110 protein-coding genes (1 of these 110 cut by a window edge) are annotated in these 110184 nt (G+C 70.2%); 65 read left to right on the plus strand and 45 right to left on the minus strand.

Annotation, left to right across the window (positions count from 1 at the left end):
* Nucleotides 1-231: 231 nt before the first annotated feature.
* Both ACZ7OI_RS28475 and ACZ7OI_RS28480 read right to left on the minus strand, forming a co-directional pair.
* Nucleotides 232-948, minus strand: coding sequence for an LON peptidase substrate-binding domain-containing protein (locus tag ACZ7OI_RS28475; protein ID WP_470267223.1), 717 nt, complete (start codon nt 946-948; stop codon nt 232-234).
* 43 nt (nt 949-991) lie between these two features.
* Complete coding sequence (locus ACZ7OI_RS28480; RefSeq protein ID WP_279630357.1) at nt 992-1645, minus strand: NUDIX hydrolase; 654 nt, start codon at nt 1643-1645, stop codon at nt 992-994.
* A 135-nt stretch (nt 1646-1780) separates the two neighbouring features.
* Between ACZ7OI_RS28480 and nadA the strand changes: the two genes are divergently transcribed.
* From nadA to ACZ7OI_RS28500, 4 genes are all read left to right on the plus strand, one after another.
* Nucleotides 1781-2791, plus strand: a complete 1011-nt coding sequence (gene nadA, locus ACZ7OI_RS28485) for a quinolinate synthase NadA (RefSeq protein WP_037809568.1) — start codon at nt 1781-1783, stop codon at nt 2789-2791.
* Nucleotides 2788-4440: an L-aspartate oxidase gene (locus ACZ7OI_RS28490; RefSeq protein WP_470267224.1), complete on the plus strand. Its 1653-nt coding sequence runs from the start codon at nt 2788-2790 to the stop codon at nt 4438-4440. The genes nadA and ACZ7OI_RS28490 overlap by 4 nt, the downstream gene beginning before the upstream one ends.
* A complete protein-coding gene (nadC, locus tag ACZ7OI_RS28495; protein WP_470267225.1) occupies nt 4437-5330 on the plus strand; it encodes a carboxylating nicotinate-nucleotide diphosphorylase in 894 nt (297 codons plus the stop codon). Before ACZ7OI_RS28490 ends, nadC begins: the two co-directional genes overlap by 4 nt.
* Before the next feature lie 62 nt (nt 5331-5392).
* The gene (locus ACZ7OI_RS28500) at nt 5393-6562 is read left to right on the plus strand and encodes a S8 family serine peptidase (RefSeq protein WP_470267226.1); all 1170 of its coding nucleotides are present in this window, start codon (nt 5393-5395) and stop codon (nt 6560-6562) included.
* 154 nt (nt 6563-6716) lie between these two features.
* On the opposite strand, the gene ACZ7OI_RS28505 is transcribed toward ACZ7OI_RS28500, so the two are convergent.
* The 6 genes from ACZ7OI_RS28505 to ACZ7OI_RS28530 form a co-directional block, all read right to left on the minus strand.
* Nucleotides 6717-7094, minus strand: a complete 378-nt coding sequence (locus ACZ7OI_RS28505; RefSeq protein WP_470267227.1) for a hypothetical protein — start codon at nt 7092-7094, stop codon at nt 6717-6719.
* Entirely contained in the window at nt 7091-8368 is a 1278-nt protein-coding gene (locus ACZ7OI_RS28510; RefSeq protein ID WP_470267228.1) for an alpha/beta hydrolase, read from the minus strand. Before ACZ7OI_RS28510 ends, ACZ7OI_RS28505 begins: the two co-directional genes overlap by 4 nt.
* The gene (locus ACZ7OI_RS28515; RefSeq protein ID WP_470267229.1) at nt 8365-9693 is read right to left on the minus strand and encodes a WXG100 family type VII secretion target; all 1329 of its coding nucleotides are present in this window, start codon (nt 9691-9693) and stop codon (nt 8365-8367) included. The genes ACZ7OI_RS28510 and ACZ7OI_RS28515 overlap by 4 nt, the downstream gene beginning before the upstream one ends.
* Entirely contained in the window at nt 9690-10073 is a 384-nt protein-coding gene (locus ACZ7OI_RS28520; RefSeq protein WP_470267230.1) for a hypothetical protein, read from the minus strand. The genes ACZ7OI_RS28515 and ACZ7OI_RS28520 overlap by 4 nt, the downstream gene beginning before the upstream one ends.
* A 97-nt stretch (nt 10074-10170) precedes the next feature.
* On the minus strand, nt 10171-10470 hold the full coding sequence (locus ACZ7OI_RS28525; protein ID WP_037809581.1) for a hypothetical protein: 300 nt from the start codon (nt 10468-10470) through the stop codon (nt 10171-10173).
* A 16-nt stretch (nt 10471-10486) separates the two neighbouring features.
* Nucleotides 10487-10828 carry a WXG100 family type VII secretion target gene (locus ACZ7OI_RS28530; RefSeq protein WP_378312602.1) on the minus strand — a complete coding sequence of 114 codons (342 nt, stop codon included), beginning with the start codon at nt 10826-10828 and terminating at the stop codon, nt 10487-10489.
* Nucleotides 10829-11043: 215 nt separating this feature from the next.
* Here ACZ7OI_RS28530 and ACZ7OI_RS28535 point away from each other — a divergent pair, with 215 nt between their 5' ends.
* Together ACZ7OI_RS28535 and ACZ7OI_RS28540 are read left to right on the plus strand one after the other, a co-directional pair.
* A complete protein-coding gene (locus ACZ7OI_RS28535; RefSeq protein ID WP_470267231.1) occupies nt 11044-12015 on the plus strand; it encodes a hypothetical protein in 972 nt (323 codons plus the stop codon).
* Nucleotides 12016-12079: 64 nt separating this feature from the next.
* Entirely contained in the window at nt 12080-13555 is a 1476-nt protein-coding gene (locus ACZ7OI_RS28540) for a class I adenylate-forming enzyme family protein (RefSeq protein WP_470267232.1), read from the plus strand.
* A gap of 258 nt (nt 13556-13813) precedes the next feature.
* Here the strand turns inward: ACZ7OI_RS28540 and ACZ7OI_RS28545 are convergent, their stop codons facing one another.
* Together ACZ7OI_RS28545 and ACZ7OI_RS28550 are read right to left on the minus strand one after the other, a co-directional pair.
* Complete coding sequence (locus ACZ7OI_RS28545) at nt 13814-14518, minus strand: S1 family peptidase (protein ID WP_470267233.1); 705 nt, start codon at nt 14516-14518, stop codon at nt 13814-13816.
* A gap of 63 nt (nt 14519-14581) precedes the next feature.
* A complete protein-coding gene (locus ACZ7OI_RS28550; protein WP_470267234.1) occupies nt 14582-15265 on the minus strand; it encodes a hypothetical protein in 684 nt (227 codons plus the stop codon).
* 71 nt (nt 15266-15336) lie between these two features.
* Here ACZ7OI_RS28550 and ACZ7OI_RS28555 point away from each other — a divergent pair, with 71 nt between their 5' ends.
* The 6 genes from ACZ7OI_RS28555 (at nt 15337) to ACZ7OI_RS28580 (ending at nt 19074) form a co-directional block, all read left to right on the plus strand.
* Nucleotides 15337-15771, plus strand: a complete 435-nt coding sequence (locus ACZ7OI_RS28555; protein WP_470267235.1) for a WapI family immunity protein — start codon at nt 15337-15339, stop codon at nt 15769-15771.
* 243 nt (nt 15772-16014) lie between these two features.
* Nucleotides 16015-16392, plus strand: coding sequence for a hypothetical protein (locus ACZ7OI_RS28560; protein WP_470267236.1), 378 nt, complete (start codon nt 16015-16017; stop codon nt 16390-16392).
* On the plus strand, nt 16389-17552 hold the full coding sequence (locus tag ACZ7OI_RS28565) for a hypothetical protein (protein ID WP_470267237.1): 1164 nt from the start codon (nt 16389-16391) through the stop codon (nt 17550-17552). The genes ACZ7OI_RS28560 and ACZ7OI_RS28565 overlap by 4 nt, the downstream gene beginning before the upstream one ends.
* Before the next feature lie 15 nt (nt 17553-17567).
* Nucleotides 17568-17927, plus strand: a complete 360-nt coding sequence (locus tag ACZ7OI_RS28570) for a DUF6086 family protein (RefSeq protein WP_470267238.1) — start codon at nt 17568-17570, stop codon at nt 17925-17927.
* A 24-nt stretch (nt 17928-17951) separates the two neighbouring features.
* Nucleotides 17952-18488 carry a hypothetical protein gene (locus ACZ7OI_RS28575; RefSeq protein ID WP_470267239.1) on the plus strand — a complete coding sequence of 179 codons (537 nt, stop codon included), beginning with the start codon at nt 17952-17954 and terminating at the stop codon, nt 18486-18488.
* A 133-nt stretch (nt 18489-18621) separates the two neighbouring features.
* A complete protein-coding gene (locus ACZ7OI_RS28580) occupies nt 18622-19074 on the plus strand; it encodes a hypothetical protein (protein ID WP_470267240.1) in 453 nt (150 codons plus the stop codon).
* Nucleotides 19075-19080: 6 nt separating this feature from the next.
* Here the strand turns inward: ACZ7OI_RS28580 and eccCa are convergent, their stop codons facing one another.
* Nucleotides 19081-23025: a type VII secretion protein EccCa gene (gene eccCa, locus ACZ7OI_RS28585; RefSeq protein WP_470267241.1), complete on the minus strand. Its 3945-nt coding sequence runs from the start codon at nt 23023-23025 to the stop codon at nt 19081-19083.
* 135 nt (nt 23026-23160) lie between these two features.
* Between eccCa and ACZ7OI_RS28590 the strand changes: the two genes are divergently transcribed.
* The 6 genes from ACZ7OI_RS28590 to eccD are packed head-to-tail and all read left to right on the plus strand — an operon-like array spanning nt 23161 to nt 28566.
* Entirely contained in the window at nt 23161-23940 is a 780-nt protein-coding gene (locus ACZ7OI_RS28590) for a WXG100 family type VII secretion target (RefSeq protein ID WP_470267242.1), read from the plus strand.
* A gap of 34 nt (nt 23941-23974) precedes the next feature.
* On the plus strand, nt 23975-25030 hold the full coding sequence (locus ACZ7OI_RS28595; RefSeq protein ID WP_470267243.1) for a WXG100 family type VII secretion target: 1056 nt from the start codon (nt 23975-23977) through the stop codon (nt 25028-25030).
* Between the two features lie 3 nt (nt 25031-25033).
* Nucleotides 25034-26380, plus strand: coding sequence for a WXG100 family type VII secretion target (locus ACZ7OI_RS28600; protein WP_470267244.1), 1347 nt, complete (start codon nt 25034-25036; stop codon nt 26378-26380).
* Nucleotides 26381-26385: 5 nt separating this feature from the next.
* Complete coding sequence (locus ACZ7OI_RS28605; protein WP_470267245.1) at nt 26386-26877, plus strand: hypothetical protein; 492 nt, start codon at nt 26386-26388, stop codon at nt 26875-26877.
* Nucleotides 26870-27193 carry a YbaB/EbfC family nucleoid-associated protein gene (locus ACZ7OI_RS28610; protein WP_116202260.1) on the plus strand — a complete coding sequence of 108 codons (324 nt, stop codon included), beginning with the start codon at nt 26870-26872 and terminating at the stop codon, nt 27191-27193. The genes ACZ7OI_RS28605 and ACZ7OI_RS28610 overlap by 8 nt, the downstream gene beginning before the upstream one ends.
* Nucleotides 27190-28566: a type VII secretion integral membrane protein EccD gene (gene eccD, locus ACZ7OI_RS28615; RefSeq protein ID WP_470267246.1), complete on the plus strand. Its 1377-nt coding sequence runs from the start codon at nt 27190-27192 to the stop codon at nt 28564-28566. Before ACZ7OI_RS28610 ends, eccD begins: the two co-directional genes overlap by 4 nt.
* Here the strand turns inward: eccD and ACZ7OI_RS28620 are convergent.
* Entirely contained in the window at nt 28556-29509 is a 954-nt protein-coding gene (locus ACZ7OI_RS28620) for an Lrp/AsnC family transcriptional regulator (RefSeq protein WP_470267247.1), read from the minus strand. The genes eccD and ACZ7OI_RS28620 overlap by 11 nt on opposite strands.
* A 95-nt stretch (nt 29510-29604) precedes the next feature.
* On the opposite strand from ACZ7OI_RS28620, the gene ACZ7OI_RS28625 reads away from it, so the two are divergent.
* Nucleotides 29605-30924 (plus strand): MFS transporter, encoded by a 1320-nt coding sequence (locus tag ACZ7OI_RS28625; protein ID WP_470267248.1) that lies wholly within the window; start codon nt 29605-29607, stop codon nt 30922-30924.
* Here the strand turns inward: ACZ7OI_RS28625 and ACZ7OI_RS28630 are convergent.
* On the minus strand, nt 30869-31822 hold the full coding sequence (locus tag ACZ7OI_RS28630) for a helix-turn-helix domain-containing protein (protein WP_470267249.1): 954 nt from the start codon (nt 31820-31822) through the stop codon (nt 30869-30871). The genes ACZ7OI_RS28625 and ACZ7OI_RS28630 overlap by 56 nt on opposite strands.
* A gap of 85 nt (nt 31823-31907) precedes the next feature.
* On the opposite strand from ACZ7OI_RS28630, the gene ACZ7OI_RS28635 reads away from it, so the two are divergent.
* Nucleotides 31908-32498, plus strand: coding sequence for an NIPSNAP family protein (locus ACZ7OI_RS28635; RefSeq protein WP_470267250.1), 591 nt, complete (start codon nt 31908-31910; stop codon nt 32496-32498).
* Here ACZ7OI_RS28635 and ACZ7OI_RS28640 read toward each other — a convergent pair.
* Nucleotides 32440-33210, minus strand: a complete 771-nt coding sequence (locus ACZ7OI_RS28640; protein ID WP_470267251.1) for a MerR family transcriptional regulator — start codon at nt 33208-33210, stop codon at nt 32440-32442. The two genes, ACZ7OI_RS28635 and ACZ7OI_RS28640, sit on opposite strands and share 59 nt — an antisense overlap.
* A gap of 54 nt (nt 33211-33264) precedes the next feature.
* On the opposite strand from ACZ7OI_RS28640, the gene ACZ7OI_RS28645 reads away from it, so the two are divergent.
* Nucleotides 33265-33522: a hypothetical protein gene (locus ACZ7OI_RS28645; RefSeq protein ID WP_470267252.1), complete on the plus strand. Its 258-nt coding sequence runs from the start codon at nt 33265-33267 to the stop codon at nt 33520-33522.
* Between the two features lie 41 nt (nt 33523-33563).
* Complete coding sequence (locus ACZ7OI_RS28650) at nt 33564-34235, plus strand: hypothetical protein (protein WP_470267253.1); 672 nt, start codon at nt 33564-33566, stop codon at nt 34233-34235.
* Here ACZ7OI_RS28650 and ACZ7OI_RS28655 read toward each other — a convergent pair.
* Nucleotides 34228-35310 (minus strand): type VII secretion protein EccE, encoded by a 1083-nt coding sequence (locus ACZ7OI_RS28655; protein ID WP_470267254.1) that lies wholly within the window; start codon nt 35308-35310, stop codon nt 34228-34230. The genes ACZ7OI_RS28650 and ACZ7OI_RS28655 overlap by 8 nt on opposite strands.
* A 152-nt stretch (nt 35311-35462) precedes the next feature.
* On the opposite strand from ACZ7OI_RS28655, the gene eccB reads away from it, so the two are divergent.
* Genes eccB through ACZ7OI_RS28670 form a run of 3 tightly spaced genes read left to right on the plus strand, consistent with a single transcriptional unit; the run spans nt 35463 to nt 38235 of the window.
* Nucleotides 35463-36869, plus strand: a complete 1407-nt coding sequence (gene eccB, locus ACZ7OI_RS28660) for a type VII secretion protein EccB (RefSeq protein ID WP_470267255.1) — start codon at nt 35463-35465, stop codon at nt 36867-36869.
* A gap of 29 nt (nt 36870-36898) precedes the next feature.
* Nucleotides 36899-37585 (plus strand): response regulator, encoded by a 687-nt coding sequence (locus ACZ7OI_RS28665; RefSeq protein ID WP_470267623.1) that lies wholly within the window; start codon nt 36899-36901, stop codon nt 37583-37585.
* Nucleotides 37582-38235, plus strand: coding sequence for a response regulator (locus ACZ7OI_RS28670; protein WP_116202251.1), 654 nt, complete (start codon nt 37582-37584; stop codon nt 38233-38235). Before ACZ7OI_RS28665 ends, ACZ7OI_RS28670 begins: the two co-directional genes overlap by 4 nt.
* Before the next feature lie 28 nt (nt 38236-38263).
* Here the strand turns inward: ACZ7OI_RS28670 and ACZ7OI_RS28675 are convergent, their stop codons facing one another.
* Both ACZ7OI_RS28675 and ACZ7OI_RS28680 read right to left on the minus strand, forming a co-directional pair.
* Complete coding sequence (locus ACZ7OI_RS28675) at nt 38264-38575, minus strand: EthD family reductase (protein ID WP_470267256.1); 312 nt, start codon at nt 38573-38575, stop codon at nt 38264-38266.
* Nucleotides 38576-38636: 61 nt separating this feature from the next.
* A complete protein-coding gene (locus ACZ7OI_RS28680) occupies nt 38637-39431 on the minus strand; it encodes a carbon-nitrogen hydrolase family protein (RefSeq protein ID WP_470267257.1) in 795 nt (264 codons plus the stop codon).
* A gap of 84 nt (nt 39432-39515) precedes the next feature.
* On the opposite strand from ACZ7OI_RS28680, the gene hisD reads away from it, so the two are divergent.
* The 3 genes from hisD to hisB are packed head-to-tail and all read left to right on the plus strand — an operon-like array spanning nt 39516 to nt 42543.
* Complete coding sequence (hisD, locus tag ACZ7OI_RS28685; protein ID WP_470267258.1) at nt 39516-40841, plus strand: histidinol dehydrogenase; 1326 nt, start codon at nt 39516-39518, stop codon at nt 40839-40841.
* Nucleotides 40838-41947, plus strand: a complete 1110-nt coding sequence (locus ACZ7OI_RS28690; RefSeq protein ID WP_470267259.1) for a histidinol-phosphate transaminase — start codon at nt 40838-40840, stop codon at nt 41945-41947. Before hisD ends, ACZ7OI_RS28690 begins: the two co-directional genes overlap by 4 nt.
* Entirely contained in the window at nt 41944-42543 is a 600-nt protein-coding gene (gene hisB, locus ACZ7OI_RS28695; RefSeq protein WP_344268165.1) for an imidazoleglycerol-phosphate dehydratase HisB, read from the plus strand. The genes ACZ7OI_RS28690 and hisB overlap by 4 nt, the downstream gene beginning before the upstream one ends.
* Nucleotides 42544-42748: 205 nt before the next feature.
* Here the strand turns inward: hisB and ACZ7OI_RS28700 are convergent, their stop codons facing one another.
* Complete coding sequence (locus tag ACZ7OI_RS28700; protein ID WP_470267260.1) at nt 42749-43486, minus strand: MBL fold metallo-hydrolase; 738 nt, start codon at nt 43484-43486, stop codon at nt 42749-42751.
* Nucleotides 43487-43503: 17 nt separating this feature from the next.
* On the opposite strand from ACZ7OI_RS28700, the gene ACZ7OI_RS28705 reads away from it, so the two are divergent.
* Entirely contained in the window at nt 43504-43662 is a 159-nt protein-coding gene (locus ACZ7OI_RS28705; RefSeq protein ID WP_470267261.1) for a hypothetical protein, read from the plus strand.
* Nucleotides 43663-44279: 617 nt separating this feature from the next.
* Here ACZ7OI_RS28705 and ACZ7OI_RS28710 read toward each other — a convergent pair.
* Together ACZ7OI_RS28710 and ACZ7OI_RS28715 are read right to left on the minus strand one after the other, a co-directional pair.
* Nucleotides 44280-44924, minus strand: a complete 645-nt coding sequence (locus ACZ7OI_RS28710; protein ID WP_470267624.1) for a GNAT family N-acetyltransferase — start codon at nt 44922-44924, stop codon at nt 44280-44282.
* A gap of 66 nt (nt 44925-44990) precedes the next feature.
* Nucleotides 44991-47174, minus strand: coding sequence for an MMPL family transporter (locus tag ACZ7OI_RS28715; protein WP_470267262.1), 2184 nt, complete (start codon nt 47172-47174; stop codon nt 44991-44993).
* Nucleotides 47175-47367: 193 nt separating this feature from the next.
* On the opposite strand from ACZ7OI_RS28715, the gene ACZ7OI_RS28720 reads away from it, so the two are divergent.
* On the plus strand, nt 47368-47946 hold the full coding sequence (locus ACZ7OI_RS28720) for a TetR/AcrR family transcriptional regulator (RefSeq protein WP_370939182.1): 579 nt from the start codon (nt 47368-47370) through the stop codon (nt 47944-47946).
* A 70-nt stretch (nt 47947-48016) separates the two neighbouring features.
* Nucleotides 48017-48832, plus strand: coding sequence for a class I SAM-dependent methyltransferase (locus tag ACZ7OI_RS28725; RefSeq protein WP_470267263.1), 816 nt, complete (start codon nt 48017-48019; stop codon nt 48830-48832).
* A 107-nt stretch (nt 48833-48939) separates the two neighbouring features.
* Here ACZ7OI_RS28725 and ACZ7OI_RS28730 read toward each other — a convergent pair whose 3' ends face one another.
* From ACZ7OI_RS28730 to soxR, 3 genes are read right to left on the minus strand one after another with little or no spacing between them, the layout of a single operon-like run.
* The gene (locus tag ACZ7OI_RS28730; protein ID WP_470267264.1) at nt 48940-49158 is read right to left on the minus strand and encodes a hypothetical protein; all 219 of its coding nucleotides are present in this window, start codon (nt 49156-49158) and stop codon (nt 48940-48942) included.
* Nucleotides 49159-49193: 35 nt separating this feature from the next.
* Nucleotides 49194-49742, minus strand: a complete 549-nt coding sequence (locus tag ACZ7OI_RS28735) for an RNA 2'-phosphotransferase (RefSeq protein ID WP_470267265.1) — start codon at nt 49740-49742, stop codon at nt 49194-49196.
* Between the two features lie 46 nt (nt 49743-49788).
* Nucleotides 49789-50250 carry a redox-sensitive transcriptional activator SoxR gene (soxR, locus tag ACZ7OI_RS28740; RefSeq protein ID WP_116202239.1) on the minus strand — a complete coding sequence of 154 codons (462 nt, stop codon included), beginning with the start codon at nt 50248-50250 and terminating at the stop codon, nt 49789-49791.
* A gap of 53 nt (nt 50251-50303) precedes the next feature.
* Between soxR and ACZ7OI_RS28745 the strand changes: the two genes are divergently transcribed.
* Both ACZ7OI_RS28745 and ACZ7OI_RS28750 read left to right on the plus strand, forming a co-directional pair.
* Nucleotides 50304-51002, plus strand: coding sequence for a thiamine pyrophosphate-dependent enzyme (locus ACZ7OI_RS28745; protein ID WP_470267266.1), 699 nt, complete (start codon nt 50304-50306; stop codon nt 51000-51002).
* Nucleotides 51002-51892, plus strand: a complete 891-nt coding sequence (locus ACZ7OI_RS28750) for a transketolase family protein (protein WP_470267267.1) — start codon at nt 51002-51004, stop codon at nt 51890-51892. Before ACZ7OI_RS28745 ends, ACZ7OI_RS28750 begins: the two co-directional genes overlap by 1 nt.
* 33 nt (nt 51893-51925) lie before the next feature.
* Here ACZ7OI_RS28750 and ACZ7OI_RS28755 read toward each other — a convergent pair whose 3' ends face one another.
* A complete protein-coding gene (locus tag ACZ7OI_RS28755) occupies nt 51926-52111 on the minus strand; it encodes a hypothetical protein (RefSeq protein ID WP_470267268.1) in 186 nt (61 codons plus the stop codon).
* Between the two features lie 130 nt (nt 52112-52241).
* On the opposite strand from ACZ7OI_RS28755, the gene hisH reads away from it, so the two are divergent.
* Both hisH and priA read left to right on the plus strand, forming a co-directional pair.
* A complete protein-coding gene (gene hisH / locus ACZ7OI_RS28760) occupies nt 52242-52865 on the plus strand; it encodes an imidazole glycerol phosphate synthase subunit HisH (protein WP_470267625.1) in 624 nt (207 codons plus the stop codon).
* A 142-nt stretch (nt 52866-53007) separates the two neighbouring features.
* Nucleotides 53008-53739: a bifunctional 1-(5-phosphoribosyl)-5-((5-phosphoribosylamino)methylideneamino)imidazole-4-carboxamide isomerase/phosphoribosylanthranilate isomerase PriA gene (gene priA / locus ACZ7OI_RS28765; RefSeq protein ID WP_116202272.1), complete on the plus strand. Its 732-nt coding sequence runs from the start codon at nt 53008-53010 to the stop codon at nt 53737-53739.
* A 29-nt stretch (nt 53740-53768) separates the two neighbouring features.
* On the opposite strand, the gene ACZ7OI_RS28770 is transcribed toward priA, so the two are convergent.
* Nucleotides 53769-54203: a VOC family protein gene (locus ACZ7OI_RS28770; RefSeq protein ID WP_470267269.1), complete on the minus strand. Its 435-nt coding sequence runs from the start codon at nt 54201-54203 to the stop codon at nt 53769-53771.
* Between the two features lie 88 nt (nt 54204-54291).
* Here ACZ7OI_RS28770 and ACZ7OI_RS28775 point away from each other — a divergent pair, with 88 nt between their 5' ends.
* Together ACZ7OI_RS28775 and ACZ7OI_RS28780 are read left to right on the plus strand one after the other, a co-directional pair.
* Nucleotides 54292-55218 (plus strand): helix-turn-helix transcriptional regulator, encoded by a 927-nt coding sequence (locus ACZ7OI_RS28775; RefSeq protein ID WP_470267270.1) that lies wholly within the window; start codon nt 54292-54294, stop codon nt 55216-55218.
* A gap of 86 nt (nt 55219-55304) precedes the next feature.
* Entirely contained in the window at nt 55305-55649 is a 345-nt protein-coding gene (locus tag ACZ7OI_RS28780; RefSeq protein WP_470267271.1) for a DUF1330 domain-containing protein, read from the plus strand.
* A gap of 1 nt (nt 55650) precedes the next feature.
* On the opposite strand, the gene ACZ7OI_RS28785 is transcribed toward ACZ7OI_RS28780, so the two are convergent.
* Genes ACZ7OI_RS28785 through ACZ7OI_RS28800 form a run of 4 tightly spaced genes read right to left on the minus strand, consistent with a single transcriptional unit; the run spans nt 55651 to nt 57985 of the window.
* Complete coding sequence (locus ACZ7OI_RS28785; RefSeq protein ID WP_470267272.1) at nt 55651-56034, minus strand: PPOX class F420-dependent oxidoreductase; 384 nt, start codon at nt 56032-56034, stop codon at nt 55651-55653.
* 19 nt (nt 56035-56053) lie between these two features.
* Nucleotides 56054-56488 carry a hypothetical protein gene (locus ACZ7OI_RS28790; RefSeq protein ID WP_470267273.1) on the minus strand — a complete coding sequence of 145 codons (435 nt, stop codon included), beginning with the start codon at nt 56486-56488 and terminating at the stop codon, nt 56054-56056.
* Nucleotides 56489-56504: 16 nt separating this feature from the next.
* On the minus strand, nt 56505-57473 hold the full coding sequence (locus ACZ7OI_RS28795; protein WP_470267274.1) for a hypothetical protein: 969 nt from the start codon (nt 57471-57473) through the stop codon (nt 56505-56507).
* Nucleotides 57470-57985 (minus strand): SigE family RNA polymerase sigma factor, encoded by a 516-nt coding sequence (locus tag ACZ7OI_RS28800; RefSeq protein WP_470267275.1) that lies wholly within the window; start codon nt 57983-57985, stop codon nt 57470-57472. The genes ACZ7OI_RS28795 and ACZ7OI_RS28800 overlap by 4 nt, the downstream gene beginning before the upstream one ends.
* A gap of 98 nt (nt 57986-58083) precedes the next feature.
* On the opposite strand from ACZ7OI_RS28800, the gene hisF reads away from it, so the two are divergent.
* The 3 genes from hisF to ACZ7OI_RS28815 are packed head-to-tail and all read left to right on the plus strand — an operon-like array spanning nt 58084 to nt 59572.
* Nucleotides 58084-58857, plus strand: a complete 774-nt coding sequence (gene hisF / locus ACZ7OI_RS28805; protein ID WP_470267276.1) for an imidazole glycerol phosphate synthase subunit HisF — start codon at nt 58084-58086, stop codon at nt 58855-58857.
* Nucleotides 58854-59210 (plus strand): phosphoribosyl-AMP cyclohydrolase, encoded by a 357-nt coding sequence (gene hisI / locus ACZ7OI_RS28810; RefSeq protein ID WP_470267277.1) that lies wholly within the window; start codon nt 58854-58856, stop codon nt 59208-59210. The genes hisF and hisI overlap by 4 nt, the downstream gene beginning before the upstream one ends.
* Complete coding sequence (locus tag ACZ7OI_RS28815) at nt 59210-59572, plus strand: DUF1304 domain-containing protein (protein WP_344268118.1); 363 nt, start codon at nt 59210-59212, stop codon at nt 59570-59572. The genes hisI and ACZ7OI_RS28815 overlap by 1 nt, the downstream gene beginning before the upstream one ends.
* 3 nt (nt 59573-59575) lie before the next feature.
* On the opposite strand, the gene ACZ7OI_RS28820 is transcribed toward ACZ7OI_RS28815, so the two are convergent.
* Nucleotides 59576-60181, minus strand: a complete 606-nt coding sequence (locus tag ACZ7OI_RS28820; RefSeq protein ID WP_470267278.1) for a TetR/AcrR family transcriptional regulator — start codon at nt 60179-60181, stop codon at nt 59576-59578.
* Between the two features lie 96 nt (nt 60182-60277).
* Between ACZ7OI_RS28820 and ACZ7OI_RS28825 the strand changes: the two genes are divergently transcribed.
* From ACZ7OI_RS28825 to ACZ7OI_RS28855, 7 genes are all read left to right on the plus strand, one after another.
* Nucleotides 60278-61840, plus strand: coding sequence for an anthranilate synthase component I (locus ACZ7OI_RS28825; protein WP_470267279.1), 1563 nt, complete (start codon nt 60278-60280; stop codon nt 61838-61840).
* Nucleotides 61841-62042: 202 nt separating this feature from the next.
* Nucleotides 62043-62561: a Trp biosynthesis-associated membrane protein gene (locus ACZ7OI_RS28830; protein ID WP_470267626.1), complete on the plus strand. Its 519-nt coding sequence runs from the start codon at nt 62043-62045 to the stop codon at nt 62559-62561.
* 120 nt (nt 62562-62681) lie between these two features.
* A complete protein-coding gene (gene trpC / locus ACZ7OI_RS28835) occupies nt 62682-63491 on the plus strand; it encodes an indole-3-glycerol phosphate synthase TrpC (RefSeq protein WP_470267280.1) in 810 nt (269 codons plus the stop codon).
* Nucleotides 63488-64705 (plus strand): tryptophan synthase subunit beta, encoded by a 1218-nt coding sequence (trpB, locus tag ACZ7OI_RS28840; protein WP_470267281.1) that lies wholly within the window; start codon nt 63488-63490, stop codon nt 64703-64705. Before trpC ends, trpB begins: the two co-directional genes overlap by 4 nt.
* The gene (gene trpA, locus ACZ7OI_RS28845; RefSeq protein WP_470267282.1) at nt 64702-65493 is read left to right on the plus strand and encodes a tryptophan synthase subunit alpha; all 792 of its coding nucleotides are present in this window, start codon (nt 64702-64704) and stop codon (nt 65491-65493) included. Before trpB ends, trpA begins: the two co-directional genes overlap by 4 nt.
* Before the next feature lie 135 nt (nt 65494-65628).
* Complete coding sequence (locus ACZ7OI_RS28850; protein ID WP_470267283.1) at nt 65629-66180, plus strand: Uma2 family endonuclease; 552 nt, start codon at nt 65629-65631, stop codon at nt 66178-66180.
* A 48-nt stretch (nt 66181-66228) separates the two neighbouring features.
* Nucleotides 66229-66888 (plus strand): peptidoglycan recognition protein family protein, encoded by a 660-nt coding sequence (locus ACZ7OI_RS28855; RefSeq protein WP_344268106.1) that lies wholly within the window; start codon nt 66229-66231, stop codon nt 66886-66888.
* A 6-nt stretch (nt 66889-66894) separates the two neighbouring features.
* Here the strand turns inward: ACZ7OI_RS28855 and ACZ7OI_RS28860 are convergent, their stop codons facing one another.
* Nucleotides 66895-68202 (minus strand): type I glutamate--ammonia ligase, encoded by a 1308-nt coding sequence (locus tag ACZ7OI_RS28860; RefSeq protein ID WP_470267627.1) that lies wholly within the window; start codon nt 68200-68202, stop codon nt 66895-66897.
* Between the two features lie 262 nt (nt 68203-68464).
* On the opposite strand from ACZ7OI_RS28860, the gene ACZ7OI_RS28865 reads away from it, so the two are divergent.
* The 4 genes from ACZ7OI_RS28865 to lgt all read left to right on the plus strand — a co-directional run bounded on the left by ACZ7OI_RS28865 (nt 68465) and on the right by lgt (nt 73291).
* Nucleotides 68465-69880 carry an APC family permease gene (locus ACZ7OI_RS28865; protein WP_470267284.1) on the plus strand — a complete coding sequence of 472 codons (1416 nt, stop codon included), beginning with the start codon at nt 68465-68467 and terminating at the stop codon, nt 69878-69880.
* Nucleotides 69877-71013 carry an amidohydrolase family protein gene (locus ACZ7OI_RS28870; protein ID WP_470267285.1) on the plus strand — a complete coding sequence of 379 codons (1137 nt, stop codon included), beginning with the start codon at nt 69877-69879 and terminating at the stop codon, nt 71011-71013. Before ACZ7OI_RS28865 ends, ACZ7OI_RS28870 begins: the two co-directional genes overlap by 4 nt.
* Nucleotides 71010-72200, plus strand: coding sequence for a M20 metallopeptidase family protein (locus ACZ7OI_RS28875; RefSeq protein ID WP_470267286.1), 1191 nt, complete (start codon nt 71010-71012; stop codon nt 72198-72200). The genes ACZ7OI_RS28870 and ACZ7OI_RS28875 overlap by 4 nt, the downstream gene beginning before the upstream one ends.
* Nucleotides 72201-72268: 68 nt before the next feature.
* Nucleotides 72269-73291: a prolipoprotein diacylglyceryl transferase gene (gene lgt, locus ACZ7OI_RS28880; RefSeq protein ID WP_470267287.1), complete on the plus strand. Its 1023-nt coding sequence runs from the start codon at nt 72269-72271 to the stop codon at nt 73289-73291.
* A 143-nt stretch (nt 73292-73434) separates the two neighbouring features.
* On the opposite strand, the gene ACZ7OI_RS28885 is transcribed toward lgt, so the two are convergent.
* Genes ACZ7OI_RS28885 through ACZ7OI_RS28895 form a run of 3 tightly spaced genes read right to left on the minus strand, consistent with a single transcriptional unit; the run spans nt 73435 to nt 76436 of the window.
* The gene (locus tag ACZ7OI_RS28885) at nt 73435-74244 is read right to left on the minus strand and encodes a hypothetical protein (RefSeq protein WP_470267288.1); all 810 of its coding nucleotides are present in this window, start codon (nt 74242-74244) and stop codon (nt 73435-73437) included.
* A gap of 15 nt (nt 74245-74259) precedes the next feature.
* Entirely contained in the window at nt 74260-76053 is a 1794-nt protein-coding gene (locus ACZ7OI_RS28890) for a proline-rich domain-containing protein (protein WP_470267289.1), read from the minus strand.
* A gap of 41 nt (nt 76054-76094) precedes the next feature.
* On the minus strand, nt 76095-76436 hold the full coding sequence (locus ACZ7OI_RS28895; RefSeq protein WP_470267290.1) for a hypothetical protein: 342 nt from the start codon (nt 76434-76436) through the stop codon (nt 76095-76097).
* 398 nt (nt 76437-76834) lie between these two features.
* On the opposite strand from ACZ7OI_RS28895, the gene gltB reads away from it, so the two are divergent.
* From gltB to ACZ7OI_RS28910, 3 genes are all read left to right on the plus strand, one after another.
* Nucleotides 76835-81376 (plus strand): glutamate synthase large subunit, encoded by a 4542-nt coding sequence (gene gltB, locus ACZ7OI_RS28900; protein ID WP_470267291.1) that lies wholly within the window; start codon nt 76835-76837, stop codon nt 81374-81376.
* A gap of 68 nt (nt 81377-81444) precedes the next feature.
* Nucleotides 81445-82953 (plus strand): glutamate synthase subunit beta, encoded by a 1509-nt coding sequence (locus tag ACZ7OI_RS28905; protein WP_470267292.1) that lies wholly within the window; start codon nt 81445-81447, stop codon nt 82951-82953.
* A 63-nt stretch (nt 82954-83016) separates the two neighbouring features.
* Nucleotides 83017-83388 (plus strand): MerR family transcriptional regulator, encoded by a 372-nt coding sequence (locus ACZ7OI_RS28910; protein ID WP_470267293.1) that lies wholly within the window; start codon nt 83017-83019, stop codon nt 83386-83388.
* Here ACZ7OI_RS28910 and ACZ7OI_RS28915 read toward each other — a convergent pair.
* Complete coding sequence (locus ACZ7OI_RS28915) at nt 83385-84281, minus strand: NADP-dependent oxidoreductase (protein ID WP_470267294.1); 897 nt, start codon at nt 84279-84281, stop codon at nt 83385-83387. The two genes, ACZ7OI_RS28910 and ACZ7OI_RS28915, sit on opposite strands and share 4 nt — an antisense overlap.
* Before the next feature lie 133 nt (nt 84282-84414).
* Between ACZ7OI_RS28915 and ACZ7OI_RS28920 the strand changes: the two genes are divergently transcribed.
* Both ACZ7OI_RS28920 and ACZ7OI_RS28925 read left to right on the plus strand, forming a co-directional pair.
* A complete protein-coding gene (locus tag ACZ7OI_RS28920) occupies nt 84415-87504 on the plus strand; it encodes a hypothetical protein (protein WP_470267295.1) in 3090 nt (1029 codons plus the stop codon).
* Nucleotides 87505-87556: 52 nt separating this feature from the next.
* Complete coding sequence (locus tag ACZ7OI_RS28925) at nt 87557-88948, plus strand: class II 3-deoxy-7-phosphoheptulonate synthase (RefSeq protein ID WP_470234137.1); 1392 nt, start codon at nt 87557-87559, stop codon at nt 88946-88948.
* 114 nt (nt 88949-89062) lie between these two features.
* Here the strand turns inward: ACZ7OI_RS28925 and ACZ7OI_RS28930 are convergent, their stop codons facing one another.
* From ACZ7OI_RS28930 to pknB, 5 genes are all read right to left on the minus strand, one after another.
* A complete protein-coding gene (locus tag ACZ7OI_RS28930; protein ID WP_470267296.1) occupies nt 89063-90343 on the minus strand; it encodes a wax ester/triacylglycerol synthase family O-acyltransferase in 1281 nt (426 codons plus the stop codon).
* Nucleotides 90344-90462: 119 nt separating this feature from the next.
* Complete coding sequence (locus ACZ7OI_RS28935; RefSeq protein ID WP_470267297.1) at nt 90463-91146, minus strand: hypothetical protein; 684 nt, start codon at nt 91144-91146, stop codon at nt 90463-90465.
* The gene (locus tag ACZ7OI_RS28940) at nt 91146-92621 is read right to left on the minus strand and encodes a flotillin family protein (protein ID WP_470267298.1); all 1476 of its coding nucleotides are present in this window, start codon (nt 92619-92621) and stop codon (nt 91146-91148) included. Before ACZ7OI_RS28940 ends, ACZ7OI_RS28935 begins: the two co-directional genes overlap by 1 nt.
* A gap of 66 nt (nt 92622-92687) precedes the next feature.
* Nucleotides 92688-92897 (minus strand): hypothetical protein, encoded by a 210-nt coding sequence (locus ACZ7OI_RS28945; RefSeq protein ID WP_037809693.1) that lies wholly within the window; start codon nt 92895-92897, stop codon nt 92688-92690.
* Entirely contained in the window at nt 92894-94912 is a 2019-nt protein-coding gene (pknB, locus tag ACZ7OI_RS28950) for a Stk1 family PASTA domain-containing Ser/Thr kinase (protein WP_470267299.1), read from the minus strand. Before pknB ends, ACZ7OI_RS28945 begins: the two co-directional genes overlap by 4 nt.
* A gap of 92 nt (nt 94913-95004) precedes the next feature.
* Between pknB and ACZ7OI_RS28955 the strand changes: the two genes are divergently transcribed.
* The 3 genes from ACZ7OI_RS28955 (at nt 95005) to ACZ7OI_RS28965 (ending at nt 98810) form a co-directional block, all read left to right on the plus strand.
* Nucleotides 95005-95373: an Rv2175c family DNA-binding protein gene (locus ACZ7OI_RS28955; RefSeq protein WP_470267300.1), complete on the plus strand. Its 369-nt coding sequence runs from the start codon at nt 95005-95007 to the stop codon at nt 95371-95373.
* A gap of 150 nt (nt 95374-95523) precedes the next feature.
* On the plus strand, nt 95524-97692 hold the full coding sequence (locus tag ACZ7OI_RS28960) for a hypothetical protein (RefSeq protein WP_470267301.1): 2169 nt from the start codon (nt 95524-95526) through the stop codon (nt 97690-97692).
* Complete coding sequence (locus tag ACZ7OI_RS28965) at nt 97689-98810, plus strand: S53 family peptidase (RefSeq protein WP_470267302.1); 1122 nt, start codon at nt 97689-97691, stop codon at nt 98808-98810. Before ACZ7OI_RS28960 ends, ACZ7OI_RS28965 begins: the two co-directional genes overlap by 4 nt.
* Here ACZ7OI_RS28965 and ACZ7OI_RS28970 read toward each other — a convergent pair.
* On the minus strand, nt 98788-99939 hold the full coding sequence (locus tag ACZ7OI_RS28970) for an MFS transporter (RefSeq protein ID WP_470267303.1): 1152 nt from the start codon (nt 99937-99939) through the stop codon (nt 98788-98790). The genes ACZ7OI_RS28965 and ACZ7OI_RS28970 overlap by 23 nt on opposite strands.
* A gap of 22 nt (nt 99940-99961) precedes the next feature.
* Between ACZ7OI_RS28970 and ACZ7OI_RS28975 the strand changes: the two genes are divergently transcribed.
* Complete coding sequence (locus tag ACZ7OI_RS28975; RefSeq protein WP_470267305.1) at nt 99962-100510, plus strand: CGNR zinc finger domain-containing protein; 549 nt, start codon at nt 99962-99964, stop codon at nt 100508-100510.
* Between the two features lie 82 nt (nt 100511-100592).
* Here ACZ7OI_RS28975 and ACZ7OI_RS28980 read toward each other — a convergent pair whose 3' ends face one another.
* From ACZ7OI_RS28980 to merB, 4 genes are all read right to left on the minus strand, one after another.
* The gene (locus ACZ7OI_RS28980) at nt 100593-101519 is read right to left on the minus strand and encodes a phytoene/squalene synthase family protein (RefSeq protein WP_470267306.1); all 927 of its coding nucleotides are present in this window, start codon (nt 101517-101519) and stop codon (nt 100593-100595) included.
* Nucleotides 101516-102991 carry a phytoene desaturase family protein gene (gene crtI, locus ACZ7OI_RS28985; protein WP_470267307.1) on the minus strand — a complete coding sequence of 492 codons (1476 nt, stop codon included), beginning with the start codon at nt 102989-102991 and terminating at the stop codon, nt 101516-101518. Before crtI ends, ACZ7OI_RS28980 begins: the two co-directional genes overlap by 4 nt.
* Nucleotides 102991-104082, minus strand: a complete 1092-nt coding sequence (locus ACZ7OI_RS28990) for a polyprenyl synthetase family protein (RefSeq protein ID WP_470267308.1) — start codon at nt 104080-104082, stop codon at nt 102991-102993. Before ACZ7OI_RS28990 ends, crtI begins: the two co-directional genes overlap by 1 nt.
* Nucleotides 104083-104153: 71 nt before the next feature.
* Nucleotides 104154-104798 carry an organomercurial lyase gene (merB, locus tag ACZ7OI_RS28995; RefSeq protein WP_470267309.1) on the minus strand — a complete coding sequence of 215 codons (645 nt, stop codon included), beginning with the start codon at nt 104796-104798 and terminating at the stop codon, nt 104154-104156.
* A 102-nt stretch (nt 104799-104900) separates the two neighbouring features.
* Between merB and ACZ7OI_RS29000 the strand changes: the two genes are divergently transcribed.
* The 5 genes from ACZ7OI_RS29000 to ACZ7OI_RS29020 all read left to right on the plus strand — a co-directional run.
* Nucleotides 104901-105785, plus strand: coding sequence for a methylenetetrahydrofolate reductase (locus ACZ7OI_RS29000; protein ID WP_470267310.1), 885 nt, complete (start codon nt 104901-104903; stop codon nt 105783-105785).
* A gap of 42 nt (nt 105786-105827) precedes the next feature.
* Nucleotides 105828-107507, plus strand: coding sequence for a DUF885 domain-containing protein (locus ACZ7OI_RS29005; RefSeq protein WP_470267311.1), 1680 nt, complete (start codon nt 105828-105830; stop codon nt 107505-107507).
* Between the two features lie 52 nt (nt 107508-107559).
* On the plus strand, nt 107560-108060 hold the full coding sequence (locus tag ACZ7OI_RS29010) for a GNAT family N-acetyltransferase (protein WP_470267312.1): 501 nt from the start codon (nt 107560-107562) through the stop codon (nt 108058-108060).
* A 204-nt stretch (nt 108061-108264) separates the two neighbouring features.
* Nucleotides 108265-109161: a DMT family transporter gene (locus tag ACZ7OI_RS29015; protein WP_470267313.1), complete on the plus strand. Its 897-nt coding sequence runs from the start codon at nt 108265-108267 to the stop codon at nt 109159-109161.
* An 88-nt stretch (nt 109162-109249) separates the two neighbouring features.
* Nucleotides 109250-110184 carry the 5' portion of a DUF3558 family protein gene (locus ACZ7OI_RS29020; protein WP_470267314.1) on the plus strand. 64 nt of this gene lie beyond the right edge of the window, so 935 of the gene's 999 nt are visible here — the first part of the coding sequence; it begins with the start codon at nt 109250-109252; its stop codon lies beyond the right edge, outside the window.

Consider the following 110184-nt stretch of genomic DNA (forward strand, 5'->3'; position numbering starts at 1 on the left):
TTTGGGCCGAACCACAGACGTTGGTTTTTCCGGTCGCGGGGGTGTTTTTTGAGTGCAAAAAATCTACCCACCCACCATCCCCGCCGCCCGCATTTGTGGCTTCGTATCGGGGTGCAGGGCCGGGTCTGGGTGCCCGGTGAGTTGAGTGGCGTTGGTGGCGGTTTGCGGGGTGGGCGCACACCACGTGGGGGGCCGTCGCGAGTTGGGTTTGCGAGTGCTGAACCGGCCCGGTCAGTTCAGGTCGGAGGGGTTGGTGAAGGTCGCCAGTTCGGTCGGCGGAAGCGGGACTGCGCCCAGGGTTTCCAGGAATCCCGCTTCTCTGGTGAGCAGGCGGCAGACGACGCGCAGCCGGCGCAGCGGGTGGGTTTCCTCCAGCAGCAGCTGACGATCCTCCAGCGGGAGCAGGCAGTCTGCGGCTAGTTGGTAGGCGAGTTCGCCCAGGTCGGCGTCGTCGTGGGGCGGGTGCCAGTCGTCTGCGTGCCAGGCGGCTTCGCAGTATCGCTCGTGGGCAGCTCGGGCTACCTTGGCCAGTTGGCGGGCCGTCGACTCCGCCGTGGCGGGGACTGGGTCGTCGGGGAGCCAGTCCACTACAGCCATCAGGTAGGGCGCGGACGCTCGGTGCAGTTCGCGCAGGCGGAAGCGGCGCGAGGCGCGCGTGACTACGTCGTAGCGGCCGTCCGGGAGGCGTTTCGCTTCGCGCAGGATCGTGCTGCAGCCGACGCTGTACACATGGTCTAAACCACTGACCTCGCGGACCAGCGGGGCGCGCAGGGCGACCACGCCGAACTCGTGCTCCGGGACGTTGCCGGTGACCAGGTCCGCGGTGAGCTGCCGGTAGCGCGGTTCGAAGATGTGCAGCGGCAGGTGCGTACCGGGGAGCAGCACTGTCTGCAACGGGAACAACGGCAGGGTCGCCGTCCCGCTGGGGCACTGCTCTGGCTCGGTCACGCGGTCCACGGTACGGGCTGCGGAGCGCTGGCGCAGTTCGTGTTTACCGCCGCGGCGGGGGTTTCAGGACCGCGAAAGGGTCGGTGATGTGCATGTCTTTCGCGGCAAAAGAAAACAGCGCCGCAGGTCGTCCGCCTGCCCGGCCGGGGGCGGCGGTGTGTCCGGTGGGGACGAGCAGACCACGCCGTTGGAGCACGCGTTGCAGGTTCGTGGCGGACACCTTGTAGCCGAGTGCGGCGGAGTACAGGCCGCGCAGCGCGGAGATGGTGAATTCCTCTGGGGCCAGTGCGAAACCCAGGTTGGTGTAGCTCAATTTCGACCGCAGGCGGTCGCGGGCGCGCAGCACGATCGCCTCGTGGTCGAACGCGGTGCGCGGCAGGGCGTTCACGTCGTGCCACTCGGTGTCTTCGGGGACTGCGGGATCGACGTCGGAGGGGACCAGGCCCAGGAACGCGGTGGCTACGACGCGCGGTCCGGGGACGCGGTCCGGGGCGCTGAAGACGGCCAGCTGCTCGACGTGCTTCAGCTGGCGGACGTCCACCTTCTCGGCGAGTTGCCGTCTGATCGACGTTTCGACGTCCTCGTCGGGGCGCAGCCGGCCGCCGGGGAGCGACCAGCGGCCGAGGTGCGGATCGAGCGCTCGGCGCCACAAAAGCACGCGCAGTGTGTCCGAGCGCACTTGAAGGACTGCCGCCAGAACCTCGTGGGCGAGGGGGGCTCGGGTGTTAAGATGGCTTCGCACGGTTTTCGATTGTAAGGCGAAAACCGGGATGGGGAGGAACCGGGGTCGATCCGGTTCGCAAGGCCGGCGATTATCGAGAGGGCCGAACACATGACCACCACGCTTGACCAGGATCTGACCCCTTACGGCGGGGTCGAGGCGGACGCGGACTGGGCCGCCCGGGTGCGGGAGCTCGCCCGCAAGCGCGACGCGGTGCTGCTCGCGCACAACTACCAGGTCCCGGAGATCCAGGACATCGCGGACTTCACCGGCGACTCTCTCGCGCTCAGCCGCATCGCGGCCAGCAGCGACGCGTCCACGATCGTCTTCTGCGGCGTGCACTTCATGGCCGAGACCGCGAAGATCCTGGCTCCGGAGAAGACGGTGCTGATCCCGGACGCGCGGGCAGGCTGCTCGCTCGCCGACTCGATCACCGGCGCCCAGCTGCGCGAGTGGAAGGCCGAGCACCCGGGCGCGGTGGTCGTCTCGTACGTGAACACGACGGCCGAGGTCAAGGCCGAGACGGACATCTGCTGCACGTCGTCGAACGCGGTCGACGTCGTCGCTTCCATCCCCGCTGACCAGGAAGTTCTCTTCCTTCCGGACCAGTTCCTCGGCGCGCACGTGAAGCGCGTGACCGGGCGCGAGAACATGCACGTCTGGGCCGGGGAGTGCCACGTGCACGCCGGGATCAACGGGGCCGAACTGGCCGCGCGCGCCGAGGAAAACCCGGACGCCGACCTGTTCATCCACCCCGAATGCGGCTGCGCGACCTCCGCGCTTTACCTGGCGGGCGAGGGCGCGGTGGCCCCGGAGCGGGTCAAGATCCTGTCCACCGGCGACATGGTGCACGCGGCGCGCGACACCAAGGCGACCTCGGTGCTCGTGGCCACCGAGATCGGCATGATCCACCAGTTGCGCAAGGCCGCGCCGGAGATCGACTTCCGCGCGGTGAACGACCGGGCCTCGTGCCGGTACATGAAGATGATCACCCCGGCCGCGCTGCTGCGGAGCCTCACCGAGGGCGCGGACGAGGTCCACGTCGACCCGGAGACGGCTTCGCGGGCCCGTGCCTCGGTGCAGCGGATGATCGAAATCGGGCAGCCTGGCGGTGGGGAATGAGCGGCCTAGTTAACGCCGATGAGGCGAAAACCTCACCGGATCCGCGCTGGGAAGCCCGGGCCGACGTGGTGGTGATCGGCAGCGGCGTGGCCGGGCTGTCGGCGGCGCTGCGGGCCCGTGAACTCGGGCTGCACGTGCTGGTCGTGACGAAGGCGGCGGTCGCCGACGGCAACACGCGGTGGGCGCAGGGCGGCGTGGCCGTGGTGCTCGACGGCGAGCGCGACGAGGGCGACACGGTCGAGAAGCACACGGCGGACACGCTCACCGCCGGAGCCGGGATCTGCGACGAGGCCGCGGTGCGGTCGATCGTCGGCGGGGGTCCGGCGGCCGTCACCGAGTTGCGGCACAACGGCGCGGTGTTCGACCACAGCTCGGGCGGGCTGCTGTCGCGGGCTCGCGAGGGCGGGCACAGCGCGTTCCGGGTGATCCACGCGGGCGGCGACGCCACGGGTGCGGAAGTTGAGCGTGCGCTGGTCGCGCAAGCGGGCGAGCGGCGGATTCCGGTGCTGGAGCACCACATCGCGGTCGACGCGCTGCGCACTCCCGCGGGCGAGGTGGCCGGAGTGACGGTGCTCGACCGCAACGGGGTGCCGGGCGTGGTGCGCGCGTCCGCGGTCGTGCTGGCCAGCGGCGGGTTCGGGCAGCTGTACCAGGCGACGTCCAATCCGGAGATCGCGACCGGTGACGGGCTGGCTCTTGCCTTGCGTGCCGGGGCGACGGTGGCCGACATCGAGTTCGTGCAGTTCCATCCGACGGTGCTGTACACGCCGGGTGCGCGCGGGCGGTGTCCGCTCGTGACGGAGGCGGTGCGCGGTGAGGGCGCGACGCTCGTGGACGGCGCGGGAGCGTCGGTGATGGCCGGGGTGCATCCGCTCGGCGATCTGGCTCCGCGCGACGTCGTGGCGGCGGCGATCACACGTCGGCAGCTGCTGGCTCCCGGAGGCATCGACGATCACGTTTTCCTTGACGCCACTGGTATTTCCGGCTTCGCGAAGCGGTTCCCGACGGTGCACGCGGCGTGCGCGGTGCTCGGCATCGACCCGGCGGTGGACGCGATCCCGGTGACGCCCGCTGCACACTTCGCGTGTGGCGGCGTAGTGGCCACTGTGGACGGACGGTCGAGCGTGCGCGGGCTGTACGCCGCGGGCGAGGTGGCTCGGACCGGGCTGCACGGGGCGAATCGGCTGGCGTCCAACAGTCTTCTCGAAGGGCTGGTCGTCGGGCAGCGGACCGCGGAGGCGGTCGCGGCGGATCTGGCCGCCGGATTGCTGCCGGATCCGTCGCGAGGCCGGCTTCCGGAAAGGACGGTCGCGCCGGCGGCGGAACGTGATGTGCTGCAACGGGTGATGAGCCGGTATGCGGCGATCGGCCGGGACGCGGACGGGCTCGCGGCGGCGGGTTCCGCGCTCGACTTGTCAACAAAGGACAGTCCGTTGTGGACGCACAGCGCGGTGGAGGACGCGGCGCTCACCGTGGCGGCGCAGGCGTTGCTCGCGGCGGCGGAGCGGCGGACGGAATCGCGGGGATGTCACGTGCGGACGGACTTCCCGGAGCGGGACGAGGGGCTGCGGCGGAGTCAGCTGATCCGGCTGAGCCCGTCGGGACAGCCAGTGCTGGTCGAGGCAACGTCGTTGGAAGGGGTGGCATGAGCGGGGAATTCTCCGAATCGGTCGTGCGGTCGCTGGTGGTGGACGGGCTGGACGTCGCCGACGTGCGGCGCGTCGTGACCACTGCGCTGGAAGAGGATTTGCGGTACGGGCCGGACGCCACGACGGCGTCCACGGTCCCGGCCGACGCCCGCGCGGTGGCGGAGCTGACGCCGCGCGTCGCCGGTGTCGTGGCCGGGATTCCGGTGGCGCTGGCCGTTTTCGACGAGGTGCTCGGCGACGACTACGAGGTGGTCTCGATCCGCGAGGACGGTTCGCCTGCCGTCCCGGGGGAGCCGGTGCTCGTGCTGCGCGGTCCAGTGCGCGGGTTGCTGACCGCGGAGCGCACGGCGCTGAACCTGTTGTGCTTGCTGTCCGGAGTGGCGACGGCGACCGCGGCGTGGGTAGCCGCGATCGACGGAACCGGTGCGGCGGTGCGGGATTCTCGGAAGACGACGCCGGGGTTGCGGCTGCTGCAGAAGTACGCGGTGCGGTGCGGCGGCGGCGTGAACCACCGGATGGGCCTCGGCGACGCGGTGCTGATCAAGGACAACCACGTGGTCGCGGCCGGTTCGGTCACCGCGGCGCTGGCGGCGGCGCGGGAACACGCGCCGCAGCTGGCGTGCGAGGTCGAGGTGGACGACTTGGCCCAGCTGGACGAAGCGCTGGCCGCCGAGGCGGACGAGGTGCTGCTGGACAACTTCACTCCGGAGGAGTGCGTGAAGGCGGTCGCGCGGCGCGACGAGGTGTCGCCGAAGACGCGGCTGGAGTCGTCCGGCGGCCTGACTCTCGATCGCGCACGGCCGTACGCCGAGTCCGGTGTGGACTATCTCTCCGTCGGCGGGCTCACGCATTCCTCGCCCGCTCTCGATCTCGGGATGGACCTGCGCTAACCCTGTCGCCGCGGCCCGCTCTCCACTAGAATCTCCTTGTCCGACAAGGGGAGGGGGCCGCGGTGCGGGGAATTGCCGCCGGAGCGGTGGCCGCGCTCGTGGCGCTCGGCCTGCCCATTACGGCGACCTCGGCGCGGGCGGCCGCGTGCGCGAATCCGTCCGGCCCGTACACCGGCGCGGTGTCCTGGGGCCAGCGGCTGGTGAACCCGCCGCGGCTGTGGCCGCTGACCAGGGGCGAGGGCCAGACCGTCGCGGTGATCGGCACCGGCGTCGACAAGCAGAACGCGCAATTCGGTTCCGGGCAAGTGCTCGGCGGCGCGGGCACCGCGGATTCCGACTGCGACGGCCGCGGCACGATCGCCGCGGGCATCGTCGGCGCGCAGCCGGCGAACGAGACCACTTTCACCGGCGTCGCGCCTGGGGTGAAGCTGCTTCCCTTGCGCTACACCGAAAGCAACGGTTCGTCCTCGGACGGCGGCGGTGATCCGGGCGCGCTGGCCGGCGCGATCGACACGGCGGTCGACCGTGGTGCGGGAGTGATTCTCGTGGCGGTCCCGGCAGGTTCGGACAGCCCGGCGCTCGGCTCGGCGCTCGAACACGCGAAGTCGCGCGGGGCCGTAGTGATTTCGGCCGCGGCGGCTGCTCAGCAAGGGGCGCATACTTATCCGACCGCTTCGAAGGACGTGCTCGCGGTCGGCTCGACTGACGAATCCGGCGCGCCGGTGCAGACCGAAGCCGGGGACTACCTCGGAATCGCCGCGCCTGGCGCGAATCTGGTGAGCACGTCGGCGGGCGGCGGAGGCGCGGTCGCGCATCGGTGGCCGATCACCGACCCGAGCCTGGCCGCGGCGTATGTCGCCGGGGCGGCGGCGCTGGTGCGTTCGGCGCATCCGGAGCTGAAGGGCGATCAAGTGGTGAACCGGTTGATGCTGACCGCTTCCCGTCCGCCGTCCGGGGCGCACGATCCGCGCCGGGGCTGGGGAATGCTCGACGCTTACGCCGCGGTGTCGTCGACGTTGCCCGCCAACGCGCCTGGCCCGAGTGCGGCGGCGGTGCGGTCTGCGCTGCCCGCGGTGGTTCCGGCCGCGGCGCAGGCTCGGCCGACGTCTGATGTCGCGGCGGGAGTCGTCGCGGTGGGCGGAGTCGCGGCGGCGGCCGCGGCCGGGATCGGGGTGGCGGCGTTCCGGCGGGGACGGCGGCGCGGATGGCGGCCGTCGCGGTTTCGGGCCTGAGCAGGTGGCCGAGCCTCGTGAGTGGCGACGCCGGTTCTAATCGGCATTGCCACTCACGAGACGGATGGAGCTGACGGTGGGGCCTTTGCGTTTGTCGCGTGCGAAGGTTGGCTGCGCTGCTTCGGCGGTGGGCTCGTGAGCGGCGGTGCCGGTTCTAACCGGAGTGAACACTCACGAGGCGGGTCGAGCCGATAATCGCCACCCCGCGTCCGTCGCGGGCGATGTGCACGCTGAAATCCGCGCCCTCACGCGAAAACCGGCCGATCACTTCCCGATAAGTGCTGCGGTCGTACGATTCCCAGCCCGCCGCTTCCAACGTCGGACGCACCGCTTCGGACAGCACCCGCAAAGCGCCAGGGCTGTCCTCCAACCGGACCCCGTACTGCCAGCACACCAAATTCCCCGGCTGCGCGGGATCGCAGTCCAGCTCACCGTCCACTGTGGGCACTGCGCGCGAGCCGAACGCCTCGGCCACGCTGTCGATGACGTTCGTCAGCTCAGCAGCCAGATCCTTCAATTCGCGCGTGATCACGGCAGCACCGCCGGAACCGGCACGGGCGCTTCGGTGACGTGGCCGCCGGTCAGCACGCCGTAGATGTTCTCCCACGAATCCGAACCCGGTTTGAGCACGCCGCTGTGCGAGGACAAGCCCCATTGCACGTCGCCCGCGGCGTCGCGGCCGGTGGTGAGTTCGGTGACGCCGGGGAAGGTGTCCGGGTCCGCTCCGTGGCCGATGCCAGTCCATTCCAACGCCCCGGCGTTGCCCTGGGCGAGGATGATCGGGTCCAGCGGGGCGGTCATCGAGTACCGCTGCACGCCGGCTTGGCTCGGCGGCAGGTCTGCTGGGCTCCATACGCCGTGTCCCATGCCCGCCGACTCTACGTGCAGCACCCGGTCCACTGGCAAGCCTTGCTGGTCAGCGAGCCCGACGGTGGCGCCGCCGTAGCTGTGGCCGATCGCGGTGATCGTGGCCGCGCCGCCGGTCTGGGAATCGACCTGGCCGCGCAGTTCGTCGCCGAATGCCTTGAGGTTCGGGGCCATTGTCTGCGCGTAGCTGGCTTCGGAACCCTCGGTGGTGACGTTCTGCGGGAACACGCCGTCGGCCCACACGACCATCGCGGTCCGGCCGCTCGGGTCGGCGGCGACGAGGCTGCGGCCGAGGTCGGCGTAGGACTGGAAGGTGTCCATCCGGGTGTGCACGCCGGGCACGAACAGCCCGACGTTGCGCGTGCCCGGCTGGATCGAGCCGACCAGTTCGGCGATCCGGCCGTTGCCGGACGGATCGAACCGCAGGATCTGCCGATGGTCGTCGAGAATGCTTTGGTACAACGCGATTCGCCGCTTCGAACGGGCGATGGCGTCCGGGTCGGACAGTCCGGCCAGCCGGGTCCGCTCGGCGGCGAGCGCGTCGGAAACCTTCATGCGGTTGGCCGCGATGGTCCCGGCCCAGCCGCCGCTGCCGGCGGATTTTCCGGCTGACGGCACCGGGTCTTCGGGCAGCAGCGAGCGGTACATCGCCGCCACCTGCTCGTCGGCGCGCCGGTATCCCGCCGAGGAAGCGGTGAGACCGTCCCGAAGGACCTGGATGCGAACGACGCGCTGGTCGACGTCCCCGGCGAGCGCGCCGAGCGTTTTCGCCAGCCCGGCGGCACATCCGGCCGACGCGGACACCTGGCCGAAGGCCGCGGCGGGCACTCGTTCGCCCGCCACAGCCTGCTGCGCGGTCCGGAGCGCGCCGGCGCGGGCGTCCACTTCGGACGCCGCGCCGGCGAGTTTCGCCGGGGCGACCCGGTATCCGTCGGTCACGGCTGGTCGGCCGGCTCTTCGCCGATGACCGAGGGCGCGACCGGAGCCTGCTGGCCCCACACGTTCTCGGTTTCGACGAGCCACGCGGGAATCCGCCTGCCGGAGCCCATGTCGCCGCCCGCGCCCATGCCGCCCATCGGCATCATGGGCATCATCGGCATCGCGCTCTTGGCCGCCGCGCCCGCCGCGCCGGCGGCGCCGCCCGCGAGCCCGCTGAGGACGTTCGACTGCGCGTTCCCGGCGAGCCCGGAGTGCGCGGCCGGAGCTTCCCCGGCGCCGCTGAGGCCGCCGCCGGACGGAATGCCGCCGCCGTCGATCGACGGAGCGCCTCCGCCGCCGACCGGGATCCCGCCGCCGCCACCGCCCGCGGGACCGGCTCCGCCACCGAGCTTCATCCCCGGCGGGGTGTCCTGCGCTTTGTCCTTGTCGCTCTTGTCTTTGTCCTTCGAGCCGCCCGAAGCCCACGGCGGAACCTTCGGCATGATCGAACCGAAGCGGCCGAACGCGGCGGCGGACGCGGCCGCGAGACCGGCGGTGAACATGTCGCCGAACAGCGGGCTGCCCGGCGTCTGCGCCGGGTGTCCGGGCTGGGAGCCGGGAACCTGCGTGCCGTCGGTGGGCAGCGGATGCGAGTCGACCGGAGCGCCGACCGCGGTGCCGCCGTCCGGGCTGTTGCCGATCGGGCCGGTCGTGCCCCCGGTGGAAGCGCCGCCGCCGGGAACCGGCTTGGGCGGCGGAGCGGCCGCGTTCGGCGAAACCGGAATCGCGTCCTCGGCGGTGTCGTAATTCGTCGCGAGGTTGTTCATCACGACGATCGCCTTCGCGTGCGCGGAGCCGGCGGCGTTGGCGGCCTGTTGCTGCGCTTCGACGTTGGCGATCGCCTGCTGCCGCTGCTGGGTCGCGGCGACGACGGTGGCGGGAGGGGTGTCCGGCGGAAGCAGCGGTGGGTTGACCGCCAGCGCGACGTCGGCGGGGGAGACGTCCGGCACCGCGACCGGCGGCGGCATCTCGGTTTTCGCCTTGACCAGCGCGTCCGCGGCGTCCTCCAGCATGTCGCGCATGCCCTGCGCGGTGACCGCGACCTTGCGGATGCCGCCGACCAGGTCGGTCATCATGGTCCGGTACTGGTCGGCCGCGCCGCCGGTCCACGAGCTGGAGAAGTCGGTGAGCTGGTCGGACAGGTTCTCGGCCTGGTCGTACAGCCCGCGCGAGGCCGAACCCCACTGTTCGGCCGCGGAGCGCGCGGTGGTCGGGTCGCCCGCCTGCAGCATCGCGTAGAGCTGCTGGTGGGTGTAGCCGGCGAAATTGGTGCGAGGCCCGCTCATGTGTTCTTACCCCCTGAAGAATCAAGGCCCAGCAACGAGAAAAGCGGGTCGAGCAGACCGGTCTGCTGACCCGATTGGTGCAGGTCGCCCGCGACCGACTGGTCGGCCTGGGCGTATCCGTCGGCGACGGTGGTGGTGACGTCCTGAGCGAACGCGATCGCCCCGCGGACCTGCTCCAGCAGGCCCTGCATCTCGGCGACCGCGGCGTGGTGGGCGTCGGCGAGCGAAGCGGCTTCCCCGAACTCCCCGAACAGCAGCGGATGCTCCCCGAGGGTGCGCAGGAAGTCGTTCGGCCGGGACATCGCGTGGATCTGGGTTTCCAGCTCCCGGACGAAGTCCGTCAGCGATTCCAGGTGGACGTAGTACGACTGGTCGGGCATCGGCCGGTGACCTCTCGTGCGGCAGGACGCGGGAAAGCCGGCCGTCCGGAGCGGGCGGGGGGTGGTCCCGCCCCGGACGGCCGGCGTCGGGGCCGGATCAGGCGAACAGGCCCTGGTTGCGGTTCTCCAGCTGGTGCTGGAGATCGTGGGCGTCGCCGACCTTGGTGCCGAACTGCGCGATGATCGCGACGATGTCGGCGGTCGCCTGGCGGAGCCGGGTCTCGGACGCGCGCGCCGCTTCACCGGCGGAGCTGCCCGAGGCGTACCAGGTCTGGGTGATCGGCTGCAGGTTCTGGTGCAGCTGCTCCAGCTGGGAGGTCAGCGCCTTCGCCTTGGCGGCGAGCGACGCGGAGCTGTGCTGCAGGGCCCCGAAGCTGATTTCTACGACGTCAGCCATGGTGTCTTGTCCTCTCTCAGGGGTTGAGGCGAGGGATCACGTTGCCCTCGACGGTGTGGCTGACGCTCTGGAAGCTCTGGTGCACGTCGGAGTCGCCCGCGTTGTAGTTCGTGTGGCTGGTGTGCACGAGCTGCGACATGGTGTCGAGTTCCCGGACGGCGGCGGTCATCTTCTCCTGGAGCCTGCGCTGCAGGTCCCAGAACGCGACGGCCTGGTCGCCCTTGTAGTTCCGCAGCGTCTCGGTCAGCTCGGACTCCAAGCTGGCCATCGTCGTCTTCGCGCTCGACGCGGTCTCCTCGAAGCCCTGGACGGCGCGCGTCATGGCAGCTGAATCTGCCTGGAATCCCGGACTGGACATCTGACGGGCCACCTCCTTCCCTCTCGTGGAAAATCCCGGTGCGCGGCGGGCCGCGCGGTGTGAATGTCACGCTAGAAAAAGAGCGGGTCCGGTCAAACGGCACAACTGCCGGTCGCTTTGACGGCACTATTACCCACAGGTGGGGTCCGCCCTACCCCGGAGACGGGGGACGACGCCAGTGCTGATCCCCCCGCTGGAGCACCAGGCTGAACCCCATGACTTCCTGGGGATTACGACTGTTCCGGCTGCATCGCCCGTTGGGGGTGCTGGCCGGGGCGATGGCGGTGCTGCTGATCGCGTGCGTGTTCGGGCTGCTGCTGGATGATCGCACGCTCGTCAACGCGCCGCTCTGGGCCAAACCGTTCAAATTCGCTGTTTCGGTGGCGTTGTACGCGCCGACGCTGGCGTGGCTGTTGTCGCTCGTGAAGCGCGGCCGCCGGGCGGGCTGGTGGATGGGCACGGTGTTCGCGGTCGGGATGGGCACGGACATGGGGCTGCTGGTGTGGCAGGTGCTCGTCCAGGACCGCCCGCTGCACTTCAACCACGAGACGCCGGCCGACGTGACGATCGGCAACATCCTGGCCACCGGCGCGTTCACCGCGTGGGGCGCGACCGCGGCGGTGGTCGTCCTGCTGCTGTTCCAAAAGCTGCCGGACCGCGCGCTGACGTCCGCGCTGCGGTGGGGAACCGCGCTCGCGGCGGGCGGGATGGGGCTGGCGCTCATGATGTTCTCGGCCAGCCCGGCGCAGCAGCGGGTGCTGGACGGCGGCGGGAAGCCGTCGATGATCGGCGGCCACACGATCGGTCTCGAGGACGGCGGGCCGGGGTTGCCGCTGCTGGGGTGGAGCACGGCCGGCGGGGATCTGCGGATCACGCATTTCGCGGGGATCCACGCGATTCAGGCGCTGCCGCTCCTGGCGCTCGCGTTGGTCGCGCTTTCCCGGCGGTATCCGGTGCTGTCCGACGAGCTTGTGCGGCGCCGGCTGGTGTGGACCGGGGCGCTCGGGTACGCGGGGGTCATCGTGATCACTGCGTGGCAGGCGATGCGGGGGCAGTCGATCGTGCGGCCGGATTTCTGGACGCTTGCCGCGACTGCCGGGTTGGTCGCGGTGGTGGCGCTCGGTGGCTTGCTGTCGGTTCGGGCGGCGAGCGTTCCCGATGAACGGCATGCGTTGAGGGGATTCTGAGATCTGTTCGGTAGCTCTTGCCTGGCCAGCCGAGGGTCGGCTGGCTCGGCGGGAGGGCGGGGTCGTGGCATTTCCTCAGGGGTTGCTGGATTCGTTGCGGCGGGAGCCGGACGGGGTGGCGTTCGAGCACGGGGAGCGGCGGGTTCGCCGGGGGGAGGTGCTGGAGCTTGTCGGGCGGTTCGTGGCGGGGTTGCGGGCGGCGGGGGTGCGGGCCGGGGACGGGGTCGGGATCGCTACCGGGGTGACGCCGGAGGGGTGGGCCGCGCAGGTGGCTGTGCAGACGCTGGGGGCTCGGGCGGTGGGGGTGCGGGAGGGGTTGCCGCCGGCGCATTGGGCTGCGGTGCTGGACGGGGTTGTTGTTGTGGTGACTGATGATTCGTTTCAGTTTCCTGGGGTGCGGGTGTTGCGTATCGGTGCCGAGCTTCTCGCGGAGTACGAGGAGCCGGTGCCTTGCGGGGCGGCTGGGGATATCGGGTGGGTGGTTTTTACTAGCGGGAGCACGGGGGTGCCTAAGGGGGTCGCGTATCGGTTTGATGCGTTGGGGGAGTTCGGGCTTGAGCAGCGGGCTGGGGGGTCCGAGGGGGAGTATCGGCGGTTTTTGCTGTTCGGGACTTTGAGCAGTGCGGTGATGGTGTTGCATTTGCAGGCTTGTCTGCTTGCTGGGGGGACTGTGGTGATTCCGGTGGGGGTGCCGGATTTTCCTTGGGTTTTGCCTCGGTTGGGGATTACTGCCGCGTTGGTTACTGTGCCCCGGTTGTATCGGATGTTGGATGTGTTGCGGCGGGAGGCTGTTGATCTTTCCGGGGTGCGGATGCTGACTGTGGCCGGGTCGCCGGTGGAGCCGGGGTTGCTGGCTGAGGGGTTTGCGCGGATCGGGCCTGCGTTGCGGCAGGGGTATGGGCAGACTGAGGCTGGGAAATTGACCGTGCTGGAGGCTGCGGATGTTGAGCGGTTTCCGGAGGCGATCGGGTCGGTGGGGTTGCCGGTCGAGGGGGTTTCGCTTCAGGTGCGGGACGGCGCTGGGCGGGAGGTGCCGGTGGGGGTTGTGGGGGAGGTTTTTGTTCGTACTTCAAGGGCTTTCGCGGGGTATTGGGGGGATTCCTCGTTGAGCGAGACTGTGCTGGTTGACGGGTGGGTTCGTACGCAGGACATCGGGCGGGTCGACGAGCACGGGTTTTTGTATCTGACTGGGCGTGCTCGGGATGTGGTGATTGTCAATGCGGTGATTCATTACACCGGGCCTATTGAGCGGGTTCTCGCTTCGCATCGGGATGTGGATCAGGCGTATGTGGTGGCGGTGCCGGATGAGCGGACTGGGGAGGCGGCGCATGCGTTTGTTGTTGCTGCGCCTGGAGGGGTGCCGGATCCGGAGAGGTTGAGGGAGGCGGTTGCTGCGGAGTTGGGGGAGGGGGCGGTTCCGGCTTCGGTGACTGTGGTGGGGGAGGTTCCTGTTGCGGGGTCTGGGAAGCCGGATAAGGGTGCGTTGCGGGGGATGGTTCTTCGGGGCTCGTCGCCTGGCGGCGACATTGCGCCCGGGTGAGGTGGGGGCACCCCGAAGCTGATTGTGCTGACGGTCGGTGGGTGCTTGTCAAGGCGGGAAAGATGCCTTGACAAGCACCCGCCGACCGCAGGGGAGGCTTCGTATCGGGGTGCAGGGTGGGGGATGGCTGCTTGGTTGTTTGGGGGCGCTGGTGCGGGTGTGGCTGCTTGGTTGGCTGGGTGCGGGGGTGCGGGTGTGGCAAAGGGCTCCTTGAGGGAAGGCAATTCCCTCAAGGAGCCCTTTGTGTGTGTTTGGGGGTTACACGCCTGCGGTTTGTTTGATCCAGTCTCGGCTGTTGGCGACGCTGGCGTAGTTCTGGGTGCCGTGTTCGTCGCTGCCGGAGTTTTCGCCGGTGGAGCAGACGCCTACCTGGACGCCGTCGGCCAGCTGCGGGCCGCCCGAGTCGCCGTGCCAGGAGGAGCCGGTGACGCCCTTGCTGGCGATTGCCTTGCCGTTGAAGGCGTCCGTGCTCTCGCCGGTCACCTGGACGTCCGCGGTCTTGAGGGTGTCGGACGGCGGGCTCTGGTCCTTGGTGCGGCCCCAGCCGTAGATCTGGTTGGTGGCGCCGTTTGCCGGGTCCTTGTCGGCCAGCTTCATGAACGTCGCGTCCACTGCGGACTTGAGGTGCAGCAGGGCGATGTCGCCGTTGGGCGAGGCCTTCTGCTCGTCGACCGCAGCTTCGGTGCCCTTGCCCAGCGAGACGTCGCCGACCTTGACGTGCATGCCGCCCTTGTTCAGGCAGTGCTGCGCGGTGAGCACCCACTGCGAGGCGATGATCGTGCCGGAGCATTCGAAGCCGCCGTAGTCGGTCACGTCGTCCCAGAAGATCTGGGCGCCCCACGGGGCCGACTCCACGGTGCCGCCGCCGATGATGTGCGTGTCGGCGCTCGCCGGGACTGCTGCCCCGACTCCGAACGCCATCGCTGCCCCTGCGACGACGGCCGCCGCTTTCGCGTAACGCATGGAAAATCCCTCCGCCTCGGTGGTGATTTCCCGACCGTAGGCGGCATCTGGAAATCCGGTAACCTACGGAAGTCGGTCTTCGATCCACGTTTCGCGGAGCGTGCCGTCCGGGTCAAGACGCCGGTGGAGGGCTTCGGATTGCTCCGGACGGGTGAGCGCGGCGATGGCGGCTTCCTGCTGAAGGTGCAGTGCGCGCACGGCGACGCGGAGTTTGCGGATCCGGCCGCGTACCCGGAGCCGGGCTCGCCACGGGTGCCAGAGGACGGCCAGCAGGAGGCTGGTGGTTTCGGCGCGGTACGTCTGGGCGGCTTGGGTGAGGTGGTCGGCGTTGGCGTCGGAGATGCCGCCGAGGCGTCGGTCGACGGTTGCTGCGACGGCGCATTCCAGGACGCGTTCGTGCGCGCCGCCGGCGAAATCGGCGACTCGGCGGGGGATTCCGGCGACCAGGACCGCGGTGAGGAGTTCGGACAGGGCCTCGTGGAGGGCGCGGTGTGCGTCCGTTCCGTCTTCGAGGACGGCGACGATGCCGAGTGCGTTGGCTAGGGACTTCCGGCTGGCCGCGGTGTTCGGGGGCAGGCCGATCCGGATGTCGTGCACGCCGCCGGAGATCGCGCGGGTCGCTTCGAGCCTGCGGTATACCTCGGCGCGGAGCTGGCGGCGTTCCTGGGTTTTGGCGAGGTAGTTGGTCAGCGCGGCGCCGACGACTCCGCCGCCGGTGGTGTAGGCCAGTTCGACCAGGCCGGGCATCGGGGCTCCCTCGCTCGTGGACTGCCTATGCTGGCAGAGCGAGCGGCAAGCGAGAGCTATCGGGGAGTGGGATGCAGACGGTGACGTTCGGCGCGGCTCGCGGCGACCGGCTGGTGATCGCGGTACGCGGGCGGATGCATCCCGGCGCGGACGATTTCTGGGACGGGAACTGGCTGGTCAGCCCGATCGAGATCGTGTCCGGCGGGTTCACCGCGCGGCTGGACGCGGGGTTGCGGGCCAATGAGTTGCGGGAGTTTCGGCAGGAGTTGGCGGCCTGCACGGAGTCTGGGGGAAGCGCGCGGCTGACGTCGCTTGAGGACTGGCTGGACCTGACCGTGACCGTCGCGGACGGGCGGGTCGAGGCTGAGGGCGTGGCGGTCGCGGATCATTCGAGCGGGAACCGGTTGTTGTTCCGTCTCGAGGGGATCGCGTACGCGCAGGTGGCGGAGGTCGTCGCCGCGTTGCTGGCCGTGGAGGAGGAGTTTCCTGTGCTGGGGCTTCCGTAAGGCTGCAGTTGTCGTGCCGCTTCACGCTGATGCCGGTGAACTGGCCGCCGTCCGAAAGGGACAAGAAGACGTCCGCGGCGTTCCTCCGGAGCAAAGGCCGGACCGTCGTCACCGACGGCGAGAACAAGGCGGCATTGACGTTCACGGAATGCCGTACAGCTGGCCAAAGACACCAATCTGCAAGCGACGTACGGATTCATTATCAATGTAGTGAGGAACGCTCCATGACGGCGGTGCGCACGGATGGCGTATGAGATCCACCTGTACTGCAAGACCGGCGGGGTGGCCGCCGACGCGGGCTTCGCGGCACTGACCGAGGGCGCCGCTGTGCCGGTCGAGAACCGGCACAGCGGAGAAGGCTGGGTTTCCGCGGAGGTGGGCGACGGCTGTCAGCTCGAGTTCTCCGCGGGCGCTCCGGTGGTTGCCGCGATGATCGCCGAGCTGGTTCCGAGCGACGAGTCGGGCCGGGTCGGCGCATCGGACGCGGTAGCGACGCTCACGTTGAGCGGTGAAGTCTCGTGGTCGGCGGTGTCGGCGGTCTGGCGCGCGGCGAAGTCGTTGTGGGATGTGGTTCCCTACGATGACGGTTCCGGTTTCGCAGTGGATCTCGACGCGTTGTGACCGGCGACGGCATCCCGGCAGCTTTCGTTCTCGCCGGACCACGGCGTTTCGCTGACGAATGGCTCGCCGTAGAAGGAAAATCGGTCGTTCCCGTAGTCGCTCTGTCCGGAGTGGACGATGCGATAGTGCGTCGGTTGCGCGAGGGTGCGCGGATCGTCGGCGCGCGTGAGGTGTTGTGCTGCGGGCTCGAGCCGGGAGCGGTTCCGGAGCGGCTGGCAGTTTCGGAACTGGCGCCGGGCGGGACGGCAGTGCTGTACGTCCTGTCTGACCTGTCCGGCGCGGTTCTCGCCGGCGAGGGATATGTGCTGGTGGCGGGCACCTCGTCGTTCCTCGCCGGTGCCGTCCCCGGAGGTGTCGACCGTGCCCGGCACGGGTTCGGGCACGTGGCTCGGCGGTTGGCCGGACGGTATCCGGAGCTGCCCGGCATCGCGGCGGAGTACCCGGTGCGGACACCGGTGTGGGCCAAGCGGAGCGAGGTGCCCGCTGAATCCGGTGCGGCGCGGCAACTGGCCGCGATGGAGGCACTCGTTCGCGGGGAGTTGTCCGGGCCGGAGTTTTCCCGGACGTGGGGCGCCGCTTGGCAGCTGTCCAACGAACGAGGGGAACGGTTGCAGACCCCGTTTTACGAGGTCTTGAACCATCTGTTCTTCGTGCTGGAGGACTATCCGATCGATCCGGCACTGCGCGACCCGGGCGACGTGACGGACGAGCAGCTGCTCGCCGAGGTGCGTGCGGCGTTGCGGCGGCTGGCGGCGGCGGAAAGCTTCTTGGCCCGCGGTCCGGTGGCGCGGGAGATCCAGTTGTACTGCCGGACCGGCGGGCTGAGCGCTGCTGCCGGGTTCGAAGCGATGACCGAGGCATTGCCGGTCGAGGACCGCCGCGACGGCGAAGGCTGGGTGTCCGCGAACGTGGGCTGCCGGCTTGAGTTCTCCGCGGTCGCCCCGCTGATCTCGGAGTCGTACTTGGAGACGATCCTGAAAAGCTCTCCAGGCGACGAGCGAGCTCGCGTCGCCGCTGCCGACGCGATCGTGACGCTCACGCTCAGCGGGGATGTCGTGCGGCCGACGGTAACGGCAGTGCGGCGCGCAGCGAAGTCGTTGTGGGACGTGGTTCCGTACGACGACGGCGCGGGCATCGACGCGGACCTTGACGAGCTGTGACCGCGAGGGGGCCGGATGAGCTACATTTTCACCAGTGTCGTCGACGACGAGAATGTGTGGAGTCCGGCACTTCGGGTCGGCCGGTTGTTCGTGAACATGGGCGTGACGCTGGCGCACAACTTCGATCTGACCATCAGCGATGCCGGGCTGAGCCCGATGGCCGCCGATTTCTACAGCGTGGATCCGGCTCGGCTGGCGGCGTTCGTGCGGACGCTGCTCGACAGCTCCGTGATGACGCATTCGGTGTACCGGGAATTGGCGCGCGGGTTTCTCGGAGTATGCCTCGTCATGCTGGAACGGACCGGTATCCCGATCGAAGACGTGCCGCCGGATGTGGCCCGGTGCCGGGATTCGCTGCGGAACATTCCGAGCTGACGCATGTGGCCCGAGATTCCGCGGTTGAGCAGGTTGCCGGCACGGGAGCGGTTCGAGTGGTGGATCGCCGGGGGACGGTTGCCCGACGGTACGCATCCGTGGGGCTGGGGCGAGTTGCTCAGCCTGTTGTTCACCGGGTTGTGGCAAGAGATCGACGACGGTCAGGCGTGGTCGGAGGCGGAGAAGGAACGGTATCTGGGCGCGGCCTGCGACGTGCTCGCGCACGTGGAAGAGCACGAGCTGCTCTGGGCGGACGAACTGCTCAACCGGCAGTTGATGGTGTCGATCAGGCTTGCCGAATCCGGGTTTTCCTTGCCTGGCAAGGGGTATGGTCCTGAGGACGCCATCCAGCGGATCGCGGCTGTGCTCACGCCGGAGCGGATCGAAGAGTGCGAGCGGCTGAGCCCGGTGTGGACGAAGTTGTCCACGCCGCAGATCGGCCGGCTGCATCGGGCCAAGGTGCTCGTCAAGCTGGCCGGGCAGGTGCTGCCTTATCTTGTCGATCCGGAGATGCGGGCCACTGTGGTCCGGTGGCAAGCGCTGTATCCGCAATTGCCTTGAGAACGGCTGACGTGCCGAGCCAGAATGAACGCATGGCCGAACGGGATCCGCAGATGAAGGCGGTCGCCGCGCCGGAGGGCGGATCGGACGGGAACAGTGAGTTTTTCGCGCTGGCGCGGGAAAGCAGGCCGGAGTGAACGACCCGGCCCCTGAGCGGCCCGTCAGTTTCTGGGACTGGCACCGGATCTCGGACATCTTCTCCTGGCCCACTCGCCGCAAGTCGCTTCCCGCGGAACGGCCGGAAATCCTGTGGCGGTCGATCAAGATCATGACGGAATGGGGCGCCGAACCGCTGTGGTACTTCAATCCGTACACCCATAACGTGACCGCTCCGATCGACCCCGCGTCGCCGGAGCTGGGATTGAGCGCGGAACTGGCTCGCGACCTCTCCGCGTGGAAGGACGAATGGGACGCCACGAGGAACTGGGCAGATCCGCCCTCGTCCGCCTTTCCCTCGGACGAGGCCGAACGTCGCTTCGAGGAGCGCGGCTGGGCACTGGCCCGACGGCTCCGGCGCGAAGTCCCCGAGGAATGGGACGTGAGCTACCACAGCGATCTGACCGAAACCGAAACCGAAATCACCTGAGCCCGCTCAGTCCTCCGCCGGCTTGGTCCACGCCACCTGCACCAGTTCCGTCCCGTGCCGTCGCGACACCAACGTCCCGCGCCCGGCCGGTTGCGGCGAAGGCTTCACATCGCCCATCAGCGCGCCCTCTTCCTTCCCGCCGGACATGACCAGGCCAGGCGACCCCAGCTCTCGCACCCGCTGGATCACCGCCTCGTACAAGCCTCGTCCGGCGCCGCCGGAAGACCGGGCCAGGATCAGGTGCAGGCCGATGTCCCGGGCCTGCGGAAGGAATTCCAGCAACGGCAGCACCGGGTTCCGTCCGGCAGTGGCGACCAGCTCGTAATCGTCGATGACCACGTACAGGTCCGGCCCGCGCCACCAGGAGCGGTTGCGCAGTTGGTCGGGGGTGACATCGGGACCGGGGAGCCGGTTGCGCATCGCGGTCGCGCATTGGTTCACCAAGTCCGTCAGCGTGTTTTCCGCACCGGCATAGCCGAGCAGGTGCGGTTGGTCCACCACGCCCAGCAGGCCCCGGCGGTAGTCGCCGACCAGGATCAGGGCTTCGTCGGGGGTGTGGGTCTGGCAGATGCCGGTGACGAGGGCGCGCAGCAGCGAGCTCTTGCCCGATTCGACGTCGCCGAAGGCCAGGAAGTGCGGGTCCGTCCGGAAATCCAGGTGGACGGGGCGCAGGGTGGATTCCGCCAAGCCCAGGGTGATCCGGCCATGGGGAGCGGCGGGGAAGGAGTCCAGCGGGACTTCCGGGGGAAGAAGGCGGACCTGGGGAGCGCGCGGGCCGGTCCAGGATGCGGAGACTCGGCGGACCAGGTCCAGGCCGCCGGCGCCGACGGTTTCCGGGCGTTGGTCGGAGTCGATGCGCGGGAGGGCCGCGAGGAAGTGCAGTTTGTCCGCGGTGAGACCGCGGCCGGGGCGGTCGGCGGGGACGTTTTGAGCCACCTTGCGGTCGATCGACGAATCCGCCGGGTCGCCCAGGCGCAGTTCGAAGCGGGTGCTGATGGCGTCGCGGAGCTGGGCGCGGGCGCCGATCCACTGGTTCAGCGAGACCAGGACGTGGATGCCGAAGCCCAGACCCCGCTGGGCCAGCGCGGTGATTTGCTCTTCGAGGCGTTCGTACTCCGACCGGATCGTGGTCCAGTTGTCCACGAACAGGAACACATCGCCGAACTCGCGGTCGTCGCTGCTTTCGGTGAACTCGCCGCGGCGGCTGCGGAAGGCGGCCATCGATTCGATTCCGTGCGCGGCGAAGAATTCTTCCCGCTGCTCCAGCAAAGTCACGAGTTCCGCGACGACTCGGCGGCAGCGTTGCGGGTCTCGGCGGGTGGCGTAGCCCGACACGTGCGGGAGGCCGGCGATCGGGGCCAGCGCGCCGCCGCCCATGTCCAGGATGAAGAACTGCACCTCGGCGGGGGTGTGGGTGAGCGCGAGCATCGCGGCGATGTCCTTCATCAATGTCGACTTGCCGCTTTGCGGTGCGCCGACGATCACCGCGTTGCCCGCCGCGCCGGAGAAATCCGCCCACAGCATGTCGCGACGCTGTTCGAAAGGCTTGTCCACCAACGCGACCGGGATGGTCAGCTTGCCGTTGCCGCCCCAGCCGAGGGGACACAAGCCGCGGCGCGGGTCTTCGCCGATCGGGGGCAGCAGCTGGTCCAAAGTGGGCGGTTCGGCCAGCGGCGGCAGCCAGATCTGGTGGGCGGCCGGGCCTCGTCCCTCCAAACGGGACAGCATCGCGTCGATGATCGTTTCGCCGGTGCCCTTCGCCGGAGTGTCGGCGGCAGGTTGTTCGGCGACTGGTACTTCAACCGGACCCAGAGTGAAGGGCAGGACGCCGAGTTGCTGTCCGTCTGAGCGCACGATCCGGCTGCGTGGCGGGAGTTCGCCGGAGACGTACGCGGCCTTCAGCCGGATCAAGGTGTCGTTGTCGGACTTCAGATACGCCGAACCCGGCACCGGCGGCAGCTGGTAGGCGTCCGCGACACCCAGCACCGCGCGGCTTTCCGCGGCGGAGAACGTCCGCAGGCCGATTCGGTACGACAGGTGCGAGTCGAGTCCGCGCAGGCGTCCTTCCTCAAGACGTTGCGACGCCAAAAGCAGGTGGATGCCGAGGGAGCGGCCAAGTCGTCCAATGGCGACGAACAGGTCGATGAACTCCGGCCGTGAGGACAACAGCTCCGAGAACTCGTCGATGATCACCAGCAGCGACGGCAATGGCTGCAGCGGAGTGCCGTCCGCGCGCGCCTTTTCGTAGTCGCGCACCGACGCGTAATTGCCGGCCGAGTGGAGAAGTTCCTGCCGCCGCAGCAATTCGCCGTTCAGCGCGTCCGCCATGCGGTCGACCAGCGCGAGGTCGTCGGACAGGTTCGTGATCACCGCGCAGGTGTGCGGCAGGTTGGTCATGCCCGCGAACGTCGCGCCGCCCTTGAAGTCGATCAGCGCGAGGTTCAGCTTTTCCGACGAATGCGTGACGGCCAGCGCGGTGACCAGCGTGCGCAGCAGTTCGCTCTTGCCGGACCCGGTCGCGCCGATCACCAGCCCGTGCGGGCCCATGCCGCCCTCGGCGGATTCCTTGAGGTCCAGGTCGACCGGGCGGCCGTCGGGGTTCACGCCCAGCGGAATCCGCAGCCGGTCGCGCGCGGGACGCGGGGCCCAGGTGACGGTCGTGTCGGTGTCGCGGGGGTCGCCGATGCCGAGCAGTCCGGCCAGTCCGAAGGTCGAGGACATCGGTTGTTCGCTGACCACCGCGCCGCCGTGGTGCAGCGGCGTCAGCATCCGGGCCAGTGCTTCGGCGGCACCGTGGTCGAGCCGGTCCGGCATGCCGAGGAACCCGAGCCGCGCTTCGGTGCCGTCGAGCACCACCATGCCGAGCTGATCCGGTGCGACGTGCAGGCTCAGCAGCCGGTCGGTCGACGTCGCGCGCGGCTGATCACCGCCGACTTCCAGCACGGTCACGCCCAGCCGGCCTTCTTCGGCCAGCAGCCGCGGTTCGCCGTGGGAATCGCCGCCGTCGACGACGAGCACGATGTGCGGCAGGTCGGCCGACACGCCGCGGCGCGAGAACGCGGGGCGGTCGCCGAGGTCCGGGCCGAGCAACCGCGCCAGTTCCGCGGCGCTGTCGGCGAACAGCCGTCGCGGGCCGGTCGCGTCGGCGAGCACCGGCGCGGTGGCGTGCGGCAGCCACTTCGCCCATTCCCAGTCGTGCGAACGGTCCGGGGCGACGCAGAACGCGACGCGCAGGTCGGTCGGGGAATGAAAAGTGACCAGCTGTGCCAGCACCGCGCGCGTCATCCCGAGCACGTCGAACCGGCGGCCGGACAGCGTCGCGGCCGCGTACGAGCGCAGCGACACCGAAACCGGCAGACCCTCGACCGTCGAGAAGGTCTGGATGAAGTGCTTGAGGTTGGTGGAGGAAACCGGGTCCAGCTCCTCCAGCGGCGCGATCTGCGGCGCGCGCAGCGGCGTCGCGAGCGGCTGCGGGCCGGTGGCCGCGCGCACCATCGCGAACGAGCGGTCGCCGCGGCGGCGGTCCCAGTGCTGGTCGGTTTCGACGTACGCCCACAGGTCCGCCGGGTCCGGCTGCTGCGCGATCAGCGTGGCGCGCTGGGAGTCGGCGACCGCGCGCACGCGCGTGCGAAGACCGGCGAGATACCGCTGGTAGTCGCGGCGCTCCTCGTTGATCTGCGCCTTCTTCGCCATGCCGCCGCGCCCGAGCGACATCACGATCATGCCGCCCATCGCGGTGACGAACAGCGCGCCGAAGATCCAGGTCATCACCCCGCCGTCGCGTCCGATGTAGACGAACGACATCGCGCCCATGCCGAGCATCATCGGCAGGAACATCATGAGCTGCATCACGCCGCCGGAGCCGCTCTTGGGCAGCATCGGCGGGGACTGCAGCATGATTTCCCCAGGCTGCTCGCCGAGCAGGCCAAGGCGGTCGCGGGTGGAACTCATGCCCCGTATTTTGGCCGCCTGTTGTCCGGTCGCGGTGGGTACTTTTGCCGTCCGCTCGCCCGGCGGCGCGAACTTACGCTCTGCCCAGACGCCCCGCACCGGTGCGTCCGATCGCGGGAGAGCGGAGGGAGAGCCATGGGCACGACCGGCGAGTACCGGGCCGAGCCGGAGGCCATGCGCTCCACCGTCGGCAACGTGGGCGGCATCATCGCCCACGGCATCAACGCCGTCGCGGACCTGGAAAAACTCGTCCTGCAGCCGACGACGTTCGCCAGTTTCGGCAGCGTCGTCGCGGCGGCGAACGAGGCGCTGCACTCGCAACAGGTGACCGCGGTGCGTTCGCTGCTGCAGCTGCTGCAGGAGATCAACGGCCTGGTCAAGCACAGCGCCGACGCTTACCAAAGCGCCGACGAAGCAGTTTCCGACGGCTACGGCGGGGGCGGCAACGGTGCTCAGTCTTCCTCGCTGACGTCGATCTGGGGAGCCCCGCACGCCGCGCACCTGGCCGCGGCGGCGATCACCGACAGCACCGGCGCGCACGGCGAACCGTCCTCGGTCGGCAACGTGCTGCGCTATCTCGGCGACGCGGACCTCGGCAGGCTCGCCGAGCATCCGCTGACCGACGCCCGGTTCCACGGCGTCGCGGATTTCAACGACTGGCTCGCCGGCGACGCCGACAATCAGGCGCGCGTCGGCCTGATCGAGGTGTATTCGGGCACCGCGCGCACCTTCGGCGACGTGCCCGGCGGCGTGCACAGCGGCGACGTCGTCGTGGTGGAGCCGCTTTTGCTGCCCGACCACCACCCCGTGATCGGAGTCGCCGGGGACGGCGGCGCCCTCTACAACCACGGCCCTGTCGACCCGGGCCTCGGCGGACTGGCCAAGGTCAGCGTTTACCGGCCCGCCTCCGTCTGACCCCGAACCCCCGACCAAGTGAGGTCCGAAGCCGATGTTCTTCCCGAACTCCAGCGCGATGGACGCCACCGCGACCAGCGGCGGCCCGATCACCGTGCTGCCGCAGATCGTCACCGGCCAGCCCGAGCAGATCGCCAAGCACGTCCTCGACCTGCTGCACAAGGCCGCCGAGCTGACCTCGCTCTACACCGAGCTCAGCAAGGCCGCCGACCAGCTCGGCAAGGTCTGGTCCGGCGGGGCGTCGGAATCGGCGCTGCAGAAGATCTCCCATTCGCTCGAGCAGCTCACCAAGATCATCAACGTGATCGAGAAGGGCGCTGAGCTGCTCGGCGTTTCGGGCACGCTGGTGAAGGCGGCGCAGGAGGCGTACCGGTCGGTGGTCGCCGCGGTGAACCCGACCGTCGCGTCGCTGATGTCGAACTGGTGGACCTACGGGGCTGCGGTCGCGCTTTCCACTGCCACGAGCGCGACGCTGCGCGGATTCATCACCGCGGTCGGCGGTCTGCTGAAGGCGCTCGGCGCGGGCGACCTCGCGAATCAGATCACCCAGGTCGCGACGATCATCGGCGACATCGAAAAGCTGTTCCACCACGGTTCTTCCGACGCCAACGGCGCGGCGGGCAACGCGGCGGTCTCCGGCACTCCGGTCACCGCGCCGCAGATGCCCGCGCCGGTCGCGAGCGCGTCCGGGCAGGCGGCCATCGGCGGCAGCGGCGGGGGAGTGCCCGGCGGCAACCCGTCGTTCACGAACTACACGCCGCCCGCGCTGTCCAACGGCGGCTGGCCGTCGGGCAGCGGCACTGGGGCAGGCGGTTGGCCGTCCGGCGGCGGTGCCGGGACGGGGGCGAACCCGGGGAACAGCTGGATTCCCGTGGACCACCCGGCTCCGGCCCCGGCTCCCGCGCCTTCGGTGCCTTCGGTGCCGGGACAGTCGACCGGCGCGCACGAGGTCGTGATCCACACCGACCTGAACACCGGCCAGTCGACCGTCGAAGCTCCGGCCGGGCAGGACGTGGACATCGATGTCGACGTCACCTACCAGGGCAAACACTTCCAGCAGCACGTCGACATCGACGCGAAGGGCGCATAACCGGTGGCCGTGGACGCGTCCGGAGTCGTCAGCTCGGTGCTGTCGAACTACCGGCAGGTGCTGGTCGAATACCAGCGCCGGGTCACCGGCGACCCGGCGGCGCTCGAAGCGGCCGCAAACCGCTGTGGCACCAACGCATCCACGATTACCGGCAAAGCCACCGAAATCGCGGACGCGGCCACGGCATTGCACGCTGACTGGGACGGGGCTGCGTACACCGCGTACGCGACAGCAGCGTCCGATGTCGCGCACGCACTGACCGAGGACGGCACGAAGCTGGCCGACCAGAGCAAACGGTTGTCGATGGCCGGACAGCTGTTGCGGTGGGCGCGCTCCGGGGTCGATTCGGTTCTGTCGCAGTTCGAGCAGTACGGCACGCAGCTGATCAACCAGGCCCGTTCGGCGGATCCGAACGCGGTGGGCGCTTTTATCGCCGCGGCAAGGGATTTGGGCGAGCAAGCGGTCGCGGCGGCCGGGCAGGTCGCCGACGAGCTGTCGGACGCGCTGGCGGAGTTGTTCCCCGCGCCGTGGGCCGGGCCGATGAGCAAGCCGGGCAAGCTGGGCAAACGCAACTACGGCCCGCTGTCCTGGGTCAACGGCGACACGCTCGACGGACGGAAGCGGCCGCGGTCGGCGCCGTCGTGGTTCGGCAATTCCGGCTGGAAGAAGCTGACCTGGAATGGGCTGGAAGGCACTCGCGCGCCGAAGAAGGCCGACACGCCGTTCGGACAGCCGAAGCTGAAGAGCGAGATCGCCCGCGCCACCGAAATCACCTACTACAAGACCGCGCACGAGCAAGACGGCTTCATTCCGGAGTATGACGGGAAGATCTCCTCGCAGGGCTGGGACGCGAAGGCATCCGGCCACGCTGAGCTGGGTTTCCGGGAGGACATCGGGACCAGCGGAAGCTACGGCGTCGCGCACGGCAGCGCTCGCGGTTCCGCGTTCGCCGGTGGCGAGGTGAGCGCTTCGGGACAGCTGGGGCTGCACGGGCTTGGCGTGCACGCCAACGCTTTCGCCGGCGGCAAGCTCGAGGGCCAGGTCGCCGCGGATGTCGCGGGCGTCGGCGTCGGCGCGAGCGGGAGTGTCCAATATGGAATCGGCGCTCAGCTCGACGGACAGTTCGTGTATGACAACGGGCATCTGAAGATGAACTTCAAGGCCGGTGCCGCGCTGGGGCTCGGTGCCGGGCTCGGCGCGAAGATCGACATCGACCTGCCGAAGGTCGGCGCGGCGGTCAGCGAATACGGCGGAGCGGCGGTCGACGCGGTCGGCCACACGGCGAGCGAGGCGGCGGACGCGCTGGGCGGGGCTTGGGACGACGCCGTGCAGTATGTGGGTTCGTGGTGAGTGCCATGGCTGATCTGGTGACGCTCCCGCTGGGCTTCGACGTCCCCGAGGGCTGGACGCCGGTGCCGCCGATCGCGCCCGGGCTGGTTTTCGTTGCCGTGCACCCGAAACCGGTCGCGGAGTTCACGCCGAACATCACGCTCGGCATCCAGCAGCGCCAGGATTCCCTGCCGATGAAGGACATCGCCGACGAGGCCGTCGAACGGCTCGGCCGGACGATGGCGCTGCTGGACGTCCTCGACCGCCAGGAGGTCGGCAGCCCCGCCGCGCCCGGCTGCACCCAGACTTTGCGGATGCGCACCGGCGAAGGCCAGGATCTGCTGCAGATCCAGGTGTTCCTGACCGTGCCCGGTCCGGCCGGGCGGGTCGTGCTGGAGCTGGTCTGCACGGCCGATCCGCAGGACGCGCGCACGCTCGTCCCCGACTTCCGGAAGTTCGTGGCCAGCGTGCACGTCCGCCGGGAAACCCCGCAGGAGAAGGAGAACGACGGTGACTGAACCGTATGCCGTGCCGGACATGGACGATCTGCTCGCGCAGGTCCGCAAGCAGACCGAAGAGGTGCAGCGGATCCAGCGCACGGTCGAGGCGATGGAGGTCAAGGCGGCTTCGCGGCAGAACGAGGTGACCGTGACGCTGCGCGGCGACGGCCGGTTCACCTCGGTCGACATCGACCAGCGCGCGATCCGCGAGTACGACGCGCGCACGCTGTCGGAGATCGTCCTCGAAGCGGTGAACGCCGGCCTGCAAAAGCTCGCCGAGGCGAGCAGCGCGAAGTTCGCCCCGGTGATCGAGGCGTCCAGGTCCCAGCTGTGAGCGCGCCGGCCGTCGCCGGGTCGACCCGGCGCGTCACGATCGTCACCCCGCGCGCCAGGGTGGACGTCGCGCTGCCGCAGCAGAGCACGTTCGCCGAACTGGTGCCGCAGCTGGTCCGGCTCGCCGGGGCAGCCGGGCAGGCGTCGGCCGAGCATCCCGGCTGGGTGCTGTCGCGGCTCGGCGGCGCGCCGCTCGCGCTCGGGCTCACCGTCGCCGCCGCGCAAGTGCGCGACGGCGAAGTGCTGCACCTGACCCCGCGTGAACGTCCGCGGGGTCCGTTGCTGTTCGACGACGTGGTGGATTCGATCGCGAGCGTCGGCGAATCCGCGTCGACCGCCTGGGGGCCGAAGGTCGCTCGCCGGGCTGGGATCACGGCCGCCGCGGTCCTGTTGTTCGCGGGCGGGTTGTTGATCCAGGCCTCGCTGGCGGGCAGCGTGCTCGCGCCGATCGGCACCGGGCTGCTCGCCATCGTGCTGCTGCTCGGCGGCGGCGCGTTGAGCCGGGCGTACGGCGATTCGGGCGCGGGTGCGGCTGGTGCGCTGGCGGGCGTCGGCGTGGCTTTTCTGGCCGGAATGTCTTTGCTGCCACCGCATTCGATGTTCTCGCTCGCCGCCGGCCCGCTTGCCTCGGGCCTCGCGGCGGTGACTGTTTACGGTGTGCTGGCTGCGGTATCGGTGGCGGACCGGTTGCCGTTCTTCGTCGCGGTCGTCGGTTCGGCTGGGATCGGCGCGATCGCGACCGGCGTGGTGTTGCTGACCGGCGCGAAGCCGGTTGCCGCTGCGGCTGTCGCGGCAGTGCTGGCGACGGCGTTGGCGGCTGTCGCGCCGATGCTCGCGCTGCGGCTGGGCCGGATGCCGCTTCCGCGCGTGCCGGACGACATGGAATCCTTCCGTGCCAACGAACAGCCGTCGCTCGGCGTGGAAATGGCCGGGCGGACGACGCATGCGCAGGCACTGCTCACGAGCCTGCTGGTGGCGCTCGGGCTGGTGGTGATCGGTTCGTCGATCGTGCTCGCCACCGGCGGCCCGTGGGAAGCCGGGCTGGCCGCGCTCGCGGGGACGGCGTGGATCCAGCGGTCGCGCTCGTACGCGGGCCGCACGCAACGGCTGGTGCTGGTCGGCTTCGGCCTCCTTGCCTTGCTGACGGCGGGTTTCTGGCTGATCGCGGACAACCAGCGGATCGCGCTGCTCGCGGTCGGGCTGGCGCTGGTGCTGGCCGCGGTGGTGTCGCTGTTCTACGCGACGCGGGTCGCGCGCGGGGTGCGGTCGCCGTATTGGTCGCGATTGCTGGATATTTCGGAGTTCCTGGTGCTGCTGTCGCTGGTGCCGTTCGTGGCGTTGATCGCCGGGGTGTACGAGGCGGTCAGCGGCTGAGCGGGCTGGCGGCTTTCATCGTGCGCAGGACCGGCGCGGTTTCGCAGGACCGGATGCCCGCCAGCGCGCCGAGCCGGTGGGTGAGGTAGCGGTGCAGCGCCGGGGGATCGGCGCATAGGGCGTGCGCGAGGAGATTCGTCGGTCCGGTGGTCGCGGCGACGACGGCTAGCTCGCGGTGGGTGGCGAGTTCGGTGGCTACGCCGTCGAGATCGGCCGGGGCCACCGCCATCCACAGCAGAGCTTGCGTGGTCGCGCCGAAGAGCCGGGCGTCGATTTCCACGTCGAAATAGAGGGTTTCCGCCGCGCGCAGGTCAGCGATCCGGCGTGCGACGGTTGCGGCGGACCAGCCCGTAATGGCCGCCAGTTCGGTCTGGCCGAGGCGGCCGTCTCGCTGCAGAGCAGTGAGCAACGGTTCGTCGGCAGGCGTCGCGTCGAGGTGCGTGGTGCCGGTTTCTGGTTCCAACTGCTGGCGTTGGGCGTCGGTCAGGACGTCAGCGCGGCCTTGCCAGGCGGTCGGCCCGCCGTGGTACAGGTGCAGCAACTGATGCGCGGAGACGGCGGTGATGCCGGTCGTGCGCGGGATGTCGTGCAACAGCAGACCGTGCTCGGGCGTGGAGTCGTTGGCCGCGTGGACGATGACGCAGATTTCCGTACCGCCTCCGGCGAGCTTGACCCAGGTCGTGTCGGTGCGCCGGACGAGCGCGTCGGCGACCCGCTGCGCGACCGCCGGGACGACGGTGAGCCGCACGAGCCACTGCGTCTGCCCGGCGCGATGCGGCGCGGCCAGCCCGACGACGCGCAGTCCGGCTTCGGTGCGCAGCCGTCGGTAGCGGCGCGCGACGGTTTGCGTCGAGACGCCCAGGACGGTGCCGATCCGCGCGAACGGGGCGCGGCCGTCGATCTGGAGCGCGTGGACGAGGGCGTGGTCGAGGTCGTCGAGCATGGCTTGATTCTGCACCAAACTGTCCTGAATGGAAGATTTCTGCTCGTTCGAGACGGTGGCTGGAATCTTGCTTTGCCACTGCCCAGGCTGGCGGCATGAACGATTCACGCCGCTGGGCCGCGCTCGCGGTCCTGCTCGTCGCGGAAGCGATGAACCTCCTCGACACCACGATCGTCCAGGTCGCCGCCCCCGCGGTGCACGCCGAACTGGGCGGCGCGCCCAGCACGCTCTCCTTCTACACCGCCGGTTACACGCTGCCCTTCGCGCTCCTGCTGATCACCGGCGGACGCCTCGGCGACATCCTCGGCCGACGCCGTACGTTCCAGCTCGGCGTCGCCGGTTTCGTGCTCGCCTCAGCTTTGTGCGCGGCCGCGACCACGCCAGGGTTCTTACTGGTTTTCCGTGCGCTGCAAGGGGCTTCGGCCGCGTTGGTGATCCCGCAGACGATCGGGCTGATCCGCGTCCTGTTCGACGGCGCGGCCCGGGCGCGGGCGCTCGGCATGATCGGCCCGGTGATGGGACTGGCCGCGGTGAGCGGTCCCGTCCTCGGAGGACTGCTCACCGACGCCTGGACGTGGCGTTCGGTGTTCCTGGTGAACGTCCCGCTCGGACTCGCCGTGCTCGCCGCGTCCGGGCTGCTCGCCGAAGACCGGTCCGCGTCCCGGCCGCGGCTCGACCTGCTCGGGACCGGCCTGGTCGTCGTCGGCGCCGGGCTCGTGGTCTACCCGCTCCTCACGCACTGGAATGGGTTCCTCGTCGCCGCCGGGGTCGTGGTGCTCGGTGTTTTCGCTCTGCAGCAACGGTTACGGGGCGGCCTGATCGAGCGCAGCCTCTTCCGCGGCCTGGGATTCCCCGCCGGATTGCTGACGTCTGTGCTGTTCTTCGCCGTGATGACCGGCCTGACCCAGGTCGTCGTCCTGTTCCTGCAGCTGACCAAGCACGCCGACGCCCGCACCGCCGGACTCTCGTTGCTGCCGTGGTCGTGCGGCCTGGCCGTATCGTCCTTTGTGGCCGGACGCTGGCTCGTCCCGCGCTACGGAACCCGGATTCTCTTTGCTGGCGTGGGTTTTCTGGCCGCTGGCATCGCCGGGATCGCGCTGGGCTGGCCGCTGCTGCTCCCGCTGGCGATCGCCGGAACGGGGACCGGGCTGTTCACCGTGCCGTTCTTCACCGCCGCGCTCGCTCTCGTCCGCCCCTCGGAGACGGGTTCGGCGGCGGGCCTGCTGAACGCGGTGCAGCAACTCGGCGGAACCGTCGGAGTCGCTGCGCTGACAACGGTTTTCCTTGCCACCGACCTGAAAACCGCGTGCTGGACCGCAGTCGGCTTGACCGCCGCGGCCGGGCTGACCGCGATCGGGCTCATCCGCGGAACGCGCGCCGGTAGTCCGTCGGAGCCGTCCCCAGCCGGAGTGTGAAATGACGGCGGAGGTTGGCCGCCGAGCCGAGGCCGCTGCGTTCGCCGATCAGGCCGATCGGCAGGTCGGTGGATTCCAGCAGGCTGCGGGCGAGCAGGACGCGCTGGTCGAGCAGCCATTGCAACGGCGTCGTCCCGGTGGTTTCGTGGAACCGGCGGACGAACGTGCGCGGGCTGACCCCGGCTTGGCGGGCGAGTTGCTCGACGGTGAGCGGCTGGTCGAGGCGCCGCGTCGCCCAGTGCAGCACCGGACCGAGCCCGGCGTCGTCGGTCTCCGGCACCGTCGCGGACACGTACTGCGCCTGGCCGCCGCCGCGGTGCGCGGGCAGCACCATCCGGCGCGCGACCTCGTTGGCCACGTGCGCGCCGAGGTCGCTGCGCACGACGTGCAGGCAGAGGTCGATTCCCGCGCTGCGTCCGGCACTGGTGAGCACCTGCCCGTCGTCGACGTACAGCACCGATGCGTCCACCTGGACCTGCGGATACAGCATGGCGAGCGTGGCGGCGTACATCCAATGCGTCGCCGCGCGCCGTCCGTCCAGCAGCCCCGCCGCCGCGAGCGCGAACGCGCCGGTGCACAGCGAAACGATCCGCGCGCCCGCGTCCGCGGCCGCTCGGACGGCGGCGACCAGGTTCGGCGGGACGGGCTGTCCAGTTTGGACACATGCGTACGGCAAGGCGGGCACCAGCACGGTATCGGCGTCCTTGAGCGCCTCGAGACCGTGCCCGGCGTGGTGCCGGAAGCCGAACTCGGTGCGGGTTTCCGGCTTGGCCGCGCAGAACCGCAGCTCGTACCAGGGGTCGGCGAGGTCGGTCCGGGACGGCCCGAACACCTCCGCCGCGATGGCCAGTTCGAACAGCGGCATGTCGTCGACCAGCGCGACCGCGACAGTTCGCATGGGTTCGAGGATACGGCAGGAATTATGCGGAAGCAGTCAGTCCTGCCACTCGCGTGCGTTTCGGCGCGGTGGCAGATTCGTTGCGGTGACCGTTGTGGAACTCCGCCAGTACACCCTCCGCCCCGGGCAGCGGGACGTCCTGATCGACCTGTTCGACCGTGAACTGCTGGAACCGCAGGAAACCGCGGGCTGCACCGTCGTCGGCCAATTCCGCGACGAGGACGACCCGGACCGCTTCGTGTGGTTCCGTTCCTTCCCGGACCTGGCGTCCCGGCACGCCGCGCTGACGTCGTTCTACCTCGAAGGCGAGGCCTGGCGGAAACACCGCGACGCCGCCAACGCCACCATGCTCGACAGCGACAACGTCCTGTTGCTGCGCCCCGAATCCGACTTCCCGCCGTTGTCCCGGCCGCTCGATGCCGTCGAGCCCGCATCGCGAATCCTGGTGCTCGTCGGCCCGCCTTCCAGCGACTTTCCCGAACCTCTCGCTTCCTTCGTCACCGAGCCGGCGGAGAACACCTTCCGCGCGCTGCCGGTGCGGGAAGGGGAGAACGTCCGGGTCGGAGTCTGGGTCTTCCCCGACCTCGCCGCGCTGCGGGCTTTCGAGCGCGGGTTGGCTATGCCCGGCGTGCAGCGGCTCCGCTTGGCTCCGACGTCGCGGTCTTCGCTCCGCTGATCCGCTGGGCGACAAGCTGATCGAGGCGGCTCCATGCGGGGCTTTCGAGATGCCCGGCGAGAAGTTCGACGACTTGGCGGGGGACTTTCCGGAAGTCCGGCAGGTCGGACGGCAACGGCATCCGCCGAGCGAGCGCCGCCGCGGTGTCGGCGATCGCTTCAAGCCTGGGGTCTTCGGGACTCCAGTCGATCGCCTCGTCGTAGCCGCGCAGGACCGCGACGTACTCCGGATCGTCCAGCAGCGCGGTGCGGCTGGCGAGGATCGCGCGGCTGATGTCCGGGGCCAGCGCGCAAGCGAGGATCCAGCCGTCGCGGATCGCGTTCTCGTGGCGCTCGGACAGCCCAAGCGGCCGTAGCCGCTCCATGAACGCGATCGCGTCCGGCGGGAGACAGAGCCGATCGGGCCGATCGAGATCCCGCAACCGGACGCGACGTCGCTGGAGCTGCCGGATCGTCTCGCGCAACTCGGCGTCGATCCGGTCGAGTTGCTCCGCGGTCTCGTCGGAGTTGAGCACCTGGGGAATGCGCGCCAGCGGGACGCCGGCCTGGGCGAGCGTGACGATGCGGGCCAGGTCGATGACCGCCTGCGCGTCGTAACGGCGGTACCCGGAGGCGTCGCGTTCAGGCTCGGGGAGGAGCCCTTTGGCGTGGTACACGCGCACAGCCTTGGCCGAAACCCCGGCTTGGCGGGCGAGCTGGCCGATGGTGAGCATGTCTCCAGTATCGCGCTTGACCTTGTCCCGGGGGCAAGGTTGGAAGCTGACGGCATGGCTGATTACGACACCCTGCGCGCGCTCGCCGACGAGGGGAACGAGACCGCGCTGGATCGCCTCGCCGACCTCGCCGACGCCCGCGGCGATCTGACCGAGCTGTCGGAGCTGCTGGACGAGGGCAGCGAACACGCGGGCCGGCTGCTGACCCGGCGGGCGGTGGCGAACCGCGATCTGCGGGAATTGCAGCGGCTTTCGGACGCGGGGAGCGGCGAGGCGGAGACGGAGCTGGGACGACTCCTTCGCGCTGATTAACTCGTTGTGCCCCGGGCGGCAGGCTTGGCAGAGTCGGGCGCATGCCGATCGCCGACCTGACCCCGCAAGCCCGCGCCGAACTGGCGTGGCTGGAGGACATCTGCGTCGCGGCGGGATATGCCGGGCCGGGGCACATCGTGCGCGAGATCCTGCCGAGCGGCTACCCGGCGTACGTGCGGATCCTGCACGGGCTCGCCCGCGCCGGTGACGAAACAGACCTGCGAAGCTGGGCGAGCGTGGCGGCGCGGGCCGGGCTGGAACTCCACCCGGAAACGTGCCACCTGACCCTCGCCCGAGCCGATGCCGCCGCCGGACCGCTGCAATGGACGACCGAATACAGCCGCCTCCGCCCTCGCGAGCAGCGTGCGCTGAGCAGCATCCTGGCCGGAGTTTCGGGTGCGTCGGACGTCTACTTCGGTTATGACACTTCCGCCGTCGCGGCAGGTGGCATACCCCATTTCGTCACCGCCGCCCCGCTGGACGGGCTCGACGAAGTGCGCAAGCGGGTCGACGACGAGGTCGGCATCGAACGCGGCCCGGACTACTGGCTGGCGCGCGACCACGCCTGGGTCGTCTGCTCCGATCACGACCTCACCTCCACCTACGTGGCGTGCGGCGAGGACGTCGCGCGGGCGATCTTCGCGCACCCGGACCTCGAGGCGTTGTCCGTGACGCCCGAGACGCGCATCGACTTCGGATCGGACGTCAGGTGAGGGCGAGCGGCAACGTCCGCCGCACCGCCGCTGCGTGTCCGCCGTGCAGCGGAACCACCGAAACCCCCTGCGGCACCGGCACTTCCGCCGCCCGAGCCCCTACCCGGATGGTCAGCTCGAGCTTCTCCCGTCCACCCGGCGTCCGCCGCAACGTCGCGGAAGTCGCGGTAAACGCCGCCCCCGGAACCGCCACTCCCAGCGTCCGGGCAAGCCCCCGCGCAGACCGCGGCGAGTAGCACGTCTGCGTGAGCCCGCCCCATTTCCACGCGCGCCACAGATCCCCGTCCGACTCCGGATCGCCGGTCGAAACCCCCAGCGCCACCCGAAGCTCGTTGGTCAGCTCGCCAGCCTCCAGCACCGTCGACGGATGCCCCGCCTCCGCCAGCGCCACCATCAAGCTCAACGCCGCACTCGCGGTGCTCCGCAACGCCCCCAGCTCGCCGCCGCCGCGCGCGAGCGCGGCGATCGGCGCGTCTTCCGGCCGGTAGCGCACCGCGAGCCAGCGCACCCGGTACACCCGCGAATCCCTTGGCGCCGCCCAAGTCAGCAACTGCGCGGCGGCCAGCGGGATGTCCGTGTTCTGGAACGTCGTGCGGAGGATCGCCAGCAGTTCGTCCGTCGACGGCTCCCCGGCGCCGGGCGTGAGGCGGACGATCGCGCTCCAATCGCCGTCGACCTCGGCGACGCCGAATCGGTTGCCCGCGCGGTCGACGTGCTGGCGGACCTTTACCGGACCGGCGATGCGCAGCAAGGCGTCCGGGCTGTCGCGGCGGTTGTCGTGGCGGCGCAGGCGATGCGCGAGCCACGTCCACGCCCAGCCGGCGAAATGCCGTCCGGCGACCCGCACCGACGTCGTCGCCACCAGCAGCCCGGCCAGCGCGGCGACGGTGATCCGCACCGGCTGGGCCAGGCCGTGCACGGTGAAGGCGAGCAGCAGCGCCAGCGCGGCGATTTCCCACCCGGCCGCCTGCAGCGGACGGATCGGCAGCAGCCACGGCCACGGCGCGGCGCCCGAAATCCCGGCGGTCCCGGGAACGCGGGCAGGAGCCGGGGCAGGCGGCGCGGACACGGACAACGCATTCCCCTCTTCCCCGGGCAGCGACCCGGCCCCGCGAACGCTAGCGTCCCCGCGCGGGCGCGTGGGCGTAAAAATTACCCTCGTCCGCGCCGGAGGAGCTGTCTAGCCTGCGCGAGAAGCGGACGTGATCTCCAGGGGGCCGGGACAGCGTGTGGACGCAGCGGGACCAGATTCAGGCGTATCAGTTCCTGCGCCGCCGTCTCGTGTCCGCGCTCGTCGCCGCGGACGCCAACCATCCGGTGTCGCCCAGCCGCCGCCTCGTGCTCGGCACGGTGCTCGGCGTCGGCGCGGCCCTGCTCGTGACCGCGGTGTTCGGGGTGATCGGCCTGGTCAGCCCGTCCGGCGGGAAGGACTGGCTGGCCGGCGGCAAAGTGATCGTGGAAGCGGACAGCGGGGCGAGATTCGTGCTCGGCGCGGACGGCGCGGTGCACCCGGTCCTCAACTACGCGTCCGCGCGGCTGCTGGCCGGCGGCAACGGCCACGAGACCGTCACCGTGCCCGCCGAAAAGCTCGGCACGGCCCCGCGCGGGACGCAGATCGGGATCGTCGGCGCGCCGGATTCGTTGCCCAGCACGCTGATCGCCACTCCGTGGACCAGTTGCAGCCGCACCACCCAGGACGCGCCCGCCTCGGCGGAACCGCTCGTCGCCGTGCTGCTGGAAGCGGCGGCGTCCGGGGTCGAACTGCCGCGCGATTCGGGCGTGATCGTCCGCGTCCCGCAGGGCGGCCGGTTCCTGCTCGCGGGCGGCCACCGGTACCGGCTGGGCGACGAAGCCGCCGCGGCGCTGCAATTCGACAGCTATCCGACGATCACCGTGTCCGCGCGCTGGATCGACACCGTGCCCGCCGGACGCGACCTCGGCGAGATACCGGTCGACGGCGCCGGAAACCGCGGCCCGCGCGTCGGGACGCAGGAGACGCGCGTCGGCCAGGTGCTCTCGGTCGTCGACCCGATGGCCGGGGCAGCCACCGCCTCGACGTACTACCTCGTCCGCCAGGACGGTCTTGAACCCGTCGGCCAGACCCAGGCCGCGCTGCTCGTCACGACCCCGGCGAACGAATCGGCGTACTCGGGCCGCCCGGAACCGGCGCGGGTCCGTGCGGCGGACGTGGCGGCGGTGAAGAAGGTGAGCGAATCCCGTTCCGGCGGCGCGGATCCGGCGGCCTACCCCGACCGGATCCCCGGCAAGGCGCCGATCACCGGCAGCGCGGTGACCCTGTGCGCGCAGAACGGCCGCGTGACGGTCTCGGCGGATCTGCCGGTCCCGCCCGGCGCCCGCGCCCTGCCGGTGCAGAGCCGGACGGACGCCCGGGTCGCGGACGTCGTCTACGTTCCGCCCTCGCGCGGCGCGGTCGCGACGGACTCCGGGTCCGGCACGATTTATCTCGTCACGGACACAGGACGAAAATATCCGGTGGCGAACGGGACGGCGCTCACTTCGCTGGGCTACGGTTCTGGGTCCGGGCATCCGGTCGCGGGCGGGCTTCTCGCGCTGATGCCGACCGGTCCCGCGCTCGATCCCGCCGCGGCCGGGCAGCCTGCGGGAACGGGGTGAGCGAGCCGGTGACCACGACAGCGCAGCGGATCGGCGACGCGGGAGACCCGGAACAGCCGGATTCCTGGGCCCCGGGCGCCATCCCGGTGGCCGTCATCGAAGACCACCCCCTCTACCGCCGCTCGGTGGAACGCGTCCTCCTCGAGGCCCCGGACGTGGAACTCGGCGCGGTGGTCGACTCGGTCGCCCGCTTCCACGTCGCGCGCCAGCCGGCCGGGAGCGTCGTCCTTCTCGACCTCGGCCTGCCCGGTGTCGCCGGTGCGGCCGCGGTGCTCGAAGTGGCCGAGCTGGGCCATCACGTGCTGGTCGTGTCCGCGCAAGCCGAACCGGAGACGGTGCTCGCCGCGATCGCCGCTGGCGCCAAGGGATTCCTGTCGAAAGACGTCGACGTCGACGAGCTGCTCATCGCCATCCGCGCGGTCGCGGGCGGCGGCGCGTACGTGTCGGCTGTCGTCGCCGGAATGATCATCAAGGACAACACCGACCGTCCGGTCACGCGGCCGGAAATGGAGCTGTCGCCGCGCGAAGTGCAGGTGCTGCGGCTCGTCGCGGCGGGGGAACGGGACGTCGACATCGCGCGGATCCTCGACATCGGCGTCCGCACCGTGCGCGGCTACCTCGACCGGATCCGCGACAAGACCGGCGAACGGCGGCGCCCCGGCCTCGTGAAGGAAGCGATTCGCCGCGGGCTGGTGGGGAAGGAAACGTTGAGGTGAAAGCCGACGAAGGGCGGCGCCGGAGCGGACCCATCCAGGTCGGGGTGATCGAAGACCACCCGCTGTACCGGGACGCGGTCGCGCGCGTGCTGAACGAGGCCCCGGACATCGAACTGGTCGCGGTAGCCGACTCCGTGGCGCGGTTCGCGGTACAGGACCAGCCGCCGGGCAGCGTGGTCGTGCTCGACCTGAAACTCCGCGGCGTCCAGGACGCGGCCGCGGTGCTCGAGGTGGGGCAGATGGGCCACAAGGTGCTGGTGGTGTCCGCGCACGCGGAACAGCCGGAGGTCCTCGGCGCGATGCAGGCCGGCGCCAAGGGATTCCTGTCGAAGGACGTCGACGGGGACGAGCTGCTGCGCGCGATCCGGACCATCGCGGAGGACAACGCGTACGTCTCGCCGACGCTGGCCGGGATGATCATCCAGGACAGCGACGAACGGCACGCGGGACCGAAGATCGTGCTGTCGGAGCGGGAAAAGCAGGTCCTGCGCCTCGTGGCGGCGGGGGAGCGGGACGTCGACGTCGCGGAGATCCTGGACATCAGCGTCCGGACGGTGCGGTCTTATCTGGACCGGATCCGCGACAAGACGGGGGAGCGGCGCCGGGCGGGGTTCGTCCGGGTGGCGATCCGGGAAGGGCTGCTGCGCTGATCCCGGACGCCGCGTCCGAAATCCGGCGTCAGACGACGCCTTCCCGCACCGGATAGTCGATGACGATCGCACCGCCGGTGGCGTAGTTGGCGACGTCGGCGGACACCCGCTGGCCTTGCGGGGACGTCCTCGCCGCGGTCATCGCCGCAGCGTCGGCGAAGTCGGCTTCGAAGATCGCGAAGTACGGCTCCTGTCCCGGCGCCGCTGTCACGTCGAAGCTGTAGCGCCACGAGAGCAGTCCGGGCATCTGCGCGACCAGCGGGAGGTGGGTGGTCACGTAGTAGTCGCGGAAGTGGCCGGGATCGGCGGGCTCGGGATACAGGACCACCAGCTTGTGCATGAGAACCTCCGTTGAGCGGCGAGCGACGATAGCACCCCGGCAGCCCCCGTTCGCGCGTTCGCTAGAGCCGCCGGTTCGCCAACGCCCCGGTAGCCGTCCGAGCCTTCCCCGCGGTCTCCGGCTCGACGTCCGCCACCAGCATCTCCACCCCGGCCCCGGCCTGCTCCGCCACCCGGCCGAAACCGTCCGCCACCAGCGAGTACCCGATCCCGGTAGGCGCCTTCGGATTGACCTCCGACCCGGTCACCGAAGGATCGGCCTGCCCGCAAGCGGCCACCCAGCACCCGGAATCCAGCGCCCTCGCGCGCACCAGCACTTCCCACTGCTCCCGCTTCCCGGCCCCGGCGCCCCACGAAGCGGGAACAGCCACCACGTCCGCCCCGTCATCGGCCAGCCGCCGGAAAAGCTCAGGGAACCGCAGGTCATAGCAGGTGGCGACGCCGAACACCGTGCCCTCCGCGGAAAACGTCACGACCTCCGACCCGGGCGCGACAGTGTCCGACTCCGCGAAGCCGAACGCGTCGTACAGGTGGATCTTGTCGTACCCGAGATGCTGCCCCAGCCCGGTGACCAGCAGCGTGTTCCGCACCCGGCCGTTGTCGGCCGGCGTGAACATCCCCGCGATCACCAGCACGTCGTGCTCCGCGGCGATCGAAGCCACCGCCGACGCCCAGGGTCCGTCCAACGCCTGCGCCACCGGGGCGAGCGGGCGGCCGAAGCGGGCCATCGTCGCCTCCGGGAAGATCACCACCCGGGCTCCGGCGGCCGCGGCGGCCTCGACGCCGGAGCGAACCGTTTTCAGGTTTTCTTCCGGGTCGTCGCCCGAGTTGAGCTGGCACAACGCGATCCGGGGCACACGAGCCTCCCTGGTCCGGGGACAGCGGGTCGACACCGAGTATCCCTGCCGGGAGCGCGCGGGCCACCTCGTACCCTGGTGTCCATGTTGAACCGCACCGACCTGCGCGGGCAGGTCCCCTCCGCTGCCGAGCTCCGTGCCGCGCTTCCGCGCGCCGAGTACGACGTGGACGCGGCGCTGCATCAGGTCCGGCCGGTCGTCGAGGCGGTGCGGGACCGCGGGGTCGAGGCGGTCCTCGAGTTCACCGAGCGGTTCGACAAGGTGCGCCCGGAAACGGTCCGGGTGCCGGCCGAGGAGCTCTCGAAGGCACTGTCCGAGCTGGACCCGGAGGTCCGCGCCGCGCTGGAGGAGTCCATCAAGCGCGCCCGGAAGGTGCACTCGGACCAGCGCCGCCAGGACGTCACGACGCAGGTCGTCCCCGGCGGCACGGTCACCGAGCGCTGGGTGCCGGTCGACCGCGTCGGCCTGTACGCGCCGGGCGGGCTGGCGGTGTACCCGTCGACCGTGGTGATGAACGTCGTCCCGGCGCAGCTGGCCGGCGTGCGTTCGCTGGTCGTGTGCTCGCCGCCGCAGGCCGCGTTCGGCGGACGGCCGCACCCGACGATCCTGGCCGCGGCCGCGCTGCTCGGCGTGGACGAGGTCTGGGCGGTCGGCGGCGCGCAGGCAGTCGCGCTGGTCGCGTACGGCGGCGTCGACACCGACGGTGCCGAACTGGCCCCGGTGGACATCGTGACCGGGCCGGGCAACATCTACCTCACCGCGGCCAAGCGCCTGGTCCGCGGCGTGATCGGCATCGACTCCGAGGCCGGTCCGACCGAGATCGCGATCCTCGCCGACGAGACGGCCGACCCGGCGCACGTCGCCGCCGACCTGATCAGCCAGGCCGAGCACGACCCGCTGGCCGCGAGCGTCCTGGTGACCACGTCCGAGGAGCTGGCCGACGCGGTCGAGGCCGAACTGGTCGACCGCGTCGCCGCGACGAAGCACTCCGAACGGGTCGGCCAGGCGCTGGGCGGCAAGCAGTCCGGCATCATCCTGGTGTCCACTGTGGACGACGGCCTGCGCGTGGTGGACGCCTACGCCGCCGAGCACTTGGAAATCCAGACCGCGACCGCGCGCGAGGTCGCCGCCCGAGTGCGCAACGCCGGCGCGATTTTCGTCGGCGCGTACGCTCCGGTTTCGCTGGGCGACTACTGCGCGGGCTCGAACCACGTGCTGCCCACCGGCGGGTTCGCCCGGCACTCCTCGGGGCTGTCGGTGCAGAGCTTCCTGAAGGGAATCCACGTCGTGGACTACTCCGAGGACGCCCTGCGCGAGATCGCCCCCCGCGTCGTCGCGCTCTCGAACGCCGAAGACCTGCCCGCCCACGGCGAAGCCGTCACCGCACGTTTCGAAGGAGACGGCCGATGAACGAAGCCATCCCCGGCGGCGAGGTCACCCTCGCCGATCTCCCGCTGCGCGAGGACCTGCGGGGCCGCACCCCGTACGGCGCGCCGCAGCTGGACGTCCCGATCCGGCTCAACACCAACGAAAACCCGTACCCGCCGCCGCCCGAATTGGTCGAAGACGTCGCCGAGGCCGTGCGCGCCGAAGCCGCGTCGCTGCACCGGTACCCGGACCGCGACGCGGTGGCGCTGCGCACCGATCTGGCGGACTACCTCACGGTGTCCACGCGAGTGGTGCTGTCCGAGTCCAACGTGTGGGCGGCGAACGGGTCGAACGAGATTCTGCAGCAGATCCTGCAGGCCTTCGGCGGCCCCGGACGCACCGCGCTGGGCTTCGAGCCGTCGTACTCGATGCACCCGATCATCGCGACCGGCACGCGCACGGACTGGCTGCCGGTGCCGCGCCGCGCGGACTTCTCGCTCGACACCGAGCAGGCCGCCAAGGCGGTCGCCGAGCGCAAGCCGGACATCGTGTTCGTGACCAGCCCGAACAACCCCACCGGCGGGTCGATCCCGCTGGACCAGCTGCGCGGCGTGCTCGACGCGGCGCCGGGGATCGTCGTGGTGGACGAGGCGTACGCGGAGTTTTCCTCGCAGGCCAGCGCGATCGAGCTGATCTCGGAGTACCCGGCCAAGCTGATCGTGTCGCGCACCATGAGCAAGGCATTCGCCTTCGCCGGCGGACGGCTGGGCTACCTCGCCGCCGCACCGGCCATTGTGGACGCTTTGCAGCTCGTCCGGCTGCCGTACCACCTCTCCAAGGTCACCCAGGCGGCCGCCCGAGCCGCCCTCCGGCACGCCGACGCCACCCTCGCGTCGGTGCACCGGCTCTCCGCCGAACGCGACCGCGTCGTGGAAGCCTTGCTGGGCTTGGGATTCACCCCGGTGCCGAGCGACGCCAACTTCGTCCTTTTCGGACAGTTCAGCGACGCGCCCGCCAGCTGGCAGTCCTATTTGGACAACGGCGTGCTGATCCGGGACGTGGGCATCGAAGGCCACCTGCGGGTGACCATCGGCACCCCGGAGGAGAACGACGCCTTCCTCGAGGCGAGTAAGGAAATCAAGCGATGAGCCGCGTCGGCAAAATCGAGCGCACCACCAAGGAATCGTCCATCCTGGTCCAGCTGGACCTCGACGGGACCGGGCAGGTGGACATCGCCACCGGCGTGCCGTTCTACGACCACATGCTCACCGCGTTCGGCGTGCACGGCTCGCTGGACCTGAAGGTCGAAGCGACCGGCGACGTCCACATCGACGCGCACCACACCGTCGAAGACACCGCGATCGTGCTCGGCCAGGCGCTGCGCCAGGCCCTCGGAGACAAAAGCGGCATCCGCCGATTCGGCGACGCGTGGATCCCGATGGACGAAACGCTCGCCCACGCCGCGATCGACGTCTCCGGCCGGCCGTACTGCGTGCACGTGGGAGAGCCGGAGGAGTACAACACGTTCACCATCGGCAACAACTACCCGTTCGTCCTGACGCGGCACGTGTTCGACTCGCTGGCGTTCCACGCGCAGATCGCACTGCACGTCCGGGTGATCCACGGCCGCGACCCGCACCACATCGCGGAGGCGGAGTACAAGGCCGTGGCACGGGCGTTGCGGGCGGCTACGGAGCCGGACCCGCGGGCGGGCGGGATTCCGTCCACGAAGGGCGTGCTTTAGCGGTTCACACGCGGGACACCGTGCGCGGCGCGAGCCATCGGGCAGGGAAAGTCTTTGGCTGCAAGACGACCTGCGTCGCGTACGGTCATCCGTGTCATCAGAAGCCGCGAAGCCTGCTCATGCCAGAGCGCACGCCGCTTCGGAGTCGCGGGCAGCGACGGACCGATCTGCGTGCGGGACTCCGTCCACCTCCGTGCCTGCCAGTTCACACACGGAACACCGTGCGCGGCGCGGCATAAGCCACCGGCCCCGGAAAGTGTTCCGCGGCAAGGCGAACCGCGTCGCGGGCGGTGACCGTGTGGCCGAGATGCGTGAGCACCAGCCGGGCGGCCCCGGCAGCCGCGCGGCCTGCTTCCGCCGGAGTCAGGTGTTCCGCGGAGGGCTCGATGCTGTCCGCCTCGCACAGGAACAGATCCGTCCCCTCGGCCAACGTCGAAAGCGCCTCGCACGGACCGGTATCCCCGGAGTACGCGAAAGTCCGCGTCCCGTCGGTGATCCGCGCCCCGAACGCCGGAAACCCGTGCGACACGGCCACCGTCTCCAGCTGCAGACCGCCGACCCGGGTGCGATGCCCGTCGTGCAGTTCCCGGACAACGAACGCTTCCTCGATCGGCGCGCGGCCGGTATTGCTGAGAAACGCGGAAATCCGCGCCGCGGTCCCCGGCGGGCCGTACAGCGGGATCGGGCGTCGGAGGCGCAGGTCCGCGAACAACAGCGCGTACACCGCCGGTAACAGATCCGCGACGTGATCCGCGTGCAGATGCGAGATCCAGATCGCGTCCAGCTCCGCCGGCGAGACGTGTTCCTGCAGGGCAGCGAGGGTGCCCGGCCCGGCGTCGAGCCAGATCGCGGTGTCCTCGTGGCGCACCAGGTACCCGGAGCACGGAGCGTCCGGGCGCGGGTACGGCGTCGCGCTGCCCAGTACCGTCACGGTGAAAGCCATGTGGCACGCTAACCCCTGTGAGCAAAGAGCTGATCGCGGTCCTGCTGCTGGCCCTCGGCGGCTTCCTGGCCGGCGGGGTCTACTCGCTGTGGAAGACCGCGAAGTTCTTCGCCGTGGTGCTGGGCATCGCGGCAGTGCTGGCGATCGGCGGGGCCATCGCCTGGCTCTTCAGCTGACCGACGCGGACTTTCCCGCGACGACCGCGGACCGCTCTGCAGCCAGCCCGGACTTTCCCGCAGGGACCGCGGACTGCTCTGCGAGGAATGCGCGCCTCTCCTCGATAAACACGGACCTCCGTGCAACCAACCCTGATCTCAACGCAACGAACGCGGACCCACGCGACAGCCCGGCCCGCCCGCGCACCTGACGCGCTTGCCCGCGACTAGCGCGGCTCTTCCTGCAACGACTGCGAGCCTCTCCGCGCCTGGCCTGGCTCTCCCGCGCCGGGCGCAGCTCTCCCCACAACGACCGCGAGTCTCCCCGCGCCCGGCCCGGCCCCCCTCGCGCCTGGCTCGGCCCCTCGCGACGAGCGCGAGTTTTCTCCGCGCCTGGCCTGGCTCTCCCGCGCCCGGCGCAGCTCTTCCCGCGACGACCGCGAGTCTCCCCGTGCCTGGCCCGGCCCTCTCGCGACTGACACGGAGCTTCCCGCAACGCCTGCAGCCCCCCCGCGACCGACCCAGCCCCTCGCGCCTGACGCGCTAGCCCGCACCTAACGCGGACCTCGCAACACCCGCCACCAGCCCGGCCCCCTGCACCTACCGCGGCCCCCGAACCACCACGCACCCTCCCGCCATCAACGCTCCAACGGCTGATAAATGCACTCCGCCAGCGTCGCGTGCTTCTTCCACCCCAACGTCTCGTACAAAGCCCGCCCCGCATCCGTGGCCCCGAGGACGCCCAACACCGCCCCGGCCTCCACCGCTCGGTCGGCGAGCGTGCGCATCACGAACCCGCCCAACCCGCGCCTCTGATGCTCCTCCTGGGTTGCCACCCGGTCCACGATCACCGCGTCGCCGGCCTTCGCCATCTGGCCCTTAGCCGCCAGTTCGCCCGTCGCGTCCAGCACCCGGAGGAACGTGACGGCTCCGCTGATCTCCACCGTCACGGTGTAGCCCTCCGGCGCGACCGGGTTCGTCGCCAGCAGATCCGTCGCCATCAGATGTCCGGTGTCCTGCCAGGCGACGAACCAGCCCTCCGGCATCCACGGCTCGATCGTCTCCGGCTCCGCGGGCGTTTTCAGCCACGTCCGAGGTTCGCTGACCGCGCCCGTGGCAGCGCGGACCAGCGATTCCTCAGCCTCCGGCAGGACGTGCCTGCCCACCTCCGCGGGATTGTCCGGGACCTCCACGAAAAGCCCCCACGGCTTCTCGACCGGCGGCGGTGTCTGCCGCGACAACGCCCATCCCGCTACCCAAGTCCGTACCGTGTCCTCGATCATCACGCCCCCAGTGTTCGCAGTCGAGACGATCTTACGAACCAGCACCGACAAAAACCCGACAGAAGATCAGACCCGCGTCAGTTCGCGTTCGTCGTCGCCGGGGGCGCCGAGTTCGCGGACCAGGCCCTCGCCCTCGACATCGACGTTCGGCAGGATCCGGTCCAGCCACTTCGGCAGCCACCACGCGCCGCGCCCGAGAAGGGACATCACAGCGGGCACGATGGTCATCCGGATCACGAACGCGTCCACCAGCACGCCGAAGGCCAGCGCGAACCCGATCGACTGGATCAGCGTCGATTCGGCCAGCACGAACCCGGCGAACACCGAGATCATGATCAGTGCCGCCGCCACGACGACCCTTGCCCCGTGCCGGAAGCCGGTCACCATCGCCTCCTGCGGCTCGGCTCCGTGCACGTGTTCCTCGCGCATCCGGGTCACCAGGAACACCTGGTAGTCCATCGCGAGCCCGAACAGGACGCCGATCAGCAGGATCGGCAGCATGCTCATGATCGGACCGGTCGAGGCGACGCCGAGCAGATCGGTGAGCCAGCCCCACTGGAACACCGCGACGACCGCCCCGAACGTCGCGACCACCGAGCCGAGGAACCCGAGCGTCGCCTTCAGCGGCACCACGACCGACCGGAACACGAGCATCAGCAACAGGAACGCCAGCCCGACGATCAGCGCGAGGTAAGGCAGCATCGCGTCGGACAGCTTCTGCGAGACGTCGATGTTGGCCGCGGTCTGGCCGGTCACCGCGAGACTGCCGCCGGTGTTTTCCTGCAGGGGCGCGGATTGCGCGCGAATCGCGGACACGAGGTCCTCGGTCTGCGTGCTGCTCGGCCCGCTCTTCGGGATGACCGTGAGCACCGCGGTGTCCCCGGCGGGGTTGACCTTCGGCGGCGTCACCGCGGCGACGTCCGGCAGCTTGCCGATGTCCGCGGCGGCCTGCTTCAGCGATTCGGGATTGTGGTTCGGGCCGGTGTCGACGACGACCAGCAGCGGTCCGTTCGCGCCCTCGCCGAAGCCCTTGCTGACCAGGTCGTACGCCTTGCGCTGAGTGGTGTCCGGCGCGGCGGTGCTGTCGTTGGGCAGGCCGAGTTGCATGCTCAGTGCGGGAATCGCGACGACAGCCAGTCCGACGATCGCGGCCAGCAGGACCGGAACCCGGTGCCGCGCAACGAAACGCGCCCAGCGCTCGCCGTGCGTCGGGCCTTCGGTGCGGCGGCGCATGCGGATCTTGCTGTTGCCGACGCGAGCGCCGGCGAAGCCGAGCACGGCGGGCAGCAGCGTCAGCGCGATGAGCACGGCGACCACGACGGTCGCCGCGGCGGCCACGCCCATCTGGCCGAGGAACGGAATGCCGACGACGGTCAGCCCGGCGAGCGCGATGATCACGGTGAGCCCGGCGAACACCACGGCGGAACCAGCGGTGCCGACGGCGCGGCCGGCCGCTTCCTCGGGTTCGCGGCCCTCGGCCAGTTCATGCCGGTAACGGGAGACGATGAAGAGCGCGTAGTCGATCCCGACCGCGAGCCCGATCATCAACGCCAGCACCGGGGTGTTGGAGTTCAGCTCCATCGAACCCGACGCGAGCATGATGCCCGCCATCCCGACGCCGACCCCGATCAGCGCGGTGAGCAACGGGATTCCGGAGGCCAGCAGCGAGCCGAAGGTGATGATCAGGACGACCGCCGCGACCGCGACGCCGAGCCCTTCGGTGGCCCCGGTCGCCGGGATGCCCTGCACCGCGTCGCCGCCGTACTCGACCTGGTATCCCAGCTGCTTCGCGTGATCGCCGGTGGCCAGCAGCGCGGACCGGTCGGAATCGCTGAGCTCGAAGCCCTTGACCTGGTAGCTCACCTGCGCGAGCGCGACCCGGCCGTCGGGGGAGACGGACTTCGCCTGGAACGGGTCGACGACCGCGGCCACCTTCGGCGCGGACTTCAGCTTGCCGACCACGCCCTCGACGGCCGCCTGGCCCGCCGGGTCGGTGATCTTCCGCCCGTCCGGCGCGGCGATCGCGACGCGCGCGGTGCCGCCGCCTGCCGCGGCCTGCGGGAAGTGTTCGGCGAGCCGGTCGATCGCCTGCTGCGATTCGGTGCCGGGAATGGTCACCGAATCCGACAGCTTGCCCGACAGCGTGAGCGCGCCCGCGCCCAACGCCATGAGGACAAGCGCCCAGACCGCCGCCACGAGGGCCCGGCGGCGGAACGACAGCCTGCCGAGCCGGTACAGGAAGGGTGCCACGAGTCGTCTCCGTTCGCGCCCGAAGCGGGCTCTCCGCACTGGAATCGCCCTTCCGAAGCTAGCCGTTCGGCAAGGGGCTGCCAAGCCGATCGGCTAGGATGTGACTAGCCGCACGGCAAGTTTCGGGCTAGTCGTTCGGCTAGTACCATGATGTGCTGCGGAGCAGCGCACTCCGCTTGAGGAGGAGGGCGCGATGACGACCGTCGAACCGGTCGCGGACACCCGCACCAGGCTGCTCGCCACCGCGCTGCGGCTGTTCGCCGAGCACGGCGTGGAGGGCACGTCGCTGCAGATGATCGCCGACGAGCTGGGCGTCACCAAGGCCGCGGTGTACTACCACTTCAAGACGAAGTCGGAGATCACCGAGGCGGTCGCGGAGCCGGGCATCCGGGAGCTGGACCAGCTGGTCGTCGAGGCCGCGAAGCATCCGCGGCACGGCGCGCGGGTGGACCATCTGCTGGACGGTTTCGTCGATCTCGTGGTGCGGCACCGGGTGCTGGTCGCGCTGTTCTCCAGCGACCCGGGCATCGACGCGGCGCTCGCGAAATCGGCGCACGGCGTCGAAGGCTTCAAGCAGGCGCTGATCTCGATCGTGGCCGGAGGGCCGGAGCTGGACGTGACCGCCCGCGTGACGGCGATCGTGGCGTTCACCGGCATCGCGATGGCGGGCGGGGCGCCCGACCTGGCCGAGGTGGACGACGAAACCCTGCGCCGGGAATTGGTCCGGGTCGGCAGGCGGCTGCTCGGCAGGCCGCGCCGCCGGGTCTGCTGAGCATCCCGGGGTTTCTCGGATGATGAGAAGTTTGTTGCAGTATTTGGGAACACACTCCTAATCTCGAAGCATGCCTTCGGAAAGCAGCTACGGGCAGGGGCACGCGGAAAGCGTTGTACGTTCACAGCATTGGCGCACCGTCGAAAATTCGGCGGCCTACCTCGCACCGGACCTGCTCCCCGGGCGCAGTGTGCTGGACGTCGGCTGCGGTCCGGGGACGATCACGGTGGACATCGCCCGCCGAGTGGCCTCTGGAGAGGTGCTCGGCATCGATTTGTCGGAAGCCGTTCTCGAGCAGGCGCGGGCGCACGCGCGGCGCGAAGGCGTGTCCAACGTCCGGTTCGAGCGCGCCGACATCACGGAGGCCCCAGCGGTCGGCCGATTCGACGTCGTGCACGCACACCAGGTGCTGCTGCACCTGACCGAACCGGTGGAAGCGCTGCGGCACATGCTGGCGCTGGCCAAGCCCGGCGGGGTCGTCGCCGCGCGCGACACCGACTACGCCGCGGCGTTCTGGTGGCCTGCGGACTCGCGGCTGGATCGCTGGCGGGAGGTTTACCGAGCGGTCGCGCACGGCAACGGTTCCGAGCCGGACGCCGGACGGCGGTTGCTGGCCTGGGCGCACGCCGCGGGCGCTCGCGACGTCCGGCCGAGCGCCTCTATCTGGTGTCATTCCACGCCGGAAGAACGGGCGTGGTGGGGCGGCATGTGGGCGGACCGGATCCTGGACTCCAAGATCGCCGAGCAGGCTTTGGCGGGCGGGTACGCGTCCGCTGAAGACCTCCGCGAGATCTCCGAGGGGTGGCGCTCGTGGGCTGCCGACCCGGACGGCTGGTTCTCGATCCCGCACGGGGAAATCCTGTGCCGCGTCGCCGAAATCGGCTGAGGCGGCGGAAAGTCCGTGAGGGCCACGTTGAGGGAATCTGGTTCCCTCAACGTGGCCTTCACGGACATCCCCTCGCGGAGCGGGCGTGGCCGCCAGGTGAAACCTAGCTACGGCAGCCGGGAGTCCTTCAGAGCTTCGGCCGCGCGCAGTTCCTCGGCGCTGAGCTGGTCCGCGGAGACTTGGGCAACGCTGCGGAAACGGTGGCACACCGGGCATTTCTGCACCCGCCGGTCGCCGAGCCGGATCGACTTGAGCGAGACGAACGGGATCCAGATCGTCGAGAAACAGTGGCCTTGGCTGCACTGGACGATCGTGTAGTCCGGCATAGCCACCTCCTTCGAAGCGGTGGGCTCAGTATCCGCTATTCGGGCGCGGCCAGAAACTCCGCCGGCACCGCGGCGGCAAGCCACACCCCGTTGTCGCTCACCTGAAACGCGTGCCCGCGCGCGGCCATTTCCCCGGCCGCGACCGTCAGCACCACCGGTTTCCCGTGCCGTGACCCGACTTTCCACGCCGTTTCGCGGGTCGCCGACAAATGCACCGCGTGCCGTTTCATCGGCCGCAGCCCTTCCGTCCAGATCGACGGCAGGAAGCGCGTCGCCGTGCCGTGGTAGAGGATTTCCGGCGGCACAGCGTCGGACAGCTCCAGATCCACACGGACGCTGTGCCCCTGGCTGGCGCGGATCAACGTCCCCGTCTCGTCGAAGGCGAACCGCTGTTTGGCGCAGTTCGCGACGACCTCGTCCAGTTCCGCGCGGCTCACCGGGAACCGGTGCCGGGCCAGCGCCGCGAGCAGTTCGGCGACCGGCACCCAGCCGCCGGGGGCGAGGGTCAGGCCGAGGCCCGCGGGATCGTGGCGCAGGTGCCGGGACAGTCTTTTCGATACCCGGGTTCGATGTTTCTCGTTCATTTCAACCCGCAGTAACCCACACCAACACGCTGGCGCGCAACGGAATTCAGATGCCGCCCTCCAGGACCGGGCGGAGTTTGCTGGCACCGGGACCGAAGCGGGCGAGTTCGTCTTCCGCGTTGTACAGGCCGCAGCTGCGCAGCGACAGGCATCCGCAGCCGACGCATCCGGTCAGGCGGTCCCGCAGCCGTTGAAGCGCGTCGATCCGGGCGTCGAGTTCGGTCTGCCATTCGCGCGACAGCCGCGCCCAGTCCGCTTTCGTGGGCGCGTGGTCCGCGGGGAGTGTCTCCAGCGCCGCGCTGATGTCTTCCAGCGACAGCCCGACCCGCTGCGCGGCGCGGATGAACGCGATCCGCCGCAGTACCGAGCGCGCGTAGCGGCGCTGGTTGCCCGCCGAGCGCTCGGAGGTGATCAGGCCGCGCTCCTCGTAGAACCGCAGCGCGGTGTGCGGCACTCCGCTGCGTTCCGCGACCTGCCCGATGCTCAGCTTGTCCGCCAACCTCGTCATTGCTTCAGGTTAGCGCTTGACCTTCAGTTTGGTCGAGGTTGCATGGTCGGGACATGACCACGACGACCTCGCAGCCGGGCTACGCGGACCTGCCCCGGCTGATCTCGCTGATGACCGGCGACGACAAACACCACGCGGCCGCGGAGTCCACAGTGGACGTCCTGTGGGTGCTGTTCGACCGGGTCCTGAACCTCGGCCCGGAGACCGCCCGCCAGCCTGGGCGCGACCGGTTCCTGCTGTCCAAGGGGCACGGGCCGATGGCGTACTACTCGGTGCTCGTCGCGAAAGGCTGGCTGGACGAGGACGAACTGGCCGACTGGAGTTCGGCGCGTTCGCGGCTCGGCCACCATCCGGACCGCATCCGCGCGCCCGGTGTCGAAATCTCCAGCGGCTCGCTCGGGCACGGCCTGCCGATCGCCCTCGGCACCGCGCTGGGCCTGCGTGCCCGCCGGTTCAGCTCGCGCATCGTCACGCTGATCGGCGACGCCGAACTCGACGAGGGCTCCAACCACGAGGCGATCGTCGTCGCCGCGAGGCTCGGGCTCGACAAGCTGACCGCGGTGGTCATCGACAACCAGTCTTCGACACACGGCTGGCCGGGCGGCATCGCCCGCCGCTTCGAAACGGAAGGCTGGGCCGTGCGCACAGTGTCCGGCCGCGACCACGAAGCGCTGTACGACGCGTTCACCACCCCCCATCCCGGACGGCCGCTCGCGGTCGTCGCCGTCGTGGAACCGAAAGGCGGGCACTGATGCCGAACATGCGGGACACCTTCCTGGCCACCGCGGAAGAAATCGTCAACACCGACCCGGACGTGGCCGTCGTCCTCGCCGACATCTCGAGCGCGTCGTTCGCCGAGGCCGCGCGACGGCATCCGGACCGGGTGATCAACGTCGGGATCCGCGAACAGTTGCTCGTGAGCACCGGTGCCGGCCTCGCGCTCGCCGGGCTGCGGCCGATCGTCCACACCTTCAACGCGTTCCTCGTGGAGCGTGCGTTCGAACAGATCAAATTGGACCTCAGCCACCAGGAACTCGGCGCGGTGCTGGTGTCCTACGGCGCTTCTTACGACATGCCGATGGAAGGCCGCACGCATCAGGCTCCCGGCGACGTCGCGCTGATCGATTCCCTGCCCGGCTGGTACGTGCACGTTCCGGGACATCCCGAGGAGGCGCGGCGGCTGCTGCTCGATTCGGTGCCGGGGGACAGCCGGACGTATCTGCGCCTGTCCGCGCAGGAGAATTCCGCGCCGCACCTCGGCGTCGGGCTTCAGACGATCCGCCAGGGCAAGCGCGGCGTGGTGATCGCGGTCGGCCCGATGCTGGACCGGGTGCTGCAGGCGACCGAGGGCATGGACGTGACAGTGCTCTACACCTCGACAGTGCGGCCGTTCGACGCCGAGGGACTGCGGGCCGCGGTGACCGATGTCGCCGAAGTGGCGTTGGTGGAGCCGTATCTCAAGGGAACGTCCGCGCATTGCGTCGCCGACGCGCTGGCGGACCGGCCGCACCGGCTGCTGAACCTCGGCACCCGCAGGGACACTGAGGTGCGGATCTACGGCACGCTCGCCGACCACGATCTCGTGCACGGGCTCGACGCGGGTTCGATCGCGTTGTCCCTCAAGGAGTTTTTCACCGGATAAGGCGAGATTCCGGCAGCGGGCAACAGCCCGCGGTCACCAGCCGCCGTCGACGCGCCGCACGGGAGCCGCCGTGCGCGCGGTCGACCGGCGTGCCAGGTCGATCTCCGCGCGGGTCTTCTGCGGCGGGATCGTCAGTTCCCTGAACTGCGGGAACGGCACGCTGTCGATGTCTTCCCGCCATGCTTGGAACATTCGGCACAGCAGGTCGGACTCGGACATCTCGGCCTCTTTTCCGGGTCCGGGGCGCCGGCGGCACCACACGTAGCCTGGTAGGTACCCGATCGGGGCGAGAACGAAACGGCCTCGGAACGAAATTCTCCGGGGGACTAGGCTCGGGCGCGTGTCTCGTGTGGTGATCCTCGATTACGGTTCCGGAAATCTCCGCTCCGCCGAGCGCGCCGTCGCGCGCGCGGGCGCCGAGGTGGAGGTCACCGCCGACCCGCACGCCGCGCTCGAGGCCGACGGCCTCGTGGTGCCCGGCGTCGGCGCGTTCTCCGCGTGCATGAGCGGGCTGCTGGGCGTGCACGGGCACCGGATCATCGGCAAACGGCTGGCGGGCGGGCGTCCGGTGCTCGGCATCTGCGTCGGCATGCAGATCCTGTTCTCGCGCGGCGTCGAGCACGGCGAGGAAACCGAGGGCACCGGCGAATGGCCGGGCACGGTCGAGCGCCTGCACGCCGACGTGCTCCCGCACATGGGCTGGAACACCGTGCGCGCGCCCGCCGATTCGCGGCTGTTCGCCGGTATCGACCCCGGCGAACGCTTCTATTTCGTGCACTCCTACGCCGCGCGGAAGTGGGAGCTGGACTCCGGCCTCGCCGGCCAGCAGCCCAAGGTGACGTGGGCCAACCACGGCGAGGATTTCGTCGCCGCGGTGGAGAACGGGCCGCTGTGGGCGACCCAGTTCCACCCGGAGAAGTCCGGTGACGCGGGGGCGCAGCTGCTGCGCAACTGGCTCGGCACGCTGGCGTAAGGGGCCGCGAACTCCGCCGCGGCAGGCGGATGTGCTGCTGCTCACGTTCGCCGGCGGCGACGGACCGGCGGGGCTCACGGCTGTCCGGCTCGGCGCATATCCCCCGGACGGTGCGCCCGACCCCGCCGCATAGTCTGTGCGCGTGACTTTCACGCTCCTTCCCGCAGTTGATGTTGCCGACGGCCAGGCGGTCCGACTCGTCCAGGGCGAGGCGGGCACCGAGACTTCTTACGGCAGCCCGCTCGAAGCGGCCCTGCAGTGGCAGCGCGACGGCGCCGAGTGGATCCATCTGGTGGACCTCGACGCCGCGTTCGGCAAGGGCAGCAACCGCGAGCTGCTCGCCGACGTCGTCAAGCGGCTCGACGTGCAGGTGGAGCTGTCCGGCGGCATCCGCGACGACGCTTCCCTCGAGGCCGCGCTCGCCACCGGCGCGCGCCGGGTCAACCTCGGCACCGCGGCGCTCGAGGACCCGGACTGGACGGCGAAGGTCGTCTCCGAATACGGCGACCGCGTCGCGATCGGGCTCGACGTGCGGATCACCGAGGCCGGGCACCGGCTGTCCGCGCGCGGCTGGACGTCCGACGGCGGCGACCTGTGGGAGGTCCTGGAGCGGCTCGACCGCGACGGGGCCAGCCGGTACGTCGTCACCGACGTGAGCAAGGACGGCACGCTGCGCGGCCCGAACCTGGAGCTGCTGCGCGAGGTCACCGCCCGCACCGACGCGCCGGTGATCGCCTCCGGCGGAGTGTCCAGTGTGGACGATCTGCGCGCGCTGGCCGGGCTGGCGTCGGATGGCGTCGAGGGCTCGATCGTGGGGAAGGCGCTGTACGCGGGCGCTTTCACGCTGCCGGAGGCTCTCGCCGCGGTTCGCTGACGGCGAGAGTCGTTGCTGGACAACGGAAATCAGGCGCTGGTGGCCCGCATCAGCGTCTCCCGCACCGAGACGTAGTGCGGGTTGTGCATCAGCCCGAGGACGTTGCCCCACGGGTCGATCACCGACGCGGTGATGAACCCGGTACCGCGGTCGCGCGGAGCGTCGTGGACCTTCGCGCCCATCGCGACGACTCGCTCCAGCGTCGCGGGGACGTCCTCGACGTGCCAGAAAACGACCGCGCCCGCGGGCTGCCCGACGGAGGCGAGGTCGGCGGTCCGGGACAGCTCGCTAGTCGCGTACGAGCTGTGGATGATGCCGAACTCGTGCTGGTAATCGCCGATGCGCCACTCCATGTACGCCGGGGTGTCCAGGTACGGCGCGACGCCCAGGAGGTCGGTGTACCAGCGCTTCGCCGCCTCGAAGTCGGGGGAGTAGAAGGTGACGGTGCTGAGTCCTCGAAGCATGTCTGAGTCCTTGTCTGCTCGGTTGTGGGACTAGCTTCTCCTCTAAAGTGCTCATCTTCTGAGCACTTTTCGAGAGAGAATCGAAAACATGCGCGCTGACCGTCTCGTCGCTGCCGTCCTGCTCCTTCAGGCCCGCGGCCGGGTGACCGCCGCCGAGCTGGCGGAGGACCTGGAGATTTCCGTGGCGACCGCCCGCCGCGACCTGGAAGCGTTGTCGGCGGCCGGGATCCCGGTTTATCCGCAGCCCGGACGCGGCGGAGGATGGTCGCTCGTGGGCGGTGCCCGCACTGATCTGAGCGGGCTGACCGCGGCCGAATCCCAGGCGTTGTTCCTGCTGCTGGGCCCGGCGGCGTCCGGCGGTCCGGAATTGTCGTCCGCGTTGCGGAAGCTCGTCCGCGCGCTGCCCGCCACGTTCCAGGCCGACGCCGAGGCCGCCGCGCGGGCCGTCGTGTCCGATCCGGCGGGGTGGGGCGAGCGGGATCGCGAGCCGCCCGTGCTCGTGCAGTCGCTGCAGCAGGCGGTCGTGCGGCGGCGCAAGGTGCGGTTCGACTACAGCGGCAAAGAGCGGCTAGTCGATCCCTATGGTCTCGCGGACAAAGACGGGGTTTGGTACCTCATCGCCGGAACCCCTGCGGGACAGCGAACTTTCCGGGTCGACCGGATCTCGGCGGCGGAGACCGCGGACGTGCCTTCGGAGCTGCCGGACGACTTCGATCTCCGCGAACAGTGGGCGCGGGTCGTGGAGGAGATGGAGCAGCGGCGGTCGCTCGTGTCGGCCACGGTGCTGATCGACGCGCGGTATTTGTCCGTGCTGCGGTCGCGTTTCGGGCGGCACTGCGAGGTCGTCGGGGAGCGGGACGGCCGGGTCGAGGCGAAGGTGGCGGCGCATTGGGCTCGCTCGGTCGCGGAGCAGTTGGCGGGTTGGGGCGACCTGGTCGAGGTCGTGGAACCGGACTCGGTCCGCGCCGAACTCGCCCGCATCGGACGCGAGCTGACGGCCCGCTACGGGAGCTGAACGGTTACCCGGGAGGTAATCGACTCCGTGCACCGCGGCGGACAGGATTGCCGGGCAGGCAACGAAATCGACCCGAGGAGCCGGACATGACCGCCTACGCCATCGCCCAGCTGCGCCAGCCCGGAACCGTCGACCCCGAGGTCTACGAGTACATGGAGCTGATCCAGGCGACGCTCGACCCGTTCGAGGGCCGTTTCCTGGTCCACGGCGGACGCACCCGCGTGCTCGAAGGCGCCTGGCCGGGCGGGACCGTCGTGCTCGAGTTCCCGGATTTCGCGGCCGCTGAGGCGTGGTACGAATCGGCGGACTACCGCAAGATCCTGCCCCTGCGCACCGACCATCTGGTGGGCGAGGTGATCCTGGTCGAGGGCTGCGGGCCGGACCACGATTCGGCCGCGATGGGCGCCCGGCTCCGCGCGGCGGCCCGGTAGCTCACTCGGCGAGCTTGATCGCGATCCCGATCGTCCGCTCCGGCCCGCCGCGGAGGCGGCTGAAGAACATCGTCACCCGCCCGACGATGCCGTAATCCCGGGCGATCACGCCGCGAATGCGGTCGCTGTCGGCGGCGTCGAGCAGCCGGGCCGTTCCGCTCGCCTCGGCGCCGTGCACCCGGCGGCCGCGGACGTCGCACGCTTGCAGCCGAACCTCGCCGTTGTTGCGGATCCGTTTGACCTTGCCCGCGGTGCGTTCCGAGAACAGCACCAGTTCGTCGCCGTCGCGGGAAGCCCACACCGGGGTCGGGACCGCGCGGCCGTCGCGGCGGAAAGTGGTCAGCACGACGTACTTCTCGGCGCCGAGACGCTCCAGTTCGGACATAGCCCTACGGTAGACGGCCTCACCGCCCTTGGCAGCGATCGGCGGGCTGCTGTCCGGCCGGTGCCGTCGGGACGGCGACCGAGGTGCCGTGGTCGGCCACCTTATGCATCACCACGTGGGTCGTCGCCACGTAGCCCCAGGTGAACAGGACGACCAGAGCCGCGCAAAGGCCGAGAGCCGCCTTTCGCACCCCGAGGCGTCCGAGAAGCGCGGAAATTCCGGCTCCGGCGAGCAGGAACAGCACGAGGGAACTCACCTGCCACAGCGTGATGCCCAGTCCCGACCACGGAATGAGATTGTGCAACCGGCAGGTCAGCTGCTCGCCCGCGGTGAGCTGCGCGAGGTAGTTGGCGCCAACGCACCAGGCCACCAGAACGGCGATGATCGCGGCGCCGATTCCGACGGCGGTCGCTATCCGCGAGAACGCGCTCCGAGACTCCCCCAGTTCGGACATGGCCTCACGGTAGCGGTCAGCGGGTGCCGAGCCAGGCGTAATCCGGTGCCGAATCGAGCACGATCCCGTCCGCCACCGCGACGAGCTGTTCGCGCGGCAACCGGCCGGAAGCGGTCAGCCAGCGTCCGGACGACAGCCGCACGGCGACCTGCGCGTCGGCCGGTCCGGAGGCGGGCACGTAAGCCCCGGACTGACCGCGCACCTGCACCGGCCCAGATCCGCCGAGAGCCGGCGATCCGCCGCCGATCGTCACGCGCACTTTGCCGCTCGGACCGCTCGCGTCGAGCACGGTTGTCGCGTTGTCCGAGTCGCTGCCGCGCACCGTCGTGGCTTCTTCGCGCATTCCCGCGGGCAGCGGTCCGAACCGCGCCTCGCCCCGGATCAGCACTGGCTCCTGGCTTACCGAATCGGCCACTTGCTCGGCCACCGTGCGCGCGTCCGGGACACCTTCCACCTTCGCGGTCAGCACGTGGCGGTCGTCCGGCATCCAGGTCAGCGTGGCGATCGTGTCGCTCGGGCCGGTCACCATGGCGACCCGTCCGTGCACCACGACCTGGTCCTTCAATGCCGAGATGCGCAGCGCGGTCTGCGCCCATTCCGGATCGGCCGTGGAATGCGCCGCGACTTCCACCCGGCTCGCGCCGGCCTGCCATTGCCGCACCTGCGCGGTGTTCCCCGGCCCGCCCGAGCGGTACTGCTCGGTGAAGCCGTCCGGCAGCCAGCTCGGCGTGTACGCGAGCACCGGCCGTCCGGCGGCAGGGGTGAGCTGCGCGGGCGTTTCGGTGACGGTGTTGACCACCAGCGGCACCCCGGCGGCGGCCGCGATCACCGCGGCGGCCACGGCAGCGAGCGCGAGGCGGGGACGGCGCCGGGTCTGGCGGGCTCGTGCGAGCGCGTTGAGGACTTCATTGCCGTCCGGCGCCTGCTCCGCGAGCCGTTCGAGGCTGTCGCGCACCAGCGTCTCGGTCTCGTTCGACGGGGTCATTCTCCTGCTCCGGTGGTGAGGACGGGCGGCAACGAGGGCATGCCGGCGCGCAGCGTCGCCAGCGCGCGCGAGATTTGGCTGCGGACGGTCGAAACGCCGCAGCGGAGGAAGCCGGCGATTTCGGCGTCGGTGTAGTTCTCGTAGTAGCGGAGCACGACCGCGGCGCGTTGTTTCCGCGGCAGCGTGGCCAGCAAAGCGAGCATTTCGTCGCGTTCGTCGTAGGCGGTGCTGGGATCGGCGGTCGGCGGCCCGAGCGAATCGAGCACCGAATGGTTCGACGGGACCACGCGGCGGGCGGCGCGGCGGCGCCACGAGAGGTATTCGTTGGTGATCATCCGGCGGACGTAGGTGGGCGGCGATTCGATCTTCGCCCAGCGCTGCTGGGCGCGCAGGAGCACGTCCTGGACGATGTCCTGCGCCAGATGCGGGTCGTCGGCGAGGACGGTCGCGTAGCGCAGCAGCCCGTCGAGGCGTTCCGCCACGAAATCGTCGAAACCGGTGGTCACGATCATGAGACGCGCGAGGGGGCGGTTTTGATGCACCGGATCCGAAAATTTGTGACGAACCCGTGGCAGCGGGCTTGACCGGGCGGCCGACTAGGCTGGACGGCATGGCTGTGGCGGTTCGGGTGATTCCCTGTCTCGACGTCGACGCGGGCCGGGTCGTGAAGGGCGTCAACTTCGCCGACCTGCGCGACGCGGGCGACCCGGTGGAGCTCGCGCGCCGGTACGACGCCGAGGGCGCGGACGAGCTGACCTTCCTGGACGTCACCGCGTCCTCCGGCGACCGCGAAACCACCTTCGACGTGGTCCGCCGCACCGCCGAGCAGGTCTTCATCCCGCTCACCGTCGGCGGCGGCGTCCGCTCCACCGACGACGTCAACCGGCTGCTGCGCACCGGCGCGGACAAAGTCAGCATCAACACGGCCGCGATCGCGCGCCCGGAACTGCTGCACGAGGCGTCGCGCCGGTTCGGGGCACAGTGCGTCGTGCTGTCCGTCGACGCGCGCCGCGTTCCCGAAGGCAGCGAACCGACGGCGTCCGGTTTCGAGGTCACCACGCACGGCGGCCGTCGCGGCACGGGAATCGACGCGGTGGAATGGGCCGCGCGCGGCGAGGAGCTCGGCGTGGGCGAAATCCTGCTCAACTCGATGGACGCGGACGGCACCAAAACCGGCTTCGACCTCGAACTGATCGATCTGGTCCGCAAAGCGGTGCGGGTCCCGGTGATCGCCAGCGGCGGCGCGGGCGCGACCGAACACTTCCTGCCCGCCGTGGAGGCGGGCGCCGACGCGGTGCTCGCGGCGAGCGTATTCCACTTCGGACAGTTGACGATCGGCGACGTGAAGAGCGCGCTGCGCACCGGCGGGGTGGTCGTGCGATGAGCCTCTCACCGGAACTTTCCGCCCGGCTGAAGCGAAACTCGGACGGGCTGATCGCGGCGGTCGTGGTGGACCACGCGACGTCGGACGTGCTGATGATGGCGTGGATGAACGACGACGCGCTGGAGTCCACGCTCACCACCCGCCGCGGCACGTACTGGTCGCGCAGCAGGCAGGAGCTGTGGGTGAAGGGCGAGACCTCGGGGCACGTCCAGCACGTGCGCGAAGTCCGCATCGACTGCGACGGCGACACGGTGCTGCTGCGGGTGGACCAGACCGGTCCGGCCTGCCACACCGGGACGCACACGTGTTTCGACACCGACGAACGGCTGCTGCTCGCCGAAGAGAGCGCGTGATGACCGTCGTCGCGAACGTGCTGATCGGGCTCGTCGCCCTGATCCACCTGTACATCGTCGTGCTGGAGATGGCCCTGTGGACCACGCCGCGGGCGCGCGCGGCGTTCGGCACCACCGAGGAATTCGCCCGCGAGAGCAAGACGCTGGCGGCGAACCAGGGGCTGTACAACGGATTCCTCGCCGCCGCGCTGATCTGGGGCTTGATCGCGGCCGACCCGGCGGGCTTCCAGCTGAAGCTGTACGGCCTGGCGTGCGTGATCGTGGCCGGTCTCTACGGCGCCGCGACGTCGTCGAAGCGGATTCTGTTCGTGCAGGTGCTGCCGGGCGGGCTCGCGCTGGTCTTCCTGCTGCTGTCGCGCTGAGCCTCAGTCGATGTCCCCGGTCAGGTAGCGCTGCAACGTCGGCGCCACCGCCGTGATCAGCGTGTCCGCCTCCGCGGCCACCATCGGCGGGAACCGGGCCACATACCGGATCAACCCCATCCCCACCAGCTGCGAAGCGCACAACGCCACGCGCAGCTCCCGCCGGTCCCCGCCGAGTTCGCTCAGCAGTCCGGTGAAAAACTGCGAGAAGAACTCGCGCAGCACGGTGCTCGCCGCCTCGTGGCTGGCGATGCTGCGGATCAGCGCCTGGAACGTGTCGCCGCCGACGCCGTCCCAGCGGGTCAGGAAGGTGTGCGCGATCCGGACTCCCAGCTCTTCGACCGGGCCGTCGCGCAGGACCGTGACCAGTTCCTCCGGTTCGAACGGCAGCTTCAGCACCGCTTGCGCGAACAGGCCTTCCTTGCCGCCGAACCAGTGGTTGACCATCGCCGCGTCGACTCCGGCGCGCGCCGCGATCGAGCGGACTGTCGCGCGTTCGTAGCCGTTCTCGGCGAACACCGTGCGGGCGGCTTCCAGCAGCACCGCGCGGGTGTCCTGACCAGCGGGGCGGCGGCCGCGGCGGCGCGCGGTAGTGTCTTCGGTGCTCACCGGACCATCTTGACCGGTTGCCGCCTCGAATTCAACAGTCATTGAATTGAGAGCCCGCCGACCGGCTGATCCGGCCGTAGCGGCACAATGAGGCGCATGGTCAGCTCAGCAGCCACGTCCACGGCCGGGCCCGGCCCGGTCAGCCCGTCTCGCGCCGGCTTCCGCGCGCTGGCCGAGAGCCGCCGCGTGATCCCCGTGGTGCGCCGCGTGCTCGCCGACGGCGAGACCCCGCTGGGGATTTACCGCAAACTCGCCGCCGACCGGCCCGGCACGTTCCTCTTCGAATCGGCCGAGAACGGGAAATCGTGGTCGCGCTGGTCGTTCATCGGCGTGCGCAGCCCGGCCGCGCTCACCGTGCGCGACGGCAAAGCGGTCTGGACCGGCACCCCGCCGGACAACCTGCCCGCCGAGGGCGACCCGCTGCAGGTGCTGCGCGCGACCGTCGAGGCGTTGCACACCGAACCGCTGCCCGGCCTGCCCCCGCTGACCGGCGGAATGGTCGGCTATCTCGGCTACGACTCCGTGCGCTGGCTGGAAAAGCTGCCCGAGCTGGCCGAACGGGACCTCGACATCCCCGAGCTGACCATGCTGCTCGCCACCGATCTCGCCGCGTTCGACCACCACGAGGGCACCGTCACGCTGATCGCCAACGCGGTCAACTGGGACGACTCGGCCGAGCGCGTGGACGCCGCGTACGACGACGCGCTGGCCCGGCTGTCCGCGATGACCGAACAGCTGCGGGTGCCCGCGCCGCCGACGGTCGCGACGTTCGACCGGCCCGCGCCGGAATTCCGCCGCCACCGCACCAAGGAAGACTTCCACGCGGCCGTCGACAAGGCGGTCGAGGCGATCAAGGCGGGCGAAGCGTTCCAGGTCGTGCCGTCGCAACGGTTCGAGATCGAGACCGGGGCCGACGCGCTCGACGTGTACCGCGTGCTCCGCACCTCCAACCCGAGCCCGTACATGTACCTGCTGCGGCTGGAGGGTTTCGACATCGTCGGCTCCAGCCCGGAATCGCTGGTGACCGTCCGCGACGGCCGCGCCACCACGCATCCCATCGCGGGCACGCGCTGGCGCGGCGCGGATCCGGAGGAAGACGCGCAGCTGGGCAAGGACCTGCTCGCGGACGAGAAGGAACGCGCCGAGCACCTGATGCTCGTCGACCTCGGCCGCAACGACCTCGGCAAGGTCTGCAAACCCGGCACCGTGCACGTGGTCGACTTCTTCCAGATCGAGCGCTACAGCCACGTCATGCACATCGTGTCCACGGTGACCGGCGAGCTGAAGGACGACGCCACGGCCTTCGACGCGGTCACCGCCTGCTTCCCGGCGGGCACGCTGTCCGGTGCGCCGAAGGTGCGCGCGATGCAGCTGATCGAGGAACTGGAGCCGGTGCGCCGCGCGTTGTACGGCGGCGTCGTCGGCTACCTGGACTTCGCGGGCGACGCGGACACGGCGATCGCCATCCGCACCGCGCTGATGCGCGACGGGACCGCGTACGTCCAGGCGGGCGGCGGCGTGGTCGCGGACTCGGTCCCGGACTACGAGGACACCGAATCGCTCAACAAGGCCCGCACCGTGCTGTCCGCGATCGCCGCAGCGGGCACGATGATCCCGGCGGGGGAGCTGGACCCGGCTGAGGACTCGGCCGGTGTCTGAGCGGCCCGGGGAGGCGGAACCGCGGCGCGGCGGGGCCGAGGCTGCCGAGACACCGGACGCGGTCGAACCCGCGGATGTCGGTGAAAAACTGCCTGGCACAGGGAAAACCGCTGCTGAGGAGTCCGCTGGCAGCGGGAAATCGCCGACGACGGCCGAACCCGCCCCCGGCCCCGCGTCGGCACGCCGTCCACTGTGGACGATCATCCTCGCCCTCCTGCTCGGCGCGCTGGCCCTCTGGGGAGCGTCCCGGATGGTGTGGTTCGCCGAATTCCGCGACGAGGGCGTGCGCGGCACCGTGCTGTACACCGAACCCGGCGAGCAGCGCTCCACCGCGCTCGTGCCGCTCGCGCTCCTCGCGCTCGCGGGCGTCGCCGGGGCCGTCGCGACCGGCGGCTGGCTGCGCCGCGTGCTCGGGATCGTGCTGGTGCTCGCCGGCGCGGCGGGCGTCTGGAGCGGCGTCGACGGGATCTCCTTCGGCGGGTTCGCGCCCGGGCTGCCCGGCACGGAAATCGTGCTCGGCCACCTGATCGCGGTGCTCGGCGGAATTCTTGTCGCATTCGGCGGGTTGGCGGCGATCAAGTGGGCGGGAGCCGCGCGGAAGCTCGGAGCCCGTTACGCCGCACCGGGAGCCAAGGCGGCGCGGAAGGATCCGGACACCGAATTGTGGGAGGCGCTGTCGGAGGGGGACGACCCGACCGACGGCGGGGATCCGCGTCGCTGAGCAACCCGGAACCGGCCGGTCATCGAGCGGGGGTTAGCATCGTTTCGGCGGGAAGGGGAAGGTTTTTGTGAGCGAGCTTGCGAGTGGACCCAGGAGTGCGGCAGCGGGTAGGGGCGTCCGATGAGCGTGCTCGAAGACATCGTCGCCGGCGTGCGCGAGGATCTCGCGCAGCGGGAATCCGCGCTGCCGTTCGACGAACTGAAGGCCAGGGCGGCCAAGGCCGTCCCGCCGCGTGACGTGATGGCGGCGCTGCGCGAATCCGGCATCGGCGTCATCGCCGAGGTGAAGCGGCGCAGCCCGTCGAAGGGCGAGCTGGCCGCGATTCCCGACCCGGCCGCGCTGGCCCGCGACTACGAGGACGCCGGCGCGCGCGTGATCAGCGTGCTGACCGAGCAGCGCCGCTTCGGCGGCTCGCTCGCCGACCTCGACGCGGTGCGCGCCGCGGTCGACATTCCCGTGCTGCGCAAGGACTTCGTCGTCAGCCCGTACCAGGTGCACGAGGCCCGGCTGCACGGCGCGGACATGGTCCTGCTGATCGTCGCCGCGCTGGAGCAGAACGCGCTCGCCGCGCTGCTCGACCGCGTCGAATCGCTCGGCATGACCGCGCTCGTGGAGATCCACAACGCCGAGGAGGCCGACCGCGCGCTCGAAGCGGGCGCGAAGGTCATCGGCGTCAACGCGCGCAACCTGCACACCCTCGAAGTGGACCGCGACGTGTTCTCCCGCCTCGCGCCCGGCCTGCCGATGGACGTGTTCAAGGTCGCCGAGTCCGGCGTCCGCGGCCCGGGAGACCTGATGTCCTACGCCGGCCACGGCGCGGACGCGGTGCTCGTCGGCGAGGGCCTGGTGGCCTCCGGCGACCCGAAGGGCGCGGTCGTCAAGCTCGTCACCGCCGGTTCGCACCCTGCCTGCCCGAGGCCCTCGCGGTGACCGAGCGCGGCAAGCACGACCCGGACGAACGCGGCTACTACGGGCCGTACGGCGGCCGGTTCATGCCGGAAGCGCTGATCGGCGTGGTCGACGAGGTCGCGGCGGAGTACGAGAAGGCCCGTCACGACCCCGAGTTCACCGGCGAACTGAACCGGCTGCTCACCGAATACGCGGGCCGTCCGTCGCTGCTGACGGAGGCCAAGCGGTTCGGCGAGCACGCCGGCGGCGCGCGGGTGTTCCTCAAGCGCGAGGACCTCAACCACACCGGTTCGCACAAGATCAACAACGTGCTGGGCCAGGCGCTGCTCACCGTCCGGATGGGCAAGAAGCGCGTCATCGCGGAGACCGGCGCGGGCCAGCACGGCGTCGCCACGGCCACCGCGTGCGCGCTGCTCGGCCTCGACTGCGTCGTGTACATGGGCGAGGTCGACACTGAGCGCCAGTCGCTCAACGTCGCGCGGATGAAGCTGCTCGGCGCCGAGGTCGTGCCGGTGAAAACCGGGTCGCGCACGCTGAAGGACGCGATCAACGAGGCGCTGCGCGACTGGGTCACGAACGCGGATACCACGCACTACCTGTTCGGCACCGCCGCCGGCCCGTACCCGTTCCCGATGATGGTGCGCAATTTCCACCACGTCATCGGCGAGGAGGCACGGGCGCAGATCCTGGAGAAGGCGGGCCGGCTGCCGGACGTCGTCGCGGCGTGCGTCGGCGGCGGGTCCAACGCCATCGGCATTTTCTCCGGCTTCTACGACGACCCGTCGGTGCGGCTGGTCGGCCTGGAGCCGGGCGGCGAGGGCATCGAGGGCAACCGGCACGGCGCGACCCTCACCAAGGGCACCCCCGGCAACCTGCACGGCGCGATGTCGTACCTGCTGCAGGACGAGGACGGCCAGACGGTCGAATCGCATTCGATCTCCGCCGGGCTCGACTACCCGGGCGTCGGCCCGGAGCACGCGTGGCTCAAGGACTCCGGCCGCGCCGAGTACCGCCCGGTCACCGACGCCGCCGCGATGGACGCCTTCCGGCTGCTGTCGCGCACCGAGGGCATCATCCCGGCGATCGAATCGGCGCACGCGCTTGCCGGGGCCCTGGAACTGGGCCGCGAGCTGGGCCCGGACGGGCTGATCGTGGTCAACCTGTCGGGCCGGGGCGACAAGGACATGGACACCGCGGCCCAGTGGTTCGGGCTCGTGGACGGGGAGGACAAGTGAGCGGCCTCGACGAGCTGTTCGCGGCGACGCGGGCGGAACAGCGGGCCGCGCTGGTCGGCTACCTGCCCGCCGGATTTCCGTCCGTGGACGGCTCGAAAGACCTGCTGGCCGCGACCGTCGACGGCGGTGCGGACCTGGTCGAGGTCGGCGTCCCGTACTCCGACCCGGTCATGGACGGCCCCACCATCCAGGCCGCCGCCGAGGCGGCGCTGGCGAGCGGATTCCGGCTCAAGCAGCTGTTCGAGGTCGTGGAATCGGTCTCGGCGCGCGGCGGTCGTGCTGTCGTGATGACGTACTGGAACCCGGTGCACCGCTACGGGGTCGACGCGTTCGCGCGGGACCTGGCGTCGGCCGGTGGCCTGGGCCTGATCACGCCGGATCTGATCCCGGACGAGGCCGACGAGTGGATGGCCGCGTCCGCGGAGCACGGGTTGGACCGGATTTTCCTGGTCGCGCCGTCGTCGTCGGAGGAGCGCCTCGCGAAGACCACGGCGGCCTCGTCGGGCTTCGTGTACGCGACCGCGGTGATGGGCGTGACCGGTGCCCGCGACGCGGTGGGCGTGCACGCTGAGGACCTGGTGCGGCGGACGCGGGAACACACGAAGCTGCCGATCGGGGTGGGCCTCGGGGTCCGTTCGCGCGAGCAGGCCGCACAGGTGGCCGGGTTCGCGGACGCGGTGATCGTGGGGTCCGCGCTGGTCACGGCCGCTGCGGACGGTCCGGACGGCGTGGCGAAGCTGGCTTCGGAGCTGGCGCAGGGCGTGCGCGAGGCGGTTGCTCCGGCCTGATCTCGGGTCGAGCGCCGGAAACTGTCGGTGGTCGTTCGTACTCTCTCGGTATGCGGAAGAACCGAGGGGGAGTGCGACGGCTCTGGCAGACTGGACTTGGCAAGAGAGAGCAAGCGCGGGTTGAGGTGACTTCGCATGTCAGCACCTGCTGAGCACGACACCGGCCAACCCGCGGCTCCGTGGCTTTCGGAAGTGCTTGCGCTGCCGGAAGAGCAGCTTCTCGGCACCCGGATCGAGGCGGTCGACGGGGCGCTCCTCATGAGCCCCGCCCCGACCTCATTGCACCAGCGGTTGCTGCAGCGGCTCCAACTGGCGACGGCGCCGAAGCTGCCGGACGACCTTGAACTGCTCCCCGGAGTCACTGTCCGTTGCGGCGAAACTCGGCTGCTGATCCCGGACTTCGTGATCGTCACCTGCCCGGACGTCGCGACGACCTGGTACCCGGCGTCCGAGGTGCTGCTGGCCGCGGAGATCGAATCGCCGTCCACTCGCGTGCAGGACCGGATCTTCAAGAAAGCCCTCTACGCCGAGGCGCTCATCCCGTACTACCTGCTCGTCGACCCGGAGCAGGAAGCCGCCACCGTGTACGCGCTTTCCGACGGCGAGTACCTGCCGCACGCGAAGAGCGAGGGCGGCGTGCTCACCCTGGCCGAACCCTTCCCCGCGGAGCTGGATCTGCGCGCCTGAGCGGCCGGTTGTACGCATCGTGTACGCCGTCCGCGCACAGTGCGGCGCATGGCTTTCGACATCGGACAAGTTCCCCGGAGGACGTTCCTGCGCGGGGCGGCCGGCGTGAGCGCCGCCGCGGCGGCGGGGCTCGTGCTGCCCGGCCTCGCGCACGCCGCGGCCGCGCCGCGCATCTACAGCTGTGCGGAATGGGGTGCGCGCCCGCCCGCGGATCCGCTCACCACGCTCGACCATCCCGCCAATCGCGTGCTCATCCACCACATCGACTGCCCCAACAGCACCGACTACTCGCTCGAGCACGCGTTCCAGGTCGCGCGCAACGACCAGGCCGACCACATCGACAACAACGGCTGGTCCGACACCGGCCAGCACTTCACGGTCTCTCGCGGCGGCTACCGCCTCGAAGGCCGCCACGGCAGTCTCGACGCGTTGCGCAGCGGAAAGAAGATCGTCCGCGCGGCGCATTGCCCCGGACAGAACGACAACGCGATCGGCATCGAGAACGAGGGCACCTACATGCAGGTCGCCCCTCCGAAGGCGCAGTTCGATTCGCTCGTGGTGTTCGTGGCGTACGTATGCCGTCAGTACGGCATCCCGGTGAAGGAAATCAAGGGACACCGCGACTTCTACAACACCGACTGCCCGGGCGACAAGCTGTACGCGATGCTGCCCGAACTGCAGTCCCGGGTGGCGGCCTTGCTTCGGTGAACCTGGTCAGTGCAGGAAACGCATCACCCGGCACAACTCCGCCGGTTCCAGCGACCCCAGCTCGGCCGCTTCGGCACGACGCACGTCCGCCAACGTCGTGGCCAGCTGGGGTCCGAACGCGCCCGGCAGCACATCGTCGGCCTCGAACGCGGCGATCGCCTCCGACAGCGACTGCGGCAGCCGCGCGACTCCGGCCGCCGCGGCGTCCTCGGCGGAGAGCGAACCAGGGTCCACGCTGACCGGTTCCGGCAAACGTGCCTCGGCGTCGATGCCCGCCTGCCCGGCGAAAAGCAGTCCCGCCACCACCAGATACGGGTTCGCGGTGAGGTCGAAGCACTTCACCTCCAGGTTCGCCGCCGTGTCGCGCTGTCCGGCCGCGCCGCGGATCAGGCGCAACGGCGCTTCGCGGTTTTCCAGCCCCCACGCGGTAAACACGCCTGCCCAGTGGTGCGGTTCCAGCCGCAGATAGCTGACCACAGACGGCGCGCCGACCGCCAGCAGCGCGGGCAATCGGCGGAAAATGCCCGCACCGAAGGATTCCGCGGTCGAGGTCAGCCCGAACGCTCCGGTCCCGCCCGCGCACAGGTTCCGTTCGCCGTCCCAGAGGCTCAGGTGCACGTGCCCGCCATTGCCGACGCCGCCGGGCTCGAACTTCGGCGTGAACGACGCCCGAAGCCCGTGCGCAGCGCTCACCGTCCGCACGGTTTCCCTTGTCAGTACAGCTAAATCGGCTGCGCGTACTGGATCCGTCGCGGCGATCGACAGCTCGAACTGACCCGCCGCGTATTCCGGGTGGATCTGCTCCACCTTCACTCCGCAATTGTCCAAAGTAGACACCAGTGCGCGGAGATACTCGTGGTTCGCGCTCAGCCGGGAGTATCCGTAGGCCGGACCGGGCAGCGGGAGCCCGTCCGCGTCGGTCGCGATCCACTCCAGTTCGAAGGCCATCCGCGCGGTCAGGCCGCGGTCGGCGAGCTGTGCCGCGGCGGCCGCGGCGAGACCCCGGGTGTCCTGCGGGTGCTGGCGCCCGTCCTGGTCGTACCGCCACGCCGGGGCCCAAGCCCAGCCGGGCTGGGCGGCCAGGACGGTGAGCGCGTCGAGGTCGGGGTGCAGCCGCAGGTCGCCGACCGGGCCGAGGGAATGCTCGCCGTTCGCGATGCTGTCGGTGCCGAGGAAGAAGTCGAACGAGTTCGACGCGCCGACGCCCCACGCCGCGACCGTCGCCAGCCTCGCCGCCGGAACCGCCTTGACCCGCGAAATCCCGGAATTGTCCACGAAACTCAGCGCGACGAGCTCGACGCCCGCCTGCTCCATCCGGCGGGCGGCGGCACCGCCGAGTTCAGCGAGCCGGTCGCGGTCGAGCCCGGCGGAGGACGAGAAAGGGGACGGCAAGGTTTGCTCCTTCAACGCTGGAGGGGGAGTGGACGACCGGGCATTCCTGGCGGGCCAGCCGGTCGCGGTGGAGCCTGGCGGGAATCTCGTCGCCATCGCCGCACGAGAGGTTCAGCCGGTCGGCGCTCGCTCTCCGCACCGCTTGGACGGTTCACTGTGTACTCCTCGGGGAAGGAGCGCATCCGTGTCCGGAGACCGTCCCGAATTGCGGCGCACCCTGTCGGTCTGGCAGGCCGTCGGGCTGTCCGTCGCGCTCATGGCACCCAGCATGGCCGCGAACATCAATCCACAGCAAACAGCGACGGCCGCCGGACGCGCGGTTCCGCTGGCGTTCCTGCTCTCGGCGGCGGGAGTGCTGCTGGTCGCCTACGGCTTCGTCCAGCTCTGCCGCCACTACCAGCACGCGGGATCGGTCTACGCGTTCGTCGGCGCGACCCTCGGCCCGCGCGCGGGCGTCGTGTCCGGGATCGGCCTTCTCGGCACCTACACCTTCTACGCCGTGGTCACCAGTTCCGCCGCCGGTGTGCTGGGCACGGCGTTCCTGACGCCGGTCGGGATCTGGCCGCATCCGCCGTCGTGGGGGCCGTTCGTGCTGACCGCCGTCGCGCTGATCGGCAGCTGGCTGCTCGCGGTCGCCCCGGCCCGTCGCGGCACCAGCACGTTGCTCGCCGTCGAGGGCGCGACCATCGCGCTCATCTTGCTGGTCACCGTGGTCATCCTGGTCCGGCTGATCGCCGGAGACGCTCCCAGCGGACGGTTCACGCTGCAGGTTTTCGTGCCCGACACCGGAGTCTCCGGCATTTTCCTCGGCGCGGTGTTCGGTTTCTTGTCGTTCGCCGGTTTCGAGGCCGCCGCGACACTCGGCGAGGAAACCCGCGACCCGCGCCGCAACATCCCGCGCGCGATCCTTGGTACGGCCATCTTCGGCGGCGCCTACTTTGTCCTTGTGACCGCCGTCGAGATGATGGCTTTCGGCGGCGACGCCACGGCGTTCCACAATTCCCCGTCACTGCTGGGCGATCTCGGCAGCCGCTTCGTCGGCCCGTGGGTCGGCGACGTCATCAGCGCGGGTGCCGCGATCAGCGCGTTCGGTTGCTGCCTCGCCTGCGTCGTCGGCGGCTCGCGGCTGCTGTTCGCCCTCGGTCGCGACGCCTTCGACGGACGGGGCATCGGCCGGATCTCCGCCAAGGGCACTCCCGCCATCGCCGTGACCGTGGTTGCTCTCGCGGCGGCACTGATCATCTTGGTGTGCGCGGTGTTCTTCGGCGCCACCGCGGACGACACCTTCGCGTGGGCAGGATCCATCGGCACCTTGATCCTCTTGGTCATCTACCTGCTCACGACACTCGGCGCGATTCTGCTGCTGTTCGTGCGACGGCGGATGCGGGTGCCGTGGTGGCACTTGGCGTTCCCGATCGGCGCGTTGGTTCTGCTCGGCTACACCGTGTACGTCAACGTCGTGCCGTACCCGACCGACGGCCCGGCGCGATGGTTCCCGGTCGTGGCGGGCGGGGTGCTCGTGCTGGCTGTCGTCGTGGTCGCCTCGGCGCCCGGATTCGCCCGTAGGGTGGGGGAGAGGCTCGCTGAAGGAGAGGCATGACCGGACTGCTCGATTTCGTCGCGGACCTGCCGTTGGTCGACCATCACTGCCACGGCGTGCGCACCGGCGACGTCGACCGCGACGGGTTCGAGCGGATGCTCACCGAGGCGGACACCGTGTCGCCGCTGGGGACGTCGCTGTTCGATTCGCTGATCGGACTGTCCGTGCGCGAACGCTGCGCGCCGATTCTCGATCTGCCGAAACACGCCCCGGCCGACGACTATCTCGCGCGTCGTCAAGAACTGGGCGCACAAGAGGTCAACCGGCGGTTCCTTCGCGGCACCGGCAGCACGGATTACTTGCTGGACGGCGGTTTCCTGCCGGAATCCCTCACCACCGCGAAGGACTTCGCCGACCTGGCCGACGCCCGCGCGCACGACATCGTCCGGCTGGAACAGGTCGCCGAAGACGTCATCCGCGAGACCGGCGCCGCCAGCTTCGCCGAGGACTTCGCCGCCGAACTCGACCGCCGCACGGCGAACGCGGTGGGCGTGAAGTCGATCGCGGCGTACCGGGTCGGGCTGGAACTGTCCGGCGAACGCCCGGCTCCCGCCGAGGTCGAAGCCGCCGCCGGACGCTGGCTGGCCAGCATCGAGGCGGGCGAACCGGTCCGGCTGGCCGACGAAGTGCTGCACCGCCACCTGATCTGGTCCGGAATCGACCGGCGGCTGCCGGTGCAGTTCCACGTCGGCTACGGAGATTCCGACGTCGACCTCCACCGCTGCGATCCCTTGCGGCTCACCGGTTTGCTGCGCGCGACCCGCGACGCGGGCGTCCCGATCCTGCTGCTGCACAACTACCCGTTCCACCGCAACGCCGCCTACCTCGCGCAGGTCTTCGAGCACGTCTTCGCCGACGTCGGGCTCATCACGCACAACGCGGGCTTCCGCGCGCCCGTCATCCTGGCCGAGACGCTGGAGCTGGCGCCGTTCGGGAAGCTCCTGTTCTCCACCGACGCGTTCGGTCTGGCCGAGCTGTACCACCTGGGCACCGCGCTGTTCCGGCAAGGACTGTCCGATTTCCTGCGCGCCGCCCTCGCCGCGGACGCGCTGTCCGAAGTGGACGCGATCCGGCTGTCCCGCTTGGCCGGGCACGAGAACGCGGCCAGGATCTACCGGCTGGAGCGGAAATGAACGATCTGGTCGAGGCCTGGCGCGCCGCGCTGGCGGAGGAACTGCCCGCCGCGGTGGAATTGCGGCACCGGATTCACGCGGACCCGCGTGTCTCCGGCGATGAGGACGACACCGCCCGGACAGTGGCTGCCGCGTTGGGCGAGGGCGAGCGGGTCGCGAAAACCGGGCGGCTGATCGAGATCTCCGGACCTCATCCAGGCCCGGCCGTAGCCCTGCGCGCCGAACTGGACGCACTGCCGGTAGTAGAGCGCACCGGCGTCGAATGGGCCGCGCAGAACGGTCTGATGCACGCCTGCGGCCACGACGTCCACCTCGCCGCCCTGACCGCGGTCTGCCGGGCGGCGCGGCGCGTCGAACTCCCGCGTCCGTTGTTCGCGATCCTGCAGCCGCGCGAGGAAACGTCCCCGTCCGGAGCGCTCGACCTGGTCGAATCGGGCATTCTGGAGGAGCGCGGCATCGACACGGTGATCGGCGCGCACGTCCAGCCGCGGCTGCCGTACGGCGTCGTCTCGGCCGCGCCCGGGCCGGTGAACGCGTCCACCGACGAGTTCGAGGTCGTGGTGCACGGCCAAGGCGGGCACGCCGGATATCCGCACCTGCTGCGCGACCCGGTGCTGGCGCTCAGCCAGCTGGTGGTGAGCCTGCAGCAGGTCGCGAGCCGCCGGATCGATCCGATGCACGGCGCGGTCTGCACGATCGGCCGGCTCAGCGCGGGCACGGCGGCGAACGTCGTGCCGAACACGGCGTCGGCGTTCGGCTCGCTGCGGCTGATGCGCGCGAGCGACCGCGAACGCGCGCTGGAGGCGCTCGACGAGGTCGTGCACGCCACCGCCCGCGCGTACGGTTGCACCGCGGACCTGCGGATCAGCCCGTGCGAGCCCGTCCTGGTCAACGATCCGGCGCTCGCCGCCGCCGCGCGGAGCTGGATCGAACGTGGGGGCGCCGATGTCGATGTCGATTTCCGGTCCTTCGGCGCGGACGATTTCGCCCATTACTGCGGTGACGGCATCCGCGGCCTGATGCTGTTCGTCGGCCTCGGCGAGACCGCGGGCGCGCCCAGCCTGCACGGCGAAACGTTCCTGCCCGAGGACGCCGCGGTCGGCCAGGTCGCGGACGCGCTGCTGGCCGGATACCTGGCCGCGGCCTCGGATCTGGAGTACCCGGAGGCGGCCGTGACCGGGCTGTGACCGGGTCTTGACTAAGGGTTCCACGGCTCCCGGACCACGACCGGAGCCCGACGCGCTACGGTGGCCGCGTGTACTCCGCAGCGTTCCTGGCCACGATCCCGAGCCCCGACCAAGGCGTCTGGCACCTGGGCCCGATCCCGATCCGGGCGTACGCGCTCTGCATCATCGCCGGCATCATCGTCGCGATCTGGTGGGGCGAGCGGCGCTGGGAGGCCCGGGGCGGCACGAAGGGCACGGTGCTCGACATCGCGGTGTTCGCGGTGCCGTTCGGCCTGGTCGGCGGCAGGCTCTACCACGTCATCACCGACCCGGAGCTGTACTTCACCGAGGGCAAGAACCCCTGGAACGCCTTCGCCATCTGGGACGGCGGCCTCGGCATCTGGGGCGCGGTCGCGCTCGGAGCCGTCGGCGCGCTGATCGCCTGCCGTCGCCGGGGGATCCCGCTGCCCGCGATGGCCGACACGATCGCGCCCGGCATCATCGTCGCGCAGGCGATCGGGCGGCTCGGCAACTACTTCAACCAGGAGCTCTACGGCGGGCACACCGACCTGCCGTGGGGCCTGGAGATCTACCAGCGCTTCGACCCGGCCACCGGAGCCCCGGACGCCCTCGGCGGCGTCGCGACCGGGCACATCCCGCTGCCGGAAAGCCCGGTGCACCCGACGTTCCTGTACGAGCTGGTCTGGAACCTGCTCATCGCGCTGCTCGTGGTGTGGGCGGACCGCAAGTTCAAGCTCGGCCACGGCCGCGCGTTCGCGCTCTACGTCGCGGGCTACACCGTCGGCCGCTGCGGGACCGAACTGCTGCGCAGCGACCACGCGAACCACATCCTCGGCCTGCGGGTCAACGTGTGGGTGTCGATCCTGCTGTTCATCGGCGCGGTGGCGTACTTCGTCCTCGCGGCCCAACGCGGCCCGCGCGAAGCCCCGGAGACGTTGCGCAGCAAGGGAGACGAACGGGACGCCGCCGTCGAGTCCACTTCGGACGACGCGGGGGAGAAGCCGGAACCGGACGAGAAGGCCGCCGCCGCGGAGGACACTGTGGACGCGGGGTCTTCCTCCGGGGAGAACGGCAAGTCCGACAAGTCTTAGGCACAGAGCCGGAAAAGAGGCCCCCGCCCGGATTGGGCGGGGGCCTCTTTTCGTGTGCTCGGCTGAGGTATGTGAGGGGAACCCTGAGGGAATCAGAGTCCTTCAGGGTTCCCCTCACGTACTTCGGCGAGAGCGGAGCGGGTTCAGCTGAGGAACGAACCGCCGAAGTAGTCGTCGTCATCGCCGGAGTCCTGACGCCGGGCACGGCGGCCGGTCGAGGGCGGCGGCTGCGGCGCGGCGGGCTTCGGCCGGTTGCCCCGATTGGCGAGAGGATCGGCGAAATCGTCCTCCGGCTCCGGTTCCGGCGCGCGATGCCGCGGCGGAGCGGGAGGCGTCGGCGGTTCTTCCTTCTCCGAAGCCGGCGGAGGCGGCGGCGGAGGCGGAGTCCGGTCGGCGAGCGGATTCTCGCTGGAATACTCGGCCGGTCCCGGCGCGGGCGGGGCCGGGGGCCGCGGACGGCCGCTGCTCGCCAGCGGGTCCTCGGCGGAGAACCCGGCGGGCTTGTCCGGCGCGTCCGGATACGTCGCGCGTCCGGTGTCCGACAACGGATTCCCGGTGCCGCCGGTGCGCGCCTCGAGGATTTCTTCGGGCGTCTGGCCCTCTTCCAGTTCCTCGAGGATGTCCTTGGCTTCGCTGAGCTTCTCGTCAGCGAGAGCGCGGACCTCGGGATCGGCGAAGGCCCGGCCCGCGGCGACGTCCTCCCAGGTGAATTCGCCCGCGTCGACCTTTCGCTTGACCAGCCGCAGCTGCGCGGGCGCGTCCGGACGCGAGGCGGCCCGCTTGATCGCCTCGATCCGTTCCGGGGTGTCGGTTTTCGGCAGCGGGCGGAGCTTGATCTTCTCCAGGTCCTTCAGCAGCTGCTGGGACTTGCGGACCGTCCGGTCGAGCGCGGCTTCGGCCTCCCGCAGCTCGGGCGTCTTCCACGAATCGTCCGCGGTGACGGGCTGGGACATCTCGGCAGTTCCTCCTTAGTCGATGCGGCCGTGGATCCGGCCGCTCGCCGAGCGCCGGGGCGGGTGGGACGGCGGATGGTTCGCGGGCGGGTGGTTCGGCTGGGACGGCGGGTGATTCGGTTGCTGCGGGGGCTGGTGGTTCTGCGGGGGCTGGTGCTGCGGACCGTCCGGTTGGGACCGCTGGTCCTGCCCGCGTTCGCCGGAACCTTGCGACCGGTCGCCGTCGTCGCCGGAGCGGCGGTTGCCGTTCTCACCGGAATCGCGGTCGCCGGACGTGCGGTCGCCGTCCCCGGAGTCGCCTTCGCGCGAGCGCCGGTTCTCCTCGTGCGCCTCGCGCGACTCGTGGACGCCGTCCTTGCCCGCTTGCACGGCGTCCTTGGCGTCCTGGCCGATGCCCTTGGCGTTGTCCTTGATGTCGCCGACGTCCCCGCCGATGTTCTTAGCGATGTCGACGAGATCGCCGATGCTGCCGACGTCCTTGATCTTCTGCAGCTGCGACCCGATGTCCTTGATCGAGTTCCAGATGTCCTGGACCTTGGTGATGATGTCCTGGATCATCTCGATGATCGAGATCAGGGCGTTGATCAGCGGCAGCAGTTCGCTGAACGCGGTGATCGCGTCGGCGATCCAGCCCGCGATCGGGACGCACGCCTCCGCGGCCATCACCAGCAGCCGGTCGATCAGGCTCTTCAGCAGGTGCAGCGCCTTGGCCGCGAGCTTCTTCGACGTGTCCGCCAGCAGGTCGAAGCCCTTGGCGATCAGCGACGCGATCCCGGCCTCGGCGGCGAGCCCGGCCCGCCATCCGGCCTGCACGTAAGCCTTGTGCTCCAAGGAAGCCATGCCGTGCCAGGAATCGCTGACGGTCTTCTCGTTGGCGACCATCACCTCGGAGAACGCCTTCATCGCCTCGGAGATGTTGCGCCACGCCTCGGCGTCGGCCGACATCTTCGAGAAGTCGCCGGTGAGCGGTTCGATGAACTGCTGGGTCAGCGTCGTGCCGGTGAACTTCTGGTACACCCACTCGACGGCCATCACCTCGACGCCGGCGTCCTTCACCAGCGCCTGGACGTCCTCGCCGGAGGTGTCTTCCGGCGGCTGCAGCAGTTCGGTGATCGAATCGCCGCGGTCGAAGTCGCCGGTGCCGCCGGGAGCTCCGCCGGGATCTCCGCCCGAACCCCCGCTGCTGCCCTCGCCGCCGTTGCCGCCGCCTTCGCCGCCCTCGCTGCCGGAGCCGCCTTCGCCGCCTTCGCCCCCGCCTTCGCCGCCTTCGCTGCCGGAGCCGCCCTCGTCGCCTCCCCGGCCGCCGCCTTCGTCGCCGCCCTCGTTGCCGCGATCGCGACCCCGGCCGTCGCCGCCTTCTTCGCCGCCGTCCTGGCCGTCTCGACCGTCGCGGCCGTCTCGACCGTCGCGGCCGTCGCGACCATCCCGACCGTCCCGGCCATCCCGACCGTCCCGGCCGTTGCCGTCGTCATTGGACTGGCCGCGGTGCCTGCCGTTGCCGTTGTCGTCGCCGGAGTTTCCGCCGGTGCCGCTCGGATGCGTCTGGTCGCCGCCGCCGGAAGGATGGCGCCCGTCCGGACCGGTGCCGCCGGGATGATTCCCGCCCGGAGGCGGCTGATTGCCGCCAGGGTGGGAAGGCTGATTCCCGCCGGGAGGCGGCTGATTGCCGGGATGGGGCTGGTTGTTCCCCGGATGCGGCTGGTTGCCCCCGGGGTGCGGCTGGGTGCCGCCCGGCCGGGACGGCGGATGCGTCGTCCCCGTCCCCCCGGGGTGGTGGCCGCCGCCGTGCCCGCCGCCGTGCCGTGCCATGTCTTGTCCCCCTCGTCAGAACCGTGCGGTGCGGATGCGCATCAGGCCGCGCCGCGGCCGGAGTCGATGCCGTCGAACTGGTCGATGAACTTCTGGAGCAGCTGCGCCGAATTGGCGTCGTGGTGCGCGTAGGCCTGCGCCGCCTGCTTGACCCCCTCGGACAGCGAGGTCAGCCGCGAGTGGCCGAAGTCGAGCGTGCCGCCGTAGAGGTTCCCGACCAGCTGCACCACCGGCTGCAGCACCACGAACAGGCCGGTGAAACCGGACGTGTCGCACGCGGTGGAGCGCATGTAGTCGTTGATCTTGCTGATCTTCTCGTGGAGGCTGTCGAGCACCTCGGCGTACTGGTTCATCGTCTCGACGTCGACTTCTATGCCGGACATGAAAGAAACCGCCCTCCCCGTGAGCTATGTCGGTTGCCGAACACTATGGCAACCGACGATCACCGAGTGTGGGCGGTTCCCGGAAATTTGTGCGATTACCTGGGAAGATCGGGCGAAGGGGACGAAGCGGGCGCATCGACTTGGTCACGTGACAGGTGCGCGAGGCGGCTTCGGGGCTTATGCTTCGCGGACCGAAGCATTGGGAACCCATCCGGAACTACGTCGTTCCGCGCTGCCGGATCGTTACCGTTCTTCCCCGTTAGGGGAGCTCCGAGGCGCTGCTGGGGTGTTTCCCAGGTGTTAAAGTCGCGCTAACAAGCGGGCCATCGTCGTCCCGTGCGCTCTCCGCGGCCGGTTCGCCGGCCACCGCACGAAACGACGAAGGAGGTCCCTTTTCCATGATCTTCTCCGCCATCCCCGGCAAGCAGGGTCTGTACGATCCGGACACCGAGCAGGATTCCTGCGGCGTCGCCATGGTCGCCGACGTCCAGGGCCGCCGCACGCACGGGATCGTCACCGACGGTCTCGCTGCGCTCACGAATCTCGACCACCGCGGAGCCGCGGGAGCCGAGCCGACGAGCGGCGACGGCGCCGGGATCCTGTTGCAGCTGCCCGACGAACTGCTGCGCGCCGAGGCGGGATTCCCGTTGCCCGCGGGCGGTGCGTACGCCGCCGGGATCGCGTTCCTTCCCTCCGAGGACGAGCAGCGCCGCAAGGCGATCGGGCTCACCGAACGGATCGCGGCCGAAGAAGGGCTCAGCGTCCTTGGCTGGCGCGAGGTTCCGGTGGACACCGACGGCGCGGAAATCGGCCCCACCGCGCGTTCGGTGATGCCGCACTTCGCGATGCTGTTCGTGTCGTCCCCGCACGGCGAAACCGGCCTCGAGCTGGACCGGCTGGCGTTCTGCCTGCGCAAGCGCGTCGAGCACGAGAGCCTCGCTTCCGGCTGTGGCACCTACTTCCCGTCGTTGTCCGCGCGCACGATCGTCTACAAAGGCATGCTCACGCCCGAGCAGCTGCCGCGGTTCTTCCCCGATCTGCGCGATTCCCGGCTCGCCAGCGCGATCGCGCTCGTGCACTCCCGGTTCTCCACCAACACTTTCCCGTCGTGGCCGCTCGCGCACCCATTCCGGTTCGTGGCGCACAACGGCGAGATCAACACGATCCGCGGCAACCGCAACCGCATGCGCGCCCGCGAAGCACTGCTCGAATCCGACGTGCTTCCCGGCGACCTCTCGCGGCTGTACCCGATCTGCTCGGCCGACGCGTCGGACTCGGCGTCCTTCGACGAGGTGCTGGAGCTGCTCCACCTCGCGGGCCGTTCGCTGCCGCACGCGGTGCTGATGATGATCCCGGAGGCGTGGGAGAACCACACCTCGATGGATCCGGAACGGCGGGCTTTTTACCAGTTCCACGCCAGTTTGATGGAGCCGTGGGACGGTCCGGCGTGCGTCACCTTCACCGACGGCACGCTCGTCGGCGCGGTCCTCGACCGCAACGGCCTGCGCCCGGCGCGCTGGTGGCACACCGCCGACGGCCGCGTCGTGCTGGCCAGCGAGGCCGGAGTCCTCGACGTGGCACCGGAAAACGTCGTCGCGAAGGGCCGCCTTCAGCCCGGCCGGATGTTCCTCGTGGACACCGCCGCGGGCCGGATCGTGGACGACGAAGAGGTCAAATCCGCGCTGGCGCGCAAACAGCAGTACAGCGACTGGCTGCACGCCGGGCTGCTCAAGATCGCCGAGCTGCCCGACCGCGACCACGTGGTGCAGAGCCACGATTCGGTGCTGCGCCGCCAGCTCGCTTTCGGCTACACCGAAGAAGAACTGAAGATCCTGCTCGCGCCGATGGCCGCCAACGGGGCCGAGCCGATCGGGTCGATGGGTTCGGACACCCCGGTCGCCGTGCTGTCCAAGCGGTCCCGGCTGCTGTACGACTATTTCAAGCAGAACTTCGCGCAGGTGACCAATCCGCCGCTGGACGCGATCCGCGAAGAGCTGGTCACGTCGATGAGCCGGATCATGGGGCCGGAGCGCAATCTGCTCGCGCCCGGGCCCGCGTCGTGCCGGCATCTGAACCTGCCGTACCCGGTGATCGACAACGACGAGCTGGCCAAGCTCATCCACATCAACGACGACGGCGACCTGCCCGGTTTCTCCTGCAGTGTCCTTTCCGGACTGTACGAAGTGGACGGCGGGGCAGCGGCGCTGGCGACCGCGATCGAGCGGGTGCGGCGCGACGCGTCCGAGGCGATCGCGGCGGGCGCGCGCACGCTCGTGCTGTCCGACCGCGATTCCGACCACCGGATGGCGCCGATCCCGTCGCTGCTGCTGGTTTCCGCGGTGCACCACCATCTGGTGCGCACCAAGGAGCGGCTGCGTGTCGCGCTGGTCGTGGAGACCGGCGACGCCCGCGAGGTGCACCACATCGCGCTGCTGCTGGGCTACGGCGCGGCGGCGGTCAACCCGTACCTCGCCTTCGAAACCATCGAAGACATGATCAGCCAGGGCGCGATCACCGGCATCGAACCGGCGAAGGCGATCCGCAGCTACGTGCAGGCGCTCGTCAAGGGCGTCCTGAAGATCATGTCCAAAATGGGCATCTCCACGGTCGGCGCGTATACCGCGGCGCAGGTGTTCGAATCCCTTGGCCTGAGCCAGGAACTGCTCGACGAGTACTTCACCGGAACGTCGTCGAAGCTCGGCGGCGTCGGGATGGAGGTGCTCGCCGAGGAGGTCGCGGTGCGGCACCGCCGGGCGTACCCGGACAACCCGACCGACCGAGTCCACCGTGGACTCGACACCGGCGGCGAATACGCGTACCGCCGCGAGGGCGAGCTGCACCTGTTCACGCCGGAGACGGTTTTCCTGCTGCAGCACGCGTCGAAGACCGGCCGCGACGAGGTGTACCGCCAGTACACCGAAGAGGTGCACCGGCTTTACCGCGAGGGCGGCACGCTGCGCGGGCTGTTCAAGTTCCGCGACGGCGCGCGCGAGCCGATTCCGCTGGACGAGGTCGAGCCCGCGTCGGCGATCCTGCGCCGGTTCAACACCGGGGCGATGTCGTACGGCTCGATTTCGGCTGAGGCACACGAAACTCTCGCCATCGCGATGAACCGCATCGGCGGCCGGTCCAACACCGGCGAGGGCGGCGAAGACCCGGAGCGGCTGTACGACCCGCAGCGACGCAGTGCGATCAAACAGGTCGCGTCGGGCCGTTTCGGCGTCACCAGCGAGTATCTGGTGAACGCGGACGACATCCAGATCAAGATGGCGCAGGGCGCGAAGCCGGGCGAAGGCGGACAGCTGCCGCCGAACAAGGTGTACCCGTGGATCGCGCGCACGCGGCATTCGACGCCGGGCGTCGGGCTGATTTCCCCGCCGCCGCACCACGACATCTATTCCATTGAGGACTTGGCGCAGCTGATCCACGACCTCAAGAACGCCAACGAGAAGGCCCGCATCCACGTGAAGCTGGTGTCCTCGCTGGGCGTCGGCACGGTCGCGGCGGGCGTGTCCAAGGCGCACGCGGACGTCGTGCTGATCTCCGGGCACGACGGCGGCACCGGCGCGTCCCCGATGAACTCGCTCAAGCACGCCGGGACGCCGTGGGAGATCGGGCTCGCCGAAACGCAGCAGACGTTGCTGCTCAACGGTTTGCGCGACCGGATCACGGTGCAGGTGGACGGTGGGATGAAGACCGGCCGCGACGTCGTGATCGCGGCGCTGCTCGGCGCCGAGGAATACGGGTTCGCGACGGCCCCGCTGGTGGTCGCGGGCTGCATCATGATGCGCGTCTGCCACCTCGACACGTGCCCGGTCGGCGTCGCCACGCAGAGCCCCGAGCTGCGCAAGCGGTACACCGGACAGGCCGACCACGTGGTGCGGTACTTCGAGTTCGTCGCCGAAGAAGTGCGGGAAACCTTGGCGCAGCTGGGATTCCGGACGCTCGACGAGGCGATCGGACACGCCGAGATGCTCGACACCGACGAGGCGGTGCAGCACTGGAAGGCCTCCGGGCTCGACCTCAGCCCGGTCTTCGACATGCCCGCGGAAACGCCGTACGGCGGCTCGAAGCGGCGCGTGCGCGAACAGGACCACGGCCTGGCGCACGCGCTCGACCGCACGCTCATCCAGCTCGCCGAGGCGGCGCTGGAAGACGCGCACCCGGTGCGCCTGGAACTGCCGGTGCGCAATGTGAACCGCACCGTCGGCACGCTGCTGGGTTCGGAGATCACCCGTCGCTACGGCGGCGAGGGCCTGCCGGACGACACGATCCACGTGCTGCTCACCGGTTCGGCCGGGCAGTCGCTCGGCGCGTTCCTGCCGCGCGGCATCACGCTGGAAATGGTCGGCGACGCCAACGACTACGTCGGCAAGGGCCTGTCCGGCGGCCGGATCGTGGTCCGCCCGCATCCGGACGCGAGCTTCGCCGCCGAACAGCAGACGATCGCGGGCAACACGCTGGCCTACGGCGCGACGTCCGGCGAGCTGTTCCTGCGCGGGCAGGTCGGCGAACGGTTCTGCGTCCGCAACTCCGGCGCGACGATCGTGGCCGAGGGCGTGGGGGACCACGCGTTCGAGTACATGACCGGCGGCCGCGCGGTGGTGCTCGGCCCGACCGGGCGGAACCTGGCGGCCGGGATGTCCGGCGGCAGCGCGTTCGTGCTCGATCTGGACCCGGCGAAGGTCAACCGGGAGATGGTGGACCTGCTTCCGCCCGCCCCGGAGGACCTGGCCTGGCTCAAGCAGATCGTGCAGAAGCACCACGACCTCACCCGCTCGGCCGTGGCCGCGTCGCTCCTGGGCGACTGGACCCGGCGCGCGGCGGCGTTCACCAAGGTGATGCCGCGCGACTACCAGCGGGTCCTCGATGCGGCGAAGGCAGCGCGTGCTGCCGGCCGCGATGTCGACGAAGCGATCATGGAGGCAGCTCGTGGCTGACAATTGGCGGAGCCGCAGTTACGAGTGCCGACTGGGTGCGGGTATCCCGCAGAACACGGAGGCGGCTCGTGGCTGACCCCACCGGTTTTCTGAAGCACGAACGGCAAGAGCCTCAAAAGAAGTCTTACGAGGAAAGGCTTTCCTCGTGGGGCGAGGTCTACGCGGACGTCCCGCCGGACGAGCGCAACGAGCAGGTGCGCACGCAGGCGTCGCGGTGCATGGACTGCGGCATCCCGTTCTGCCATTCCGGCGGTTCGGGTTGTCCGCTGGGCAATTTGATTCCGGAATGGAACGACCTCGTCCGCCGCGGCGACTGGGCGGCGGCGAGCGATCGCTTGCACGCCACCAACAATTTCCCGGAATTCACCGGGAAGCTGTGCCCCGCGCCGTGCGAGTCGGGCTGCGTGCTGTCGATCTCGCCGTTGTCCGGCGGGCCGGTGGCGATCAAGCGCGTCGAGGAGACGATCGCGGCGCAGTCGTGGGAAGCCGGATACGTGCAGCCGCAGGTGGCTGAGGTGTCCTCGGGCCGCAAGGTGGCCGTCGTCGGCTCCGGCCCCGCCGGGCTCGCCGCAGCGCAGCAGCTGACCCGCGCGGGCCACGAAGTCACCGTGTTCGAACGGGACGACCGGCTCGGCGGCTTGCTGCGGTACGGCATTCCCGAGTTCAAAATGGAGAAGAAGGTCCTCGACCGGCGCCTTGCGCAGCTGCGCAAGGAAGGCACGAAGTTCGTCACCGGCTGTGAGGTCGGCGTTGACCTGTCGGTGGAAGACCTGCGCGCACAGTACGACGCGGTCGTGCTCGCCGTCGGTGCTCTGCGCGGCCGCGACGACCGCACCACGCCGGGCCGTTCGCTCTCCGGGATCCACCTGGCGATGGAACATTTGGTGCCAGCCAACAAGTTCGTCGAAGGCGACGGCCCGTCACCGGTCGACGCCAACGGCAAGCACGTCGTCATCATCGGCGGCGGCGACACCGGCGCGGACTCCTACGGCACCGCCACCCGCCAAGGCGCGCTGTCGGTCACCCAGCTCGACCAGTACCCGACGCCGCCGCAAACCCGCGACGACGAACGGTCCCCGTGGCCGACCTGGCCGTACATCCTGCGCACCTATCCCGCGCACGAGGAAGCGGGCGAGCGGAAGTTCGCGGTGGCCGTCAAACAGTTCGTCGACGACGGCAACGGCCACGTGAAAGCTGTTGAGCTGCAGGAAGTTCGCGTGCAAAAGGACCCGGAAACCGGCCGCCGCGAGGTCATCCCGGTGAACGACGAGGTCGAAACCCTGCCCGCGGACCTGGTCCTGCTGGCGATCGGCTTCGAAGGCGTCGAGGAAATGCCGCTCCTGGAAGGCCTGGACCTGACCCTGACCCGCCGCGGCACCCTGTCGTGCGGCTCGGACTGGCAAACGGAAACCCCCGGAGTCTTCGTCTGCGGCGACGCCCACCGCGGCGCGTCGCTGGTCGTGTGGGCCATCGCGGAAGGCCGCTCGGTCGCGGCCGCGGTGGACACCTTCCTGACGGGCGCTTCGGACCTGCCCGCCCCCGTGCACCCGACCGCATTGCCGCTCGCGGTGGTGTGATCGGTTCAAACTCGGGCCCCGGCGCAACGGCGCGCCGGGGCCCGTTTCTTTAAACTGGGCGAGGTGCGGATCGGCGAATTAGCCCAGCGGACCGGAGTCAGCGCCCGCTCGCTGCGGTATTACGAGCAGCAGGGCCTGGTGCAGAGCACGCGGTCCGCTGGCGGACAGCGGCATTACCTGGCGACCGAGGTCGAACGAGTCGAGCTGATCCGCCGGTTGTTCGACGCGGGCCTGAACAGCAAGGTGATCGCCCGGCTGCTGCCCTGCGTGCACAGCGACGACGAGGGCGTCATCGAAGACGCTTTCACCACAATGGTTTCCGAACGCGACCGGCTGACCGCCGACATCGCCCGGATCGCCGATGCCCGCGACGCCCTGGACGTGCTGATCGAAGCGAACACTCGATACCGGCAGGGCGACCGCAGTTCGTGCTAGATGCTGATGACTAGCTTGCCCGAAGCGTGCCGGGATTCCACGAGGGCCAACGCTTCCTGTGCCCGCGCGAGCGGATAAGTCCCGGTGATGTGCGGGTCGAGCCGCCCTTCGACCATCAGCTCGGCGACCCTTTCCAGACTCGCCCTGTCGAGTCGACGATGGACGAACACTCCGCCGAGTTCGGTCACTGACGGGTCTCCGACGGCGATGAGCTTCTCCGCTAGCGGGGCGACGGCGCGCAGGGATTCGCCGCCGACGGTGTCGACTACGGCGTCGAAACTGCCGAGTTGGTCCGCGACGTTGCCTGCGGTGTAGTCGACGAACGCTGCACCGTATTTCGTCGCGAGATCCCGCTTGGCCGTACTGCCCGTGCCCGTCACGACGAGCCCCCGGTCGCGTGCGAGTTGGGCCAGCGCGATGCCGACTCCGCCGCCGATCCCGTTCACCAGCAGCGACGCGCCTTTCGGCAGGTCGAGCTGGTCGAGCACGTCCAGCGCGGTGGTGCCCGCGACGGGGATGGTCGCCGCCCAGGTCCACGGCAGGGTGTCGGGGATGCGGGCGGTGGACTCGCCGAGGAGCAGCGTCGTTTCCGCGTACGTGCCCGCCCCGGTCAACGCGAACCCGGTGACTCGGTCGCCGACCTGGAGTCCGGTCACGTCTTCGCCCACGGCGAGCACCGTTCCCGCTGCTTCCATCCCGAGCACCTGGGGGAAGGGCAAGCGGCCGTTCAGATCGGGAACGTGCCCGGACCGCAGCAGGTGATCGAGCGGATTCACTCCAGCCGCCGCGACACGGACCAGAACTTCAGCGGGTCCAGGCACCGGATCCGGCCGGTCGAAGAACTCCTGGACGTCGGCAGAGCCGAACGCCCGATATCCCAAGGCGGTGCTCATCGCGGATCCCTTCTGCAGCACGGTCGGTTCGGGAACGACGCTATTTGCTGACATCGGTGTCAACTTCCAGCTGATGTGAGCCGGCCGACACAGTCCATGGGAAGCTGAACCGCGTCGGAGGGGGGACGCCCAGGTGGACGAGCGGATCACGAACCAGGTCCTGGGCCCGGTCACGGGCAAGGTCGTGCAGGTAGGCCATGCCGATTCGGTCAGCTACGCCGGCGCCCCGCCTGTCCGGTCGCGGTACCTGGAATGGGTCCGGCAGATCGCGCCGCGCGAACTCGTCGGCCGCTCCGGGGAATTGGCCGCGCTGGCGCACTCCTGCACGGCCCCGGACGGACCGGACTACGTCTGGTTCCGCGCCGAGCCCTGGACCGGCAAATCCGCCCTGATGTCGACCTTCGTGCTGGATCCGCCCGCCGGGGTGCGGATCGTCTCGTTCTTCGTCACCGCCCGCTCGGCCGGAGACGACACGCGGGAGGCGTTCGTCGACGTCGTGCAGGAGCAACTGGCCGAAATCCTCGGCACGGCGAAGGACCCGCAAGCCCGGAACCTCTCCGCGGTGTTCTCCGACGCGGCGGCACAGTGCCGTGCCCGCGGCGAACGACTGGTGCTCGTGGTGGACGGGCTGGACGAGGACCGCGGCGCGAACGGGCACAGCATCGCCGCGTTGCTGCCGTACCCGTCCGACGGGCTGCGAGTGATCGTCGCGAGCCGCCTGAACCCCGACGTGCCCGCCGACGTCCGGCCAGACCATCCGCTGCGCGCCCCGGACATCGAACAGCTGCTGGCCCCGTCCCCGGCGGCCCGCTTCGCTCGCGGCGACATGGAACGCGAACTGGACGCCCTCCTCGCCGGGGAACCGGACCTGCTCGGCCTTCTCGTCGCCGCCCGCGGCGGGCTCACCGCTCCGGATCTTGCCGAACTGACGCAGCGGCGGCCCCGCGACGTCGAACGGATCCTCAACAGCGTGGCGAGCAGGTCGTTCTCGCGCCGCCCGGCGCATTGGCATTCCGGCGACGCACCCGAGATCTACCTGCTGGGCCACGAAAACCTCCAGCGCGCGGCCGAAGACGCACTGGGCCCGGAAGCACTCGCGCGACATCGGTCCACTTTGGACAAATGGGCTCGCGGCCACCGTGAAGCGGGCTGGCCCGCGGACACCCCGCAATTCCTGCTGCGCGGCTACTTCCGGCTCGTGCGAGAGTCCGGGGACGTCGCCGCGCTGGCCGATCTGGCCGTCGACCCCGCGCGGCACGCGCGCCTGCTGGACGTGTCCGGGAGCGATCTGGCGGCTTTGGCCGAGCTGGACTCCGCCCTGCGCACGGCACTGGACGCACCCGAACCGGATCTGGTCCGGATCATCACGCTGGATACGTACCGGGACAGCTTCCGCGGCCGCAACTACCAGATTCCGGAGCGGCTGCCCGGACTCTGGGCGGAGCTGGGCGAAATCGACCACGCGGTCGCGCTGGCGCAGTCCGTCATCGATCCGGCGCGGCAGCGCACCGCCCTGCTCGGAGTGGCCGGCGCTTTCGTCCGCGCCGACCGGGCGGACCTGGCCAGGCACGTGGCGGACGACCAGCCCGATCCGGACCTGCGAGACGACCTCCGCACGGAGATCGCGCTCGCCTTGATCGAGACCGGGCGTCGCGACAAGGCGGTCGCGTTCCTCGGTGGGCTCGGCGCGGACCGGCGCAAACAGGTCGAAGCGCACCTCGCGGCCGCCCGCCCTGACCCGGATTTCGCCAGGGCGCTCCGCCGGATCGGGGCGATGACGATCGGCGCGGAGCCGGTGCTCGTCCGGCTGGGGCGTTTGGTCCTGGCCGTGCACCCGGCCCTGGTCGAACGCTTCCTCCAGACGGCGAGCACGCACCAGGAATTCGAGAGCCTGGTGCACGAGACGGCCGCAGCGCTTCTCCGACGCGGCGAAGATGCCAGGGCTGACGCACTGAGGGAGCGGTACGACCTGGTGAATTCCCGGATACGGGACCGCAGGACCAGCAACAGCGGGAAGCTGGGGGCGCTAGTCGACGTCCTGGCGGCGGCCAGGCAGTCGTCCGGCGTTCCCGAGAAGCTCGAAATGTTCGCGGACACCGCCACCACGGCCCGGTACCTCGCTGGGCTCGCGGAGAGCGGCGATACGGTTCTCGCGGCTACGCTGGCGGCCGGCATCCGGGCGATGTCCCCGTACGACGATCCGACCCGCGAGATCTTGGATTTCCTCGTCGTGATCATCGAAGCGGCGCTGCGGGCAGGGCACTGGGACCAAGCCCGGGCCCTCGCCGCCAACACGGAGGCGCTGGCTCGCTTCCCCGTTCTCGACAGCCGCGTCGCGGACGCGGTCGTGGCGCTGGCCGGAGCGACCGTCGCGTCCCAGGACGTCCGGCGGGCCGAGATCCTGGCCCCGCTGCTGCCGCTCGGCAGGTACGACTTCCCCGGAAGGAGCGAGTTCTTCCGCTTCCTCGCCGCCGAAGGGGACCGCGCGATCGCGGAGAAAGCGATCACCGGGATCCCGTACCTGCGCGAGGCGACCAAGCCGATGCTGCTGCTCGCCCGCAGGTGCCGCCGCGCCGGCGACGCCGCCGCGCTCGCCCGGCTGGCCGAGCACGTACGCGGCCGGACGAACGGGCTCGGCCCCAGGGGCCGCGGCTGGGCCGAGTGCATCGCGATGATGTGCGCGGTCGGTTCCTCCGGGGAGATCGAGGACCTGCTCAACCGCGTCCGCGCAGTCAACCCGAGACCGGTCGACGCTTTCGACGCAGTCGTTGAACTGGCCGCCCGGGGCGAGGACGGTCTCGCCCTCGGCCTGTGCTCAGCCATGTCCGAACCCGCCCGCCTGCAGGCCACGGCCCTCCTGGTCACCGGGCTGGCCGAAGCGGGCCACGCCGACCGGGCCGAGACCATCGTCGACCGCTGGGACGACCACAGGTCGCGGCCCCGCCTGCTCAACGGCTTCGTCCAGGGCCTCGGCTCCCAGGACCTGGAACGAGCGTTGAAAAAGTCCGCCCTCATCAAGCCGCCGCAAGAGCGGGCGATAGTGCTCGCCGAACTGGCCAGGCACGCAGACCCGAAGCAGCGACGGAAAATCCTCGCCGAAGCGGTCAGCCTCGCCCACTGGTCCGTAATCGTCCCAGCCCTTGAAACAGACGAACTCGCAGGTCTCCTGGACGTAGCCGACCGATTCGGCACCCTCTACCGCCAAGACTCCCCGGACGCGTGACCCTCGACGCCCACCGCCCCGGGCAAACGCGGCAGACCCTATCCTGAGACGCGTGAACTGGACAGTCGACGTTCCCGTAGACACTCTCCCCGAGCTGCCTCCCCTGCCTCCTGAGCTGCGGGACCGCCTCGACACCGCCTTGTCGCTGCCTGCCGCGCAGCAGCCGGAGTGGCCGGACGTCGCGCTGGCCAAGCGGGTGCGGGGCGTGCTGGAGAGCGTGCCGCCGATCACCGTGCCCGCCGAGATCGACCGGTTGAAGAGCCGGCTCGCCATGGTGGCTCGCGGGGAGGCCTTCCTGCTCCAGGGCGGCGACTGCGCGGAGACCTTCGAGTCCAACACCGAGCCGCACATCCGGGCGAATCTGCGCACGCTGCTGCAGATGGCCGTCGTGCTGACCTACGGGGCCAGCCTGCCGGTGGTGAAGGTCGGACGGATCGCGGGCCAGTACGCGAAGCCGCGTTCGTCCGGCACCGACGCGCTCGGGCTGCCCGTCTACCGCGGCGACATCATCAACTCGCTCGTCGCCAAGCCGGAGCTGCGGGTGCCGGACCCGGGCCGGATGATCCGCGCCTACGCGAACGCCGGCGCGGCGATGAACCTCGTCCGCGCGCTCACCGGGGCCGGCATGGCGGACCTGCACCAGGTGCACGACTGGAACAAGGACTTCGTGTCCTCCTCTCCGGCGGGGGAGCGGTACGAGGCGCTCGCCGCCGAGATCGACCGCGGCCTGCGGTTCATGAACGCGTGCGGCGTCACCGACACCTCGCTGCAGTACACCGAGATCTTCGCCAGCCACGAAGCGCTCCTGCTCGACTACGAGCGCGCGATGCTGCGGCTGGACCAGGCCGACGCGGCGAACCCGAAGCTGTACAACCTGTCCTCGCACTTCCTGTGGATCGGCGAGCGCACCCGGCAGCTCGACGGCGCGCACATCGCGTTCGCCGAGCTGCTGTCGAATCCGATCGGGCTCAAGATCGGCCCGACGACCACGCCCGAGCAGGCCCTGGAGTACGTCGAGCGGCTCGATCCGCGCAACGAGCCGGGCCGGCTCACGCTGATCTCCCGGATGGGCAACGGCAAGGTCCGCGAGGTGCTGCCGGCGATCGTGGAGAAGGTCGAATCGTCCGGGCACAAGGTCATCTGGCAGTGCGACCCGATGCACGGCAACACGCACGAGTCGTCCACTGGCTACAAGACCCGGCACTTCGACCGCATCGTCGACGAGGTCCAGGGCTTCTTCGAGGTGCACCGCAAGCTCGGCACCTACCCCGGCGGCATCCACGTCGAGCTGACCGGCGAGGACGTCACCGAATGCCTCGGCGGGGCACAGGAAATCTCCGACGTCGACCTCTCCGGCCGCTACGAGACCGCGTGCGACCCCCGGCTCAACACCCAGCAGTCGCTGGAGCTGGCCTTCCTGGTCGCGGAGATGCTGCGCGGCTGACGACAGCCCGATGGCCCCGGCGCGCGATACCGAGGTCCGTGAAGGGCCCCTTGAGGGAATCAGATTCCCTCAAGGGGCCCTTCACGGACGGCCGCCCGTAACCGGGTTCAGCGCTCACGAGGCGTCCAGCAGTTCCGCCGCCGATTTGGCCACCGCGTCGCGCAGCGACCCGAGATCGTCCACCGCGTCCGCGTTCGCCTGCAGTCCGATGTGGACATTGTCGAGATAGGGCGCCACCGCTATGCCGACCGCCTGGTGCGGGGCCAGCGGCACGAACGGATAGACCTCCGTCAGCGGCGCTCCGGCCAGCGCGTGCCGGACCGGCGGCACCGGCACGGTCGTCACGACCAGGTCGAACAGCAGCGGCGCGGCCAGCCCGGCGGTCCGCGTCCCCAGCCAGTGCAGCGCGGCGGGCATCCGGTCGGCCAGCAGCGGGAAAGCCCCGGCGCCCCGGGAAGGACCGGCGGCTTTGTTGCGCGTCATCGCGGCGCGCACGTGCGCCAATCGCCGCACCGGATCGTCCATTCCGATCGGCAGATCGCACAAATAGCCGGAAAGCTTGTTCCCGCCCCATTGCTCGGCTGATCTCCCGCGCACGCTCACGGGAATCAGCGCGCGCACGGAAAGCCCGGCGGCGCGAATGCCGCGATTGATGAGCCATTCGCGCAACGCACCGGACAACACCGCGAGCACGACATCATTCGCGGTCCCGCCGTGCGTTCGCCGGATCCGGCGAAGATCAGCCGAGGCCAGCCGGGCGAAACCGAGACGCCGTTCGGCGGTCGCGGGTGCGGCCAGCGGCAGGCACGGCGGCCGGGCCGCCCGGACCACCGACGACGCGATTCCCGCTGTCTCCAACGTATCCCGCACCGCGTCCATCGGCGTGCGCGGCTGCGGAATCGCCGGTGCGGGCTCCGGGAGCGGCAATCCGTCGAGCAGTCCGACCGTGACGGCGTACGCGCCCGCGCCGTCGGCGAGCGCGTGGTGCAGCTTGAGCAAAATCGCGAAGGCGCCGTCCGGAAAACCTGTCACCACAGTGAGTTCCCACAACGGACGGTGCGGGTCGAGCGGTTCGGCGATCCACCTCGCCGCGAACTCCGGGAGCGGGTCCGGGTCGTACAGCGTGGTCAGCCGGTGGTGGTGGATGTGTTTCACTGCCCGGAAATCCGGGTCGTCGACCCAGGTCGCGGAGCCGGGCGGGAACAGCCCGGCGCGGATTTTCCGGCGCAGCGGCGGAATCTCCGCCGCCCGGCGGGCGAGCAGCGCGGTCAGCCGGTCCGGATCGATCGGCTCCTCCGGCGCGAAAACCAGGGCCGCGCCCATCTGCATCGGCGCGGTTTCTCTGGAGAGGCAAAGAAAAGCGACATCGAGCGAGCTGAGCGGGGCAGGTGCCATGCGGCCCACCTTCCAACGTCCGGCGTCGAGTGCGAATGTCGAGGGCGAATGTCACGACACTACTCGGGTATGACCGGCGGACGGCCGTTATGTTTCCGGGATGCTAATTTCCCGGGATTTCACTCGCCCGGGGCACGGCGCGGCTGCCGCTGCGGCAGTCCGGGTCCGGCGGAATCATTGACCTCGGCGGCGATCTGGCGCATCGCGACGCCGTTGCCGGGCCGCTTCGGCAGCCCGGGCCACAGTTCGCCGGCCTCGCGGGCCGCCGCGCGCAGCCGTCCGCCGTCGAGTTTCGTGTGCGTTTCCGGGATCTCGCGGTCGAGCCACTGCACGATCAGCTTCACCGGACCGGCGCTGGGCAGCGGCCACACGAAGACCGGGTGCTCGTAGTGGAACTCCGACCCGCTGCCGTCCTCGACGCGCAGCACCGGCTCGTGCGGCTCGCCCGCGCTCGGCACCGAAACGGTTTCGGAGCTGGCCCGTCCGCCGTCCGGGAACAGCACGCCGACCAGCAGCGAGTTGTAGTCCGGGATGCGCCGGTGGCCGATCAGCGGCGCGCCGTCCATGCGGTCGCGCGAGTACACCGCGATCCGCAGCGTCATCGCCTCCGGCCACACCTCCACCGCGCGCAGCGCCACGATGGTGCGCTCGGACCGGCCCAGCGGCGTCGCCCACGGCACCAGCGCGGGCACGATGTGGTCGGCGGGCGGGCCGGTCCACGGACGGCCCTCGTAGCCGAACAGCTCCCGTTCCCGGACCGGGAACAGGGGCCGCTCGCGAGGACCGTCCGTGAAGAAGCTCATCAGTCCTCGCGAGGGGCGAGGCTGCCGTCGGAGTCGGGCTTCTTGGCGCCCATGGCGTCCATCAGCTGGCGGGCGAGGCCGAGGCCCGTGCCGCCGAGGGAGAGCGCCTTGGTGAACATGTCCGACATCCCGTCCGCGCCGTTCAGGACCACCATGTGGTCGATGTTGCTGAAGGCCTGCGCGCCCGCTTCGACGATCTCCGGCCAGCGCTCGGCCAGCTGTTGTGCTACCACAGCCTCCTGGTTCTCCGCCAGTGCGGCCGCGCGCGCCTTGATCGACTCGGCCTCGGCAAGTCCCTTCGCCTTCGCAGCTTCGGCTTCGGCCAGACCCTTGGCCTTCGCCGCGTCGGCGTCCGCGAGGCCCTTCGCCTTGGCGGCCGCCGCTTCGGCCTCACCAGTGGCCTTCGTCGCGCTCGCACTTGCTTCCGCACGGGCCTTCGTCGCCTGCGCTTCGGCGTCCGCCGCGGTCTTGACCCGGGTCGCGTCCGCGCCCGCCCGCAGCTCGGTTTCCTTCGCCTGTGCCTGCGCGCGGGCGATTTGCGCGTCGCGTTCCGCGTCGGCCGTGGTGCGCGTTTCGTACGCCTTCGCGTCGGCCGGTTTGCGGACCTGCGACTGCAGCCGCTGCTCGGACAGCGCCGCCTCGAGTTCCGCCGCCCTGGTCTCCTGGACCACGACCTCCTGGCGCGCGGTCGCCTCGGCCAGCGGACCGGACTGGCTCGCCTTCGCCTTGGCCTGGTCCACCTCGGCCTGGTATCCGGCCTGCTGGATCTGGCTTTCCCGGATCGCGCCCGCCTTGCGCGCGGCGGAGACCTGCTCGGCCTCGGTGGCCTCCTGGTCGCGCTGCGCCTCGGCGATCCGCGCGGCGGCGGCGATCGCGGCCGCGTGCGGTTTGCCGAGGTTGACGATGTAGCCGGACTCGTCGTCGATCTCCTGGATCTGCAGCGAGTCCACGATCAGCCCGAGCTTGATCATCTCGGTCGCCGACGACTGGCGGACCTCGCCGGTCAGCGCGTCGCGGTTGTGGATCATCTCCTCGATGGTCAGCCCGCCCACGATCGAGCGCAGATGCCCGGAGAACAGCTCGTGGATGGTGTCGTTCATGCCTTTCTGCTGGTCGAGGAACCGGCGGGCGGCGTTCGCGATCGAGGCGAAATCGTCGCCGACCTTGTAGATCACGACCGCGCGCACGGTGACCGGAAGACCCTGTTTCGTCACGCACGAGACCTGCAGGTTCACCCCTCGGGTGTCCAGCGACAGCCTGCGCGCGGTCTGGAAGCCCGGCAGCACGTTCACGCCCCGGCCGGTGATGATCTTGAACCCGAGGCTGTCGGCCGTTTCGGTGCGTTCGACGCGGACGCCCCAGCCGGAGATGATGAGCGCCTCGTTCGGCTCCGCCACCTTGTAGAGGATCCGCAGGAGCCCGAACAGCAGGATCACGGCCACGACCGCGATCACCACGATGACCCAGATTTCCATAGCCCTCGCCGCACTTTCCGTATTCAGCTGGCACGGCGCTCAGGCGCCGTCAGCACTGCGACGCGGTCAAGCGCGCAACGGTTGCCACCTTTCCACGTAGACCGTGCGCGGAGGCTCGAAATCGACCACCAGAACGGGTGTTCCGACGGCGAACGTGGTGTCCGGCTCGGCCGGATAGGCGTAAAAGGCCTCGGTGCCGCCGCGGACGCTGAGCAGCACCTCGCCGATCAGCCCCGGCCCGACGGTGCCGGTCACCCGGCCGCGGCTGCCGATCATCCGCCGAACCCCCGGATCTTGACCTTGGTGCCCTTGGGCACGAACGAGCCGGGGGCCGGGTCCTGCTGCAGGACGAAGTCGAAGCCGCCGCCGTGCCCGTGGCCGTCGCCGCCCTTGCGGTCGACGTCGAGCCCGGCCTGCTTGAGCATGTCGGCGGCCTGGTCGAACGTGCGGTACCGGACGTCCGGCACCTGGACCGCGTTGGAGACGTAGACCTTGACCTTCTTGGTCCCCGCCGAGCCCGCGCCCGGGTCGGTGCGGGTGACCGCGCCCGCGGGCACGGTCTGCGAGAACTCGTCGCCGCCGTCCTGCGGCTGGAATCCGGACTGCTTGAGGATCTGGAACGCCTCGTCCTTGGACCGCCCGGTGACGTCCGGGACCGGCGGAAGCGGCTCCGGGCCCTTGGACAGCACCAGCGTCACCTGTCCGCCGATGTCCACCGGGGTGCCCGCCGCCGGGCTCACGCTCACGACGGTGCCCTGGGGCGCGGTGTCGCTGTACTCCGGCGTGCCCTGGACGACGGTGAGCTTCTGTTCTTGGATCGCCTTCGTGGCCGTGTCGAGCGCGGTGCCGACCTGGATGTTCGGCACCTTCGGCTTGCCCTTCGACACCACCACGGACACCGCGGCGTCCTGGTCGAGCGTGGTGCCGGGGGCCGGGTCCACCTTGATCACCCGGTTGGCGTCGACGGTGTTGTCGAACTCCTGGCTGTAGCGCGGGTTCAGCTTCGCCGCGCGCAGCTGGTCGCCCGCCTCGGCCTGGGTCAGCCCGGCGAGCTTCGGCACCGTCGTGGTCGTGACCTTGGAATCGCTGAGGATGAACGCGAACGCGCCGATCAGCCCGCCGAGCACCAGCACCCCGGCGATCGCCAGCGCGATCAGCTTGCGTTTGTCGCGCGGTTTCCGCGGCTCGTCCGGAGCGGGAGCGGGCGGCCCGGCGTGCGGCGGACCGGCCGGGGGAGGCGCGACGGGAACGGCGCGGGTCATCGCGCGCGTGCCGCGAGGCCCGGAGACCGGCATGGTCTGCTGGCCCAGCGGAACGTTCTGCTGGACGGCGGGGATGTTCGGGAGCGTGCGTTCGACGTCCGACACCCGGTCGCCGTCCGGCGGCGGGGGCACCGGCACCGCGACCGGCTGCAGGCCCAGCTCGGCGCGCGCGGCCTGCAGCTGCGCCAGGAACTCGTTCGCGTCGGCCGGGCGCTGCTCCGGGTCGCGGCGGGTGGCGCGCAGGATCAGGTCGTCGAGCACCGGCGGCAGGTCCGGCCGCAGTTCGCTCGGGCGGGGCACGTCGTCGTTCACGTGCCGGTAGGCGACCGAGATCGCGGTGTCGCCGGTGTAGGGCAGCCGGCCGGTGAGCATCTCGTACAGCAGGATGCCCGCCGAATAGACGTCGCTGCGGGCCGTGGTGTCGCCGGTGGCGACCTGTTCGGGGGCCAGGTAGCCCACGGTGCCGAGGATGACGCTCGAGCTCGTGGTGCCCGCGCTGGCCACCGCGCGGACCAGGCCGAAGTCGCCGACCTTCACCACGCCGCCCGCGAGCTGCCCGCTGCGGCCGATGAGCACGTTCTCGGGCTTGACGTCGCGGTGGACCAGCCCGGCGGCGTGCGCGGCGGCCAGCGCGGCCAGCACCGGCTCCGCGACGCTCAGCGCGAGCGAGACGTCCAGCTGGCCCTGCTCGTCCAGCAGGTCGCGCAGCGTGCCGCCGTTGACCAGCTCCATCACCAGGAAGGCGAGGCCGGTGTCCTGGCCTGCCGGGGTGTCGAAGCCCTGGTCGTGCACGGCGACCACGTTCGGGTGGTGCAGCTGGGCGGCCGAACGCGCTTCGCGCACGAACCGGTCGACGAACGACCGGTCGTCGGCGAAGCGCGGATCCATGATCTTGATCGCCACCGCCCGGTCGAGGCGGGTGTCGAGGCCCCGGTAGACGGCCGACATCCCGCCCCTGGCCAGCAGCTGGTCAACGCGGTACCGGCGTTCGAGCAGAGTGCCGACGAGGCTGGGCTGGGTGCGCGTCACGGTGGGCAATCGTACGGAAGGTCGCGCGCGGCGGGGCGGGTCACCCGTGCGTAGCAGTGGGCCGGACGGGGGAATGTGGCACAGTGTCACGTGTGAGTGGGATTCCTGTCGCCGACGACATCCTCGACATCGAGGTCGCGGTCAAGCCGTTGCCGGAGGTGGCGGCCGCATTGGGGGTGTCGGCCAACAAGGTTCGCCAGATGCTGCGGGACGGCGAGATGATCGCTGTCCGGCGCTCGGGCGAACTCTGCGTGCCCGCCGCCTTCTTCGTGAAGGACGGTCTCGTCAAGGGGTTGAGCGGCACCATCACCGTGCTCGCCGACTCCGGGTTCAGCCGCACCGAGATGCTCCGCTGGCTCTTCACCCCCGACGACACGCTGCCGGGCAGCACGCCGGTCAACGCGCTGCGCACCAGCCACGGGACCGAGGTCAAGCGGCGCGCGCAGGCGATGGCGTTCTGAGCCTTCCCGCATTGCTCCGGACGGTCTGACAACAATTGCCCTTCCGGACAGAAACCGCGTTTTTCGTTGACGCGGCCAATTGGTCCAGTCCATCCTCGGAAACCGTCCTGAAAATCCTGCTCTGCCGCATGCTGGAGAGGAGCATCGGGCATGGGAGGACGGGTTTCCGGAAGACGCCGCGCGGTCGTGTCGATCGCGCTGGCGCTGGGCGGTTCCGCTGTGCTGGCACCATCCGCGGCGGCCGCGCCCTTCGCGGCGGCGACACCGCAAGCGCGGGAAGTGACTCTGCTGACGGGGGACCGGCTCACGGTTTTCCCGGGGCCGGACGGCGGCACGAATTACGCCTTTTCGTCGCCGTCGCGCGCCGCTTTTCAGTCGTATCAAACCGACGGCGGCGACCGTTACGTCATTCCGAGCGAGGCCGTTCCGTTTCTCGGGCGGCTGGACAAATCGCTGTTCGACGTCACCGCGCTAGCTCGAACGCAGGCGGGTCCGACACCCCTGGAGATCACTTTCCCGGCCGGTGCGGCTCCGACGGCGTTGCCTGGGATCACTCTCGCCTCGTCCGCCGGGAACACCGCGATGGGATATCTCGCTTCGGCCGCGGAATTCACCGCTGACCTGCACCGACGTCTCGCCCAGGACGCGGCCGCCGGACGCCCGGCGGGCAGCAGTGCGCTGCCCGCGACGATCCGGCTGGCCGGCGCTCCCCGCGAACAACAGCCGCGGTATCCGATGAAAATCGTCGAACTCCGCCTCGTCGACCTGCAGGGCCGCTCGGTCAACGGCATCGTTTCGCTGATCAACACCGACTCCGCGGCCAAGCTGCTTCGGCACGTCGACGTCGACGGCGTTACCCGGATCGCGGTTCCCGAGGGGAACTACGCCGCCTCTGCGACCTTCTCCGACTTCGACAGCACCGGGAGCGTGATCGCCACGCGGACCTCGTGGGTCGAGGGGTTCGCCGTCGGAGATTCGCCGGGCGTGCAGACCCTGACCGTGGAGGAGAAGTACGCGACCGCCGAGGTCGAGGTGGCCCCGTCGAAGTCGACGACCCAGGAACTGCTCACCACCAACTTCTTCCGAGAGGACGCGACCGGCCGCGGATTCGCCGTCGGCATCTCGGGCAGCACGACCAAGCAGTACGTGCGGCCGGTGCCGAAGCCGGCTCAGGGCGTGCTGCATTACGTCGTGCAGTGGGCGGGCAAAGCGCCCAAGCCCGAGGACCGGTATCGCGTCGATCTTTCGTTCGCCAGCGAGGGCATCGCCGAGAACCAGTCGTTCTCCACAAAGGACAGTGAACTCGCGACGGTCCGGGACCGGATGTACGCCGATCCCGCCGACACCATGCCGGTCGCGATCGACAGCGGTCCGGTGGACCCGGTGATCCTGCGGCACGGCCTCGGCGCGAGCGGTTTCTTCATCCACGCCCCGGGCGTCCTGACTGACTACCTCGGCACCACGCACACCAGGCAATGGGTGCAGTACGAGCAAAAAGGCTCGTCGTACACGCTCATGACCGCCGACCCCCGCACCTATCGGCCGGGCAGCACCACGACGGTCGACTGGTCGCGCGGACCGTTGACCGCCGGTCTCGGACAGCGGCAGCGGGACCGGCTGTGCGAGGCGTGTTATTCCGGCGGCACGATATCGGTCGCCATCCCGGAATTGCGCGACAGCGAACCGGACCACACCGCGATCCCGTTGTTCTACGCACCGCAGCTGCATTTCTCCTTGTACCGCAACGATCAGCGAGTGTTCGATCAGGACGGCGCCTACGGCGCGTCGGTCGACGTGCCGAAAACGCCAGCGACCATCCGCGGAGTGCTGGACGTCGACCGGACCGCGATACCCGGCGTCGGCCAGGCCGGAAAACTGCGCACAGAACTGACGCTGCAGTACGACCCGGCCGCTCGCGACGCCACACTGCCGTCCCCGCATCGGTGCCAGGCAAGCGATCCGACGCAGCCGTGCCGGATCCTCGGCGCGCTGACTGTGGACTACCGGCTGGATTCCGATCTCTCCACGACGTCGTCCTCGCCGCTGCAGGTGCTTGAACTGCACGTCGGCCACGCCGCTTACAGCGGTGCCGGATCGCATTCGCCGATCACCTCGGCGACTGTTTCGGTTTCTGTCGACAACGGGGTCACCTGGCAGCCAGCGCAAGTTTTCGGACTGTTCGGCGAATACGTCGCGATGTGGCGGAATCCACCGGCCGGGACGTCGCCGTCGCTGAAGGTGACCGCACGGGATCTGGCGGGCAACGCGATCACGCAGACGATCAGCAACGCCTACACCGTCGGGAAGGCCGAGCGATGAGACGCCTCAGTTTTCTGGCCGTGCTGATTGTCCTTGCCGCGCTCGTCCCGTCCGTAGCGTCCGCCTCCCAGCGCGACATCTGCGGTCCTGCCGCGCCTGGATTCGCTCGGTGTTACGCCAAAATGGACAGTCGCGCTGCCTTGCGTGCCAACGGCTACAGCCCGGCTGACCTGCGTTCTGCCTACCGCCTGCCCGACACCGGCGGCGCAACCGAGACGATCGCCATCGTCGACGCTGGCGACGCCCCGACCGCCGAAGCAGACCTGGCGGTATATCGACAAACCTACGGCCTCCCGCCATGCACCACCGCGAACGGCTGCTTCCGCAAGGTCAACCAGCACGGCGACGCCGCACCGCTCCCGCCTCGGCAGGGCGATTGGCCAGTGGAGACCGCGCTGGACCTGGACATGGCCTCCGCGGCCTGCTCCCAGTGCAAAATCCTGCTGGTGGAAGGAGACGACGCTTCCTTCGACGCGCTCGGCACCTCGGTGGACACGGCCGTGAAACTCGGCGCGACAATTGTGTCGAACAGCTACGGCGCGCCGGAAAGCCATTGGTCCGGCGATTTCGCCGCCCACTACCAACATCCCGGCGTGGCGATAGTCGCGTCGAGCGGCGACGGCGGTTTCTCGGTGCCGAGTGCGCCGGCGGTGTACCCGAGCGTCGTCGCGGTCGGCGGAACCTCACTGTCCAAAGCGGACAACGCACGCGGCTGGACCGAATCGGTGTGGAAGGGCGCGTCGAGCGGATGTTCGGCCTGGGTCGCGAAACCCGCGTGGCAGAGGGACCCGAACTGCCCCGGCCGAACCGTCGCCGACGTAGCCGCGGTAGCCGATCCCGCCACCGGCCCGGCTGTTTATGAGACAACAGTCCTCTCCGGCTGGAGGGTAATCGGCGGCACCAGCGCGTCCGCCCCGTTCATCGCCGGAGTCATCGCCTTGGCCGGACACCACGAGCAGTATCCGGACGCTTCGCGGCTGTACGCCGGGGAACTCAACGACGTCGTCGGCGGAGACAACGTGGTCTTCGAGGAATGCGGAGACTACCTCTGCACCGGCGTCCCGGGGTATGACGGCCCGACCGGGAACGGAACCCCTAACGGGCTAGCTGCTTTCTGACTGTCCACAACGGATGCGCCGCCGCCGCGACCACCTGCATCCCCGCCGCCGCAATCAATCCGACAGCGGGGGAGCAGGCCGCCAACGGCCCGGCCGCCGCATTTCCCAACGCTATCCCAGCGATTTTGATGCTGGCCGCGGTCGTGAACACCTGCGCCCGCATTTCCGGCGGCGCTTCCCGATGCCGAACAGCGAACAACGACGCGAGCTGCGGTCCTTCGCCAATCCCGGTGAGCGCCACCGCAATCACCAGCAGCGGCGCATTCGGTGCCACCGCCGCCCCCGCGAACCCGATCCCGATTGCGACCGTGCTCAACTGCACCGCGCGATCCGGAGAATACGACCGTCGCGAGAGAATCGTATTCGCCGCCAACGACGCGACCGACAACCCGACGAGCAACAACGTTCCGTACCCCGCGCTGCCAAGCCGCTGCTCGCCGACCAGCGGATAACAGACGAACGCCATCCCGATCCCGACGCACGACAGCGTCGAGGTGGCGGTCGACTGTCGCAACGCAGGATTGCGCACCAGAACCGTTGCCGCTTCAAGGAATCGCGGCCGCTGCCTCTCGCTGCTCCGGGGAAGCCGCCACGCGAACGGCACCGCGATCAACGCCAACACCCCGGCGACGGCCATCGCAACCGGAGCCCCCGCAGCCGTGGCAAGCAGTCCCGCGAGCCCCGGCCCGACGAGCGCCGCCGCAGTGAACGTCATCGCGTCGAGCGTGCTCGCCCTGCCGAGCTTCTGTGCGGGCACCAACGCGGGCACCTGCGCCGTCCACCCGCCCCCGATCGCCGGTGCCAGCAACCCCGTCACCACGGCAACCCCCACCACCAGCGCAAACGGCACCGCCCCGAACAGTGCAGTGATCGCAGCCAACCCCACCGCGTACCCGATCAGCCCCACCGCGAGGATCCGGCCAGGCGCGCGCGACCGGTCCAGAACCGCGCCGAGCACCGGCCCGCCGACCGCCGCCGCGACAGTGAGCCCGGCCAGCAGCGTCGACCCCGCGACCGCCCCCGAAGCGCCCACGCCGAGCAGCAGCACTGCCGGACCGGAAAGCTCGTCACCCGTGCGCGCAGCGGTCGCCCCGGTGAGATATGCCGCGAATCTGTAACGGCTTGTCACCAATGAGATGTTACAGTGGCTCATGCCTGGAACGCAGCCGAATTTCGCGGGCCGCTCCGCCCGGGACGCTGTCCGCCGTGCCGTAGCGCTGCTCGATGTGCTGCTGGCCGCGGATCCGTCGCCGGATTCGGTAGCCGCAGTTCTGGTAGAGCACGGCGAACCGCAGCTCCAGCTTTCCGCGCTCGAGGTCGCTGAGTTACGTGCCGCCGCGGTGGAATTGCGGGAGGTCTTCGCCGCGCCGGACGCCGCTTCGGCCGCCGAGGTGTTGAACGCCCTGTTCGCCGCCTACGCCGGACCCCCGCGCCTGACCGCGCACGACGACGACTTCGGCTGGCACCTGCACGTCGACTCATCCGACGACGGCCCGTGGGGAGCCTGGCTGATCACGTCCTCCGCACTGGCCCTGGCCACCCTGCTGGCCGACCGGCAGAGCGTCCCCGGCGGCCTGTGCGCGTCGCCGTCGTGCGGGAAGCCCTTCGCGCATCTAGGCGGAGGAAGCCCGCGCCGTTACTGCTCTTCCCGTTGCGCCACAAGGGAACGCGTCGCCGCTCACCGCGCCCGGCTGACCTGACCGCCAGGGAAACCCTTTCCCTGACGGCGTTCACCTGCATCGTCCGCGCCAACTCACGCGCCGCCGCGGTCATCAGCCCGAGTCAGCGAAGGCGTCCCGGCCTGGAACCAAGCGCGCGCCGCACTAAGGCAGGCAACGCGACCGCAACCCGCCGTCCCTTACCGACGACTGCGCGCCGGTTCAACACGGCGTAGTCCATCGCCTCGATCTCGTCCAGAATGCCTTCGTACAGCGTGACAGCCGTCCGCACGCAAGGCCGAGATTCCGGCCGCAGCAACGGAATCCCCGCCTCGGCCCGCCGATACACCGCCCGAGTCCGCGAAACCGCCACCGCAAGCGCCGCCCGCACCCGGGAATCCGGCCGCCCGCTCCGCCGCGCGTCCAGCAACACCGCCCGGTCCACCCCGAACGCCGCCAATTCCTCCGTGGGCAGATACAACCGCCCGCGGTCGAGATCCTCGCCGACGTCCCGCAGGAAATTCGTCAGCTGAAACGCTTCCCCCAACGCCGCCGCACTCGGCGAAGCCTCTTCCACCGGCACGACAGTCCCGAACACCGGCAGCATCTGCAGCCCGATCACACAAGCCGAACCGTAGATGTACTCGCCAAGGTCGGCGTACGTCGCATACTCGGAAACCGTCAGATCCATCCGCATGGAATGCAGAAACGCATCCACCAAATCACGCCGGATGTCGTAGCGGCGCACCGTGTCCGCGAGCGCCGCCAGCACCGGATCGGCCGGGACGCTTCCGTCGTAAACCTCGTCGACGAGCCCGGCGACCTTGTCCAGCGCGACCGCCGGATCGGTGCCGGGTTCGGGGTTGTCGACCAGTTCGTCGGCCATCCGCGCGAAGCCGTACAGCGCGTGCGCGGCCGGCCGCGCACGCGCCGGAAGCAGCCGCGTGGCAAGGAAAAACGTGCGGCCGTGATGGGCGTTGATGCGCCGGCACTCCGTGTAGGCAGAACGCAGCGCGGGCTCGGCGATGCCAGCCGCGTCGAGCTCGCTCACCGGCCGGTGATCCTTTCCGCGGCGAGCCGTCCGGAGATCAGCACCGGCGGGATGCCGACGCCGGGTGTCGTCCCGCATCCGGCGAGCACCACGTTTTCCGCCGCCCGCACCAGGTTCGCGGGCCGGAACGGGCCGGTCTGGCTGAAGGTGTGCGCGAGCGAGAACGGTGTCCCGGCGGCCAACCCGCGCGACGCCCAGTCGGCCGGAGTGAGCTGTTCGTCCACAATGTAGGTTTCGCGGAACCCGGTGAGCCCGCGCGATTCCAGCGTCCGCACCAGTTCTTCGCGATAAGCCGGACCGACGCGCGCCCAGTCGATCGGGCCGGTGTTCAGGTTCGGAGCCGGAGCGAGCACGGAGACGATCTCGCCGCCGTCGCCGGCGAGCGTCGGCTCCGTCGCGGTCGGGCGCGTGACCAGCAGCGACGGATCGCTCATCAGCTTGCCCTCGCGAACGATCTCGGCGAAGGTCCGTTCCCAAGCCTGGCCGAAGAAGATCGTGTGGTGATCCAGTTCCGGCCACGAACGGTCCGCGTGCCCGTGCAGCACGAACGCCGACGGCGAGTACTTCAACGGCAGCACGCGTCGCGGACGCGCGCCGATCAGCCGGTACGCCGCCGAAAGCTCTGTCGCGAGCACCACGGCGTCACACTCAATACGCTCGCCCGAACGCGTGCGTACAGCGCGTACGCGCGACGACACTCGCTCAAGCCACGCAGCTTCTGTACCGAACCGCAGCTCGGCTCCAGCGCGCGTCGCTGCGTCGGACATCGCGCGGGCGATAGCGCCCATGCCGCCGCGCGGGTAGTAGACGCCGCCGACAGTGTCCATGTACGCGATGACGCCGTACGCGCCGAGCGCACGCGTGGGGTCGAGGCCTGCGTACAGGGCTTGGAATGAGAAGAGCCGTCGTACACGCTCGTCACGCAAGAAGCTGGAGACGCGCGGTCCTAACCGGCCGAAGCCGCCTAGCGCGGCGAGCTTCACCAGTTCCGGCCGGACAAGATCCAGCGGCGAATCGAAGTTCGCGCCGATGAAGTGGTCCTTCTGCGCCGCGTACAGCTCGGTGAGCCACCGCCGCAGCCGCCGGTAGCCGTCCGCCTCGGCCGGACCGGCGAACGACCGGATCTCGGCTTCCATCGCGTCGCCGTCGGTGTGCACGGCGAGCGTGCTGCCGTCGGCGAAGCGAGCACGGTACGCCGGATCGAGCCTGGTCAGCGGCACAGTGTCGGCCAATGATTCGCCGACCGCGTGCAGTGCTTCGTCCACCAATTCCGGCATGGTCAGCACGCTGGCCCCGGTGTCGACCGCGTTCGCGCCGAAGTCCTGCTGCCCGGCCCGTCCGCCGGGCATCTTCTGCTGCTCCAGCAGCGTCACCCGCCGTCCCGCGCCGAGCAGGTGCAAGGTCGCCGACAGCCCGGCCAGCCCCGCGCCGACGACCACCACGTGGTCGGCGGGCCCGTTCACCGTCCGCATCAGAAGTTCCGCTGGGTAGCCAGCCGGATCAGTCCGGCGAGCGCCGACGGGGCGGGCTCGGCCAGGTGCGCGCGTTCCAGCGCGGAGTTCGCGGAGGCGGTCAGCTCGTCGATCTGGCGCTCCACCGCGGCCACCGCGCCGACCGAGGTCAGCGCCTCGCGCACCTGGTCCACGGTGCCGCTGGTCAGGTCGGCCGCCCCGATCGCGTCGGCGATCACCTTGGCCGCGGCGAGGTCGCCCCGCTCCGCGGCCAGTTGCAGGCCCAGCGCCACGAGCAGGGTGCGCTTGCCCTCGCGCAGGTCGTCGCCGGCGGGCTTGCCGGTCACCGACGGGTCGCCGAACACGCCGAGCAGGTCGTCGCGCAGCTGGAAAGCGACGCCGACGTCGCCGCCGAACTCCAGCAGCGTGGCGATCAGCCGGTCGTCCGCCCCGGCGAGCGAGGCGCCGAGGTGCAGCGGCCGCTGGACGGTGTACGCGGCGGTCTTGAGCCGGTCGATCCGCAGCGCGGCCTCGGGCGAAGCGTCGCCGACGGCCTGCGTGCGCACGTCGAGGTACTGCCCGGCGAGGACTTCCGTGCGCATCGCGCGCCAAGCCGGGCGAGCCGCCGCGATCGTGGCCGCGGGCAGCGGGGCTTCGGCGAACATGTCGTCGGCCCAGGCCAGCGCCAGGTCGCCCACCAGCACCGCGCTGGCCAGCCCGAACACCGACGGCGAACCGAGCCAGCCGCGGTCGGCGTGCAGTTTCTCGGCGGCCACGTGCACGGTCGGCCTGCCGCGGCGCGAGTCGGAGGAGTCGATGAGGTCGTCGTGGATCAGCGCGCACGCCTGGATCAGCTCCAGGCTCGCCACCGCCTGCAGCGCGCCCTCGGCGAGCGGGCCGGAAGCCGCGCCGCCCGCGCCGCGCCAGCCCCACCAGGCGAACGTCGGGCGGATCCGCTTGCCGCCGCCCAGCACGAAACCGGACAGCGCCTCGATCCCGGCCGCGACGCTCGGCTCGGTGCGCAGGATCTCGGTCCCCGCCCGGCCGAGGAAATCGGCCAGCGCACGCTCCACGTGCACGGGGAGATCGGCGTCGAATCCGGGCGCGTCCATGCCTTCATCCTCCGGGACGAGGGCGGCCGGGGTCACGCCGGGCGCCCCCGGATGTGGCGCACCAGACGCGCTCAGCCGCTCCGGAACGCGTCAGGGCTCCCGCTCGCCGCGAAGTATTCCGCCGCCTCGGCCGGTCCGCGCGGCCGGTAGCCGGGTTCGAGGCAGCCCGCGTACCAGTCCTTCGCGAGATGCCACAGCGCGTCGAGCCCGAGCACCTCGCCCGGACTGTCCACACAGGACTCGGCGCAGTACAGCCGCTGTCGGGAGCGATCGCCCGCGAGCCGGTCGGGCGAGGCCGGGAAGTACGCGACCTGCGCGCCCTCGGGCGGCCGGTCCCGCCGCACGACCAGCGCGGACGGCTCGCCGCAGCCGGGACAGCGCGTCGCCACCAGCACCTCGGGCTCGCCGGAGACGAGGTGCGGGATCGCGAACGAATCCCAGGCGCACCCGCCCCACCACATGGTGTGCTCGCCCATCACCGCGAACCCGAGCGGGACCGCCGCGAACGGCGCGGCCAGCGCCACGTGCTCGCATTCGTCGAGCCACAGCCATCTCGGGTCGGCCATCCGGTGCAGCGCCTGTTTCGCCACCGCGAGCGACCCGTGCGCGGCGCCGGCCAGCTCGGGCGCGGTGGGCGGGCGCCCGCGCGAGGCGAACGCGCGGTAGACGGCCACGCGCACGTCTTCGTCCCAGGCCAGATCGTCTTCACTGCTCATGGGCTCGCCTCCCCGGAGGGTTCGCCCCTGACGGTACGCGCGTGGCCAAGCCCACCCGGCAGCTCTGCCGCGCGTCGAGGCGAGCCACTAGAATTTCACCCCATGACGTCGGTGATCGAAAGGCTGCGGGGGGACGGGCCCGCGTTCTCCGTCGAGTTCTTCCCTCCCCGCGACGAGGCCGACGAGGCTGTCCTCTGGAAGGCGATCCGCGAGCTGGAACCGCTGGACCCTGCGTACATGTCGATCACCTACGGCGCGGGCGGTTCGAGCCGCGACGGCACCATCCGCAGCATCGCCCGCGTCGCCACCGAAACCACGCTCTGCCCGATGGCCCACCTGACGGCGGTCGACCATTCGGTGTCCGAACTGCGGAACGTGATCGGCTGGTACGCGGCGGTCGGCGTCCGCAACATCCTCGCCCTGCGCGGCGACCCGCCGGGCGACGTCTACGGCGACTGGGTGCCGCACCCCGAGGGCCTCACCTACGCCGAGGAACTGGTCGAGCTGGTCCGCTCGCTCGGCGACTTCTGCGTCGGCGTCTCGGCGTTCCCGTACGGCCACCCGCGTTCGGCGGACCTGGAAACGGACACGAAACACCTGGTCCGCAAGTTCCGCGCGGGAGCCGATTTCGCGATCGCGCAGCTGTTTTTCGAGGCAGAGGACTTCCTGCGGCTGCGCGACCGGGTCGCCGCCGCGGGCTGCGACGCGCTCGTGCTGCCCGGCATCATGCCGCTGACCACCCTGCGAACCTTGCACACCACGATCAAGCTGTCCGGCGCTCCCGCGTCACAGCGGCTGCTGGACCGGCTCGAACCGTTCTCCGACGACCCGAAGGCCTTCCGTGCGGCAGGCATCGACTGGGTCACCGAACTGTGCGAGAAACTGATCGCCGAAGGCGTTCCCGACCTGCACTTCTACACCTTCAACCGGTCCAAGGCGACGCGCGAGGTGGTCACCCGGCTCGGACTGGTGCCCGCCCGCGCGTAACTCCGTGGGCTCGGGGCGCCTCCGGCCGGTAGCGTGCCGGACATGGCTTCCACCGAACAGAGCGTTCCGGAGATCTGCGACCGGTACGTCGACGATTACGTGGCCGTGGACCCGGTCGCGGCCACCATGCTCGGCGTCGCGGGCTACGACGACCAGCTGACCGACTATTCGCCCGCGGGCCACGACGCCCGCGCGGACCTGGCGCGGCGCGCGCTGGCCGCGGTGACCGCCGCGGAACCGGCGGACGCGGGGGAGCGGGTCGCGAAGGCCGTGTTCAGCGAGCGGATCGGCCTCGAGTTGGAGATCCACGAAGCGGGTCTCGACGCCGCTTCGCTCAACGTGATCGAGAGCCCGGTGCAGGGCCTGCGGATGGTCTTCGACCTGATGCCGACCGACACCCCGGACGACTGGGCGAACGTCGCGGCCCGGCTGCCGAAGGTGCCCGAGGCGCTGGCCGGCGTCCGCGCGTCGCTGCTGGCCTCGGCCGACAAGGGGCGGGTTTCGGCGCTGCGGCAGGTTTCGAAGGTCGCCGAGCAGTGCGAGACCTGGGCCGGGCTCAAGGACGGCCCCGGTTTCTTCGCCAGCATGGTCGCCGGCGCGGGTGTCGATTCGCTGAAGTCCGAACTGGCCGCGGGCGCGCGGGCGGCGGACGAGGCGTTCGCGGAGTTCGCCGGATTCCTGCGCGCCGAACTCGCCCCGAAGGCCCCGGTCAAGGACGCCGTCGGCGAGGACACCTACCGCCTGTGGTCGCGCTACTTCATCGGCGCGGAGCTGGACCTGCGCGAGGCCTACGAGTGGGGCTGGCACGAATTCTCTCGGCTGGAAACGGAAATGCGCGCGGTCGCGAACCGCATCAAGCCCGGCGCGACGCCCGCGGAGGCCGCCGCGGTGCTCGACGCCGACCCGCGCTATCGCGTGCAGGGCCGTCCGCAGTTCGAGGCGTGGATGCAGCAGCTGTCCGACGACGCGCTGAAGTCGTTGCGCGGCAAGCACTTCGACATCCCGGACCGGCTGATGGCGCTGGAGTGCAAGATCGCCCCGCCCGGCGGCGGTGTCGGCGCGTACTACACCGGACCGAGCGAGGACTTCAGCCGTCCCGGCCGGATGTGGTGGTCGCTTCCCGCGGACCGCAACGAGTTCACGACCTGGCGCGAGGTCTCGACGGTCTACCACGAGGGCGTCCCGGGCCACCACCTGCAGATCGCGACCGCGGTCAACCAGGCCGAGACGCTCACGAAGTACCAGCGGCTGATGACGTTCATTTCGGCGCACGGCGAAGGCTGGGCGCTGTACGCGGAACGCCTGATGGAGGAACTGGGCTACCTCTCGGACGACGGCAACCTGCTGGGGATGCTGTCCGAGCAGATGTTCCGCGCCGCGCGCGTCGTGGTCGACCTCGGCATGCACCTGGAACTGGAAATCCCGGCGGGCACCGGCTTCCACGAAGGCGAGCGCTGGACGCCCGAGCTGGGCCTGGAGTTCATGCTGACCCGCACGATCACCGACCACGCGCACATCCACGACGAGATCGACCGCTACCTCGGCTGGCCGGGCCAGGCCCCCGCGTACAAACTCGGCGAACGCCTGTGGCTCGCTGCCCGCGACGACGCCCGCGCGCGGCAGGGTTCGGCATTCGACATCAAGCAGTTCCACACCAAGGCCCTGCAGATGGGCGGCATGGGACTGGACACTCTGCGCGAGCAGCTGGCGCAGCTGGACTGAGACTGCTTTCCCGGGCCGGTGTTTCCCGCGCCGGCCCGGGTGTCTGCTTCCTATGATCACCGCTCAGCTCATCGAAACCGCCCGGTTCGACCTGGTGCCGCTGTCCGTCTCGCATGCCGAGGAGATGGCTCTCGTCCTGTCCGATCCGGCCCTGCACACCTATATCGGCGGTGCCCCGGACTCGGTGGCAGCTCTCCGTTCGCGGTACCAGCGGATGACCGCGGGCTCGCCCGACCCGGCGGTCTCCTGGCTGAACTGGGTGATCCGGCTGCGCGATTCCGGCCTGGCGGGCACTGTTCAGGCGACGATCGACGGCTCTGTCGCCGAAATCGCCTGGGTGGTGGGAACTCCGTGGCAGGGCCGGGGCATCGCCACCGAAGCCGCGCGAGGACTCGTGGACTGGTTGCTCCTGCAGCCGGTGGACGCGATCGTCGCCCACGTCCACCCGGAAAACCGGGCTTCCGCCGCCGTCGCCGCCGCGGCCGGGCTCACCGCCACCGACGAATGGCAGGACGGCGAAATCCGCTGGCGCCGCACGCCACAAACCCGTTGATCGCCTCCTCTGCCTCTGGTTAAGCTCCCGTCCGTGCACCGGATCTTCCTCGTCACCCCACCTCCGCGCGCCTGAGCGGGGCAGTTTTCGCCGCGTGCGCCCGAAACCGGGCCCGCGGCCACCGGATGACGTCCTGAACCGGCCAACGCACGCTGCCCCGCGTCGTCGATCTCCGATTCCTTCGACGCAGGAGCCCTCTTCCGAATGTCTGTTTCCGTACCTTCGCGCGCCCGTTCGTCGGCCGCCCTAGTCGTCGCCGGCGTGCTCTGGGGAACCGGAGGCCTGTCCGGCTCGCTTCTCGCCCAGCAAGCCGGCCTGCACCCGCTGTCCGTCGCCGCCTACCGCCTGCTCATCGGCGGCGCCGCGAGCGCGGTCTACGTCGCTCTCACCGGCGGGCTTCGCCTTCCCACCAAGCAAAACTGGCACCGCCTCGTCCTCATCGGCGCCCTCTTCGCACTCTTCCAAGCCAGCTACTTCGCCGCCGTCGCACTCAGCTCAGTCAGCACGGCGACGATGACCACGATCGGTGCCGCACCCGTTGTGCTCACTGTGTTTTCCGCGGTGCGGCACCGCCGCGCACCCCGGCTGTGGACCCTGGTGTCCGTCGGAGGCGCCGTCGCGGGGCTGGTGCTGCTGCGCTGGTCACCGGAAACCGCGACGTCACCTTTCCGGCTGGTCGGCGGTCTCGGATTCGCACTGCTCGCGGCGACCGGGTTCGCCGTGCTCACGCTCGTCACCGCGAAGCCCGTCGACGGCCTCGACCCGTTGGCTACCACGGCATTCGGTTGCCTGACCGGCGGTTTGCTGCTGACGCCCGCCGCGCTGTGGCTCGGCATGGGCCTGCCCGCCAGCGCCGACGTGCTGCTGCTGGCCGTGTACTTCGGCGTTGTCCCGACAGCTGTCGCGTATGCCGCGTACTTCCGCGGCCTCGGCGGCGCCCACCCGGTGCTGGGCGCGCTGTCCGCGCTGCTGGAACCGCTGACGGCATCCGTGCTTTCGGTCGTTTTCCTGCACGAACGGCTGAGCGGGTTCGCGTGGGCCGGCGCGGTGCTGCTCGTGGCGGCGCTCGCGGTCGGCTACTGGCGGCCTGAACCTCGGTGACGACGCCCGAGGATCATCATTCACGGACTGTCCGCATTCTTGGAGATTTCGCCACGAACGGGTGAGCAACTCGGCTACGGTGCCGCTCATGATCACCGAAAACCGAATATTCCGGGCATCGGCGCTGGCTGCTGGGGTGGCTCTGCTCGCCTTGCTCGCCGGCTGCGGCGGCGGCTCGACCGCGGGCACCGCCGCAGCTGACTCTCCCGCTTCCGCCGCGAAACCCCCGATCACCGACCCCGCCGTGCAGGCGGCGGCCCTGCGGACCGTGGATCCGTGCGCGCTGCTGGACAGCAAGACCCTCAGCGGCGTCGGCGCACCGGACCAGTCGAGCCTTTCCTCCTCCGAATGGGGCGAGTGCAGCGTCAACGTCAAGGACGCCGGCGGCAAGACCGTCGAACTGGTGCTGCGCGTCGGCGACCAGCTGATCATGTCGAAGGACCCGTCCGAGAAGCTCGAAGGCCTTCCGCTGGTCGTCGACGGCGACAAGCCCGGGTCGTGCTGGGTCTCGGTCGTGACGTCGTTCGAACAGTCGCTGGGGATCACGTTCCAGACCAAGTCCCCTGGCGACGCCTGCGCGCCCGGACGCGCGGCGCTGGCCAAGGTCGTGCAGGCCCTGCACAGCTCCCCGCCGCAGTACAAGCAGGCGCCCGGCTCCGTGCTGACGACCGATCCGTGCGCGGCGGCGGGCAAGCAGGCCGTGGAGGCCGCGCTGGGGCAGAAGTCTTTCGTGGAGCCCAAGAGCCTGCACGAATGCGACTTCTGGTCCGGCGACGGCACCCATTACCCGCAGGTGTCGGTGCATCTGTACCAAGGCCTGCCCGCCGACGCCGGGGACGGCCAGCCCGCCGACCTCGGCGGCGGCGTCACGGCCGTCCAGAAGAAGGACGCGGACAGCAGCGTGGTCAGCTGCGACGCGACCTGGCGCAAGGTCGAGACCCCGAAGGAGGACGAGGCTCGCGGGTACGGCGAGATCGTCTCCGTGCAGTTCAGCGGCGAGCCCGAAAGCGGCCTCGACACCGC

Source organism: Amycolatopsis sp. NPDC114503, from assembly GCF_055633655.1.

What these genes read in the sequence shown, in the direction of transcription:
- nadA (WP_037809568.1), top strand. Translation starts at nt 1,781, where the DNA reads ATGACCACCACGCTTGACCAGGATCTGACCCCTTACGGCGGGGTCGAG.
- ACZ7OI_RS28490 (WP_470267224.1), top strand. Translation starts at nt 2,788, where the DNA reads ATGAGCGGCCTAGTTAACGCCGATGAGGCGAAAACCTCACCGGATCCG.
- nadC (WP_470267225.1), top strand. Translation starts at nt 4,437, where the DNA reads ATGAGCGGGGAATTCTCCGAATCGGTCGTGCGGTCGCTGGTGGTGGAC.
- ACZ7OI_RS28515 (WP_470267229.1), bottom strand. Translation starts at nt 9,693, where the DNA reads ATGAGCGGGCCTCGCACCAATTTCGCCGGCTACACCCACCAGCAGCTC.
- ACZ7OI_RS28520 (WP_470267230.1), bottom strand. Translation starts at nt 10,073, where the DNA reads ATGCCCGACCAGTCGTACTACGTCCACCTGGAATCGCTGACGGACTTC.
- ACZ7OI_RS28525 (WP_037809581.1), bottom strand. Translation starts at nt 10,470, where the DNA reads ATGGCTGACGTCGTAGAAATCAGCTTCGGGGCCCTGCAGCACAGCTCC.
- ACZ7OI_RS28530 (WP_378312602.1), bottom strand. Translation starts at nt 10,828, where the DNA reads ATGTCCAGTCCGGGATTCCAGGCAGATTCAGCTGCCATGACGCGCGCC.
- ACZ7OI_RS28535 (WP_470267231.1), top strand. Translation starts at nt 11,044, where the DNA reads ATGACTTCCTGGGGATTACGACTGTTCCGGCTGCATCGCCCGTTGGGG.
- ACZ7OI_RS28545 (WP_470267233.1), bottom strand. Translation starts at nt 14,518, where the DNA reads ATGCGTTACGCGAAAGCGGCGGCCGTCGTCGCAGGGGCAGCGATGGCG.
- ACZ7OI_RS28550 (WP_470267234.1), bottom strand. Translation starts at nt 15,265, where the DNA reads ATGCCCGGCCTGGTCGAACTGGCCTACACCACCGGCGGCGGAGTCGTC.
- ACZ7OI_RS28555 (WP_470267235.1), top strand. Translation starts at nt 15,337, where the DNA reads ATGCAGACGGTGACGTTCGGCGCGGCTCGCGGCGACCGGCTGGTGATC.
- ACZ7OI_RS28560 (WP_470267236.1), top strand. Translation starts at nt 16,015, where the DNA reads ATGGCGTATGAGATCCACCTGTACTGCAAGACCGGCGGGGTGGCCGCC.
- ACZ7OI_RS28570 (WP_470267238.1), top strand. Translation starts at nt 17,568, where the DNA reads ATGAGCTACATTTTCACCAGTGTCGTCGACGACGAGAATGTGTGGAGT.
- eccCa (WP_470267241.1), bottom strand. Translation starts at nt 23,025, where the DNA reads ATGAGTTCCACCCGCGACCGCCTTGGCCTGCTCGGCGAGCAGCCTGGG.
- ACZ7OI_RS28590 (WP_470267242.1), top strand. Translation starts at nt 23,161, where the DNA reads ATGGGCACGACCGGCGAGTACCGGGCCGAGCCGGAGGCCATGCGCTCC.
- ACZ7OI_RS28595 (WP_470267243.1), top strand. Translation starts at nt 23,975, where the DNA reads ATGTTCTTCCCGAACTCCAGCGCGATGGACGCCACCGCGACCAGCGGC.
- ACZ7OI_RS28605 (WP_470267245.1), top strand. Translation starts at nt 26,386, where the DNA reads ATGGCTGATCTGGTGACGCTCCCGCTGGGCTTCGACGTCCCCGAGGGC.
- ACZ7OI_RS28620 (WP_470267247.1), bottom strand. Translation starts at nt 29,509, where the DNA reads ATGCTCGACGACCTCGACCACGCCCTCGTCCACGCGCTCCAGATCGAC.
- ACZ7OI_RS28625 (WP_470267248.1), top strand. Translation starts at nt 29,605, where the DNA reads ATGAACGATTCACGCCGCTGGGCCGCGCTCGCGGTCCTGCTCGTCGCG.
- ACZ7OI_RS28630 (WP_470267249.1), bottom strand. Translation starts at nt 31,822, where the DNA reads ATGCGAACTGTCGCGGTCGCGCTGGTCGACGACATGCCGCTGTTCGAA.
- ACZ7OI_RS28640 (WP_470267251.1), bottom strand. Translation starts at nt 33,210, where the DNA reads ATGCTCACCATCGGCCAGCTCGCCCGCCAAGCCGGGGTTTCGGCCAAG.
- ACZ7OI_RS28645 (WP_470267252.1), top strand. Translation starts at nt 33,265, where the DNA reads ATGGCTGATTACGACACCCTGCGCGCGCTCGCCGACGAGGGGAACGAG.
- ACZ7OI_RS28650 (WP_470267253.1), top strand. Translation starts at nt 33,564, where the DNA reads ATGCCGATCGCCGACCTGACCCCGCAAGCCCGCGCCGAACTGGCGTGG.
- ACZ7OI_RS28675 (WP_470267256.1), bottom strand. Translation starts at nt 38,575, where the DNA reads ATGCACAAGCTGGTGGTCCTGTATCCCGAGCCCGCCGATCCCGGCCAC.
- hisD (WP_470267258.1), top strand. Translation starts at nt 39,516, where the DNA reads ATGTTGAACCGCACCGACCTGCGCGGGCAGGTCCCCTCCGCTGCCGAG.
- ACZ7OI_RS28690 (WP_470267259.1), top strand. Translation starts at nt 40,838, where the DNA reads ATGAACGAAGCCATCCCCGGCGGCGAGGTCACCCTCGCCGATCTCCCG.
- hisB (WP_344268165.1), top strand. Translation starts at nt 41,944, where the DNA reads ATGAGCCGCGTCGGCAAAATCGAGCGCACCACCAAGGAATCGTCCATC.
- ACZ7OI_RS28700 (WP_470267260.1), bottom strand. Translation starts at nt 43,486, where the DNA reads ATGGCTTTCACCGTGACGGTACTGGGCAGCGCGACGCCGTACCCGCGC.
- ACZ7OI_RS28710 (WP_470267624.1), bottom strand. Translation starts at nt 44,924, where the DNA reads ATGATCGAGGACACGGTACGGACTTGGGTAGCGGGATGGGCGTTGTCG.
- ACZ7OI_RS28720 (WP_370939182.1), top strand. Translation starts at nt 47,368, where the DNA reads ATGACGACCGTCGAACCGGTCGCGGACACCCGCACCAGGCTGCTCGCC.
- ACZ7OI_RS28725 (WP_470267263.1), top strand. Translation starts at nt 48,017, where the DNA reads ATGCCTTCGGAAAGCAGCTACGGGCAGGGGCACGCGGAAAGCGTTGTA.
- ACZ7OI_RS28730 (WP_470267264.1), bottom strand. Translation starts at nt 49,158, where the DNA reads ATGCCGGACTACACGATCGTCCAGTGCAGCCAAGGCCACTGTTTCTCG.
- ACZ7OI_RS28735 (WP_470267265.1), bottom strand. Translation starts at nt 49,742, where the DNA reads ATGAACGAGAAACATCGAACCCGGGTATCGAAAAGACTGTCCCGGCAC.
- soxR (WP_116202239.1), bottom strand. Translation starts at nt 50,250, where the DNA reads ATGACGAGGTTGGCGGACAAGCTGAGCATCGGGCAGGTCGCGGAACGC.
- ACZ7OI_RS28745 (WP_470267266.1), top strand. Translation starts at nt 50,304, where the DNA reads ATGACCACGACGACCTCGCAGCCGGGCTACGCGGACCTGCCCCGGCTG.
- ACZ7OI_RS28750 (WP_470267267.1), top strand. Translation starts at nt 51,002, where the DNA reads ATGCCGAACATGCGGGACACCTTCCTGGCCACCGCGGAAGAAATCGTC.
- ACZ7OI_RS28755 (WP_470267268.1), bottom strand. Translation starts at nt 52,111, where the DNA reads ATGTCCGAGTCCGACCTGCTGTGCCGAATGTTCCAAGCATGGCGGGAA.
- ACZ7OI_RS28770 (WP_470267269.1), bottom strand. Translation starts at nt 54,203, where the DNA reads ATGCTTCGAGGACTCAGCACCGTCACCTTCTACTCCCCCGACTTCGAG.
- ACZ7OI_RS28775 (WP_470267270.1), top strand. Translation starts at nt 54,292, where the DNA reads ATGCGCGCTGACCGTCTCGTCGCTGCCGTCCTGCTCCTTCAGGCCCGC.
- ACZ7OI_RS28780 (WP_470267271.1), top strand. Translation starts at nt 55,305, where the DNA reads ATGACCGCCTACGCCATCGCCCAGCTGCGCCAGCCCGGAACCGTCGAC.
- ACZ7OI_RS28785 (WP_470267272.1), bottom strand. Translation starts at nt 56,034, where the DNA reads ATGTCCGAACTGGAGCGTCTCGGCGCCGAGAAGTACGTCGTGCTGACC.
- ACZ7OI_RS28790 (WP_470267273.1), bottom strand. Translation starts at nt 56,488, where the DNA reads ATGTCCGAACTGGGGGAGTCTCGGAGCGCGTTCTCGCGGATAGCGACC.
- ACZ7OI_RS28795 (WP_470267274.1), bottom strand. Translation starts at nt 57,473, where the DNA reads ATGACCCCGTCGAACGAGACCGAGACGCTGGTGCGCGACAGCCTCGAA.
- ACZ7OI_RS28800 (WP_470267275.1), bottom strand. Translation starts at nt 57,985, where the DNA reads ATGATCGTGACCACCGGTTTCGACGATTTCGTGGCGGAACGCCTCGAC.
- hisF (WP_470267276.1), top strand. Translation starts at nt 58,084, where the DNA reads ATGGCTGTGGCGGTTCGGGTGATTCCCTGTCTCGACGTCGACGCGGGC.
- hisI (WP_470267277.1), top strand. Translation starts at nt 58,854, where the DNA reads ATGAGCCTCTCACCGGAACTTTCCGCCCGGCTGAAGCGAAACTCGGAC.
- ACZ7OI_RS28815 (WP_344268118.1), top strand. Translation starts at nt 59,210, where the DNA reads ATGACCGTCGTCGCGAACGTGCTGATCGGGCTCGTCGCCCTGATCCAC.
- ACZ7OI_RS28825 (WP_470267279.1), top strand. Translation starts at nt 60,278, where the DNA reads ATGGTCAGCTCAGCAGCCACGTCCACGGCCGGGCCCGGCCCGGTCAGC.
- trpC (WP_470267280.1), top strand. Translation starts at nt 62,682, where the DNA reads ATGAGCGTGCTCGAAGACATCGTCGCCGGCGTGCGCGAGGATCTCGCG.
- ACZ7OI_RS28850 (WP_470267283.1), top strand. Translation starts at nt 65,629, where the DNA reads ATGTCAGCACCTGCTGAGCACGACACCGGCCAACCCGCGGCTCCGTGG.
- ACZ7OI_RS28855 (WP_344268106.1), top strand. Translation starts at nt 66,229, where the DNA reads ATGGCTTTCGACATCGGACAAGTTCCCCGGAGGACGTTCCTGCGCGGG.
- ACZ7OI_RS28860 (WP_470267627.1), bottom strand. Translation starts at nt 68,202, where the DNA reads ATGGAGCAGGCGGGCGTCGAGCTCGTCGCGCTGAGTTTCGTGGACAAT.
- ACZ7OI_RS28870 (WP_470267285.1), top strand. Translation starts at nt 69,877, where the DNA reads ATGACCGGACTGCTCGATTTCGTCGCGGACCTGCCGTTGGTCGACCAT.
- ACZ7OI_RS28875 (WP_470267286.1), top strand. Translation starts at nt 71,010, where the DNA reads ATGAACGATCTGGTCGAGGCCTGGCGCGCCGCGCTGGCGGAGGAACTG.
- ACZ7OI_RS28885 (WP_470267288.1), bottom strand. Translation starts at nt 74,244, where the DNA reads ATGTCCCAGCCCGTCACCGCGGACGATTCGTGGAAGACGCCCGAGCTG.
- ACZ7OI_RS28890 (WP_470267289.1), bottom strand. Translation starts at nt 76,053, where the DNA reads ATGGCACGGCACGGCGGCGGGCACGGCGGCGGCCACCACCCCGGGGGG.
- ACZ7OI_RS28895 (WP_470267290.1), bottom strand. Translation starts at nt 76,436, where the DNA reads ATGTCCGGCATAGAAGTCGACGTCGAGACGATGAACCAGTACGCCGAG.
- gltB (WP_470267291.1), top strand. Translation starts at nt 76,835, where the DNA reads ATGATCTTCTCCGCCATCCCCGGCAAGCAGGGTCTGTACGATCCGGAC.
- ACZ7OI_RS28915 (WP_470267294.1), bottom strand. Translation starts at nt 84,281, where the DNA reads ATGAGCACCGCCTTGGGATATCGGGCGTTCGGCTCTGCCGACGTCCAG.
- ACZ7OI_RS28930 (WP_470267296.1), bottom strand. Translation starts at nt 90,343, where the DNA reads ATGGCACCTGCCCCGCTCAGCTCGCTCGATGTCGCTTTTCTTTGCCTC.
- ACZ7OI_RS28935 (WP_470267297.1), bottom strand. Translation starts at nt 91,146, where the DNA reads ATGAGCTTCTTCACGGACGGTCCTCGCGAGCGGCCCCTGTTCCCGGTC.
- ACZ7OI_RS28940 (WP_470267298.1), bottom strand. Translation starts at nt 92,621, where the DNA reads ATGGAAATCTGGGTCATCGTGGTGATCGCGGTCGTGGCCGTGATCCTG.
- ACZ7OI_RS28945 (WP_037809693.1), bottom strand. Translation starts at nt 92,897, where the DNA reads ATGATCGGCAGCCGCGGCCGGGTGACCGGCACCGTCGGGCCGGGGCTG.
- ACZ7OI_RS28960 (WP_470267301.1), top strand. Translation starts at nt 95,524, where the DNA reads ATGGGAGGACGGGTTTCCGGAAGACGCCGCGCGGTCGTGTCGATCGCG.
- ACZ7OI_RS28965 (WP_470267302.1), top strand. Translation starts at nt 97,689, where the DNA reads ATGAGACGCCTCAGTTTTCTGGCCGTGCTGATTGTCCTTGCCGCGCTC.
- ACZ7OI_RS28975 (WP_470267305.1), top strand. Translation starts at nt 99,962, where the DNA reads ATGCCTGGAACGCAGCCGAATTTCGCGGGCCGCTCCGCCCGGGACGCT.
- crtI (WP_470267307.1), bottom strand. Translation starts at nt 102,991, where the DNA reads ATGCGGACGGTGAACGGGCCCGCCGACCACGTGGTGGTCGTCGGCGCG.
- ACZ7OI_RS28990 (WP_470267308.1), bottom strand. Translation starts at nt 104,082, where the DNA reads ATGGACGCGCCCGGATTCGACGCCGATCTCCCCGTGCACGTGGAGCGT.
- merB (WP_470267309.1), bottom strand. Translation starts at nt 104,798, where the DNA reads ATGAGCAGTGAAGACGATCTGGCCTGGGACGAAGACGTGCGCGTGGCC.
- ACZ7OI_RS29000 (WP_470267310.1), top strand. Translation starts at nt 104,901, where the DNA reads ATGACGTCGGTGATCGAAAGGCTGCGGGGGGACGGGCCCGCGTTCTCC.
- ACZ7OI_RS29005 (WP_470267311.1), top strand. Translation starts at nt 105,828, where the DNA reads ATGGCTTCCACCGAACAGAGCGTTCCGGAGATCTGCGACCGGTACGTC.
- ACZ7OI_RS29010 (WP_470267312.1), top strand. Translation starts at nt 107,560, where the DNA reads ATGATCACCGCTCAGCTCATCGAAACCGCCCGGTTCGACCTGGTGCCG.
- ACZ7OI_RS29015 (WP_470267313.1), top strand. Translation starts at nt 108,265, where the DNA reads ATGTCTGTTTCCGTACCTTCGCGCGCCCGTTCGTCGGCCGCCCTAGTC.